The sequence below is a fragment of the Mesorhizobium delmotii genome (genome assembly GCF_900149755.1).
GTDB classification, from domain to species: domain Bacteria; phylum Pseudomonadota; class Alphaproteobacteria; order Rhizobiales; family Rhizobiaceae; genus Mesorhizobium; species Mesorhizobium delmotii.
The window spans coordinates 73,907-184,059 of the sequence record NZ_FUIG01000041.1 but is presented as its reverse complement, the minus strand read 5'-3'; the positions used below and the strand labels follow the sequence as shown (position 1 = coordinate 184,059).

Annotated in this window: 119 protein-coding genes, 1 tRNA gene and 5 pseudogenes; 57 read left to right on the top strand and 68 right to left on the bottom strand. The window is 61.5% G+C overall.

Annotated elements, in window-relative coordinates; all coding sequences use genetic code 11:
- Positions 1-303 precede the first annotated feature (303 nt).
- Positions 304-2,949 (bottom strand): aminopeptidase N, encoded by a 2,646-nt coding sequence (pepN, locus tag BQ8482_RS24225; RefSeq protein ID WP_123149876.1) that lies wholly within the window; start codon positions 2,947-2,949, stop codon positions 304-306.
- A 155-nt stretch (positions 2,950-3,104) separates the two neighbouring features.
- On the opposite strand from pepN, the gene BQ8482_RS24220 reads away from it, so the two are divergent.
- Together BQ8482_RS24220 and BQ8482_RS24215 are read left to right on the top strand one after the other, a co-directional pair.
- The gene (locus BQ8482_RS24220) at positions 3,105-5,411 is read left to right on the top strand and encodes a xanthine dehydrogenase family protein molybdopterin-binding subunit (RefSeq protein ID WP_123149875.1); all 2,307 of its coding nucleotides are present in this window, start codon (positions 3,105-3,107) and stop codon (positions 5,409-5,411) included.
- Positions 5,412-5,455: 44 nt separating this feature from the next.
- Entirely contained in the window at positions 5,456-6,358 is a 903-nt protein-coding gene (locus BQ8482_RS24215; protein ID WP_123149915.1) for a DMT family transporter, read from the top strand.
- Here BQ8482_RS24215 and BQ8482_RS24210 read toward each other — a convergent pair whose 3' ends face one another.
- The 3 genes from BQ8482_RS24210 to BQ8482_RS24200 all read right to left on the bottom strand — a co-directional run bounded on the left by BQ8482_RS24210 (position 6,359) and on the right by BQ8482_RS24200 (position 9,076).
- A complete protein-coding gene (locus tag BQ8482_RS24210; RefSeq protein ID WP_123149874.1) occupies positions 6,359-7,171 on the bottom strand; it encodes a helix-turn-helix domain-containing protein in 813 nt (270 codons plus the stop codon). It abuts the gene before it with no gap.
- 275 nt (positions 7,172-7,446) lie between these two features.
- Positions 7,447-8,331, bottom strand: coding sequence for a uracil-DNA glycosylase family protein (locus BQ8482_RS24205; RefSeq protein ID WP_123149873.1), 885 nt, complete (start codon positions 8,329-8,331; stop codon positions 7,447-7,449).
- A gap of 100 nt (positions 8,332-8,431) precedes the next feature.
- The gene (locus BQ8482_RS24200; RefSeq protein WP_123149872.1) at positions 8,432-9,076 is read right to left on the bottom strand and encodes a hypothetical protein; all 645 of its coding nucleotides are present in this window, start codon (positions 9,074-9,076) and stop codon (positions 8,432-8,434) included.
- Between the two features lie 245 nt (positions 9,077-9,321).
- Between BQ8482_RS24200 and BQ8482_RS24195 the strand changes: the two genes are divergently transcribed.
- Entirely contained in the window at positions 9,322-11,001 is a 1,680-nt protein-coding gene (locus tag BQ8482_RS24195) for an electron transfer flavoprotein-ubiquinone oxidoreductase (protein ID WP_123149914.1), read from the top strand.
- A gap of 158 nt (positions 11,002-11,159) precedes the next feature.
- Here BQ8482_RS24195 and BQ8482_RS24190 read toward each other — a convergent pair whose 3' ends face one another.
- Together BQ8482_RS24190 and BQ8482_RS24185 are read right to left on the bottom strand one after the other, a co-directional pair.
- Entirely contained in the window at positions 11,160-12,155 is a 996-nt protein-coding gene (locus BQ8482_RS24190; protein WP_123149871.1) for a catechol 2,3-dioxygenase, read from the bottom strand.
- A gap of 111 nt (positions 12,156-12,266) precedes the next feature.
- On the bottom strand, positions 12,267-12,596 hold the full coding sequence (locus BQ8482_RS24185; RefSeq protein WP_133254826.1) for a MoaF-related domain-containing protein: 330 nt from the start codon (positions 12,594-12,596) through the stop codon (positions 12,267-12,269).
- 191 nt (positions 12,597-12,787) lie between these two features.
- Between BQ8482_RS24185 and BQ8482_RS24180 the strand changes: the two genes are divergently transcribed.
- Together BQ8482_RS24180 and BQ8482_RS24175 are read left to right on the top strand one after the other, a co-directional pair.
- On the top strand, positions 12,788-13,834 hold the full coding sequence (locus BQ8482_RS24180) for a LacI family DNA-binding transcriptional regulator (protein ID WP_123149869.1): 1,047 nt from the start codon (positions 12,788-12,790) through the stop codon (positions 13,832-13,834).
- Positions 13,835-14,274: 440 nt separating this feature from the next.
- On the top strand, positions 14,275-14,880 hold the full coding sequence (locus tag BQ8482_RS24175) for a DUF922 domain-containing protein (protein WP_123149913.1): 606 nt from the start codon (positions 14,275-14,277) through the stop codon (positions 14,878-14,880).
- A 4-nt stretch (positions 14,881-14,884) separates the two neighbouring features.
- Here BQ8482_RS24175 and BQ8482_RS24170 read toward each other — a convergent pair whose 3' ends face one another.
- From BQ8482_RS24170 to BQ8482_RS38300, 4 genes are all read right to left on the bottom strand, one after another.
- Entirely contained in the window at positions 14,885-15,940 is a 1,056-nt protein-coding gene (locus BQ8482_RS24170; protein ID WP_123149868.1) for an endonuclease/exonuclease/phosphatase family protein, read from the bottom strand.
- Between the two features lie 93 nt (positions 15,941-16,033).
- Positions 16,034-17,494 (bottom strand): AMP nucleosidase, encoded by a 1,461-nt coding sequence (locus BQ8482_RS24165; protein ID WP_244602954.1) that lies wholly within the window; start codon positions 17,492-17,494, stop codon positions 16,034-16,036.
- Positions 17,495-17,625: 131 nt separating this feature from the next.
- Complete coding sequence (locus BQ8482_RS24160) at positions 17,626-17,820, bottom strand: hypothetical protein (RefSeq protein ID WP_123149911.1); 195 nt, start codon at positions 17,818-17,820, stop codon at positions 17,626-17,628.
- Positions 17,821-17,855: 35 nt separating this feature from the next.
- Positions 17,856-18,008, bottom strand: a complete 153-nt coding sequence (locus BQ8482_RS38300) for a hypothetical protein (protein ID WP_165848692.1) — start codon at positions 18,006-18,008, stop codon at positions 17,856-17,858.
- A 640-nt stretch (positions 18,009-18,648) separates the two neighbouring features.
- On the opposite strand from BQ8482_RS38300, the gene BQ8482_RS24155 reads away from it, so the two are divergent.
- A complete protein-coding gene (locus BQ8482_RS24155) occupies positions 18,649-18,834 on the top strand; it encodes a hypothetical protein (RefSeq protein ID WP_123149867.1) in 186 nt (61 codons plus the stop codon).
- Positions 18,835-19,653: 819 nt separating this feature from the next.
- Positions 19,654-19,755: pseudogene (locus tag BQ8482_RS40375) on the top strand (SOS response-associated peptidase); the annotation flags it as partial.
- A gap of 320 nt (positions 19,756-20,075) precedes the next feature.
- Here BQ8482_RS40375 and BQ8482_RS38295 read toward each other — a convergent pair.
- The gene (locus BQ8482_RS38295; RefSeq protein WP_165848691.1) at positions 20,076-20,237 is read right to left on the bottom strand and encodes a hypothetical protein; all 162 of its coding nucleotides are present in this window, start codon (positions 20,235-20,237) and stop codon (positions 20,076-20,078) included.
- A gap of 296 nt (positions 20,238-20,533) precedes the next feature.
- Between BQ8482_RS38295 and BQ8482_RS24140 the strand changes: the two genes are divergently transcribed.
- From BQ8482_RS24140 to BQ8482_RS38735, 6 genes are all read left to right on the top strand, one after another.
- Positions 20,534-22,210, top strand: coding sequence for an FG-GAP-like repeat-containing protein (locus BQ8482_RS24140; protein ID WP_123149866.1), 1,677 nt, complete (start codon positions 20,534-20,536; stop codon positions 22,208-22,210).
- Positions 22,207-22,758, top strand: a complete 552-nt coding sequence (locus BQ8482_RS24135) for a nitronate monooxygenase (RefSeq protein WP_123149865.1) — start codon at positions 22,207-22,209, stop codon at positions 22,756-22,758. Before BQ8482_RS24140 ends, BQ8482_RS24135 begins: the two co-directional genes overlap by 4 nt.
- Before the next feature lie 338 nt (positions 22,759-23,096).
- Positions 23,097-23,324, top strand: coding sequence for a hypothetical protein (locus BQ8482_RS38290; RefSeq protein ID WP_165848690.1), 228 nt, complete (start codon positions 23,097-23,099; stop codon positions 23,322-23,324).
- 279 nt (positions 23,325-23,603) lie between these two features.
- Positions 23,604-23,813 carry a hypothetical protein gene (locus tag BQ8482_RS24125; RefSeq protein ID WP_123149863.1) on the top strand — a complete coding sequence of 70 codons (210 nt, stop codon included), beginning with the start codon at positions 23,604-23,606 and terminating at the stop codon, positions 23,811-23,813.
- Between the two features lie 11 nt (positions 23,814-23,824).
- The gene (locus BQ8482_RS24120) at positions 23,825-24,151 is read left to right on the top strand and encodes a hypothetical protein (protein WP_123149910.1); all 327 of its coding nucleotides are present in this window, start codon (positions 23,825-23,827) and stop codon (positions 24,149-24,151) included.
- A 36-nt stretch (positions 24,152-24,187) separates the two neighbouring features.
- Entirely contained in the window at positions 24,188-24,406 is a 219-nt protein-coding gene (locus tag BQ8482_RS38735; RefSeq protein ID WP_244602950.1) for a hypothetical protein, read from the top strand.
- A 127-nt stretch (positions 24,407-24,533) separates the two neighbouring features.
- Here BQ8482_RS38735 and BQ8482_RS38285 read toward each other — a convergent pair whose 3' ends face one another.
- The 10 genes from BQ8482_RS38285 to BQ8482_RS24070 all read right to left on the bottom strand — a co-directional run bounded on the left by BQ8482_RS38285 (position 24,534) and on the right by BQ8482_RS24070 (position 32,979).
- A complete protein-coding gene (locus BQ8482_RS38285) occupies positions 24,534-24,908 on the bottom strand; it encodes a hypothetical protein (protein ID WP_165848689.1) in 375 nt (124 codons plus the stop codon).
- A 516-nt stretch (positions 24,909-25,424) separates the two neighbouring features.
- Positions 25,425-25,661, bottom strand: a complete 237-nt coding sequence (locus BQ8482_RS37805) for a hypothetical protein (protein WP_133254825.1) — start codon at positions 25,659-25,661, stop codon at positions 25,425-25,427.
- 400 nt (positions 25,662-26,061) lie between these two features.
- Entirely contained in the window at positions 26,062-26,601 is a 540-nt protein-coding gene (locus BQ8482_RS24105) for a cell division protein ZapB (RefSeq protein WP_123149862.1), read from the bottom strand.
- 99 nt (positions 26,602-26,700) lie between these two features.
- Positions 26,701-27,441: a hypothetical protein gene (locus tag BQ8482_RS24100; protein WP_123149861.1), complete on the bottom strand. Its 741-nt coding sequence runs from the start codon at positions 27,439-27,441 to the stop codon at positions 26,701-26,703.
- A gap of 12 nt (positions 27,442-27,453) precedes the next feature.
- Complete coding sequence (locus BQ8482_RS24095) at positions 27,454-28,230, bottom strand: hypothetical protein (protein ID WP_133254824.1); 777 nt, start codon at positions 28,228-28,230, stop codon at positions 27,454-27,456.
- A gap of 686 nt (positions 28,231-28,916) precedes the next feature.
- Entirely contained in the window at positions 28,917-29,357 is a 441-nt protein-coding gene (locus BQ8482_RS24090) for a hypothetical protein (protein ID WP_123149859.1), read from the bottom strand.
- Between the two features lie 181 nt (positions 29,358-29,538).
- On the bottom strand, positions 29,539-29,931 hold the full coding sequence (locus BQ8482_RS24085; protein WP_133254823.1) for a hypothetical protein: 393 nt from the start codon (positions 29,929-29,931) through the stop codon (positions 29,539-29,541).
- A 221-nt stretch (positions 29,932-30,152) separates the two neighbouring features.
- On the bottom strand, positions 30,153-30,611 hold the full coding sequence (locus BQ8482_RS37800; protein ID WP_133254822.1) for a hypothetical protein: 459 nt from the start codon (positions 30,609-30,611) through the stop codon (positions 30,153-30,155).
- A gap of 458 nt (positions 30,612-31,069) precedes the next feature.
- A complete protein-coding gene (locus tag BQ8482_RS24075; protein ID WP_123149856.1) occupies positions 31,070-32,584 on the bottom strand; it encodes a recombinase family protein in 1,515 nt (504 codons plus the stop codon).
- Positions 32,585-32,634: 50 nt separating this feature from the next.
- Positions 32,635-32,979 carry a DUF2147 domain-containing protein gene (locus BQ8482_RS24070; RefSeq protein ID WP_123149855.1) on the bottom strand — a complete coding sequence of 115 codons (345 nt, stop codon included), beginning with the start codon at positions 32,977-32,979 and terminating at the stop codon, positions 32,635-32,637.
- Between the two features lie 463 nt (positions 32,980-33,442).
- Here BQ8482_RS24070 and BQ8482_RS24060 point away from each other — a divergent pair, with 463 nt between their 5' ends.
- Both BQ8482_RS24060 and BQ8482_RS24055 read left to right on the top strand, forming a co-directional pair.
- Positions 33,443-33,709: an SEL1-like repeat protein gene (locus BQ8482_RS24060; protein ID WP_027152750.1), complete on the top strand. Its 267-nt coding sequence runs from the start codon at positions 33,443-33,445 to the stop codon at positions 33,707-33,709.
- Between the two features lie 361 nt (positions 33,710-34,070).
- Positions 34,071-35,192 carry a branched-chain amino acid ABC transporter substrate-binding protein gene (locus BQ8482_RS24055; RefSeq protein ID WP_123149853.1) on the top strand — a complete coding sequence of 374 codons (1,122 nt, stop codon included), beginning with the start codon at positions 34,071-34,073 and terminating at the stop codon, positions 35,190-35,192.
- A 116-nt stretch (positions 35,193-35,308) separates the two neighbouring features.
- On the opposite strand, the gene BQ8482_RS24050 is transcribed toward BQ8482_RS24055, so the two are convergent.
- The 8 genes from BQ8482_RS24050 to BQ8482_RS24015 form a co-directional block, all read right to left on the bottom strand.
- Positions 35,309-37,270: an acetyl/propionyl/methylcrotonyl-CoA carboxylase subunit alpha gene (locus BQ8482_RS24050; protein ID WP_123149852.1), complete on the bottom strand. Its 1,962-nt coding sequence runs from the start codon at positions 37,268-37,270 to the stop codon at positions 35,309-35,311.
- A gap of 49 nt (positions 37,271-37,319) precedes the next feature.
- Positions 37,320-37,697 carry a hypothetical protein gene (locus tag BQ8482_RS24045; RefSeq protein WP_123149851.1) on the bottom strand — a complete coding sequence of 126 codons (378 nt, stop codon included), beginning with the start codon at positions 37,695-37,697 and terminating at the stop codon, positions 37,320-37,322.
- A gap of 118 nt (positions 37,698-37,815) precedes the next feature.
- Positions 37,816-38,346, bottom strand: a complete 531-nt coding sequence (locus BQ8482_RS24040) for an O-acetyl-ADP-ribose deacetylase (protein WP_123149850.1) — start codon at positions 38,344-38,346, stop codon at positions 37,816-37,818.
- A 1-nt stretch (position 38,347) separates the two neighbouring features.
- The gene (locus BQ8482_RS24035; protein ID WP_123149849.1) at positions 38,348-39,955 is read right to left on the bottom strand and encodes a carboxyl transferase domain-containing protein; all 1,608 of its coding nucleotides are present in this window, start codon (positions 39,953-39,955) and stop codon (positions 38,348-38,350) included.
- 4 nt (positions 39,956-39,959) lie between these two features.
- On the bottom strand, positions 39,960-40,343 hold the full coding sequence (locus tag BQ8482_RS24030) for a type II toxin-antitoxin system VapC family toxin (protein WP_123149848.1): 384 nt from the start codon (positions 40,341-40,343) through the stop codon (positions 39,960-39,962).
- Positions 40,340-40,732: an AbrB/MazE/SpoVT family DNA-binding domain-containing protein gene (locus BQ8482_RS40145; protein ID WP_123149908.1), complete on the bottom strand. Its 393-nt coding sequence runs from the start codon at positions 40,730-40,732 to the stop codon at positions 40,340-40,342. Before BQ8482_RS40145 ends, BQ8482_RS24030 begins: the two co-directional genes overlap by 4 nt.
- Before the next feature lie 85 nt (positions 40,733-40,817).
- Positions 40,818-41,981, bottom strand: a complete 1,164-nt coding sequence (locus tag BQ8482_RS24020) for an isovaleryl-CoA dehydrogenase (protein ID WP_123149847.1) — start codon at positions 41,979-41,981, stop codon at positions 40,818-40,820.
- Positions 41,982-42,045: 64 nt separating this feature from the next.
- Positions 42,046-42,696, bottom strand: a complete 651-nt coding sequence (locus BQ8482_RS24015; RefSeq protein ID WP_123149907.1) for a TetR/AcrR family transcriptional regulator — start codon at positions 42,694-42,696, stop codon at positions 42,046-42,048.
- A 159-nt stretch (positions 42,697-42,855) separates the two neighbouring features.
- On the opposite strand from BQ8482_RS24015, the gene BQ8482_RS24010 reads away from it, so the two are divergent.
- Entirely contained in the window at positions 42,856-43,365 is a 510-nt protein-coding gene (locus BQ8482_RS24010; protein WP_123149846.1) for a MarR family winged helix-turn-helix transcriptional regulator, read from the top strand.
- A gap of 30 nt (positions 43,366-43,395) precedes the next feature.
- Here BQ8482_RS24010 and BQ8482_RS24005 read toward each other — a convergent pair whose 3' ends face one another.
- Positions 43,396-44,508 carry a pyridoxal phosphate-dependent aminotransferase gene (locus BQ8482_RS24005; RefSeq protein ID WP_123149845.1) on the bottom strand — a complete coding sequence of 371 codons (1,113 nt, stop codon included), beginning with the start codon at positions 44,506-44,508 and terminating at the stop codon, positions 43,396-43,398.
- A gap of 142 nt (positions 44,509-44,650) precedes the next feature.
- On the opposite strand from BQ8482_RS24005, the gene BQ8482_RS24000 reads away from it, so the two are divergent.
- Positions 44,651-46,330, top strand: coding sequence for a tetratricopeptide repeat-containing sulfotransferase family protein (locus BQ8482_RS24000; RefSeq protein WP_123149906.1), 1,680 nt, complete (start codon positions 44,651-44,653; stop codon positions 46,328-46,330).
- Positions 46,331-46,885: 555 nt separating this feature from the next.
- On the opposite strand, the gene BQ8482_RS23990 is transcribed toward BQ8482_RS24000, so the two are convergent.
- Positions 46,886-48,085, bottom strand: a complete 1,200-nt coding sequence (locus BQ8482_RS23990; RefSeq protein ID WP_123149843.1) for a porin — start codon at positions 48,083-48,085, stop codon at positions 46,886-46,888.
- A 454-nt stretch (positions 48,086-48,539) separates the two neighbouring features.
- Between BQ8482_RS23990 and BQ8482_RS23985 the strand changes: the two genes are divergently transcribed.
- From BQ8482_RS23985 to BQ8482_RS23975, 3 genes are all read left to right on the top strand, one after another.
- Positions 48,540-48,630 (top strand) — tRNA-Ser (locus tag BQ8482_RS23985).
- Positions 48,631-48,736: 106 nt separating this feature from the next.
- Positions 48,737-49,051 (top strand): hypothetical protein, encoded by a 315-nt coding sequence (locus tag BQ8482_RS23980; protein WP_123149842.1) that lies wholly within the window; start codon positions 48,737-48,739, stop codon positions 49,049-49,051.
- Between the two features lie 145 nt (positions 49,052-49,196).
- Positions 49,197-49,628: a hypothetical protein gene (locus tag BQ8482_RS23975; RefSeq protein ID WP_133254820.1), complete on the top strand. Its 432-nt coding sequence runs from the start codon at positions 49,197-49,199 to the stop codon at positions 49,626-49,628.
- Between the two features lie 430 nt (positions 49,629-50,058).
- On the opposite strand, the gene BQ8482_RS23965 is transcribed toward BQ8482_RS23975, so the two are convergent.
- The 6 genes from BQ8482_RS23965 to BQ8482_RS23935 form a co-directional block, all read right to left on the bottom strand.
- Positions 50,059-50,280 carry a DUF768 domain-containing protein gene (locus BQ8482_RS23965; RefSeq protein WP_123149839.1) on the bottom strand — a complete coding sequence of 74 codons (222 nt, stop codon included), beginning with the start codon at positions 50,278-50,280 and terminating at the stop codon, positions 50,059-50,061.
- Between the two features lie 519 nt (positions 50,281-50,799).
- Complete coding sequence (locus BQ8482_RS23960; RefSeq protein ID WP_123149838.1) at positions 50,800-51,240, bottom strand: hypothetical protein; 441 nt, start codon at positions 51,238-51,240, stop codon at positions 50,800-50,802.
- Positions 51,215-51,679: a hypothetical protein gene (locus tag BQ8482_RS23955; RefSeq protein ID WP_123149837.1), complete on the bottom strand. Its 465-nt coding sequence runs from the start codon at positions 51,677-51,679 to the stop codon at positions 51,215-51,217. The genes BQ8482_RS23960 and BQ8482_RS23955 overlap by 26 nt, the downstream gene beginning before the upstream one ends.
- Positions 51,680-52,540, bottom strand: a complete 861-nt coding sequence (locus tag BQ8482_RS23950; RefSeq protein ID WP_123149836.1) for a TIGR04255 family protein — start codon at positions 52,538-52,540, stop codon at positions 51,680-51,682. It abuts the gene before it with no gap.
- 65 nt (positions 52,541-52,605) lie between these two features.
- Positions 52,606-53,058 (bottom strand): DUF3102 domain-containing protein, encoded by a 453-nt coding sequence (locus BQ8482_RS23945; protein WP_123149835.1) that lies wholly within the window; start codon positions 53,056-53,058, stop codon positions 52,606-52,608.
- Positions 53,059-53,603: 545 nt separating this feature from the next.
- Entirely contained in the window at positions 53,604-54,440 is an 837-nt protein-coding gene (locus BQ8482_RS23935) for an ATP-dependent DNA ligase (RefSeq protein WP_483237936.1), read from the bottom strand.
- Positions 54,441-54,769: 329 nt separating this feature from the next.
- Between BQ8482_RS23935 and BQ8482_RS23930 the strand changes: the two genes are divergently transcribed.
- Positions 54,770-55,078 carry a GYD domain-containing protein gene (locus BQ8482_RS23930; RefSeq protein WP_244602952.1) on the top strand — a complete coding sequence of 103 codons (309 nt, stop codon included), beginning with the start codon at positions 54,770-54,772 and terminating at the stop codon, positions 55,076-55,078.
- Positions 55,079-55,444: 366 nt separating this feature from the next.
- Here the strand turns inward: BQ8482_RS23930 and BQ8482_RS23925 are convergent, their stop codons facing one another.
- From BQ8482_RS23925 to BQ8482_RS23890, 9 genes are all read right to left on the bottom strand, one after another.
- Positions 55,445-55,729 carry a PilZ domain-containing protein gene (locus BQ8482_RS23925; RefSeq protein WP_123149832.1) on the bottom strand — a complete coding sequence of 95 codons (285 nt, stop codon included), beginning with the start codon at positions 55,727-55,729 and terminating at the stop codon, positions 55,445-55,447.
- A 54-nt stretch (positions 55,730-55,783) separates the two neighbouring features.
- Positions 55,784-56,098, bottom strand: a complete 315-nt coding sequence (locus BQ8482_RS39520; RefSeq protein WP_244602948.1) for a hypothetical protein — start codon at positions 56,096-56,098, stop codon at positions 55,784-55,786.
- 144 nt (positions 56,099-56,242) lie between these two features.
- Complete coding sequence (locus tag BQ8482_RS39515) at positions 56,243-57,022, bottom strand: pilus assembly protein TadG-related protein (protein WP_244602947.1); 780 nt, start codon at positions 57,020-57,022, stop codon at positions 56,243-56,245.
- A 402-nt stretch (positions 57,023-57,424) separates the two neighbouring features.
- On the bottom strand, positions 57,425-57,670 hold the full coding sequence (locus tag BQ8482_RS23915; protein WP_342210982.1) for a KTSC domain-containing protein: 246 nt from the start codon (positions 57,668-57,670) through the stop codon (positions 57,425-57,427).
- A gap of 313 nt (positions 57,671-57,983) precedes the next feature.
- The gene (locus tag BQ8482_RS23910; protein WP_165848687.1) at positions 57,984-58,394 is read right to left on the bottom strand and encodes a hypothetical protein; all 411 of its coding nucleotides are present in this window, start codon (positions 58,392-58,394) and stop codon (positions 57,984-57,986) included.
- 123 nt (positions 58,395-58,517) lie between these two features.
- Positions 58,518-58,745: a hypothetical protein gene (locus BQ8482_RS23905; protein ID WP_123149829.1), complete on the bottom strand. Its 228-nt coding sequence runs from the start codon at positions 58,743-58,745 to the stop codon at positions 58,518-58,520.
- A complete protein-coding gene (locus BQ8482_RS23900; protein WP_123149828.1) occupies positions 58,738-58,923 on the bottom strand; it encodes a hypothetical protein in 186 nt (61 codons plus the stop codon). Before BQ8482_RS23900 ends, BQ8482_RS23905 begins: the two co-directional genes overlap by 8 nt.
- Positions 58,916-59,953: a hypothetical protein gene (locus tag BQ8482_RS23895; RefSeq protein WP_123149827.1), complete on the bottom strand. Its 1,038-nt coding sequence runs from the start codon at positions 59,951-59,953 to the stop codon at positions 58,916-58,918. Before BQ8482_RS23895 ends, BQ8482_RS23900 begins: the two co-directional genes overlap by 8 nt.
- 90 nt (positions 59,954-60,043) lie before the next feature.
- Positions 60,044-60,298, bottom strand: coding sequence for a hypothetical protein (locus tag BQ8482_RS23890; RefSeq protein WP_123149826.1), 255 nt, complete (start codon positions 60,296-60,298; stop codon positions 60,044-60,046).
- A gap of 211 nt (positions 60,299-60,509) precedes the next feature.
- Between BQ8482_RS23890 and BQ8482_RS23885 the strand changes: the two genes are divergently transcribed.
- Positions 60,510-60,725 (top strand): hypothetical protein, encoded by a 216-nt coding sequence (locus tag BQ8482_RS23885; protein ID WP_342210981.1) that lies wholly within the window; start codon positions 60,510-60,512, stop codon positions 60,723-60,725.
- A 150-nt stretch (positions 60,726-60,875) separates the two neighbouring features.
- Positions 60,876-61,070: a hypothetical protein gene (locus BQ8482_RS23880; RefSeq protein ID WP_123149824.1), complete on the top strand. Its 195-nt coding sequence runs from the start codon at positions 60,876-60,878 to the stop codon at positions 61,068-61,070.
- 55 nt (positions 61,071-61,125) lie between these two features.
- On the opposite strand, the gene BQ8482_RS23875 is transcribed toward BQ8482_RS23880, so the two are convergent.
- The 5 genes from BQ8482_RS23875 to BQ8482_RS23860 form a co-directional block, all read right to left on the bottom strand.
- Positions 61,126-61,746: a DUF1376 domain-containing protein gene (locus tag BQ8482_RS23875; protein WP_123149823.1), complete on the bottom strand. Its 621-nt coding sequence runs from the start codon at positions 61,744-61,746 to the stop codon at positions 61,126-61,128.
- Entirely contained in the window at positions 61,743-61,964 is a 222-nt protein-coding gene (locus tag BQ8482_RS23870; protein ID WP_123149822.1) for a hypothetical protein, read from the bottom strand. Before BQ8482_RS23870 ends, BQ8482_RS23875 begins: the two co-directional genes overlap by 4 nt.
- A 74-nt stretch (positions 61,965-62,038) precedes the next feature.
- Positions 62,039-62,242 (bottom strand): helix-turn-helix transcriptional regulator, encoded by a 204-nt coding sequence (locus BQ8482_RS23865; protein ID WP_123149821.1) that lies wholly within the window; start codon positions 62,240-62,242, stop codon positions 62,039-62,041.
- Positions 62,243-62,361: 119 nt separating this feature from the next.
- The gene (locus BQ8482_RS37795) at positions 62,362-62,718 is read right to left on the bottom strand and encodes a hypothetical protein (protein WP_133254818.1); all 357 of its coding nucleotides are present in this window, start codon (positions 62,716-62,718) and stop codon (positions 62,362-62,364) included.
- Positions 62,715-63,929 carry a tyrosine-type recombinase/integrase gene (locus BQ8482_RS23860; protein ID WP_123149820.1) on the bottom strand — a complete coding sequence of 405 codons (1,215 nt, stop codon included), beginning with the start codon at positions 63,927-63,929 and terminating at the stop codon, positions 62,715-62,717. Before BQ8482_RS23860 ends, BQ8482_RS37795 begins: the two co-directional genes overlap by 4 nt.
- A 58-nt stretch (positions 63,930-63,987) precedes the next feature.
- Here BQ8482_RS23860 and BQ8482_RS40685 point away from each other — a divergent pair, with 58 nt between their 5' ends.
- Positions 63,988-64,530 (top strand): GIY-YIG nuclease family protein, encoded by a 543-nt coding sequence (locus BQ8482_RS40685; RefSeq protein ID WP_425294128.1) that lies wholly within the window; start codon positions 63,988-63,990, stop codon positions 64,528-64,530.
- Here the strand turns inward: BQ8482_RS40685 and BQ8482_RS23850 are convergent.
- Both BQ8482_RS23850 and BQ8482_RS23845 read right to left on the bottom strand, forming a co-directional pair.
- Entirely contained in the window at positions 64,479-65,444 is a 966-nt protein-coding gene (locus BQ8482_RS23850; protein WP_123149818.1) for an alpha/beta fold hydrolase, read from the bottom strand. The genes BQ8482_RS40685 and BQ8482_RS23850 overlap by 52 nt on opposite strands.
- A 160-nt stretch (positions 65,445-65,604) precedes the next feature.
- Positions 65,605-67,632 (bottom strand): lytic transglycosylase domain-containing protein, encoded by a 2,028-nt coding sequence (locus BQ8482_RS23845; RefSeq protein ID WP_123149904.1) that lies wholly within the window; start codon positions 67,630-67,632, stop codon positions 65,605-65,607.
- Between the two features lie 322 nt (positions 67,633-67,954).
- Between BQ8482_RS23845 and dapA the strand changes: the two genes are divergently transcribed.
- From dapA to BQ8482_RS23830, 3 genes are read left to right on the top strand one after another with little or no spacing between them, the layout of a single operon-like run.
- The gene (dapA, locus tag BQ8482_RS23840) at positions 67,955-68,836 is read left to right on the top strand and encodes a 4-hydroxy-tetrahydrodipicolinate synthase (RefSeq protein ID WP_123149903.1); all 882 of its coding nucleotides are present in this window, start codon (positions 67,955-67,957) and stop codon (positions 68,834-68,836) included.
- A 25-nt stretch (positions 68,837-68,861) separates the two neighbouring features.
- Positions 68,862-69,341 carry an SsrA-binding protein SmpB gene (gene smpB, locus BQ8482_RS23835; RefSeq protein WP_023768487.1) on the top strand — a complete coding sequence of 160 codons (480 nt, stop codon included), beginning with the start codon at positions 68,862-68,864 and terminating at the stop codon, positions 69,339-69,341.
- A 16-nt stretch (positions 69,342-69,357) separates the two neighbouring features.
- Positions 69,358-70,101, top strand: a complete 744-nt coding sequence (locus BQ8482_RS23830) for a glycoside hydrolase family 25 protein (RefSeq protein ID WP_123149817.1) — start codon at positions 69,358-69,360, stop codon at positions 70,099-70,101.
- On the opposite strand, the gene BQ8482_RS23825 is transcribed toward BQ8482_RS23830, so the two are convergent.
- Together BQ8482_RS23825 and BQ8482_RS23820 are read right to left on the bottom strand one after the other, a co-directional pair.
- Positions 70,070-70,747, bottom strand: coding sequence for a uracil-DNA glycosylase (locus BQ8482_RS23825; protein ID WP_425294127.1), 678 nt, complete (start codon positions 70,745-70,747; stop codon positions 70,070-70,072). The two genes, BQ8482_RS23830 and BQ8482_RS23825, sit on opposite strands and share 32 nt — an antisense overlap.
- Positions 70,744-71,325: a LabA-like NYN domain-containing protein gene (locus tag BQ8482_RS23820; RefSeq protein WP_123149816.1), complete on the bottom strand. Its 582-nt coding sequence runs from the start codon at positions 71,323-71,325 to the stop codon at positions 70,744-70,746. The genes BQ8482_RS23825 and BQ8482_RS23820 overlap by 4 nt, the downstream gene beginning before the upstream one ends.
- A gap of 310 nt (positions 71,326-71,635) precedes the next feature.
- Here BQ8482_RS23820 and rpoZ point away from each other — a divergent pair, with 310 nt between their 5' ends.
- From rpoZ to BQ8482_RS23750, 13 genes and pseudogenes are all read left to right on the top strand, one after another.
- A complete protein-coding gene (gene rpoZ, locus BQ8482_RS23810) occupies positions 71,636-72,037 on the top strand; it encodes a DNA-directed RNA polymerase subunit omega (protein WP_029354482.1) in 402 nt (133 codons plus the stop codon).
- Between the two features lie 111 nt (positions 72,038-72,148).
- Positions 72,149-74,377 carry a RelA/SpoT family protein gene (locus BQ8482_RS23805; protein WP_123149814.1) on the top strand — a complete coding sequence of 743 codons (2,229 nt, stop codon included), beginning with the start codon at positions 72,149-72,151 and terminating at the stop codon, positions 74,375-74,377.
- 94 nt (positions 74,378-74,471) lie between these two features.
- Entirely contained in the window at positions 74,472-75,050 is a 579-nt protein-coding gene (gene pyrE / locus BQ8482_RS23800) for an orotate phosphoribosyltransferase (RefSeq protein WP_123149813.1), read from the top strand.
- A 74-nt stretch (positions 75,051-75,124) separates the two neighbouring features.
- Positions 75,125-75,505 (top strand): VOC family protein, encoded by a 381-nt coding sequence (locus BQ8482_RS23795; protein ID WP_123149812.1) that lies wholly within the window; start codon positions 75,125-75,127, stop codon positions 75,503-75,505.
- Between the two features lie 259 nt (positions 75,506-75,764).
- Positions 75,765-75,854, top strand: a pseudogene (locus tag BQ8482_RS39510) (DUF2062 domain-containing protein); the annotation flags it as partial.
- A gap of 44 nt (positions 75,855-75,898) precedes the next feature.
- Positions 75,899-76,312 carry a holo-ACP synthase gene (acpS, locus tag BQ8482_RS23785; protein WP_095496688.1) on the top strand — a complete coding sequence of 138 codons (414 nt, stop codon included), beginning with the start codon at positions 75,899-75,901 and terminating at the stop codon, positions 76,310-76,312.
- Positions 76,313-76,389: 77 nt separating this feature from the next.
- Complete coding sequence (gene lepB / locus BQ8482_RS23780) at positions 76,390-77,139, top strand: signal peptidase I (protein ID WP_123149901.1); 750 nt, start codon at positions 76,390-76,392, stop codon at positions 77,137-77,139.
- A gap of 4 nt (positions 77,140-77,143) precedes the next feature.
- Complete coding sequence (gene rnc, locus BQ8482_RS23775; protein ID WP_095496687.1) at positions 77,144-77,869, top strand: ribonuclease III; 726 nt, start codon at positions 77,144-77,146, stop codon at positions 77,867-77,869.
- Entirely contained in the window at positions 77,866-78,798 is a 933-nt protein-coding gene (era, locus tag BQ8482_RS23770) for a GTPase Era (protein WP_123149811.1), read from the top strand. Before rnc ends, era begins: the two co-directional genes overlap by 4 nt.
- A 42-nt stretch (positions 78,799-78,840) precedes the next feature.
- Positions 78,841-79,764 (top strand): aminoglycoside phosphotransferase family protein, encoded by a 924-nt coding sequence (locus BQ8482_RS23765; RefSeq protein WP_123149900.1) that lies wholly within the window; start codon positions 78,841-78,843, stop codon positions 79,762-79,764.
- A gap of 41 nt (positions 79,765-79,805) precedes the next feature.
- Positions 79,806-80,582 (top strand): DNA repair protein RecO, encoded by a 777-nt coding sequence (gene recO / locus BQ8482_RS23760; protein ID WP_123149810.1) that lies wholly within the window; start codon positions 79,806-79,808, stop codon positions 80,580-80,582.
- Positions 80,579-81,097: a PaaI family thioesterase gene (locus BQ8482_RS23755; protein ID WP_123149809.1), complete on the top strand. Its 519-nt coding sequence runs from the start codon at positions 80,579-80,581 to the stop codon at positions 81,095-81,097. The genes recO and BQ8482_RS23755 overlap by 4 nt, the downstream gene beginning before the upstream one ends.
- Positions 81,098-81,160: 63 nt before the next feature.
- Positions 81,161-83,902 (top strand): DUF2339 domain-containing protein, encoded by a 2,742-nt coding sequence (locus BQ8482_RS23750; protein WP_123149808.1) that lies wholly within the window; start codon positions 81,161-81,163, stop codon positions 83,900-83,902.
- A 3-nt stretch (positions 83,903-83,905) separates the two neighbouring features.
- Here the strand turns inward: BQ8482_RS23750 and BQ8482_RS23745 are convergent, their stop codons facing one another.
- Together BQ8482_RS23745 and BQ8482_RS23740 are read right to left on the bottom strand one after the other, a co-directional pair.
- Positions 83,906-84,334 (bottom strand): type II toxin-antitoxin system VapC family toxin, encoded by a 429-nt coding sequence (locus tag BQ8482_RS23745; protein ID WP_123149807.1) that lies wholly within the window; start codon positions 84,332-84,334, stop codon positions 83,906-83,908.
- Positions 84,324-84,578: a type II toxin-antitoxin system VapB family antitoxin gene (locus tag BQ8482_RS23740; protein ID WP_123149806.1), complete on the bottom strand. Its 255-nt coding sequence runs from the start codon at positions 84,576-84,578 to the stop codon at positions 84,324-84,326. The genes BQ8482_RS23745 and BQ8482_RS23740 overlap by 11 nt, the downstream gene beginning before the upstream one ends.
- A 273-nt stretch (positions 84,579-84,851) precedes the next feature.
- On the opposite strand from BQ8482_RS23740, the gene BQ8482_RS23735 reads away from it, so the two are divergent.
- The 5 genes from BQ8482_RS23735 to BQ8482_RS23715 all read left to right on the top strand — a co-directional run bounded on the left by BQ8482_RS23735 (position 84,852) and on the right by BQ8482_RS23715 (position 89,270).
- Positions 84,852-85,370: a sigma-70 family RNA polymerase sigma factor gene (locus BQ8482_RS23735; RefSeq protein WP_123149805.1), complete on the top strand. Its 519-nt coding sequence runs from the start codon at positions 84,852-84,854 to the stop codon at positions 85,368-85,370.
- Positions 85,367-86,158 (top strand): anti-sigma factor family protein, encoded by a 792-nt coding sequence (locus tag BQ8482_RS23730; RefSeq protein WP_123149804.1) that lies wholly within the window; start codon positions 85,367-85,369, stop codon positions 86,156-86,158. The genes BQ8482_RS23735 and BQ8482_RS23730 overlap by 4 nt, the downstream gene beginning before the upstream one ends.
- A gap of 247 nt (positions 86,159-86,405) precedes the next feature.
- A complete protein-coding gene (locus tag BQ8482_RS23725; protein WP_244602946.1) occupies positions 86,406-87,512 on the top strand; it encodes a peptidase C39 family protein in 1,107 nt (368 codons plus the stop codon).
- Positions 87,509-88,972: a RimK family protein gene (locus tag BQ8482_RS23720; protein WP_123149803.1), complete on the top strand. Its 1,464-nt coding sequence runs from the start codon at positions 87,509-87,511 to the stop codon at positions 88,970-88,972. Before BQ8482_RS23725 ends, BQ8482_RS23720 begins: the two co-directional genes overlap by 4 nt.
- Positions 88,973-89,009: 37 nt before the next feature.
- Positions 89,010-89,270, top strand: coding sequence for a DUF3303 domain-containing protein (locus tag BQ8482_RS23715; RefSeq protein ID WP_374120282.1), 261 nt, complete (start codon positions 89,010-89,012; stop codon positions 89,268-89,270).
- Positions 89,271-89,320: 50 nt separating this feature from the next.
- On the opposite strand, the gene BQ8482_RS23710 is transcribed toward BQ8482_RS23715, so the two are convergent.
- On the bottom strand, positions 89,321-90,265 hold the full coding sequence (locus tag BQ8482_RS23710; RefSeq protein ID WP_123149898.1) for a LysR substrate-binding domain-containing protein: 945 nt from the start codon (positions 90,263-90,265) through the stop codon (positions 89,321-89,323).
- Between the two features lie 107 nt (positions 90,266-90,372).
- Between BQ8482_RS23710 and BQ8482_RS23705 the strand changes: the two genes are divergently transcribed.
- On the top strand, positions 90,373-91,263 hold the full coding sequence (locus BQ8482_RS23705; RefSeq protein WP_123149801.1) for a fatty acid desaturase family protein: 891 nt from the start codon (positions 90,373-90,375) through the stop codon (positions 91,261-91,263).
- A gap of 48 nt (positions 91,264-91,311) precedes the next feature.
- On the opposite strand, the pseudogene BQ8482_RS40370 reads toward BQ8482_RS23705, so the two are convergent.
- From BQ8482_RS40370 to ygfZ, 3 genes and pseudogenes are all read right to left on the bottom strand, one after another.
- Positions 91,312-93,461: pseudogene (locus tag BQ8482_RS40370) on the bottom strand (putative bifunctional diguanylate cyclase/phosphodiesterase).
- Between the two features lie 65 nt (positions 93,462-93,526).
- A complete protein-coding gene (locus BQ8482_RS23695; protein WP_123149800.1) occupies positions 93,527-94,159 on the bottom strand; it encodes an HD domain-containing protein in 633 nt (210 codons plus the stop codon).
- Complete coding sequence (ygfZ, locus tag BQ8482_RS23690; RefSeq protein WP_123149799.1) at positions 94,159-95,037, bottom strand: CAF17-like 4Fe-4S cluster assembly/insertion protein YgfZ; 879 nt, start codon at positions 95,035-95,037, stop codon at positions 94,159-94,161. The genes BQ8482_RS23695 and ygfZ overlap by 1 nt, the downstream gene beginning before the upstream one ends.
- A gap of 83 nt (positions 95,038-95,120) precedes the next feature.
- On the opposite strand from ygfZ, the gene BQ8482_RS23685 reads away from it, so the two are divergent.
- Positions 95,121-96,452 (top strand): dihydroorotase, encoded by a 1,332-nt coding sequence (locus BQ8482_RS23685; RefSeq protein WP_123149798.1) that lies wholly within the window; start codon positions 95,121-95,123, stop codon positions 96,450-96,452.
- Positions 96,453-96,575: 123 nt separating this feature from the next.
- On the opposite strand, the gene BQ8482_RS23680 is transcribed toward BQ8482_RS23685, so the two are convergent.
- The 4 genes from BQ8482_RS23680 to BQ8482_RS23665 all read right to left on the bottom strand — a co-directional run bounded on the left by BQ8482_RS23680 (position 96,576) and on the right by BQ8482_RS23665 (position 98,936).
- Positions 96,576-97,379 (bottom strand): hypothetical protein, encoded by an 804-nt coding sequence (locus BQ8482_RS23680; RefSeq protein ID WP_165848686.1) that lies wholly within the window; start codon positions 97,377-97,379, stop codon positions 96,576-96,578.
- A gap of 138 nt (positions 97,380-97,517) precedes the next feature.
- Positions 97,518-97,775, bottom strand: coding sequence for a hypothetical protein (locus BQ8482_RS23675; RefSeq protein ID WP_077381793.1), 258 nt, complete (start codon positions 97,773-97,775; stop codon positions 97,518-97,520).
- Positions 97,776-98,090: 315 nt separating this feature from the next.
- Positions 98,091-98,468 (bottom strand): TIGR02301 family protein, encoded by a 378-nt coding sequence (locus BQ8482_RS23670; protein WP_123149796.1) that lies wholly within the window; start codon positions 98,466-98,468, stop codon positions 98,091-98,093.
- A gap of 48 nt (positions 98,469-98,516) precedes the next feature.
- The gene (locus tag BQ8482_RS23665) at positions 98,517-98,936 is read right to left on the bottom strand and encodes an NUDIX hydrolase (protein WP_123149795.1); all 420 of its coding nucleotides are present in this window, start codon (positions 98,934-98,936) and stop codon (positions 98,517-98,519) included.
- Between the two features lie 124 nt (positions 98,937-99,060).
- Between BQ8482_RS23665 and BQ8482_RS23660 the strand changes: the two are divergent.
- Positions 99,061-99,823, top strand: a pseudogene (locus tag BQ8482_RS23660) (SOS response-associated peptidase).
- 83 nt (positions 99,824-99,906) lie between these two features.
- On the opposite strand, the gene BQ8482_RS38730 reads toward BQ8482_RS23660, so the two are convergent.
- Positions 99,907-100,062 carry a hypothetical protein gene (locus BQ8482_RS38730; RefSeq protein ID WP_095496669.1) on the bottom strand — a complete coding sequence of 52 codons (156 nt, stop codon included), beginning with the start codon at positions 100,060-100,062 and terminating at the stop codon, positions 99,907-99,909.
- A 389-nt stretch (positions 100,063-100,451) separates the two neighbouring features.
- Between BQ8482_RS38730 and cysS the strand changes: the two genes are divergently transcribed.
- From cysS to BQ8482_RS23615, 8 genes are all read left to right on the top strand, one after another.
- Complete coding sequence (cysS, locus tag BQ8482_RS23650; protein WP_123149794.1) at positions 100,452-101,921, top strand: cysteine--tRNA ligase; 1,470 nt, start codon at positions 100,452-100,454, stop codon at positions 101,919-101,921.
- Complete coding sequence (locus tag BQ8482_RS23645; RefSeq protein WP_123149793.1) at positions 101,918-102,304, top strand: VOC family protein; 387 nt, start codon at positions 101,918-101,920, stop codon at positions 102,302-102,304. The genes cysS and BQ8482_RS23645 overlap by 4 nt, the downstream gene beginning before the upstream one ends.
- A 4-nt stretch (positions 102,305-102,308) precedes the next feature.
- On the top strand, positions 102,309-102,800 hold the full coding sequence (locus BQ8482_RS23640) for a GFA family protein (RefSeq protein WP_123149792.1): 492 nt from the start codon (positions 102,309-102,311) through the stop codon (positions 102,798-102,800).
- A complete protein-coding gene (locus tag BQ8482_RS23635) occupies positions 102,797-103,273 on the top strand; it encodes a GFA family protein (RefSeq protein ID WP_123149897.1) in 477 nt (158 codons plus the stop codon). The genes BQ8482_RS23640 and BQ8482_RS23635 overlap by 4 nt, the downstream gene beginning before the upstream one ends.
- Complete coding sequence (gene pip, locus BQ8482_RS23630; RefSeq protein WP_123149791.1) at positions 103,270-104,226, top strand: prolyl aminopeptidase; 957 nt, start codon at positions 103,270-103,272, stop codon at positions 104,224-104,226. The genes BQ8482_RS23635 and pip overlap by 4 nt, the downstream gene beginning before the upstream one ends.
- Before the next feature lie 2 nt (positions 104,227-104,228).
- Positions 104,229-105,845 (top strand): citramalate synthase, encoded by a 1,617-nt coding sequence (gene cimA / locus BQ8482_RS23625; protein WP_123149896.1) that lies wholly within the window; start codon positions 104,229-104,231, stop codon positions 105,843-105,845.
- Positions 105,846-105,928: 83 nt separating this feature from the next.
- A complete protein-coding gene (gene rarD / locus BQ8482_RS23620; RefSeq protein ID WP_123149790.1) occupies positions 105,929-106,858 on the top strand; it encodes an EamA family transporter RarD in 930 nt (309 codons plus the stop codon).
- 17 nt (positions 106,859-106,875) lie between these two features.
- The gene (locus BQ8482_RS23615) at positions 106,876-107,562 is read left to right on the top strand and encodes a glutathione S-transferase family protein (protein ID WP_123149789.1); all 687 of its coding nucleotides are present in this window, start codon (positions 106,876-106,878) and stop codon (positions 107,560-107,562) included.
- A 75-nt stretch (positions 107,563-107,637) separates the two neighbouring features.
- On the opposite strand, the gene BQ8482_RS40140 is transcribed toward BQ8482_RS23615, so the two are convergent.
- Together BQ8482_RS40140 and BQ8482_RS23610 are read right to left on the bottom strand one after the other, a co-directional pair.
- Positions 107,638-107,883 carry a CorA family divalent cation transporter gene (locus tag BQ8482_RS40140; RefSeq protein WP_280178869.1) on the bottom strand — a complete coding sequence of 82 codons (246 nt, stop codon included), beginning with the start codon at positions 107,881-107,883 and terminating at the stop codon, positions 107,638-107,640.
- Complete coding sequence (locus BQ8482_RS23610) at positions 107,793-108,566, bottom strand: CorA family divalent cation transporter (protein WP_280178868.1); 774 nt, start codon at positions 108,564-108,566, stop codon at positions 107,793-107,795. Before BQ8482_RS23610 ends, BQ8482_RS40140 begins: the two co-directional genes overlap by 91 nt.
- A gap of 206 nt (positions 108,567-108,772) precedes the next feature.
- On the opposite strand from BQ8482_RS23610, the pseudogene BQ8482_RS23605 reads away from it, so the two are divergent.
- A pseudogene (locus BQ8482_RS23605) lies at positions 108,773-110,105 on the top strand (PQQ-dependent sugar dehydrogenase).
- The last annotated feature ends 48 nt before the right edge of the window (positions 110,106-110,153 follow it).

Below are 110,153 nucleotides of genomic sequence, written 5' to 3'. Positions count from 1 at the left end.
CCCCGATTTTAAATCTGCTTGACGATCCGGCGACGCCGCACTTCCGAATCTTCAGCTAAAGAATCAAAGGTGATTCGGCTTGTCCATAGGCGCGGCGAAAAAAGATTAAAAATCGACTAAAATAATGGCTTTTCCGCCCGATGCCGGGCGGCAACCTTCAAAGGTGTGTTGAGATTCAGGTCAGGCCGAGTCGAAAATGGTGGATTCCGAGAACCGGAGCGGAGCGTACTTTTGGGTACGTGAGCACCGGAAGCGCAGAAAACCGCCGTTCGCAGGCCGGCATCACCTGAATATCGACATACCTTACGCCAGCGTGCGCTCGACGATGTCCCGCAAATCGGCTGACAGGTTCTCGGCATTGGAGATCGAAAGCAGCGCTTCCCTTGCCTTGGCCCGCCGGGCGGGTTCGAGCGAGCGCCATGATCTGAGTGCCGTCGCCAGCCTGGCGGCCAGCTGCGGGTTGCGCTTTTCGACCTGCAGCACCGTTTCGACGAAAAACCGGTAGCCTTCGCCGTCGGCGCGATGGAAGCCGGTCTGGTTGGCGCTGGAAAACGTGCCGACGAGCGAGCGCACCCGGTTCGGATTGGCCATCGAGAAGGCCGGGTGGCCGGTGAGGGCGCGCACCGCATGAATGGTTTGCGGGCCCGGCACGCTGGCCTGGACCTGGAACCATTTGTCCATCACCAGCGGATCGGTCGCATATTTCGCTTCGAAGTCGGCCAGCGCCTTGACCGTCTCGGGCGAACCGCGGTGGCGGAGCGCAAGCACGGTCAGTGCCGCGGCACGGTCCGTCATGTTGGTCGCGGACTGGAAATGCCGGGCCGCAAGCGCCGCACCTCCCGGCAGTAGCGAGAGATAGTCGAGCAAGGTATTGCGCAGCGCCCTGCGCCCTGCGCTCGCCGCATCAGGACTGAAAGCGCGCTTGTCGACCAGACGATCGTAGAGGTCGGAGAATATCTCGCGGTTGGCCTCGGCGATTGCAACCGTCAGCGCCTCGCGGGCCGAGAAGATGGCATCGGGGTCGATGTTCTTGCCGATGTCACGGGCGATATCGGCTTCACCCGGAAGCGCCAGAGCCAGCGCCCGATAGGCCGGTTCGAGTGTCTCGTCGCCGGCTATCTTGCCGGCAAGCCCGGTCAACCGTGATGCGAAACCGGGCTGCTTGCCGCCAAGGACCTCGCGGAAGGCTGATATCAGAGCGTCGGTCAAAAGCGTGTTGAATGCCTGCCAGCGCGAGAAGGTATCGTTGTCATGGCCGGCAAGGAAGAATTGATCGTCGGCCTTCTGCTCGACGGAAAGCGTCACCGGCGCCGAGAAGCCGCGGTTGAGCGACATCGCCGGGCGCTCCGCAACGCCCGAGAAGCGCACCATGTGCCGGCGCTTGCGGATATGGATGACGCCGTCCTCGACGCTGGCGCCCTCGACGCCGCTATAGGCTATCGCTTTGCCGTCGGCGCCGACCAGGCTAAAGGCCAGCGGAATATGCATCAGCCGCTTGCGGCTTTCGGACGGCGTTGGCGGTACCGACTGCTCGATCTCGAGCATGAATTCCTGGGCTGCCGGATTGTACGTCGAACTGATCGTCAGATTGGGCGTGCCCGCCTGATGGTACCAGAGCGAAAATTGCGAGAGGTCGCGGCCGGACACATCCTCGAACACCTTGATGAAGTCCTCGATCGTCGCAGCCTCGCCGTCGTGGCGCTCGAAATAGAGATCCATGCCGGCCCGGAACGTCTCGCTGCCGAGAATGGTGCGGATCATGCGCACCACTTCCGAGCCCTTTTCGTAGACCGTGGCCGTGTAGAAATTGTTGATCTCGCGGTAGCGGCGAGGTCGCACCGGATGCGCCAGCGGTCCCTGGTCTTCGGGAAACTGATGCGCCCGCAGCGTGCGCACTTCGGCAATGCGTTTCACCGCTCGCGAGCGTTGGTCGGCGGAGAATTCGTGATCGCGGAAAACCGTCAGCCCTTCCTTCAGGCAAAGCTGGAACCAGTCGCGGCAAGTGATTCTGTTGCCAGTCCAATTGTGGAAATACTCATGCGCGATGATCGCCTCGATATTGGCGAAATCGGCGTCTGTTGCGGTCTCCTGGTCAGCCAGCACATATTTGTCGTTGAAGATGTTGAGGCCCTTGTTCTCCATCGCGCCCATGTTGAAGTCGGACACGGCGACGATGTTGAAGACATCGAGGTCGTATTCGCGGCCGAACGCCTCCTCGTCCCATTTCATCGATCGTTTCAGGGCGTCCATGGCGTAGCCAGCGAGCCGCTCCTTGCCCGGCTCGACATAGATGCCGAGCTCGACCTTGCGGCCGGACAACGTGACGAAGCTGTCCGCAACCTTGCCGAGAGCGCCCGCCACCAGGGCGAACAGATAGGACGGTTTGGGGAAGGGGTCGTGCCAGACTGCATAGTGCCAGCCGTCGGCAAGTTCGCCGCTGCCTGCCGGGTTGCCGTTGGAAAGAAGCAGTGGCGCCTCGTGCTGCCGCGCCTCGATGCGCACCGTATAGACGGACAGGATATCGGGGCGATCGAGAAAATAGGTGATGCGCCGAAAGCCCTCGGCCTCGCATTGCGTGCAATAGACGTTGCTGGAGCGATAGAGGCCCATCAGGGCTTCGTTGTGCGCCGGCGCCAGCTCGGTTTCGATCAGGAGCTGGAAGCGGGTTGCTGCGGGCGGCGAGGTGATCGTCAGCTGATCGGGCGTGGCAAAAAAATCGGTCGGCGCAAGTGTCCGGCCGTCGATTGCGATGCGGCTGAGCGTCAGCCCATCGCCGTCCAGCACCAGCGGCACTGATGCCGCGATGCCGTCGCGGCGTTCGACCGTCAGCACGGCGACGACGCGCGTGGCTTCTGGCGACAGGCGGAAAGTCAGGCTGGTTTCCGGAATGAGATAGTCGGTGGGGCGATAGTCTTCGAGCTTGAAGACCTGGCCGGTGTCCGTGCGCATTCCGTGAGGTTTCCTGTCGATTCCCGCAGCGGCAGGTGAGTCCGCTGGTCCAAGAAATTTGAAGCCCGCGCTCTTTACACGAAACCGTCACTCGACAAAACTGGCGCAGCGCCTATTTCAGGCACTCGTTTTCCAATCATCATCGCGAGGTATCCATGACCGTCGTCACACCGAAATTCGGCATGGGCGCCTCTGTGCTGCGTCGCGAGGACCAAGCCTTGCTCAAGGGTCTCGGTCGCTACACGGACGACATCCAGCCGGCCGGCCTCCTGCACGGTTACGTCCTGCGCTCGCCGGTGGCCAAGGCAAGCTTCACCATCGGTTCGACCGAGGCGGCCAAGGCAGCACCTGGCGTCCATCTGGTGCTGACCGGTGCGGATATTGCTCATCTCGGCAAGCTGAAATCCGGCGTCATGCAGAGGCAGCCGGACGGCACCAAGGCACCGACGCGCGACATTCCGGTCCTTTGCCGCGACCGGGTCAATTATGTCGGCGACGCTGTCGCCTTCGTCGTCGCCGACAGCCGCACACTAGCGCAGGACGCGGCCGAACTGATCGAGGTCGATTACGATAGCGAGGATGCCGCGTCCGGCACCGCCACGGCGCTTGACGAGGGCACGCCGCTGGTGTGGCCGGAACTCGGCTCCAACCGGGCCTTCAGCTACCACATCGGCGACAAGGCGAAGACCGCGGCGGCATTCGCCAGGGCGGCGCATGTCACCCGCATCGAATTCATCAACAACCGGCTGGTCTGCAACTACATTGAGCCGCGCTCGGCGATTGGCGAGTGGAATACGCAAGAGAACCGTTTCGTGCTTACCACGGGCTCGCAGGGCGTGCATTCGATGCAGTACATCCTGGCCGACGTGTTCAAAATCAAGAAGAACCAGCTGCGCGTCATCACGCCGGATGTCGGCGGCGGCTTCGGACCGAAAAGCTTCGTCTATCGCGAACATCCGCTGGTGCTCGAGGCCGCCAGGCGCCTCGGCCGTCCGGTGAAATGGGCCGGCGACCGCAACGAGCATTTCCTCACCGATGCGCAAGGCCGCGACAATGTCGTGACCGCCGAGATGGCAATGGACAAGGACGGCCGCTTCCTCGGCATGAAGGTCGATCTGCTCGCCAATATCGGCGCCTATATCTCGCAATACGGCCCTTTCATCCCCTATATCGGCGTCACCATGTCGACCGGCGTCTACGACATCCAGGCGCTCGATGTTTCGGTGACCGGCCTCTACACCAATACCTGCCCGGTCGACGCCTATCGCGGCGCCGGGCGGCCGGAGGCGGCATTCCTGCTGGAAAAGCTCGTCGACGCCTGCGCCCACGATCTGGGCCTTCCCGTCGAAGAGATCCGCCGGCGCAATTTCATTCGGCCTGAGCAGTTTCCCTATCGCACCCAGACCGACCGCCTCTATGATACCGGCGAATTTGCGGGCCATATGGACCGCGCCATCGAACAGGCCGAGTGGCAGGCGTTTCCGGAGCGGCTGGCGAAGTCGAAGGCGGCTGGAAAGATCCGCGGCATCGGCATGGCGACCTATATCGAGGCCTGCGCCTTTCCGGGCTCTGAACCGGCCTTTGTCGAACTGAACGGCGACGGCACCGTGACGCTGAAGATCGGCACCCAGACCAACGGGCAGGGGCATGCGACCGCCTATGCGCAGTTCCTCTCGGAAAAACTTCATCTAGACATCGACAAGATCCATGTCCGCCAGGGCGACACCGACGAGCTGAAGGCCGGCGGCGGTACCGGCGGCTCGCGCTCCATTCCGCTTGGCGGTGTCTCAGCTTCTCGCGCGGGCGAGGATCTGGCCAACAAGATCAAGCGTATCGCCGCGGATGAGCTGGAAGCCTCGGCCGGCGACATCGAACTATCCAACGGCGTTGCCCGCATCGTCGGCACCGACCGCACCATCGATTTTTCGAGCATCGCCAAGGCCGCCAAGAACCCGGACGATCTCAAAGGCTTTGGCGAGTTCGTGCAGGACGAATGCACCTATCCGAACGGCACCCACATCTGCGAGGTCGAGATCGATCCCGACACCGGCACGACGGAGATTGTTCGCTATACGATCGTCGACGATTTCGGCGTCACCGTGAATCCGATCCTGCTGGCCGGCCAGGTGCATGGCGGCGTCGTCCAGGGCATCGGCCAGGCGCTGACCGAGAACACGGTCTATGACGAGGACGGGCAGCTGTTGACGGCAAGCTTCATGGACTACGCCATGCCGCGCGCCGACGATTTGCCGTTCTTCCATTTCGAGACCCGCAACGTGCCCTCGACCACCAATGCGCTGGGGATCAAGGGCGCCGGCGAGGCTGGCACGATCGGAGCGACGCCTGCCGCGCTCAACGCGGTGACGGATGCGCTCTATCGCGCCTACGGCATCAGGCATATCGACATGCCGGCAACGCCGGCGCGCATCTGGGCGGCGATCCAGGAAGCAACTGCTAAGTGAGCCCGACAGATCATCCCGGCGGGCACAACACGCTGACAGGGATCATGCTCAAGATCGTGTCGGTGGCGGTTTTTGTCGGCATGTCGTCCTGCATCAAGGCGGCGGGCACGGTGCCGGCTGGCCAGATCGTGTTCTTCCGCTCCTTCTTCGCCATCTTTCCGATCATCGTCTTACTGGCCTTCCAGGGAAAGCTTGGCACGGCGTTCTCGACCAAACGTCCGCTCAACCACATTGCGCGCGGCGTTGTCGGCGTCTGCGCCATGGGCCTCGGCTTCTTTGCGCTGACACGGCTGCCGCTTCCCGAGGCGATCACGCTGAACTACGCACAACCGCTGCTGGTTGTGGTGTTCAGTTCAATCTTCCTCGGCGAAGCAATCCGCGTCTATCGCTGGAGCGCGGTTGCGGTCGGACTGGTCGGGGTGTTGGTCATCTCGTGGCCGGAACTGACGCTGCTTGGTTCGGGCGCTGCACTCGGCGATCAGGAGGTGCTCGGCGTCATCGCCGCTTTGGTCGCGGCAGCGATCTCGGCCGTCGCCATGCTGCTGGTGCGCAATCTCGTCCAGAGCGAACCGACGGCAACCATCGTGCTGTGGTTTTCGGTGACGGCGAGCGTCCTGGCGTTGCTTTCGCTGCCGTTCGGCTGGCAGGCGCTGACACCGGCGCAGGCGGGTCTTCTCATAGCTGCGGGCTTTTGCGGCGGGCTCGCTCAGATTCTGATGACGGCCGCCTATCGCCATGCCGAGGCCTCGGTCGTGGCGCCCTTCGAATATACGTCGATGCTGCTTGGCATAGCCGTCGGCTATCTCGCCTTCGGCGACGTCCCGACGGTTCACATGCTTGTCGGCGGCACGATCGTCGTCGCCGCCGGCATCTTCATCATCTGGCGCGAGCGCCAGCTTGGCCTCGAACGTGCTCGCACCCGCCAGGCGACCCCGCCGCAAGGATGATCAGGACGGCTCGGCCCGCTCCTTCGCCAATCGCACCAGCACGGTCCTTGTCTGCTCATCGGCGGGGAAAAAGGACTCGATCGCCAATTCCGACAGCGTCACGTCGAGCGGCGTGCCGAACACGGTGATGGTGCTGATGAACGAAAGCACAGCATCGCCATGGGCAAGCCGCAGCGGGTGCACGATCGCGTTCGGCTCGACCGGTACCGGCCGTGTTCCGTTCAGGCCGGACGGATAGGTCCGAAGCTCGCGCTCCAGCTCGACCAGAACCGGGTCGCCTGAAGCGTCGTTCTGGTGTTTCAGCCGATCAAGAAGATGCGCGCGCCATTCGGCCAGGTTGACGATACGCGGCGCGACGCCACCTGGGTGTAGGCTGAGTCGCAGCACGTTGACCGGGGGCTTCAGCAAGGAGGGCTCGGCGACATCGGCAAGGAACGGGCCGATGGCCGCATTCGCCGACACCAGGTTCCAGTGCCGGTCGACAGCCAGAGCTGGGAAGGGTTCGTGCCCCTTGAGCACGATCTCGACGGCAGCCATCGCCGGCGCCAGTGAAGCATCGGTGAGCGAACGCTCGCTGAAGCTGGGGGCAAAGCCTGCGGCCAGCAGGAGCTGATTGCGCTGCCTCAGTGGGATCGACAGCTGCTCGGCCAGATGCAGCACCATATCGCGCGAGGGTGCCGCGCGGCCGCTTTCCACGAAGCTCAGATGCCGTTGCGAGATTTCGGCTTCCATGGCGAGATCGAGTTGGCTCATGCGCCGGCGCGTGCGCCATTCGCGAATGAGGCTGCCGGCGGAAGTCTGGGTTGCTGTCATGGCGGCACACTATGCCGGCAGCGATCGCATTTCCATCACCTGTGAGGTTATAGATGCCGCTCTTCCTTCTCCCCTTGTGGGAGAAGGTGGCCGAGCGAAGCTCGGTCGGATGAGGGGTGTTCCAGCTTGGCGAAACACCCTCATCCAAGTCGAGAAGCTGGCGCACGGCGACAGAATCATCAGCGCCTCATTTCTTCCAACACCCCTCAACCGTCTTGGCTCCGCGCGCCAATCCACCTTCTCCCACAAGGGAAGAAGGGAAGCTGCGCCCCACCTCAACCCAGCGCCCGCAGCTTCGCTTTCACCTCGAGGAAATCCCGCCACGCCAGCTTCTTGTGCGCGGGGGTTCTCAAGAGATAGGCCGGGTGAAGGGTCGGCATGGCGGGAATGGCAATACCGGAGGCGGTCGTATGGACGCGCCAATTGCCGCGCAGCCGCAGGATGCCCTCGGTGGTGTTGAGCAAGGTCTTTGCCGAGGGGCCGCCCAAATTGACCAGCAGCTTCGGATTGACCAGCTCGATCTGCCGTTCGATGAATGGCCGGCAGATCTCGGTCTCGTGCGGCGTCGGCGTGCGGTTGCCCGGCGGCCGCCAGGGGATGACATTGGCGATATAGGCCGACGTCCGGTCGAGGCCGATCGCGGCCAGCATCCGGTCGAGCAGCCGGCCCGAGCGGCCGACGAACGGCAATCCCTCGAGGTCCTCGTCGCGGCCGGGCGCCTCGCCGACCAGCATCACCGCGGCATTCGGATTGCCGTCGGCGAACACCAGGTTCTTGGCGGTGAATTTGAGATTGCAGCCGTCGAATGCCGCCATGTGCTGGCGAAGCTCGTCCAGGGTCGCCGCGATCGTTGCCAATTGGCGCGCCAAGGCCGCTTGCTGCTCGTCGGGCACCGTCGCCGCCCCGGACGGCGCGCGCACCGCCGGTGCCGCAGCTTGCCTTTCGCCCATTCCGGCGCGTGACAGGCTTGTCGAGCGTGGCAGTGTGGCGCTTCCACCAACTGGCGGAACTGTCGCCGGCGCCCGCTCAGGCGGCTTTGACGCAGCCTCAGCAAACCTGTTCAGCGGCTCGTCTTCGAGCGCTTCATCGACGCCGGCGCTGGCGTAGAAGGCCAGCAGGTCGGCGATATCTGGTCGGTCGTCTCGGGAAACGGCAGTCATACTTTCACATTCCGCCGCGCGGCAGCAATTTGCAAGTAATGCATGTAGCCCAAAAGCGCGCAGCGGTTTTGGGACAACGACATGACGAAAACAAGGATTCTTAGCTCGACGGTATACGCGGATCCTGCACCAAATAGAACGTCCAGCGCGGTGTGTAGTCGGTGATCAGGTAATCGAATTTTGCTGTCTTCAACGGGTCGATCTTGCCGCTCTTGAACAGCAGTCGGTCATAGGGTTCGAAGTCGCGATCGAAATCGACAAAGCTGCTCGACCAGATGTTGTCAGGCGTTTTGTTGCGCTGGTCGAACGACAGGCCGTCGCCGAACACGCTCGGCCGGTGGAGTATCTCCTGGAGTTCGAACTGGAACTCGACCCAGGCCTGGCCGCTGTTGTTGAGCACGTCGACGCGCATATACATGAGGCCATTGGCAAATTGGCCCGCAGTGCCGAAGGGCTGGATCGGCTTTGTCGTGCGGATCGTCAGTGTCACCGGTGTCGCCGAATTCAGCTCTTCGGTGATGACAAGCGGGTCCTCCTTTGTCCCGATGCCCGAGGCGCTGGTGATGCGGAAGCCGCCCAGTTCGTCGGAAAAGGAGTAGGCTCCGGCCACCCAGACCCTTTGCGGCTCGGCGTGGGCGCCAACGGACGCCAGCGGCAAAAGGGCCAAAACGAGCGCCCGGCAAATCCGTCCGGGCGACGAAAAAAAGCGCGTCGATGAAAAGCCGGATGGCCCAGGAATGCGCATGGTGCGAAGTATGGCCGATAAGCAAGCCGTCGAACAATTAAAAACGTCAGGGCGCCGGCTCTCTTTGGAATGGCTTGGCCCGGATCGATGTTCCGGTGGCCGCAAACCGCGATTTTGTATACGATGCGCGACTTTTTGACGAAATCGGCATTGTCACGTCAGCGCCGGTTTCACGTCGCGAATTGATGCGCTATGCAGCGGATAAGCCAGCAAGATGCGCAAATGCGGTAGCCAGTGAGATGTTGATGAGCGAGATCGAACGCGAAAGCATGGAATTCGACGTGGTCATCGTCGGCGCCGGTCCGGCCGGCCTCGCCGCCGCGATCCGTCTCAAGCAGGTCAATCCCGAGCTTTCCGTCGTCGTCCTTGAAAAGGGCGGCGAAGTCGGCGCCCATATCCTGTCCGGCGCCGTCGTCGATCCGATCGGCATCGACCGGCTGCTGCCGGGCTGGCGTGACGAAGAAGGACATCCCTTCAAGACGCCGGTCACGGCAGACCATTTCCTGGTCCTCGGCCCCGCCGGTTCGTTCCGTCTGCCCAACATCCTGATGCCGCCGCTGATGAACAACCACGGCAACTACATCGTTTCGCTCGGCAATGTCTGCCGCTGGCTGGCGACCAAGGCCGAGGCGCTGGGCGTCGAGATCTATCCGGGCTTTGCCGCCGTGGACCTCATTTACAGTCACGAGGGCGCGGTCACCGGCGTTGTCACCGGCGATATGGGCGTCGAGAAGGACGGCACGCATGGCCCTGGCTTCGCACCGGGCATGGCACTGATGGGCAAATATGTGCTGATCGGCGAGGGCGCACGCGGCTCGCTGGCCAAGCAGTTGATCGCCAAATACCATCTTTCCGACGGCCGTGAGCCCGGCAAATACGGCATCGGCCTCAAGGAACTCTGGCAGGTCAAGCCGGAGAACCACCGGCCAGGCCTTGTCCAGCATTCCTTCGGCTGGCCGCTCGACATGAAGACCGGCGGCGGCTCCTTCCTCTACCACCTGGAGGACAACCAGGTGGCGGTCGGCTTCGTCGTCCACCTCAACTACAAGAACCCCTATCTGTCGCCATTCGACGAATTCCAGCGCTTCAAGACCCACCCGGCGATCAAAGGCACATTCGAGGGCGGCAAGCGGCTCGGTTATGGCGCCCGTGCCATCACCGAGGGCGGCTGGCAGTCGGTGCCGAAACTGTCCTTCCCTGGGGGCGCGCTGATTGGGTGTGCTGCCGGCTTCGTCAACGTGCCGCGCATCAAGGGCTCGCACAATGCCGTGCTCTCCGGAATGCTGGCGGCCGAGCATGTCGCCGAGGCGATCGGCGCCGGCCGCGCCAATGACGAACTGGCTTCTTACGAGGCGGCATGGCGGGCAACCGACATCGGCAAGGATTTGAAGAAGGTGCGCAACGTCAAGCCATTGTGGTCGCGCTTCGGCACCGCCATCGGCGTCGGCATTGGCGGCCTCGACATGTGGCTGAACACGCTGTTCGGCTTCTCGCCTTTCGGCACGCTGAAGCACGGCAAGCCCGACTATGCGACGCTGGAGCCGGCCGCCAAGCATAAGAAGATCGCCTATCCGAAGCCGGACGGCGTGCTCACCTTCGACCGCCTGTCCTCGGTGTTTCTCTCCAACACCAACCACGAGGAAAACGAGCCTGTCCACCTGCTGGTCGCGGATATGGATCTGCAGCAGCGTTCCGAGCACGATGTCTATGCCGGGCCTTCGACACGCTACTGCCCGGCCAGTGTCTACGAATGGGTCGACAAGGATGGCAACGCCGCCGCCGATCCCGAGGCGAAAGACGTGCGCTTCGTCATCAACGCGCAGAACTGCGTCCACTGCAAGACTTGCGACATCAAGGACCCGAACCGAAACATAACCTGGGTGCCACCACAAGGTGGCGAAGGCCCAGTTTACCAGAACATGTAGCGTCAGATATTAGCTATTCCTAATTGACAGAACGAGTGGCAAGACTGCTGGCACATCTTGCACTCGACGTGGGATCGCGCGGTGCTGTGCCGAGCAGATCCGGCGAGCGTATTGAATGCTAGAAAATTGCCGTTCTGGTCTTCGCGCAAATACCGAATCTACGCCACGGCGGCGATGGTCGTACCCTCCACCGGCCGCGGCACCGGCGTTCCATAGACCCAGAAGGAATCCGGAACCGGAGAGCCGCTCCAGACCACGGCATCGGCGATCTTGGACGCCTCCCACACCACGGTTTTCCAGGCCGGATCGAAGATCATGTAGCCGGGATCGCCCATCACCTCGATGCGATTGCCCCCTGGTTCCAGCATGTACAGGAACGTCGCCCCGCCGATGCCGTGCCGGCCCGGCCCGTGCTCTATCGAAATGCCGGCTTCCCTTGCCAGCTCCGCCAGATCGAAGAGATGCTGCACCGAAATGTAGTGGAAACAGACGTGGTGGAAGCGTCCACGCATCTCCGTCGGCTCCGGGACGATTGCAATATCGTGCGAAAGGTTGGTCACGCTGAGCCAGCTCGCGATCGCCGACCCGTTGTCACCAACGACCCGCTCGCGCTCGCGAAAGCCTAGCACGTCAACCATGAAATCGCGGCAGGCGCCGGTGTTGGCGGCCATCAGGTTCAGGTGGTCGATGCGGCGAACCGGAATGCCGTTGAGCGGGCGTCTCTGCGGGCGATTAAGCAATTTCGTAGCCTGCCCGGGCGGTATGCTGACATAGTCGACGTCCCACAGCAGCTCCATCGGGTGCCCCTCGGGCGTTGCGAATCTGAAGGCGCGTCCATGGCCGGCGTCACCGTCGATCCACCCTCGCCCGAGGCCGATCGCCTCTACCGCTGCGACTCGGCGCTCCAGCGCCTGCGGGCTGCGCGTTCGCCAAGCAACGTGCCCCAGTCCGGCGTGCTGTGCCTCGGTCACCTTCAGCGAGTGGTGGTACTGCTCCTCATAGCCGCGCAGATAGACCGACTTGCCGCGCCGCTCGGTCTCTTGCATACCCATGAGGTCCATGAAGAAGCGTAATGTCCCATCGAGATCGGGCGTCAGCAATTCGACATGCGCGAGCTGGGCGACATCGAAGATTGGTTCGGAAAGGGTGTTCATAACGACACTCCTGAAGGTGAACGGGTCTATATTGAGGGAAATGTACTCCTGTATTCGTCAAGTGGCCGCACAACAGTTCGCGTAGTTCGCGCGGCGCGGTGTGATACCCTGTCAGGCCGCCGGTACCGGCTGAATGATCCCCTGCGCACAGAACAATTGCCCGTCGGCCAGCCGCGCATAATTATGAACGACTTTGTTCTCGTGATCCTGAACCTGCACGACGAAGTTACCGCTCTGCTCCGTCCAGCTCATGATGAACAGATCAGGGCGGACGCCTGTCAGATCGCTCTTCACGACCTCGTCGATCTGAGTAGCGCCGAGCGTCGCCCGTACATGCAATTCTGTCGGCGACAGAACCGTCAGCCGCGGCACGAACGGGCCGAATGCACAGTCGAAAGTCTTCCCGACGAGCGATGTCGCCCCACCACTGGTAGCAGCCATCCTATTCCTCCTTTGATGTGATGATCTAGCGCTCACACGCCCAGAGTTGGGCACACGAGCCTTCGCTGGCACAGAATGCTTACAAATCTGCTATTTCTGCTAATTGGAGCGCTCCAATGCAGGGTCTGCCTATTATGATGACGAGTCAAGAATAAACTTGGAGCGCTCCAAAAAAGTGTTTAATTGAAGGGGTGAACCATTCCAAAACGCCGACCCTCGCGGATGTCGGGAGAGTTGCCGGGGTCTCCCGCGGCACTGTCTCCAATGTCTTCAATCACCCGGACCTGGTTCGGTCCGACGTGCGCGAGCGCGTCGAAGCTGCGGCGCGCCAGCTTGGTTATGATGGTCCCGACCCTAGGGGGCGGGTACTGCGTAATGGCAAATTCAACGCCATCGGATTTATGCCGCCGGGCGCCTATGCCATTGCCGACGTGATCAGAAGCCCATATGGACGAGAACTTGTGCTTGGCGTTTCGCTTGCGTGCGACGAGGCCGGGGCGACGCTGAGCCTAGTCAACGGTACGGAAGAAACGCGCACCTCCACCATCCGGGAGGCGTTGGTTGACGGCTTCATTTTGGGCCATAGCGTAGACATCGACCTGATCACCTCGGCGCAGCGCCGGCGCTTGCCATTCGTCATCCTCGAAAGCGATGCCGGCCCGGATATCAATTCGATCCGGATCGACGGCAGGAGCGGAGCGCTGATGGCTGTCGGGCACTTGGCTGCTCTCGGGCACCGGCATTTTGTGATCCTCTCCATCCGGCGCACATCCGGACCACCGATTGTCCACATGCCGGGCAAGGGCAAGATTACCGCGGGCTTTCAGCTCGACTATGAAAGGCTTGATGGCTTCGCCCAAGGCTTGGCGGAGGTCAATCTGTCGATCGATGATTTTCCGATCATCGAAACCACCCCTGGGGAGCCTTCGGCCGGAGCTGTCGTGTTCGATCGATTTCCAGAAGCAACGGCAATCCTGACCATGTCGGACTGGCAGGCAATCACCGTGCTCGACGAAGCGGTTCGTCGCGGCATAAACATACCCGAGCACGTGTCGGTTGTGGGCTTCGATGGCACCGCGGAATCGGCACGCACCACGCCCCCACTCACCACTGTCACGCATGACATCGTCGGGAAGGGTCGCCTTGCTGCCCAGATGGTGTTTGAAAACGGCCAGCCGAGGCAGATCATCATGTCGGTTGAACTGGCGGTCCGCGGATCGACGGGTCCGCCGCGTTGAGGAAATCCGCAAGGATCGCGATTGGCGCAGCACGCCGCCCTGCCGAACGCATGACGCGTCGCCCCCTTTCCGTGCCGCAGGCGCTTAAGAGACGCCGCGTTTGCGCCAGCCAGCGGACCATCGGGAACTCGGGGTGTGTTGAGATTCAAGCCAGGCCGCGCCGACATGGCGGTTTCCGAGAGCGTATGTTCGGGTACGAGAACCCCGGAAGCGCAGGAAGTCCGCTTCTGGATCGAGAGACGTTCCGGCCAGTTCAATGTGCGATCGAATGCGTCGCTGTCATGCGTGGATCAATGGAGCACAACGTCAGCGTGTGAAGTCCACCGGAACCGTCGACCAAATGAAAGCCGGGGAAAGCCCGTTATATTTGCGGCGTCTAAAAGAAGTTGAAGCGGCGCGGCGCTTGTGGTTCCCTTCCCTCCTGACCCGGAGAAATGACCATGCGCCTGGCGGTTTTGACGTGCCTTGTGGCTATTGGTGGCTTGTGCGGCTTCGCACCGTCGGCATCGGCTGACACGAAGGTGCTGGTCAAGACCCGAACCTACGACATATCAGGAACCACGGGCGCCGCCCTGATCGAGGCCATGGACCGGAAAGGTCCGAAGCGGCACGGCTTCATGACACACGCCATCGCGCTGGCCGCCTATACGGTAAATTGGGACCTTGAGATCACCAGGGAGGGTGGTGTCTGCCGTCTGCGGCAGGCCAATGGGACACTCGATCTCACCTACACCTTACCGCGCATGATCTCAGCCGCGACGCCGGCGCTTCAGAAGCGCTGGAAGCGGTTTTTCGCGGGCGTTCGTGCCCACGAGCATAACCACGGCCGCATCGCCAGGACAATGATGCGGGCGACCGAGAAATCGATCACCGGACTGGAACTCGCCGACAACTGGGTTTGCAGCAAGACGCATCGCGAGGCGAGGCGCCGGATCAAGGCTGTCTATGCCGAATACGAGGCGAAACAGAACGCTTTCGACGCGCGCGAGCATCGCGCCGGCGGCCATGTCGAACGCCTCATCGGTGCCCTGTTGCGCAAGCAGTAGGCGCTCAGCTTCGCGTCTTGCCGTTCTGTGTCACGGATGCTGTCGCGGTTTCATGTTCGTCGACTGGCTTTTTCTGTTCCGGCCTGAGCGAGAATTCCACCATCAGCGGAAGATGGTCGGAGCCTGTGCCTTCCAGCCTCGACACCGAGTGGATGAGAACCGCGCCCTTGCTGAAAACCAAGTCGATCGGCAGTCCGGCGAAGCGCAGGAATTCCGGCAGCTCGATATAGAGCCAGGTCGGTCCCGGCGAAGGCGCCACGGTCAGCTTGCCAAGACCTGCGACGCGCCGGACGGCGGCGCTCCACGCCACTGCATTGCAGTCGCATGCCATGATCGATGTCTCGCCAAGCGAGGCGAGTTCCCCCGACAATCCGCCGATCTGCAGTGACTGGTTGCGCGGCCATGGCCAGGTGAGGTGCATGGCGGCGACGTCGACGTCGGTTCCGCCGAAATCGACCGTCGCGATGGCCATCGCACCGCGGCCATCGCAGCGCGGTTGCGTGCCGGCGGCAAACGGCCGTCTGGACAGCAGCGCAACGCCGAAAACGCCATTGGGGTAGGGGCAGAGGATCCGGTAAGGATAGGCACTGGCGAGAAGGCCGAGCTTCGCCTTCCACATGTCGGATACCTCATCGAGGGTGATCACATCAGGCTGGGTCCGGCCGATCAGCGACAGGACTTTTTCAGGCGTTGGATTGTTGAACCGCAGATTCATCTGCAGCAGGCGGTAGACCGCCTGGTCACCGGGGACCGCCTGATCGCCGGCCTCGGCTTCGTCGGCTGCCTGGACCGGCCACAGGCGGGGCACCGACAGGGCGTTCGAGGTGGTGGCAAAGGCAGCCACCGCAAAGAGCAGTGCTGTGGCCGCCTCCAGGCGAAACGAGGTCGCGAGCGGCGGCAGCGCGCAAAGCGCCATCAGCACAGCAAGATGAGCGCGGAAATGAGCGAAGGAATCGAAGGCCGGATGCAGCGTTCCGAAAAACCCGGCCACCAGCGCGACCGAGAAGACGAGCATTGCTACGAATGCTGCCGACGCCATCATGTTTCGAACGCGTGCCATCTACTTTGTTTATCGGCAGAAATGCAGCCAAATCAAGATTACGAAATGCCCTGCCGCGGTTACCAAGGTCCGGTCGATGCAAGCCGATCGGTGCTACTGGAACGCCGTCTCCGAAAAGCTTCTGAGCTTGCGCGAATGCAACCGTTCCATCGGCATCTCGGCCAGCTTTTCCATCGCCCTGATGCCGATGGTCAAGTGCTGTGCCACTTGTCGCTTGTAGAACTCGGTCGCCATGCCGGGCAGCTTCAATTCGCCATGCAGGGGCTTGTCCGAGACGCAAAGCAGGGTGCCATAGGGCACGCGGAAACGGAAGCCATTGGCTGCGATCGTCGCCGATTCCATGTCGAGCGCGATCGCCCGTGACTGCGACAGCCGCTGCACCGGCCCCCGCTGGTCGCGCAACTCCCAGTTGCGGTTGTCGATGGTGGCGACGGTGCCGGTGCGCATGATGCGCTTGAGGTCGTAGCCGGAAAGGCCGGTGACTTCGGCGACCGCCTCCTGCAGCGCAACCTGGATTTCGGCCAGCGGCGGGATCGGCACCCAGACCGGAAGATCGTCGTCCAGAACATGGTCTTCCCGCACATAGGCATGCGCCAGCACATAGTCGCCCAGCGCCTGGGTGTTACGCAGCCCGGCGCAATGGCCGAGCATCACCCAGGCATGCGGCCTGAGCACCGCGATGTGGTCGGTGATCGTCTTGGCGTTGGAGGGTCCGACGCCGATGTTGACCATGGTGATGCCGCCATGGTTCGGCTTCTTCAGATGATAGGCCGGCATCTGCGGCAGGCGCGGCGGCGCCACGCCATCGCCAGGCGCGCTTTGTCCAGCCTTGGTGACGACGTTTCCCGGCTCGACGAATTCGACATATCCGCCGCCGCCATTCGCCATCAGCTTGTGCGCACGGGCGACGAATTCGTCGATGTAGAACTGGTAGTTGGTGAACAGCACGAAATTCTGGAAATGCTGCGGACTGGTCGCCGTGTAGTGCGACATCCGGTGCAGCGAGTAGTCGATGCGTTGCGCCGTGAACGCCGCCAGCGGCCTGGCTTCGCCTAACGCCACTTCGAACGTGCCGTTGGCGATCTGGTCGTCGGTGCCGTCGAGGTCCGGCACGTCGAACAGGTCACGAATCGGCCGCCTGATGCGCTCGGCTGCCGCGCCGTCGACATGGGAGCCTTCCAGGAAGGCGAAATGCAACGGGATGGGCGTCGTTGATTCCGAAACCGTGACCGGAACGCCGTGATTGCGCATGATCAGGCCAAGCTGTTCGGTAAGATAGCGTTCGAAAAGGGCAGGCTGGGTTATGGTGGTCGAGAAATGCCCAGGTGTCGGCATGTGGCCGTAAGCCTGCCGCGAGTCGATCTGGGTGAATGAAGTCGTGGTGACGCCGACCTCGGGATAGAAGGCCCGGTAGCGCTTGTTGTTGTCGCCGCCTGCGGCGAGCGCCGTAAATGAATCGCGCAGGAATTTGGTGTTGCGATCGTAGAGGACCTGCAAGGCCGCGACGGCCTTTCCTGCATCATTGAAGCTTTGCCGACCAAACGGCTCCGGCATCACGACTGCGTCTATGGCTTGGGGATAGATTCGCTTTTCCATGACCCAATATAGAGGCTTGGCCATGCGGTTGGGAGGGGCCAAAGGGTCGTTTTTTGTTTTTGGATAGTCTCGATGAAGGCCGATTGCGCCTAGCCGCGCCGCAGGCTGACCAACAGCACAAAGCCGACGCCGGTCTTCTTCAACGCCGGCGCTTCGATCGTCGAGCCGGCATCGGCGCGCATCGAGGGCACGGCCAGAACCGGCGCTGCAAGAACCATCAGGATGAGCGTCGCCCGCGGCACAAGCCGAAGGGTCTTGAGGGCGTTGGCGACGATGCGGTTCATGGTGTGTTGCTTCTCTCTAAGGGTTTCTGTCGGCGTCAATGGCGAAGGTGGCTCGGGCAACCGAACCGGCAGGAATTGGCCTGGTCCCAGGAGCGGGCTGGGCGGCCGGCCTCGGCAACGAGGATGGCGAACGACATGCCGAACAGGCTCATCAGCAGGCAGACGATGGTGAAGCGGCGGGCGAACATTGCGTGGTGTCTCCTTCAACACGCATGAGAATGCCCTGATGCAACTGAACCGGTTCTGATGCCGGCGTTCATCTGCGGTTCAAATTTATCGACAGAGGGTCGAGTGCCCGCCGCCACTGCGCCGTCGCCGGCCACGAGCGCCGCCGCAGTCTTGCTACCGACACCCAATCTTGCTGCCGACAAGGGCGGGTAAAATTGTTATTAGGGCGCTGAAGGCGCGGCCCGCACGATTGATCCGTTGTCCCAAACAGACGGCGCAAACAAAAAAGGGGCCTTCGCGGCCCCGTTTTCAATTTGTGGCAGCGGAAACGATCAGAGCTTGTGCCAGATCTGGCTTTTATTTTACGGAATGTGATGAGTGCATAGCTCGACAGCACGAATGGGGAGGCAATTTGAGGTGCGATAAGAGGGTTCTGGGGACCTCCGCAGGGCCATGCGTATAGGCTTTGCTCGCCGCCCGTGGGGCTGGGTTGCGCAGAGGGCTGAAGCCACATTGCGAACGGTGCCTGAGATTCGTGCCCAGGTCGCAGGCATCGGATGATTTCCAGACAGTTCTGAGGGGGCACGGGGGGGGGGAACTCAGGGTCTCGGGTATACGTATAAGAGGAAACTAATTTTTCCCAAAAAGGTCCGACCCCCTATGCGCTACGATCTCGTCAAGGAACCCGAGGGCACCTGGTCAGTCTGGGACAAGCACACCAGGAAACCTGCGGACAACGACGGGCACCCTGCGGTCGGCCTGCCGAAGGAGTACGCGGTCGATCTTCAGGCGCTCCTGGAGAGCATCGACATGCGCCTCAAGCTCACACGAGGGCAAATAGTCTGATGGCAACCTTCTGGTTTTCCCCTCCGGTGTTCGTGAAGACCGAGCTGGTCGGTGTCAGCTATGCCTGCAACAATGTCCGAGGGGCATCCGAGCAGCTACTTAAGTGGCCCAAGAGGGGACCCAAGTGGCACCGTGCGTCGGCCCTCTGCCTTGCAGCCTGGAGGGTGAGGAGGTCGACCCCAAGGAAATCCGAAGTGCCTTCGAGGCTGCCGCTAAGGAGGCCAAGATGCTTATTCCCCACTAGGTGGATGGGTGATCACGGAAAAGTATGTGAATCAGGAGTCGCCAGTAGAATCATAATCACTATTGTTTGAGTCATCGAAGCAAGAGGAATCAACCCGGTGACGCAAATCGAAATCGCCTACATGATGATAGCACTGTCGTATTTGGCAGCTGTCTACGCGCATTACTCCTCCCACTAGGTGATCGCATGATCTGGATTCTGATAGTCGCCATTTCGACGCCAACAGGTGCCGCGATCACCACTACCGAGTATTTAAGCAGAGACGCTTGCATGTCGGCTGGGCAAAACTTCACTGCTGCAAGCGCAAACGACGGCTGGAAAACAGCCTGGTCTTGCAATTCGGCAAACGGTGCGGGTGAATGAAATGACGCGACAGGACCGAGAAGACCTACGCGAAACGCTGGCAGCGGCCGCCGTGGGTGCATTCCTTGGCTTCATGGCTTTCAGATCTTTTTGGCACGCGGGGCTTTTCGGGTTTCTAGCGTATGGGATTAGCGCAGTCGGCAATCGTGTGGTGTGGGAGCTACAGCGAGCGCGTATCGACCTCCACCGAGAATCTTGACGGTCCACTCGAGCGGCTACAGCGCACGGCACCGGACGACGCCCTTGTCATCGTCGAGAAACCCGCCACGCAGATCAAGTTTCCGGCAGCCCCCGCACAGGGGTCCTTATTCTAACCAAGATGGGACCAGGGAGACGGCTTTAGTGAACCGTCTGCAATGGGGTGGAAATCGGAAATCCAACGCGTACGCACGGAACAGCCGCTTTGCGGATTATCAAGTCCTCTGCGGCTGCGACGGACAAAGTCGTGTGTCCGATCCGCAAAGAGACGTTCGGCTTTAGTACATATTGGAGGCCTTGGCGCAGCCGAATGGGGCAGAGTCCCACAGCTCGGAAGAGCAATATCGACTTTCTCCTTCGCGTTGGGGCATTGTGCCTACCTCGAAATCAAAGTCGAGCCTGTCGGGGAGGAGCACGGCGTAGTTCCGTTGTGATACTACTTTTGATTGGCTTGCCAACGCACGCGACTTGGTTCTAGCGTCAAGGAGTTGACGACCGTCGCGGACTCCACCGACAGTTTTCCTCCTTCGAGGAAGTCTTTAGCCGAGGAAGTCTTTGGCGCAGCAGTTGAAGAAGTGGTCGTTGCACCGTAAAGCATGATGCCTCCTATCGATGCTGAAATGCGAGCCAAGTCTCATCGACTCTCATCGAAAGTTCCGCTTGATACTGGCGGCGTTTCTCTTTGCGTCTGCGCCCCCTCGAAATGGCACGCGCCATCGAATTCTTCAGTTTGCTTCAAGCTATACCATCGACGGGGTAAGGAGGACTGATCGATGACGCGACCTATGCACTTCTCCGGCTTCCTCGAGCGGCGCAAGACCGCCGAGCGGGCGCTCGTCGCCGTCATCCAGGAAGCCTGGATCAAGGGCATCGGCATGGCAAAGGAGAGGTGACATGGTAAGCTTTTCGAGAACGGACTACGCGACCGGAGCCGGGCCGATCTCGGTTGCGATTGCGGATTTGAACGGCGATGGCAGCGACGACCTCGCCGTCGCGAACGGCAATTCATTCAGCACGAATTCGATTCTGCTCGGCAACGGCGACGGCACATTCCAGCCTCAGACGACAGTCGTGACCGGCGAGTCTCATCAAGTTGTCGTCGGCGACTTGAACGGGGACGGGGATCTAGACCTCGTAAACGCCAACAGTAACTCCAGCACTGTCTCAGTCTCGCTCGGTAATGGCGACGGCACGTTCCAAGCCAGGACCACCTGGGCGGCGGGGTTTCGGCCGACTTCGGTTGCGGTCGGGGATGTGAATGGAGACGGCAAACTGGACCTCGCGACTGCAAACTTCGGCGAGCACACGACTGGCGTGCTGCTGGGCAACGGCGACGGTACGTTTCAGCCACCGACTACCTACGCAACCGGAATCCAGCCTGTTTCTATCCAAACAGCGGACCTGAGCGGGGACGGCAATTTGGATCTCGTGGTGGCAAATAATCTTTCTGACAGCGTATCGGTGCTGCTCGGCAACGGCGACGGTACCTTTCAGGCCCAGACCCAATATACGACCGGGACTGCTCCGACTTGGGTTGCTGTCGCGGACCTGAACGGAGACGATGAGCTGGATTTTGCCGTGACGAATGGTGCTTCCGCTACGGTGTCAGTGCTGCTCGGCAACGGCGACGGCACATTCCAGGCGCAGACTTCATACGCGGCGGGAATCGGTCCTTTCTTTGTTGATATCGGAGACCTCGACGACGACGGCGTTTTGGATCTCGCAACCGCCAATATCGCCGAGAATACGATGTCGGTGCTGATCGGAAACGGCGACGGCACATTTCAGCCTCAGATCAAATTCCCCACTGGGAACGTGCCTACCTCCGTAGAGATCCGGGACCTGAACGGGGACGGAATGGCAGACGTAGCCGTTACGAATGGTGACGATAACGACGTATCGATTTTCCTGAACACGACGCCGCCGATTGCCGGAGAAGTCTGGGTCGGCACGAATGGGGATGACACACATACCGGCACAGCAGGTCCGGACACGCTATCGGGCCGGAATGGCAACGATTCCATCGATGGCGCTGGCGGCCACGACCAAATTTTCGGTGGCAATGGGCACGACACGCTCAATGGCGGTGCGGGCAACGATACCCTCGATGGCGGCAATGGCAACGACACGCTCAATGGCGGATCGGGCAACGATACGCTCCACGGCGGTAACGGCAACGACACGCTCGATGGCGGCACGGGCGATGACACGCTCGACGGAGGCAAGGGGAATGACGTCCTGATTGGCGGCGGGGGCAACGACACGTTCGTTTTCAGTTCGATTTTGAACGCGGCGACAAACGTGGATGACATCCGCGATTTTGATCCGGTCGCCGACCTGATGCATCTTGACGACAGCATCTTTACGGCATTAGGAGGCACTGGCACCTTGGCCGCGACCGCATTTCAAATTGGCGCCACTGCCACTGATGCTTCGGATCGCATCACCTACGACATCGCGACCGGCGATCTTTCCTACGATTCGGACGGCACAGGCGCCGCAGCGCAGGTCAAGTTTGCGACGCTCGATTCCGGACTGGCTCTCACCAATCTGGACTTTTTTATCATCTGACCCGCCCGCTCGCTGGGGCTTCATCAACAGCGATTTCGTGCTCTCTTAGTGCGGCCGAAATTCCTGCGATCATAGGCGTTCGGGGAAGAAGGATCCAAATCTCGCTTGCCGCGGCGCTGATGCTCGGTGCCGACGGCGTGCTGATCGGCACGCGGTTCATTGCAACTGCGGAATCTGGCGCGCCGCACGGATTCCGTGAGGCAGTCGTCGCCGCCGATGGCGATCGGACGATCAAGACCACGACCGTGGATATCGCCCGCAACTATCATTGGCCGACAGGCGAATTCGTCGCGCGCGTGCTGAACAATCGATTTGTCGCCGCCTGGCACGGCCGCGAAGATCAGTTGGCTGAAGAGCCCACGCTGACTGCTCAGGGCAGGCTTTATTGGGAAGCTTTCCACGCCGGCGACGCCGAAAACACTGGTGTGCTCATGGGAGAAGCGGCCGGCGTGATCCAGAGCGTGGAGTCGGCCGCGCGCGTGATCGAGGACATGGTCGGACAAGCCGAGCGTCTGCTCGCGGACGGCCCGCGACGTATCGTCGATTGACTGCTCAGTTTCTCTTCGAACCTACCTGATTATATTGCAGAAATCACAACATATGAGTTCCCACTTCCATCTCGTCCGGCGCGCCGCGCGCGATTTCGAACTGGGTGCGAGCTTGTAGGACCGCTTTCGATGGTAGCGGACCTTATAGGCTGAGAATTTGGTGGTCGCCTTTGGGCTCTAAGCGGTCTTAAACGGGCACATCGTGGACGCCGCGACGGGGCGAAAGCAGCCTCTCAATTTTCATCCCGCCAGACCACTCGGCGTACTACTCTTATCTCTGCAAGCCGCCTCACGCGGATGCTCTGCCGTTCTCGGGCCGATGGATTTTGTGTCTCGACATGCATGAACTCGTTTTTGCCGCATCGCTCGCATGTCATTTTGCTCCCCACCATTTCGGCCTCAACATCCCCGAAGATTTCCTTCAGGTCACCCGGCTGGTACCAGCGCCTGACGTTGCAGAGCCCGCACTGGACGCGCACGAGCTGCCCGACCTCATGGGCATTGCTGAGCTTCCATTCGCTGCCGCGTTTACGTCTTCCACCAGTGTCAGGCATGGCGCAAAATAGGAACCCATTCCTCTTCTGGTCAATTCACTCTTGACAGCTTTGTTCCTATTTTGTTCACTGTGCCCATGGAACGTTTTGGAGGCACTGCCATGGACCACATTGTGACGCTCGACAGCCGCCAAGAGGCCGCCCTTCAAGCCGTCGCCGACAAGTTCGTTGCCGTCCACAAGGGCGAGTGATGAAGGCGCTCAAGGAGATGATCGTCCTCAATGGGCGCCTTCAGGAACAACTTGACGCACGCTCCGCACCGCGCCGGGCGACCCGTTAGGAGGAGCAGCAATGGGCATTTTGCATCTGGACGCCGAAGCCAAGGCCGAACTGCATTCCGAGGCGATCAAGCTGATCGCTTGGTACGACAGCCCACTTGAGACGGTGAAGGCGCTCATGGCCTACAACTGTGAGCTTGAAACGAAGATACTCGCCATGGTCTACCGGTATCCAGGGGTGGCAACTGTCAGCTACGACGACACGCCGGTCATGTTGGGGTGACAACCGCAGTCATGCAGGACCTTATCACCTTTTTAGAAGCCAACTCGGCGCTGGTGCTGGCGAACCCGGCCGTCTTTTCCACGTTTGCCGTTCTCTTCGGAGGTGGGGGCTTCCTAGTCGGCCGCTACTTGCTGACCGAACGCATCGCCAATCTGGAAAGCCGAATTGCTAGACGTGACGAGGAAATTACGGACCTGAAGGCCAAACAGAAAGCACCAAAGCGGGAGTCGATGGTGCCGTTGATCGGTGCGACTGCGATTTATCCCAGTGAACCGGAGCGACTCCCCATGCCTGCTGCCCAACTCCCCGCCCAGCGGAAAGGCAACCAACGTGTCTGAGAACATCCTTCCGCAGCAGAAGACCCCAAGCTGATAGTGGTCACTGCCTTCGACCGCGACGAGAGCGGCGACCTTCAGCCTGTCTTTGGGCCAGCCGAGCAGCAGACCGAAGATCGGGCGATAAGGACCGCGAGGGGTTTGGCGGGGAAACATGCCGGTGTCATTGCGTGGTCGCGTGAAGCTAACCCGGCGCTCGGCGAATACGGCGAGCCGACAACGCTCTTTGTGGGTGGCGACGTGCCAGATATGGAGTGACGGTTGGCCAGTACCCCTTAGGCTGCTCCCCTGAAGTTCTCATCAGGGTGTAGCCGAGGGGGGCACAGGGACAGGAGATCCGCCTGTTTGTTGGTCCAGACCGTAACCAATGCCCCCTGACAGCTATCTACCGATAGAGCCACGGGTACTTGGCCTTCTCAGTCTGGCAATCATCCCTGCGCCGCACCGCTTTGTAGTAAGCGGCTTCATAGGCGCGGATGGCCCTTTTGAACTTAGGTGGATTGGGTGTCAGGTGTTTATCCACACCGTCCCACAAAAGGCTTGGAACAGCTATAATGGCTTTTCCATCTTCGGTTGGCCTCAGCGCCCGGCATCTTTGCATAGCACCGATGACGTTACCTGCCATTGTAGCGGCCAAATTCAACTTGGCGTCCGGCATCCGAGCCATGAAGTTAATGTTTTGCTGCAATCCCTGTCCGGCTGAAGCAGCCGAAGATATGACGCAGACTGCCGCTCCGAGGGTAATCAAAATGCGGTTCAAAAGTTGCCTCCCTCAAGCCCAGTGCGAATCCCAATGAACACGGATGGCCTGAACTCGACAAGTGGGCCTTTGACTTACCGGTAAAGAAAGCATGTACCCGCTCGAAAGCTCCTCCAAGGCGATTATCCTGTTTACAAACCCGCCTTGGTACAGGCGACGAATCATGGTTCAAAGGCGGTTGTCTTGGGGGAAACACATGATCCGCATAGCCAACGCTATAGCCATTGCCGTCAGTGCATCGGCATGCACTAATCAGGCGAACGTTGCTTATGATACGAGTAAAATGACCTGTAGACCCTATGTTCATCCATGGACAGGCCACAAACGTGAACTTTGCCTCCCAGACACTCCGAATAAACACTGTGTTCGTCGTTACTTTATATCCACACCAGGTCCAGACATGATCACGTGCGGCCCACTAACCCGCAAGGCAACCACTGCCGAGGGTCGCGCCAGACAACTTGCGGGGAGTAGATATCCCTAATTCCACGCTAGGCGCCTCCAGCCGTAGTGGCTTCAGTGGTAGTTAATGACCACGGTCGCGATGATCGCAGAGATAGCGAAGCCGACGAATGCCAGCTTAATCACCAGAACGACGATACCCTGCATCCGCTCGAATACTTCGTCTCTTCGATTGAGTTCTGCGGGGTCGCTGGTCGGGTTGAGATCGCCAGAACGTATCGCGAGCTGATCCGCTCTAACAGACTGAATTTGAGTGGCGCTTTGCCCAGGGTGCTGCTCCGGTGGTGGCATTGGATCGCCAGTTTACCCCGCTACCCAGCCGTAGGGAAATGGCCAACGCAGCTAATTCGCTATTGGTTACTATTGTCATTTGGGATGATCGCAACGTGAAAAACCTCCCCGGTGTGCTTGCCGTAAGAGCCTCGGATTAGGAGGCACTTGCTCAACCGGCAGAGGCGGGAGAGGTATTCTTCACTTACGTTTCGGCTGCATCCAAGAGGCGTTCCACGTTCTTAGGAAGCGAGCAGGGATGGTCAAGGTTACCTGGTCCAGATCGTCCCGGTGCCCACGCGTCGACCGTAACAAAGGACGCATGGGCACCGGAAGAACCCCGCGCACCCCATCCCGCCGTCTCCAAACGGAGCTTGAGATACGAAAGAAGGGCAGACATAGGGGCACGGGTGTCAGACCGTTATTCCGCCTTGGCGATTTCCAAAGCGGTCTTGAGTTCCGACAGATCGGTATCAGCTAAGGCGTCGGCGGTGTCCGTCACGTCGACCTCAGGGCCACTCAGGGACGGAAAGAAAGACGCGAGTTCCGTCTGGGTCACCTTGGGTGCCCCTGCGGTCAAGTCACGCTGCGGCTTGGTCTCAGCGGTATAGGGCAGGCCTGTCTCTGGATCGTGGGTACCCTTCTGGATTCCTACCTGCACAGCAGCCCATTCCATGCGACTGGCGCGCTCAGCCGCAGCAGTAAGCTCAGCGTGGCCGGGGCGGTCTGCGCCGTGAGAGCGTGTCCGAATGTCAACCTTCCGGATGGCCTCGCGGACCAGCTGCAAGGCCTCGCGTTCCTGCTTAAGCTGGCGCTCAAGTTCCTGGCGCTGGGAGAGAAGGGTGGCGTTTTCCTCGGTCAGTCGAGAGACCTCGGCCTTGTGCTTGCCGACTTCGGTGGAGTTGTCGAGGGCTTCGAGTTGGGCGAGGAGTTCCTCGCGGGTCATTGGTTTCTTGGCCATAGTGGGGGTTCCTTTGCAAAATCAGAATTGGAGTACAGCGAGCAGGGTCGCGGTTAGGGTCGTGAGGGTGTAAGCGGTGATGATGTGGCCGAGCATTTTTTAGACCTCGTCGGCATCCGGCAGAGACTGCCACCACAGTGAATAGGCGTTTGCCAGTCGGGCAGGGTCCAGCCTACCGGTCACCACATCCGAGACGATGCGACGGGCAAAGCTGTCGTCGGTCTTAGAGGCCGCATAGACAAGCGAGTTCCAGCGCTCAGAGCCAATCTGTTCGGACGCAATTGGGGTCGCTTCCATCACAGTTGTTTCGAGCAGGTTGGTGGCTGTCGCCGCATCCAAGCCGGTGGCCTCAGAGAGACGGGCGATGGTGTCGTTGAAGTCCCCCGTTTCAACCATGGTTTCCACCCCGTCCACGAAGGCCTCAGGCGTGAAGCACTCGGCAATGTCATCGAGGGTTTCGGAAAGGGACGGTTCGCGGTCGCTGGTCTCGACCTCCAGCCGATCCTGAAGGGCCTCAAGATCCTCGTCGGACATCTCTTCAACGTCGATGTGTTCGAGGGGATCGTCGCCAGTTGGCACCGCAAGCGGGTCGAGGGCCGCGCCATTGGCAGGGACACCAGAGTTCCCCTGAGCTGCCATCAAGCCAAGCTGTTCGGCAATGTCAGCATCGACATAGGTGTTGAGACCGGGAACAAACACCTTACCATCTGGGGCGGGACCAGCGGCAGAGCCGATGGCGTAGTTCGGATTGCTTTGGGGACCTACCCAGCCGGACCTATCGTCCATAGGGTTGGGCATACGCATCGTCTCGGATGCGGTGGGGTCGAAGTAGTTGGACATGGGGTTTTTTTCCTAAAGGAGGTTCGCGGCCTTGAGGGCCATTCGGGTGTAGTCGAGGAGGGTCATTGACTGACCGTCGTTGGTGGAGACGACGAAGGACCAGAAGTCCTTGCCGTATGTCTGTTGAGCGTGGCGCACGAAGTCCCGGCCAAGGTGACGATGGGTTGCCCCTGAGGCCTTCTTGACCAGCGTGGAGGTGCCGATGGTTTTGCGGAAGTCTCCCATGAGGGCACCCGCTCGGGTCTCAAGAAACCGGTTGCGGTTCTCCCAGAGGCCCCCGGCTTGATCAGAATGGAAGTAGACTTGCATCCACCCAATGAGAGCCAGGGCGTGTAAGACCGCTTCGGTATAGGTTCGGCGGTCCTTGTGTTGCCAGTTGGCTAGAAGCCCCTTGGCCTTGGCGATCTGCGGAAGCTTTGGGTGGATATCAGCTACACTCAGGCAGAAGGATGCGGGAAGGACCATGCGGGCCTCAAGAGCTCTGAGGTCTACCCCCACACGCGCGGCAAACTTGGGGTCTATTCGCATGTAGAGGTCGATAGCCTTCTTGAAGATGGCCAGTTCGTTGCGTGACGGAAGGCGAGCCAAGGGATCACCCCGAGAACTGGCCGCATCGCGGTGGGGGCCGCAGTAGCGGGAGACGCCGGAACGTTTGCGGGTGCAGCCGGGGCAGTCGCAATGTTTGGTTTCATTGAGGACCTGGCGGCGGCGCAATTGCTGGCCGCTAACCAAGGCTTGGGCACCAACACGCCAGTCGCGAGGGCGCCCCAGGGTGACGGGGGATGCCATGGGATTTCCTAAGGGTCACTGAAAAGCGCCAGCTGCAGAAGCCTGGCCTGCAGCATTGGCGATCCCGGCAGCAATGCCGAGGGTAAGGCCTAGATCGCACACGGCGACCTCCTTTGGTTGAAGTATAGGGGACCTTTGCAGGGAGCCCGGATGGAGTTGAAGTTTGGATTGGTGGAGCAATGGATCGATCAACGCCGCAATCTGACTCCATCCACGATCTACGCCCGAAAGAGAGCCTATCGGACGGCCTTCGGGACATTTTGATGGGGGAGGAGCGGGGAACGATGAAGGATCGATCTTAGAACCAACGGTGAGGAGAACATGAGTTCACCCTGTGGGTTCTGGTGCTGAACGTGAGTTATCTTGAGTGGTATCTCTACTGGTATAACTCTTGGAAGAAATCCTAAAGGGTAACCTGAGATTCTTGAGACACTCAGGTATAACTTAAGTTCCCCCCTATAGTCCCCCCATTGAGAGGACATCGAGGTGCAAGAACCTGGTTGTTTGTCTTCCCTGATTTTTGGTCTTCCCACCTCCCGTCTGCGCGCTAGTGGTTTCCGCCTAACATAAGAGTCCGATTTGGGATTCCCTTTCGGGAGTGCGCATGCGAGACGAATGGGCTTGTCAGACATGCGTTAAGAGGGGGAAGGGCCACCTCAGTTGGCGCCCCCCCAAAGGAGAAACGCTTAGGCAGGTATCAGAACGGAGATCCGGTGGATCCCGACTTCCTTGCTTATGTTCGTGGCTTGGTCCGTTTTGCCTTTGCCGCAGGTATAGTACTCACCTTTCTTAACGTTAAATTTCTTATCGGGGTTCGTCTTCTTGATGGTGAACTCACCAGCGGTGATAAAACAGACCATGTCGTTGTCCATGACGGATTCTTTGTCGGCAGCCCCAGGTTGGAATACTACATCGAGCACTAGAATGCTTTTGACGCCTGTCATATCCGAGTCCCAAGTGCCTACTTCCACTATGCGAACGCCGGGGGCAAGCTCCTTACCGTCATTTGGGCCATATGTCGGGACGATCTCTGCGGCTCCCGCGGGCGTCGCTAAAGCAAATAGAGGCGTCGCGGCGGCTGTCGCTAGACCGATCGTCAATGCAGACCGACGATTGATCTCTTCCATGGGGTTTTCCTCCTTAGTCCAAACGTGCGCGCATGCGCACAAAAAGACTCGGCGCTTGGGATGGCCTACTGTCAAATCAATTTTGGCCCAAGCTACCCTGTGGTTTCCGCCCCCGACCCCGACAAGATCATCGCTGCCGTCAGACTCGGGCACCAAGCGTTAGACTCTATCCACTAGGAGGTCAGACGCATCCGTGAATCCTTGGGAGGGCTTCAAGAGCCTTCCGGTTCTCGGGTGTCAGTGCATAGTCCCCGTCCGCTTGTGCCTCGAAATCGAGTTGGTTGATGAGCGCATCGCGTCTCCTCCAGAAACTGCAGGAGCGCCAGCGGCGGCCGGAAAGCGTCTGGACGATCCATTGAATGTTGTTGGGGCAGTTGATGATGCGGGTGGTGTCGTTGAGCGTGACGATGATGTCACCATAGTTATTGCTGGTTTCTTTGTTCGTCATAGGTGCTTGCGAATGCAAGCCGACACATGGTCGGCGATAGGCCTCCATCGCCACGGGGAGGGCGGATGGAGTCGAATGGTCGGACGGGACGTAGTTTTCCCTGTCCGAGATCAAGGCGAGTTCCATCCACGGTCTGAGAATGGAGTGGGTAGGGAGGCTTGGCCGGAAGCTACAGGTCGATCACGCTGACATTAGAGCGGGAGCTACCCAGCACTTCCGACCAAGGGTGCAGCGATGGCGTTTCTCGACTCGCAGAGGGTGGATTGAGTCGGTTGCGAAGTTTGCCGGTTATAGACAGCCCGGCGAGTGGCGAGCGCGTTCGGTCCGGGCTCTGAGAGTCCGCGAGGCTATGCTTCGTGACCATCCCGAAAGGACTTCAGTTCATCGTCTGAATAGCGCTGGGTGAACCAGCGGGGCATGAGGTCTCGGGTGTCCTTGGGGCGACGCCTGCCAGCCGCGACGATCTCGGAGATCTGATCGTACTCCAGGTAGCAGGTGTCCGACGGGAGCCACCCGAGGAGTCGGAAGGACCAAAGCGTCGAAAGCACGGCCTTGATTCCATCGACGTTGAGCCGGTGGTTGTCCCGAGCGCGTTGCAGGTCTTTTGTTGAGCAGCCCTCGGGCACCATGGCCCCACAATGGGCGAGCCTTCGAGCGGTTCGGGTGTAGCGTACTGGCAGAGGAGCATGGCGGCTGTGATGCCAGTTGTGACCAACGGGGAAAGTCGCGGCTAGAGAGGGTCTGGCGGGAATTGAACGCATTGCATCGACTGCCGCAGTGACTTCGGCATCAGCGGTATAGGTCATAGGTTGTCCATAGATATAGTGTTTTAGGCGCAGATAGGCGCAAGATATCGTAAGTTGCCCTCGGCGGTCAGAAGGCACCACCTAGACAAACAAAAACAGGGAACAGACGTGAGGACACGTTGGTATCTCATTATGAGGGGGTAAAACAGGGTGCCGTGTAGACGCGACCACCAAGCCGTTCGCATGTATTTCTATACGGGAGGCCCAAACGCTACATTAGTCAAATCTAACGATTGGTTCTCTTATCTGAATGGGTCCCTAATGTGGTGCCAAGATCATGATTGGATTATACCACCGGCCAAGTCATCCAAAGAAAACAGCAGCTTGATGACCGCTGCGTAAACTCTGTATCAGGTACAGAGTGGGGGCGTTGCAGTCGTCGAGGCAGCAGCCTTCGCGGCCAGAGCTTTTACGCAGCCGGTTATGTTTTGCTCACTAGTTTCAGTATGGCAACTTAATCAACCCGGCTCTCCGGTGCCGTCGAAAACGATGGAGTGGGTGTAGCCGCTTCGCATGGTGACCACGGCCCGCCTGAGGGTCTTGCTGTCGCTCTCAAGGTCGATGCGCTGCACGAGACTGGAGATCAGCCTTTGGGCTTCCTTCCGGTCCTCCTTGGTCAGCCGCCTAACCTCCTCTTGGTCCATTGTAAAGTCCACAACAGCAGCCTCGCTCTCACGATACCGCGCGTCATTCTCGCGGATGGCCACTATCTCCTTACGCTTCGCCTCTATCTGGCGGGCCAGTGCATCGGCCTGCCCTAGGAGAACCTTGCGGACATCGGCAGTCTCAGCATCGGCAATTCCGGCAAGGATGTTGCTCTGCTTGAACTCAAGTGCCCTTATGTCCTCCTCAAGTTTCTCAGAGAGATTGGGGGCCGTGTGGTCCTGCGATATAGGAACGGCCAAGAAGCCGATGCGGTCAATCAACTCCCGCTCGAACTGGTCATAGCGCCAATTAGGTGCGGTGCATCCTGTGCGCTTGAACGTCTTCCCGGTGCAGATGAAATATCCCCATGACACCCCGCCCTTCTTGGAAGACGTGAGAACCATCGGGGAGCGGCAGTGAGCGCAGTATACCATGCGAGAAAACAGGTTCGCTGTGCGACCTATCTGTCTACTGTGGCGGCGGGCCTTGGTTCGCTGCCGGGTGGCCAGCCATTCCGTCTCACTGATCAGTGCAGGAAAATAGCCGGGGACCTCATCGCCCTTGAGGACGAGGCACCCATAGGCGGCTGGGGAGCGGAGGACATCACCGACGACAACCTGAGACCAAGTGTTCCCTCCGGGGCTTGGGATGCCCCGAGTGTTTAGTATTTGTGCGATGGCCTGCTGCCCATGTCCCTCCTGGGCAAGCTCGAAGATCAGCCGCGCGTCGTTGGCGCGTTCATTCAGCCCGTTGGTCTCGCGGTCAATCCAGAAGGGCAGCTTCGCGACCTTGATCCGCCCACCGCTTGCCACAGCTGCCTTCGCTTTCGTAGCCTTACGCTCCCATGCCCCTTTGACATTGTGAGAGAGCCTGAGTGCGTAATCGTTTGCTGCCTTCATCATCAACAGCGATGAAATCGACTGCATGATGTCGTTGCGATATCCATCCCAAGTGTGAACACGATTGTCGATCAGCGTCACGACGGTAACGCCAAGTTTTAGAATCCCCTCGAAGCTATCCCTGGCGTCCATCGGGTTTTGACGACTGAACCTGTCCATCGCCTCCAGCAGTAGGACTGTATCGAATGGGATCGTTCCAGACTTCACGCCATTGATGAAGCGCCCGAGCCCCTGTTCGAGATTACGGCCTTTGAACGCGCTTACGCCATCATCAAGCAACTGCCTGTCGAGGGTGAGACCGAAGGATATGCAGAAGTCCTCAGCGTTCTTGGTTTGCCGGGCTAAGCTGTCGCCGCTGGCTTGCTTGCCAGAACTCCAGCGAGCGTAGGAAATCGCGAGGCGTCCTTTGAGGTCGCGCGGTTGCAGCATGGTTCGAGCGTCTCCTTGGTCTGGAGATCACCCGATATCAGTATGCAGAGTTAAAGTCTAGTCCAGGTCTGGCTCCTGCAGATCAGCCCGCCGAGCACGCAGCCGCTCATCTTGAGCGAAGCGCCCGAGACCGAGGCCTTGCCCGAATAGGTCTTGTCGGTTTCCGGGTCGGTTATGGTGCCCGAATATTTGTTGGCGCCGGACACCTTGAACGAACCGATCCGCTTGCCGGCAAATTTGCCTGATTTGAGCGTGATGGAAAATGCACCGCCGCCGCCCGCAATGGCGGCAGTCGAACCGGCTTGCGTTTTCCAGTTGCCTTCGATCGGATCGGCCCAAGCCGCGCCGGCCATGATCAAGGTGGCCGCAAGGGCCATGCTGATTTTGCGAACCATGTTTCTCCTCCCTGTGGGCATCCGGCCGGGTGTTCCGCCCCGCCGGTCTGCCTTTTACGCAAACGTAAGCTAATTCACCTCCCGACAAAACAAAAGCGGTGCCGCTGCGGAAGACTTCAGGATTTTCTGGGCGGTCTCATCGGTGGGAAATGAAACGTTCGCAACTCCGTCTTTGTCTCCCGTGGTTAGCGGAGTCTTGATCTTCGCCTCGCAAATTTTCGTCAAATTTAGTGCAAACCGGCGCAATTGCTGGCTTTGCATCCTTAACGAATTCTCGCGTTTACCTCTTGTTTTAGCTTTGTTTTCCTCAAATTAAGCACGCCACTTAACCCCGGATTCAAGCCTCCGGTTCATTCTCGAAAGCATCGAAAGAGCGGCCGCCCCCAAGGGTTATCAACAGACACCAAGGGACAGAACGAGGCAGCTCTCGGGAGCCTGACAGGGGCTAGAACAGGGGATTGAAATGGCACGTTTTGAAATGCCTGAAGCCGGCTTCGGCGCCATGGGGGCAACTGCCCAGGCCGACATCCTTTTCGAATTGGGCATGATGTATGCGACCGGCCGCGATTGCGAGACCGATGTCGTCGCCGCCCACAAATGGTTCAACATCGCTGCGATCAAAGGCTCGGTCCGCGCCGCGGAACTGCGCTCGGAATTGTCGGCTGCCATGTCGAAAGTCGAGATCGCCAGGGCGCTGCGCGAAGCCCGCGAATGGATGACGATGCACTAAGCTGGCCCTGAGTTCATCAGGCACTGAGATCGCCGACAGGGACGCTTCAGGTCAAGGCCGCGCAAGACGGTCGTACCAACAATGACAAGAACGCGGCAGGCCGGATACAGCCAAGCTGCGCGACGGACAGGGAAGGCGAGCGGTTTTCGGGCGCGGGAGCGTTCGGGATTGTTCGATCGACAAAAGCCGCGACCGGCCGGAACAAGGCAGGCGCGGCTTTTGTGTTCAGGCCTCAGGTTGCAGGCCCAATCGAGTGCCGCCGATGCGCCTAGACAGGCTTGGCGAAGGGTGAGATTCTCCCGGCCACTCTGGAAGAGGCGCGACCGGGACGGCCGCGCGAGAGTGGAGGAGTTGTATCACCATGAAAAAGTTGGGTATTTTGAGCGCGGCCATAGTGGGCCTGGTGATGAGCGCGCCGATTGCCTTCGCCGAAGACATCACCTTTTCGGTGGTCGGACCGATGACCGGACAGCTTGCCACCATCGGCGACCAGTTCAAGCAGGGCGCGCAAGCCGCCGCCGACGCGATCAACGCCGCTGGAGGTGTCGAAGGCCGCCAGATCAAGCTCGACGTCCAGGATGACCAGTGCGATCCGAAGCAGGCGGTTTCGGTCGCCAACCGCATCGTCGCCAACGGGGTCAAGTTCATCGATGGCCATGCCTGCTCGGGCTCGAGCATCCCGGCCTCGGCCGTCTATGCCGAAGCCGGTGCGCTGATGATGAGTCCGGCTTCGTCGAACCCAGAGCTGACGGACGCGGCGGCGAAAGCCGGCTGGCCGACGATCATGCGCCTTTATACGCGCGACGATGCGCAGGGCGCCTTCATCGGTCCATGGATCGCCAAGAAATATGCCGGCAAGAACGTCGTCATCATGCATGACAAGAGCGCCTATGGGCAGGGCGTCGCCGATGCCGTCAAGGCGACGATGAACCAGAACGGCCTCAACGAGATCCTCTACGAGGGCATCAACGCCGGCGAAAAGGACTACTCGGCGCTTGTCACCAAGCTCAAGGAACTGAAGGCTGATGTGGTCTATTTCGGCGGCTACCACCCCGAGGCCGGCCTCATCCTGCGCCAGTCGGCGGAACAGAACCTCAAGTTCCAGCTGATCATGCCGGACTCGATCGCCACGCCGGAATTCTGGCAGGTTGCCGGCCCGGCCGGCGAAGGCACCATGTTCGTCTTCCCGTCGGATCCGCGGGCGAAGCCCGAAGCCAAGGAAGCCATCGAAAAGATCAAGGCGGGCGGCTTCGTGCCCGAGGGCTTTACGCTGTTCTCCTATGCCGTGATCCAGGCCTTTGCCGAGGGTATCAAGCGCGCCGGCAGCGACGACCCGGCCAAGGTTGCCGAAGCGTTGAAGAACGGTGAGCCGATCAGCACCGTCGTCGGCTCTGTCACTTTCGATGAAAAGGGCGACCTCAAGAACGTCAGCTACGACATCAACCAGTGGCACGACGGCAAATACGCGCCGATCCAGCCGTAACAATTGGCGTCGCTTGCGGTAAAACGGAAATGGCCGCGTCAGACCGGCCATTTTCATTTGGGCATGCGTCTGTGGCGCGTGTCTTCAACGTCACCTTTTGAATGGGGGAACAGCGGTCAGCCGTGGGCTTCCTCGGCAAAACGCACCAGCACGGTCCCGTCGGTGACCTGCGCGCCTTCCGCTGCGATTTCGGCGATCGTGCCGTCATGGGTGGCGGAAATCGTGTGTTCCATCTTCATCGCTTCCAGGATCAACAGCGGCTGGCCCTTGATGACGGCCTCGCCCTTGGCTGCACGCACCAGCTTGACCAGACCCGGCATCGGCGCCCGCAGGCTGTCAGAACCGGCAGCGATTTCGTCGGCCCTTGCCAACGGGTCCGGCACCGCGAAGCTGTAGCCGACGGCGCCCGAAAAGACAGTGACATGGCCCGGCCAGCGGGCAATGCGAGAGGCAGCGCGCAGATCAAGCGCGCTGTTATAAGGTGCGTCCAGTGCCACTTGGAAGCGCCCGTCCGGCGGCAGTACCGACACTAGCGCGACAATCTCGTCCTCGCCGTAGCGCAGTCGCGTGCGCCGCGGAACAGTGTGGAAATGCGCATAGCCGGCAAGCGACGACCATGGATCGTCGGACAGCGCCTGAGCCCCTGCGCCCGATGCCGCGAGCGCGGCTGCTGCGATGATCTCGCTGCTCGGCGGCGGGACCGCGGTGAGCGCTTGCTGATGCCTGCCGATCAGGCCGGTATCGACATCGCCTGCCGAAAAATCCGCGTCAGCGGCAAGAGCAGCGAGAAAGGCGGTGTTGACGGTCGAGCCGGCGATCTCGGTCTGCGAAAGGGCTATGCCCAGCGCTTCGAGCGCCGCCTGCCTGCCCTTGCCGTGGACGATCAGCTTGGCGATCATTGGATCGTAGAACGGCGAGATGGCATCACCGGCCCGCACGCCGGTCTCGATCCGCATGCTGGTGCCCTCGGGCGCGGTATCCGGAAATTTCAGGTGATGCAGCGTGCCCGTCGCCGGCAAAAAACCCTTTGCCGCGTTCTCGGCATAGATGCGCGCCTCGAAGGCGTGACCGGAGAGCGTGATCTCGCTCTGCGTCTTCGGCAGCTTTTCGCCGGACGCCATCCGCAACTGCCACTCGACCAGATCGATGCCGGTGACCATTTCGGTGACGGGGTGCTCGACCTGCAGGCGAGTGTTCATTTCCATGAACCAGAAGCGGTCGGCCTTCAGCCCTTGCGAGGCATCGACGATAAACTCGATCGTGCCGGCGCCGGAATAATTGATCGCCTTGGCGGCCTTCACCGCCGCCTCCGTCATCGCCTTGCGCAATGCCGGCGTCATGCCGGGGGCGGGGGCTTCCTCGATCACCTTCTGATGTCGGCGCTGTGCCGAGCAGTCGCGCTCGTAGAGATGCACGACATTGCCGAAGACATCGCCGAATACCTGAACCTCGATGTGGCGCGGCTTCTCTACATATTTCTCGACCAGCACGCGGTCGTCGCCGAAAGCGGCCTTGGCCTCGCGCCGCGCACCCGACAGCGCCTCGGAAAAGTCGTCGGGGTGTTCCACGCGCCGCATGCCCTTGCCACCGCCACCGGCGCGCGCTTTGATCAGGACGGGATAGCCGATCTCGCGTGCCTTGGAGGCGAGCAGCACAATCTCCTGCGCCTCGCCGTGATAGCCAGGCACGACAGGCACGCCGGCCTTCTCCATCAGCCGCTTGGCCGCGTCCTTCAGCCCCATGGCACGGATCGAGGCGGCCGACGGGCCGATGAAGACGAGCCCCGCCGCCGTCACCTGGTCGACGAAATCAGGGTTTTCCGACAGAAAACCATAGCCCGGATGGATGGCTTCCGCGCCGGTGGCCAAAGCCGCCGCGACAATCTTGTCGCCGCGCAGATAGCTTTCGCCAACAGGCGAGGCGCCGATATGCACCGCCTCGTCGGCCATCTCGACATGCAAAGCCCCGGCGTCGGCGTCGGAATAGACGGCAACGCTACGTACGCCCAGCTTGCGCGCCGTGCGGATCACCCGGCAAGCGATCTCGCCGCGGTTGGCGATCAGGATTTTGGCGAACATGAAACCTCCCGGATTTTCCGCGGGCGGTGCCAGTCAGCCAGGCGACTGACTATTTGGAAAGCGCGATCTGACAGCCGCCGCTCGCAAGCCTGACTTTCCACTTTTTCAAGCCTGACTGACAGTTCCGCAGCGCCAAATCTTCCGCCGCCTTTTGCGACGGTGCGTTCAGCCGCGCGCCGCAAATGATGGAGATGTCGACGACGCGCGAATAAAAGGTCGTTGCATAGGCTGAATGGCCGCTGGCCGCCACATAGGCGTTGTACGTCTTGGTACACGGATCCTTCGGGTTTCCAGCCAAAGTCGGGTAGAAACGGATGTCGCCTTTGTTGCCCGCCAGTGATTCCGCAGCGCTGCTGCCTGGAGCAGCTAATATAAGAAGCCCTACAAGTATCGATACAGTAGTTTTCTGAGAAAGTCGCAGTCTCATCTTCGCCCCATCCCCATGGAAATTGCAAATCAGCAATAGCCGCAATTTTTCCGTCTGGCCAGTTCGATGTTTGAAAATGAGTCTGAAGGGTGTGGATGGGATTTCTCATCGGGACAGGTCACGCTCCCGCCAGGCGCAGCAACGCCTGCTGGTATAGTTCTGCCGTCTGCTGGTCGAAGCAGCAGAAAATGACAGTTTCCGGAACCGCGTTCTGGCCGACGAAGGCGCTCACAGTGCCAACGGCGATCTGCGTCGCCTGGTCCTTTGGATACCGGTATACACCGGTCGAGATCGCCGGGAATGCCACTGTCCGGCAATCCTTGGCGACGGCGAGTTCGAGCGACCGGCGATAGCAGGAGGCGAGCAGATGGGCTTCACCTTTGCCGCCGCCTTGCCAGACCGGACCGACTGTGTGGATGATATAGCGTGCCGGCAGCCTGTAACCCTTGGTGAGTTTTGCCTCGCCGACCTTGCAGCCATTGAGTGTTCGGCATTCGGCCAGAAGCTCAGGGCCGGCCGCCCAGTGAATGGCGCCGTCGACGCCACCGCCGCCCAGAAGTGACGTGTTGGCGGCGTTGACGATGGCATCGACCGCCAGCTTCGTAATGTCGCCGATATGAACGCGAATCCTCTGATTGATTTCGCTCATCTCACATCCTGAACACGCCGAACCGTGTCTCCTCAATCTCGGCGTTCAGCGCGGCTGAAAGGCTGAGCGCCAGCACCTCGCGCGTCTTGGCCGGATCGATGATGCCGTCGTCCCAGAGCCGGGCGGAGGAATAGAGCGGGTGGCCTTCATGCTCGTATTTCATCAGGATCGGCTTCTTGAATTTTGCCTCCTCCTCCGCGCCCCATCCCCCGCCTTTGCGCTCGATCCCCTCGCGCTTGACGACGGCCAGCACGGTGGCCGCCTGCTCGCCGCCCATCACCGAAATGCGGGCATTCGGCCACATCCATAGGAAGCGTGGCGAATAGGCGCGTCCGCACATGCCGTAATTGCCGGCGCCGAACGAGCCGCCGATGATCACGGTTACCTTCGGCACCCGGGCCGTGGCGACGGCCATCACCAGCTTGGCGCCGTCCTTGGCGATGCCGCCGGCCTCGTATTTTCGCCCCACCATGAAGCCGGTGATGTTTTGCAGGAAGATGAGCGGGATCTTGCGCTGGCAACACAGCTCGATGAAATGCGCGCCCTTCAGCGCGCTTTCGGAGAACAGCACGCCGTTGTTGGCGATGACGCCGACCGGCATGCCACTGAGATGGGCAAAGCCAGTGACCAGCGTGGTGCCGTAATTCTGCTTGAACTCATCGAAGTCGGAGCCGTCGACGATGCGGGCGATCACCTCACGCACGTCATAGGGCTGGCGCAGATCGGTCGGCACGATACCGTAGAGCTCATCGGCTGCATGAAGTGGCGGACTCGGATCGCGAAGTGCCAGCCCGATCTCCTTCTTTCGATTCAGGTTCTTGACGATGCGGCGCGCGATCGCCAGCGCATGCTCGTCGTCCAGCGCAAAATGGTCGGCAACGCCGGAAAGCCGCGTGTGGACGTCGGCGCCGCCCAACTCCTCCGCGCTGACGTCCTCGCCGGTGGCGGCCTTCACCAGCGGCGGGCCGCCGAGGAAGATGGTCGCCTGGTTGCGCACCATGATCGTCTCGTCCGACATCGCCGGCACATAGGCGCCGCCCGCCGTGCACGAACCCATGACGCAGGCGATCTGTGGTATGCCCGAAGCCGACATGTTGGCCTGGTTGTAGAAGATGCGGCCGAAATGGTCGCGGTCGGGAAACACCTCGTCCTGATTGGGTAGATTGGCGCCGCCGCTGTCGACCAGATAGACGCAAGGCAATCTGTTCTGCAGCGCGATTTCCTGGGCGCGCAGATGCTTCTTCACCGTCAGCGGATAATAGGTGCCGCCCTTCACCGTGGCGTCGTTGACGACGACCATGACTTCGGTGCCTTCGACGCGGCCGATGCCGGCGATGATGCCGGCCGATGAGATGTCTTCGCCGTACATCGACCATGCAGCGAACTGGCCGATTTCAAGGAATGGCGAGCCGGTGTCGAGCAATTGGGCAAGGCGCTCGCGCGGCAAAAGCTTGCCGCGGCTCTGGTGCCGTTCACGCGCTTCCTCCGAGCCGCCACGCTCGACGGTTGCCGCCTTTTCCGCAATGTCGGCGACCAGCGCCCGCATGCGCTCGGCATTGGCGCGGAAGCTGTCGGAGGCGGGCGAGATCTGCGAGGTGAGGGGGGCCATGGTGTTACCGGATCAGTTCGATCTTGCAGCCGATATCCAGGTCGCTCCAGTCACGGTCAGCGGTGACGGCAATGGCGTTCTCGCGAATTGCCAGTGCGAGGCAGGCCCGGTCGCCCAGCGACAAGCCGCGATGCCGCGTCAGCTCGCGAAGCTGACCGGCGGCGATGCCCATCATTTCGTCGAAAACAGCGACCGGCATGCCGAGGCTGGCGAGGTCGTCTGCGGCCTCTTCCATGCTGCGTCCCCTGTCGATCAGCTTGGCGATGACTTCAGCCGCATTGACGGAGCTGCATTGCGCGTCCGGCGCGAATCCCAAGGCGATATCGGTGCCTGTCTCGTTGAGCAGGATCGCGAGCGCCGCCGAGCTGTCCATAACGTAGAGTTTCACTTCGCTCCTTTCCTCGCCGTTCCTTCGGCGTGAAGCCGGTCCAAACGCTTGTCGCTTCGGTGCTGTTCTTCCCGCCGCTCCTTCAGAAATTCGTCGACGACACTCTCGCCCGGCTTTTTCAACGCCGACAATTCCGCCTGGACGCGCCTGAGATTCCGAAGCCACGACCTTACCCGCAACTCGCCGTTCTCGACATGAAGGATCAAGTCTTCGCCAGGCTTCACGCCCATTTCCTCGCGCATCGCAGCCGGGATAACGAAGCGTCCGCCCTCGCCAAGTCTAACGCGCTCGCGTTTCGCTGGAACCCGGAGCGGAGTTTTCCGAGCTCCGGCCTCGAATTGTGTTTGCGGATTTTCGTCAAACCCAGCCCTTTCGGTTCCGTTCGCCATAGTCTGCCTCGTTCCCAAAATGTGGCACATTCCAGTCATTGTGGCACAATTTCCTATTCATGGCAAAGATTCAAGAAAGGGACCGCTAGATCGCCTCCGCCATGATTTCGCGCCCGATCAGCCAGCGGCGGATTTCGCTGGTGCCGGCGCCGATCTCATAGAGCTTGGCGTCGCGCAAAAGCCGCCCGGTCGGATAGTCGTTGATGTAGCCGTTGCCGCCCAGCAGCTGGATGGCGTCGAGCGCCATCTGCGTCGCCTTCTCGGCAGCGAACAGAACGCAAGCGGCTGCGTCCTTGCGGCTCGTCTGGCCGCGGTCGCAGGCGGCGGCGACGGCATAGACGTAGGCGCGCGCGGCGTTCATCGTCGTATACATGTCGGCCAGCTTGCCCTGCACTAGCTGGAACTCGCCGATCGGCTGGCCGAACTGCTTGCGCTCATGCACATAGGGTACCGTCACATCGAGGCACGCCGCCATCAGCCCGATCGGGCCGCCGGCGAGCACGGTGCGCTCGTAGTCGAGGCCCGACATCAGCACTTCGACGCCGCGCCCTTCCTCATGCAGCACATTGTCGAACGGCACCTCGACGTCTGAAAAAACCAGTTCGCCGGTGTTGGAGCCGCGCATGCCGAGCTTGTCGAGCTTTTGCGCGACGGAAAATCCGGCAAAATCCTTTTCGACGATGAAGGCGGTGATGCCGCGCGAATGGAGCTCCGGATCGGTCTTGGCATAGACGACCAGCGTCTCGGCGTCTGGGCCGTTGGTGATCCACATCTTGGTGCCGTTGAGCGCGTAGTGGTCGTTGCGCTTTTCGGCACGCAGTTTGAGCGACACGATGTCGGAGCCGGCGCCGGATTCCGACATTGCCAGCGCGCCGACCTTTTCGCCGGTGCACAGCGCAGGCAGATATTTCTGCTTCTGCGCCGGCGTTGCCCAGCGATTGATCTGGTTGACACAGAGGTTGGAATGAGCGCCGTAGGAGAGGCCGACCGATGCCGAGGCGCGGGAAATCTCCTCCATAGCGACAACATGAGCGAGATAGCCCATGCCGGTGCCGCCGAAATCCGGATCGGCGGTGATGCCGAGCAGGCCGAGCCCACCGAGCTCGGCCCACAGATGCGCCGGAAATTCGTTCGAGCGGTCGATCTCGGCGGCGATCGGCGCAATCTTGTCCTGGGCGAAGCGCCGCACCAGGTCGCGCAGCGCCTCGATGTCTTCGTCAAGCCCGAAGTTAAGTGTGTGCGTGTACATGCCGTTCCTCCCGGCGCATGACTCCGAAATCGAATTCGATTTTCGCGGTGGATCATGCGCAAAATCAAAGTGCTACAGCGTCGTTTGCTCGCCCGGCGCTGTAGGTCGTTGTCGCGCTGCGGGCCTTTGCTCCAACCAGGCGCATCGTCATTGAAAGATATGTGGCGGTTACCTCCGAGATCGATAGCCGCTCGCCCGGCCGGAACCAGACGATGACGCCGGTCATCATCTGGATCAGCGCCATGGCAGTCAGCCCCGTGTCTTCGACGTCGAAGACACCGGCTTCTGCGCCGTCGCGCAGAATGGCGCGCAGCTCCTTTTCATAAGTCGTGCGCATTCGCAGGATCTGCGTCAGGCGATCATGCGACAGGCTGCGCAATTCCATGTTCGAGACATGGGTGGAGTGGCGGCGTTCGATGTGGAAGGCGATGTGGTTTTCGACATAGGCGGCGAGCCGCGTCGCCGGATCGGCCACGACGGGGCGCGCCGCATTCCATGCCTCAATCAGCCCTTCCATATGCTCGCGCATCAGCGTGAACAAGAGGTCTTCTTTGGTCGGAAAATAGCGATAGAGCGCCGCGGCCTGCACGCCGACCTCGGCGGCCAGCTGGCGCATCGACATTGCCTCGTAGCCAAGACGCGCGATCAGGCTGACCGCCGCCTCGCGGACCGCTGCCTCGGTCTTTTCCCCGTCAGAACCGGTCGTGCGCGCCATGATCGCCTCTCGAATGGCGCAATAATAAAACGAACGTTCAATTAATTCAAGCGTGGATTCGATTCCAAGATAAATGACCACGTCTTTTAAATAGTTGACTTAGTCAATCGATTTGGCGATGATCCTGCAGCGTAGAAATCTCCTGAGAAGGAGCCTGCCATGCCGGATGAGCGGAATGCCATGGTCACCGAAATCCGCCATTTCAACAGGTTCTACACCAGCTTGATCGGGCTGCTCGACGAGACCTTGATGCAGAGCACCTACACGCTGACCGAGGCGCGGGTGCTGTTCGAGCTGGGTCACCGGGCGGGCGCCGTCGCTAGCAACCCGAGCGGCGAGGCAGGGTTTCTCGCGCGAGCGTTCCATCTCGATCTCGGGCCGGCGGCGTCCTGGATTGCCGGCGAACTCCGGCTGGACCCTGCCTATGTCGCGCGGATCCTCAGAAAATTCGCCGCCATGGGCCTGATCGAACTGCGTGCCGACCCGGACGACCGGCGTCGGCGCATCCTGTCGCTGACCGCGCGGGGAAACTCGGAACTGGCCACGCTGCAGGCGGCGGCGGACCGCGATCTTACCCGGCTGACGGCCGGCCTGGCCGACAACGAAGCCGCCGAGCTTGCGGACGCCTTGAAGCGGGTCATGTGCCTGCTCGGCGACGGGGGGAAATAGCGGCAGGGCCGAAACGATGTTTTGCGATCCTCAGTTCCCCCGCGCCGCCGACAACGCACCGGGCAATTCCTTGGCAAAAATGTCGAGCTCGTGGTCGAGGCCGACGCTGACCCGGATGCAGCGGTCGAGCACCGGCACCATCGGCTTGCGGATGAACACGTCCCGCGACAGCAGCGCCTGCAGCACTTTAAGCGCGAAGGCGCCGTCGCCGCCGCAGTCTATGGTGACGAAATTGGTTGCCGACGACAGCGGCTCCAGCCCGTTCGCCTCGGCTATTTCAGCGATGCGGCGGCGGCCGGCTGCGACCCTCGTCACCACGCTTTGAAGATAGTCCTGATCGGCAAGCGCCTCGACGCCGGCGATCTGCGCCATGCGGCTGACGCCGTAATGGTTGCGGATCTTCTCGAAATCGCGGATCACCTGGGCGTCGGCCACCGCGTAGCCGCAGCGGATGCCGGCCAGCCCGTAGGCCTTCGAGAAGGTACGCATGCGGATGACGTTCGGCCGGGCGACATCGATCGGCGGCAGCGCCGAGGCCGGGCCCAACTCGCCATAGGCCTCGTCGAGCACCAGCATGGTGGTCTCCGGCAGGGCTTCGATGAAGCGGATGAGTTCGGCCGCCTCCCACCAGCTTCCCATCGGATTGTCCGGGTTGGACAGGTAGACCAGCGGCGCATGTTCTTTGCGCACCGCAGCCAATAGGCCGTCCAGGCTTTCCCGGTCGTTCTCGTAGGGAACCGCGACCAGCCGGCCGCCGGCGCCGGCAATATGGAAATTGAAGGTCGGATAGGCGCCGAGCGAGGTGACCACCGCGTCGCCCGGCGCCACATACATGCGCGCCACCAGGCTGAGCAACCCGTCTATGCCTTCGCCGACCACCACGTTTCCGGCGCTAACGCCAAGATTCGCAGCGACAGTCACCTTCAAATCGTGATTGTCGGGGTCGCAATACATCCACATGTCGCGGGCGACGCCGGCCATGCGGGCGACGACGCGCGGCGAGGGCCCGAAACTGCTCTCATTGGCGCCGATGCGGGCGCGAAACGCGCGGCCCCGGTCACGTTCCTGCGCCTCCGGGCCGACAAACGGCACCGTCGAGGGAAGCGCACTGACGATTGGCGTGAGGGAAGGGCGCTGGCGCATGGCAAAGGCTCGTTCGAAAAGGGCCTTCTTGCTAGCGCGGCACAGTTGGCCGCGCAAGCTCCCGCCTTGGCTGCGACCATCATGCTGGATTCCCCCCGCTCTTTTTGCTAGCGAGATATCTCTTTTTGCTAGCGAGATGTTCATGAACAATCGACTCCCACCTGCTTGGTCAAAGCACATCAAGCCCGGACCCACGCCGAAAGCGAAAGTGCCGATAGCGAAGCCGTTAGCGAGCCCGCAGAAAGGAAACGCCCAGTCGCGTGCGCAGGCCGACGACGCGCTCCTCAAACAGGCATATGCCTTTCACCAGGCCAAGCGGCTCGACGAGGCTCAGGACCTATGCCTTCGGGTTCTGGCGCGCACGCCGAACCATCCGCTCGCCTTGTACATCCTGGGGACCGTATACCTGGGTTACGATGACGAGAGGGCCTTGCGATATTTCGCACGGGCGGTCGGCGAGGAACCTAAAAACCCCTACTACCACCTCAGCCTGGGCGAGGCCTATGTGAAGGTCAGCGAGTATTCGCCCGCAATCAGGCATATGCAGTACGCCTTGGAACTGCAGCCCGGCCTTATCGAAGCACTTTGTGCATTGGGGCGCACTTACACGGCGTTTGACAAGCCTGACATGGCTTTGCCGCTTTACGAGAAGGCGCTGAAAATCAACCGCGATCATCCCAAGGTGCGAGCCGGGCTGGCCGGCGCGCTCAGCGGCCTAGGGCGTATGGATGAAGCCGCCGTCTATCTGAAAGAAGCAATCGAACGTCGTATTGGGGTGCCGGCTGCCTACAACGATCTTGTACAGACGCAAAAGTTCACCGAGGAGCCCGAGGAACTCCAATCCATCCTTCGTGAACTCGGTAATCCGAAGCTTGGTTCGGAAGCCGCGCAGCAGCTCCATCACGCCGCCGGCAAGGTGCTGAACGACCTCAAGCGCTACGATGAGGCATTCGACCATTTCAACAGGGCGAAACAGGCCTCCGGCTACAAGTTCGACATCTACTTGTATCGTCAGTGGATCGATTCGATGATTGAAACCTTCACGCCGGACTTTTTGGCTGCCCGGGCCGGCTATGGAAATCCTTCCGAAATGCCTGTGTTCGTGGTTGGCATGCCCCGCTCGGGAACGACGCTCACGGAGCAGATCTGCGCCAGCCATCCCGATGTTCATGGTGCAGGGGAGCTTAGCAAACTAAGGCGGGTCGCGAATGCGATCGGTCTCAAGACATCATCGGCTGGAGATTTGCACCAGCCAATCACGTCGATCACGGAAGACCTGTCCAGAACCTTGGCCGAAGAGCATCTGTCCTACTTGCGGGAGCGGGCGCCTGCCGCACTTCGCGTCGTGGACAAGACGCCGCACAATTTCGAACTGATCGGCCTTATCGGGCTTCTCTTCCCCAACGCACGCATCATTCATTGCCGTCGTGACGCCATCGACAATTGCGTCTCCTGCTTTGTCCTCAACTTTAGCGAGGCACACAGCTATAACACCGACCTGAAAACACTAGGCCTGTACTATCGCGAGTATGACCGCCTGATGCAGCATTGGAACAAGGTTTTTCCGGGCCTTATCTTCGAAAATCGCTACGAAACGCTGGTTGAGGACCAGGAAGCGCAGTCACGCCGCCTCATAGATTATCTTGGGCTGCCTTGGGATGACGCCTGCCTGCGCTTTTTCGACAGGGATGGTTCGGTCAACACGCCCAGTCGCTGGCAGGTTCGTCAACCGATTTACAAATCGTCGGTCAAGCGCTGGAAGAATTATGAAAATGAAATTCAGCCGCTGATACAGTCGCTGGGCGATCTTGCAGAGATTTGACTTGAGGATGGCGATCCGCATTGCGTGGACCGCGAGGGTCGCAAGCGCATAGGCTTAGCCGATCTTCTGCGATCAGGCCACCATGCCTTGGCAGGGCAGGAGCGAACGCCCTATCCTGTTCCTTCCAAGCGCTGCTGCGGTGCAGAATCTTTCAAGACGCTGGAGGAACAGCGCCCCCCTCTGTCCTGCCCTCTTTGCCAAAACTTGGCATCTCCCCCACGAGGGGGGAGATTGGCCGTCATTGCGGCTTTCGCTAATCTCCAACGTTGATGAACAGGCGCTGTCAGCGAAGCTGCCGATCTTCCTCCTTGTGGGGGAGATGCCACCATTTTGGCAAAGAGGGGCAGGACAGAAGGGGGCGCGAAGGATCGCTGCTGCTTTCATTCTGCGCAGCCGATCGGCTTCCAACCTGTCAGAAATCACAGACCGAGATCCAGCACAGAACGACCTTGGCCGGCATTGGCGGCGTCATGCATCACGCAACGCGACAGCCACGCCGATACGAAAAAACCCGGCGGTTGCCCGCCGGGTTGGAGTTCAGTCAGACAAAGTCTGTTAGAACGAGCGCTGGAAGCGGAGCATGCCGCCGAGGCTGTCTTCGTCGTCCGCATTGGTCCAGTTGGAGAAGCCGTCCTCGCCGAACTCGCCGGCGTGCAGGTAGTCGACTTCGGCCGTGATCGTCAGGCCGGGAACGATGTCATAGGCAATGTTGGCGGCGATGCCGAGGTTTTCGCCTTCGTCATACGAGATCTGGGTATTGAACGAGGTCTTCTCGTTGAAGGTGTAGGTGCCACCGCCCCAGACCGCCCAGTTGCCGGACCACAGCTTGTAGAAGCCGCGACCGCCGGCGGTGGGGAATGCAAAGTTGTCGTCCGTGTAGTTGTCGTCCGTGCCGTAGCCGGCCATGATGAACAGCGACAGGTTCTCCATCGGGGTGACGTCGAGGCGAACCTTGCCGGCCACTTCTTCGAAGTTGGCGTCGTAAGCAATGACGCCGGTGATGGCGCCCCAGCCCTGCGTCCACTTCAAGCCGCCGACGACATGCGGAACATAGCTGTCGATCGTGAAGGGGCCATAACCTTGTTCGAGCGAGACCACGGCCGAGAAGCCGTTGCCGGCGTCGAAATAGTACTGAACGACGTTGGTGTCGAAGCCGCCGTAGGGAACCAGCGTATCCTGGATGACGTTGCCGGCATAACCGATGAACGTATCGAAGGCCGATTCGTCTTTACCGACGCGCAGGCCACCGAGCTGGATCCAGGCGAAGTTCAGCGAAATGCCTTTGTTTTCGGCAGGGTTAAAGACATATTCTATGGTCTCTTCCAGCGGACCATCGCCGTCCGGATCGGGAATGACTGTTCTGCTGACGTGTCGGTTCCGGTTGCCGAAGTTGAAGCGGGTCTCGGTGTAGGTCTTCAAGGTGCCGAGCTCGGTTTCCTGGCCGGTCCAGGTCTTAAAGTTAAAGCGGGCCTGCTTGTAGTACGTGTCCTGAATGTCGCCGTCTTCGGCGTCGAAGTTCTCAGCACCATCGAACGAGCCGACGTCGCCGACGCCGATGTCGTAGCGGACGTAGCCGCCGATGCGCAGGCAGGTCTCGGTGCCGGGGATGTAGAAGTAGCCAGCGCCGTAGACGTCGCAGATGCGGACGTATTCAGCGGGTTCCGGCTCGGCAACGACGACGGCGTCGGCGGCGCGCGCACCGGAAACTGCGACCAGTGCCGCAGCGGAGCCAAGAAGAAGGCTCTTGATGTTCATTTTCTGACCTCCAGTCAAAAGTTAAAAAACGGGTCTGGGTATTCTTTGCTGAAGGACAGCGTTCCCTGCCCCATCCCCACTACCGAAAAAGATGCGCACCGCGCCGCTCCTTCGAACTCGACATTACCCATGAGGCGGCGGCGTTCAACAACCATCGCATCGGCGAAAGGTCTGTGCAGGCGCTATCAGGCTGCCTTGTTGCACAAATGACACGATTTGGCCTCACTCGGAAAGCTCCCATTAACCATTGAGCCCCTTGTGAGCCCTTGCAATCCGGCCGATTCCGGCAATTGCCCCTCCCGGAATTGCGACGATGTCGTGAGTCGTCAGCCAAGGGATTGCCGCAGAATCGCCGCATGGCAAAAGCGCCGTTTCGGCGGAAGCCGGTTTTTTCAACGATAATGGGTCAGGCTTGTTGATTGTGCCGGCGCTTTTCTTTATCCACCGGCGCAACGGAGAGGTGGCCGAGTGGTCGAAGGCGCTCCCCTGCTAAGGGAGTAGAGGTCAAAAGCTTCTCGTGGGTTCGAATCCCATCCTCTCCGCCAGATTTTGTCAATTACCTGATTGATTTTGCTACCTATTCGTCGACGCCATTTGCCTCCTTCCCAATGCGGTTCCCAAGGAAACCGCAACCGAAAGGAGACCTGGATAATGCACCGCTTTTCTGACCAGACTGAAAGCTCCACCCCCATCGCTGGGCAACTCGGCACCTTGATCGCCGCGCATGTGAGGGCTCTGGCGGCATATGATGCCACGCCCGGCGATAACCCGAAGTCGCCGGCCGTGGCGCGGGCCAGCGCGCTCGTCACCAAGACGCGCCAAGCCCTGTTCGATCATCGGCCGACGAACATGGCCGAAGCCGCGCGCAAGGGCGAGTTCATGGCATCGTGCAGGACGTTCATAGAATGGGATGACTTTGATCAGGTCCAGTTGATAAACGCCCTGACGCCGAAAGAGCGTCCCTGAACGCCACGGAAAAAGTTTTCCGCCACGCAAGCCCGCTGCCTCACGGTTGGCGGGCTTTTTCGTCAAGCGCGCCCTTGCGGGGGCGGAGCTTGCGCGCGCCGGATTGGCGTGATCTCCTGCGATATGCAAAATGGAGGGGCGCGCGGTGACGGGAATTGACGGCGTATATTCGGTGGTTGCGAGCGGTCCTGCTGGTGGTGCCGCCGGAGTCATATCGATCTCAAATGGTCAAATCACCGGCAACGATACTGCTGGCGCAAGATACGGTGGCACCGCGTCTCGTGAACCGGACAGCTCTGTCAAGCTAGATGTAACGATGACGACTCCGCCCGGCGTCTTCCATATCTGGTCAGGAACAACTGGCGAGACGTTCCAGACCCGGAGCATTCAATTGACTGTGCCAGGAGACGCCTTCGACAACGGAAAGGCTGTTGATGTGCCTGGCTACTCAATGGTTGTCGTTTTTCGACAGATACCTGCCGACTTCGGCGTATTTGCGGGCGAACAGGGCATCAGCACACAGATCAAGATCCTTCAAGCGGTCGAGCGCGCCTGGGCCTCGCATGCCGAGGAATGACCAACGCGATACCTAGCGCTTCATCATCAGCCGCAATATCCAAACGCGAGAGATGACCGCCAGCCAGAAAGCGATGTTGCTGGCCATGGAGTTTCCCGACCTGGAAAGCGTGGGCCTAAACCGAAGGGTGATGATATTTCGGGACAAAATCCCGAAATAGATTTTGATCCGAAATTATTGTCACGAGCGCGAGAGATCGTGCGGTGGGGCACCTGAGCACGCCAACGGTGTAGCCAACGGCACCATCAAATTTGCAGCGGCTCTCCTCGATCAGCCTCATGCCCCTTCACTGTTAGACCCCGCCGAAGCAACTCCCGCACTGCGTCAGATCGGCTCGACATTCCTTTCTTAAATCGCCAAGCGTCCAGGACGGCGAGTTCCTCGGCATTGAGCATGATCTGTAGACGGTAGGTTCGCTTTACGGCTGGCATCAGTCCGCCACGCCGGCATCGTGATGCACGATCGCGTCGAGGATCACCTCATAGACGCTGCCCGTGTCTTCCTCGATTTCGGCGCTGTTGATCCCGAGCGCCTTGGCGTCGGCGAACAGCTTTTGCGTCAGATCGGCGACTGAGATGATGTCGGCGCCGACCGTCTCGGGGACGTTGCCGGAAAGCCACTTGTGAAGGAAGTTGGTGCCACGTGTGCTCACCCTCTCAACGCTCCTCGGCAAGAAACGGGCATTAAACGCCTGGGCGGAGCATCGTTGTCAGGGAAGCCGATATGCCGGTCTGCCGGCGCGGATTGTAGCGCGCTTTCAATATCAGCCCAGGCCTTAGGCCGGGTCATCATCTTCAATAAAGCGGGGTGCAAGCCATCGCCGCGCGCTGCGGCAATTTCATGCATTGATCTAAAGAGCAACATAGGACGCATCCGTTATCCAGTGAAACCTGGGAAAAGCAACGGCGCGTTCGAACCGATGTTCCAGCAAGAAACAAAAAAAGCCCGCTGGCCGAAGCCATCGGGAGTTCTGGAGTAGCCAAAGAGCCCCCGCCAGCGCGCGTTTCGGCTGGCCGCTGTCCTACCGCCGAAGCGTCCCGCGCGTCCTGGCTCCCGCCTGTGGCCAGCCGCATGCACTGCGAAGCCATACTGCGGGAAAGCCCTTCCTGTCGATCGAGCCATGGGACGAAGTGGCCATGAGGCACCTTGGCGCGGGCCGAGTTTCGCTTATTTAGTAGATGTCGACACCGTTGATGGGCACCAGCCATGACGCCATCTTCGGTAGGACGTTACGGATTTGATCGTTGGTGAATGTCCCCCAAACCGCACCGTGGCAGGGATTGTCGGGAAGGGGATCCCATCCGATGCTGAAGCCAACTGTGTGGAGGTTGCCGGCTTCGTAGCGAATTGAGCCGATCCAGCGAGGCGTGGTTACATAGACGGTGGGGTCGTCTCCCTGTTCGATGATAAGCGACTCGATATCGACCGACTTCCCGCGATAGCGGTCGCTCGAGGGTTTAAAAGCCATGGATGATAGGCGACGACGCCCCTTGTCATCGACGATCCAATTCGCCGGTATCCGCCTAATTATGCCATCGGTCGGCTGGATTTGCGCTTCGTTGTAGGGCGTTACTTCGCCGAACTCATCACGCGGCGGCTGCGGAAACGGCATCCGTCGGCTCCGATATCTCCTGTATCCAGCCAGCCACGAGATCGAAATCGGTGCTGAGGAAAAGCTCCTCGCCATCCGGGTGCTCGGCGCTTTGTCGCCACGCATGGACATCGTACGGAGCCCGAACATGAAGTTCGATGTCCGCGTTATCGACGTGCCATTCGATCTGCAGGTCGCCGCTTGCGCCAGGAACGATTTGCGGCGCCGGCGCCGTCGGGCCGCAAGTCGATTCGAGGACGGAGATTGCGAAGTAGATATTGTCGGAAGTCGAGGGAATGCCGTTGTAACCGTCCCAGCCAGGACTGAGCCGGAGCAATTCTTCCATCTGACGCTTTACGCGTGGAATACTGAAGAGTTGGGGCCGAAAGGCTACGTCCACCAAGGAAGGCTGCAGTTCGAATACGTTGGAATAGGCCGAAATGCTCTTAAGCGCATTCATCTACTTCACCCTTTGCCAAACTTTGTGCGCCCTGGCGGTCGTCGCCTGGGCGAACAGTCGCACGACGCGGTCGCGCCCATCGTGCAGAAATGCTAGCGCCCCGCCGATACCGGTGTCGCCAAGCGGAATGCCACGCGCCGTCAGCGTCAGCTGGATTAGGCGCTGCCCCTGCGGGTTGGCTGCCGAGGCGGCGTCGCAATGGAGCCGCGCGCGTGGCTTGCCATCATCCGCGCGCACGACATCCCGCAGCGAAAGCGTGAACTCCTCCGAGGCGAGGCGGTCGCCGAAATTCAGGAACGAGAGCCAGTCGGTTGGCTTCGGCGGCAGGCGCCGTTCCTCACCGAAGATATGGTTTATGTAGGAGACTTCGCACTGGTTGACGACCAGTTTCTCCTTAAAAGTTGCTAGGAAATAGTTCTCGAGCGCTCGCAGCTCCACCTCGAACTTTTCGATCATCTTCTCAAAGCGGGGATAGTCGGCTTCCACGGCGCCGTCGACCTTGCGCCAGTTGTGTAGCAGTCGGTCACCTTGGAATTGGAGCAATTCCGACGAATCCGGCCCGATAAACCAGTAGCGTGCTGGCATGGCCCCGCTGATCATCTCGAAATTGAGTTGCTGACGGCTCGGTAGCCCAAACGTCTCGAACTGCGGCACCAATGCCGGCTGCTCTTGGACGACCGGAAACCGCTCGCGAAAGAGGTTCCAGATCTCATAGCTGAGAATCTGGTGATAACCACGGACGGCATTGAACTGCACGCCGAGAACCACTTCATGGAGCGGCGGATTCTTAAAGTCCGGGAGATCTGGCGATCTGATCACAGTGTAGGGGCTGATCCGTGAGGCGCGATTCGAAATTCGCATTCTGTTTGAAACAAGTAAGCACTTCGCTACCGCGACGGCAAGATCAGCGCGCCATGGTCCGTGCCCTATGCCGCCTGCTTGTCCTGCTTATAGGCCCGCGCCAGCGCCATGCACTGTTGCGCCATGCTCAGAGACAGGCCCTTCTGTTGCTCCAGCCAAGGGCCGAAATGACCATGAGGCAGCGAGGCCTTGGCCTGGAGCAGGCGCCGGCCTATCGCGAGCTTCTGGTCGATCGATAGATGCCCACGCGGCAAGGCGCGAGTCTCGGCCGGCTCGCGATCAGCCGCGACATTGGCCGGCGACATGAGCGCGAGATAGGCCTTGTGCACTTCGGCCTGGAGCGCGGCAGTGAGCTTCATGAATTGCCGGACGGTCATGCCGGCGCCCGAGGCTAGAACCGCTGTGTGCCGCTTTTCGCCACGAAGGCGCCGGAGGCGATGTGCCTGCCATTGGTTCGGCAGCCGATAGGTACCGACGCCCTCGATCTCGATCTCGGTGAAGGGAGTCCGTGCCAGCATTTCGCGCCTCGCTGTGCTGAAGTCGCGGATAATTGCATAAGTGTCTACTTATGCGCAAGGCGTCCAGCCGCGGCCAGGACGCTCGGTCAGTTCGCAATCTTGCATGTATGGACTCGCTCCATGATTAGCCGCATTCTCTCGCCGCAAGCGGCCAGTTGGCGAAAGGCGGGGCGATGAAGCGCGTTTGCCTGGCAGCACTAATCGCAACGGCTGCTCCATCTGCTCACGCCGATGGCGAGCGCTGGAGCATGATACCTGTTTGCGTGTCGGCAGTCAGGACACATATGGCTTTCAGGATGGCAGACGGGATCGTTTCGCCCGTCAGGACAGTCAGGATCTTTCCGTATTTCGGCTTTCGGCTCCTGCATGCCGAAGAAGATTTCGCGGCGCGTACCGCAAGGATTGAGTTCGCGACGCGTGACGACCACGGCACATTCGTCCATCATTCGGCACATTGCCTTTTTTGGCATCGCCGCCTGAGTGGGATTAGCATCGACGGAGATGTCGAGGGACACATCATCGTAGACTGACCCGCGTGATGGCTACTAGCTTTCGTCCCAAAAATCCTGCAACGACGCGTGCCGCAAGTCTTCCTCGCCGCGCAGATGCTTCACACGGCCGATCAGCCCTGGCTTGACCCATATCGTCGCCGGCCGCTTTATGCCCTTGGGCGGCTGTCCTGGCACCTCCTGAACACGCTTCCAAAGCCGCTCACGCATCTCCCGGTTCAAGGTGATGAACGCAGAGCCGACATAGCGGCCGGTGCCTCGCTCGGCCATCAGGGCAAAGGCTGGCTTGCCGGCCTCGCGCTCTACGCCGAGCAGTTCGTATTCATCGATGCTGTAAGCTTTCGTCTTTAGCCAGACCGTCGAGTTTCCGCTTCGGTATTTGCTGTCTCTGCGCTTCGACACCAAGCCCTCGAGGCCGGCCTTGTCGACCAGTTCGAAGATGGCTTTCGCATCTCCCGGCAGCGCCTGGCTAAACTGGATTCGACCGCCGGCCGGGATCATTGCCTGCAGGATCTCGCGCCGGTCCTCGAGCGACATGTCGCGTAGATCATGGCCGTTGAGGTGCAGCAGATCAAAGGCAACAAAATAGAGGTCATGCTGGCGGCGCGTGATGGCTTTGCGCAAGGCCGCGAAGTCGGACAGGCCAGCCTCATTGACGACGATGATTTCGCCATCGATGATGGCGCTTTCCACCTCAAGTTCAGCGGCGGCCTTGGCAAGGTCTCGGTATTTCGTCGTCCAGTCGAGACCCCGGCGCGTGAAGATGCTAACGCCTTCGTCGTCAATGACGATCTGCGAGCGGTAGCCGTCGAATTTGGCTTCATGCATCCAGTCATCGCCTTGGGGCGGCTTTGCCACCAAGGTAGGCATCATCGGAGGAATGAACTCAAGCCGCCCAGCGCCGGCACACACTCGTTTACGCACCGATTCAACTCTAGGTCCGTGCAATCTGGCGGCTAGGGGAACGGATCATGACCATTTTACTAAATTAGCAATGATGCATGAAATCACCTATAATTCGCTCCAGCCGGCGAGTGCGAGACCTCACGAGCCGGTCAGGCCCGGCGGCCGGTTGGTTGACCCCCGAAGGCTGTCGAGCCATTCACAGACCACTGTAAATTGGTAGCGAAAAGATAAATAACTCCGTGTTGGTCAAATATTGATACGACACGAGTATAAACTTTGGAGGAATACCCATGAAAGTGACTATATTGGCAAACTATGAGCCCCATGCCGCTAAAGGATTGATACAGGGCTCAGACCGAGAAGCTGCAATCAAGACGGTTTTTGAAAGCGTCGGCGGCAAGATGGCCGGCATAATGTTTACTCGCGGCGCCTACGACGTCGTCGTCAATGGTGAGGTGCCGGACCAGGCCGCTGGGATGGGCCTAGCCCTGGCGGTGCGGGCAAGCGGCTCGGTGACCGACCTCGTTGTCCTCGAAGAGCTCGACATGAAGGCGGTGCTCGCAGCGGCCAACAAAGCTGCCAGAGTTTACAAGCCCGCCGGCTGATTGGACTGACTGTGCATTGGATGGCAGCACGGTTTCGATTGAACCAGCCGTGCTGCCGAGCGAGGAGGCCGTGCTATTGCTCTACGGGCCGGAGCCTATCCACGAGGGCGAAGCACTCGCGAAGGCAATCATTGAGACCGTCGAAAGGCTGTCGCGATAATTCTGGCCGGTTTTCCTCGCGAAAATCCGGTAACGAGATTTTTTCATATAAGCCCCCACAGCGAACACTCAAAAGGTTCTGGGCCGTGGGTTTTCTCGCTGTTACCCCGCTGTTTTATCAGCGGCAGGGCTACGAGGAACAAGGCGTCCAAAGGACCGGGATCAATCGCCGCCGAGCAGACGGCTAGGAGGCATTGTTAAAGGGATTTAGCCGTAGTGCCAGTGGGGCTTTGGCTCGGTGCCGGTGAACATGATGCCGATGCGGTCCTCGCGGCGCCAGCGGACCACTGCCTTGTAGGCGATGCCGTCGGTCGGGACATAGAGCAGGAACTCGTCGGGCACGCGCGCGTCGATCGAGACCTTCAGTTCGGCGCCGCCGTCATGCATGTTGCGGACCGTGCACGTGACCTCGGACCTGGTCATGCTGGTCAGGATCGTCGCGCCCTTGAAGACGCGCTGCCTGCGTTGGCCCCTCTGTTCGTCTTCAGCCATTTCGCCATCCCCGGCGACCGTCGCTTCATGGGCGACGGCTTGGTTCCATGACGGTTACTCGACAAGCCGAACGGACTGCGCGGCCGGAATCTCTCGCATTCCGAGGCTCGTACAATCCTGGTTGACGGTGGCGTTGCCGGACCACTGCACGGTACTGGCGACGACCTGTGTGCATCCACCTTTGCCCGAGAAATTGCCGAGGTAATTGACCGCCTGCGTTGGAAAATACAGGGCGCCGGTCAAAAGCGAATCCGCCGTGCCATTAAACGTGTTCGATCCCGCCAGGTTTGCTCTGTCGCCGTAAAACAGCACACCCGAATAGGTGCCCGATGTCGGTGCGCTAAGCTTGACGGTGGCGTTGCCGTTCATGCTGACGCCGGAGCTGCCGGCCAGATAGATGATGACTCCGTCGCCGGAAATATTTGCATTCGAGTTCGCTTTGAAATCGCCCCCCTGAATAACGTATACCCCGGGCGAGAGGGTTACATTGCCGCTCAGGCTGAGTCCCTTGCATTATGTCCCAGGCTGCAACGTCGACTGATTGCTGTTTTGACAGGGGTTCGTGGCCGGTGGCGCCGGCAGGTCGGCAAAAGGATCGGCAGCGGGCAGCGCCTGGGTGATCGGGCTGGCGCAAACGGTCTTCACCGGATTGGCCAATGACATCCCACCGGCCGATATCAGGCAATCGGCGTCAAGGCTTGCCGATCCCTGAAGCTTGAGGGCGTCCGGGGCTATCGAATTCGACATGACGGAGCAGCCCGTCAGTTTTGTGGTCGAACTGCCGGAAAAGAGCGCCGCTCTCGAAGCGGAAGGATTGAGCGCCAGAACGCAGGCTTTTGACGCGTCCGTGATAAGAGCCACGGCCCTTGCCTGTGCTCTGACCGCGCTTTGCGTAAATATCGATGTAAAAAACCGATCGAGGTTTTGATGAATGATGACCTCGACAGCCTTTTTCGCGACGTTTGGGCCGGACGACGGGGGGGTGAAAACTTCGATGGTGCCTGTTGACGCTGCAAAACCGTTCGAGGCCGCTGACTGTGTCGCGGCGGAGACAATCGTTGGCTTGTCGGATCCCGAAACTTTTTCCAAAGCGCCAGCATAAGCTGCCGCATCCGCCACCGCCTGTAATTTCAGGCTACTATAATACCAATAGGAAGTCTCGACACCGAGGGCCGCACCGCCGACAACAATCGGCAAAGACATGGCAAAAATAACGGCAACGTTGCCACTCCTGCCGATGCCTCGTCGCAGACAGCGGACAATCCGCCTCGAGATATCGGCGCCCCATTCCATGGAGGTATTTAAGAAAAAACTGATGAAGGAATGGCTAATATCGCTCCATTTGATATGTCCGCTCCTTAGCGCGGCAGATTTCCGGGATAGTCCTTGCACCGATAGGAATAGGCCATGGCTTCAGCCTCCCTTGTTTTTCGGCAGGATAGCATGCACCGGCCTGAACCCCGAGAGCCGGTAAGCGCACAGCAGAGAGGCCCGCGCCTCTGGCGGAGAGCGCGGGCCCGATCGGGTTTAGGGCCCCGATCTGCAGCGGGCAGCGGAGGGGGCGTGCCCGCTGGTCACAAACAATAATTTAGAATGCACTAATGTTCCGCTTGAGTGTCAGAGGGCGGTTGTTGTTCGACCCTCCTATACGCGTAAGAGCCAGACGCTCCAGACGCGTCTTTTGGATTGATGAGGTCATCCAGGGTCATTGCCGGCCTCGACCAGACGATACCTGAAGTGGTTGCGGATGTGGTCGTTGAAGTAGCGGCCCTTGGCAAAGGCGGCTCTGAACGCGGCAAAGGTCTCCAGCGGCACGTCCTCAAACTCGTATCGTTTTCCGCTGGCCACGAACCACACCGAAAGGATTCTGCTGTCCTGATCGTATTCCGTTTTGCGAATCGAGGTGGATGGCATGACGGCGGCTCGATCAAAAGGCTTCAACGATCGACAGACCGTCGCGTTCCTTGCGGCCCCCCGTAGGGACGTGTGCGCCCTCGACGGATTGCGCCAGTCGGCTAAGGCTTCTGGACTCTCGCCCGCAACGGATGCATCCTCCTCTCGGGAGAAGGGGCGTGGGCAAAGTCCACCGTTATCAAGGCGCTAATCAGGCTGACCGGTGGCGAAAGCGCGCCGGCAGACGAATGCCGTCAGCGCCGTCATTTTAACCGACCTCACGCGAAACGGCGCGCCGGCCGGGCGCAGCGAGGCCGGTGGCAAAGTTGAGGATGTAAACTTTGCCGATCTCTGGGGAGGCTCATCGGTCGCTGTATTCCTTGGATGTATTTTCGCGATCGACCAGTCGCAACTGGGCTTCGCAGCGCTGGCACCTGTCGAGCGTGGAATTGATCTCACGATTTAGCGAAATGGTCAGTGCCGCATCCTTCTTGCGCAGCGCCGATCGCACCAGTTTGCGCAGCCCGTCGAGACGGCATCGAAGATCGATCAAGTCGGCAAGTTGTTTTGTCTCGGTCGCGGTTGCGTGGCCTTTCCACTTGTTTTCGAACGCTACCAGCGCAGAAAACTCCCGTTTCGAGGCCGGATTCATCCATGTTGGCGCGGCCGGAACGGCGGTTTTCCGCGGCTTTGCGGGCGATTTAGTCATCGGACGCCCCTGAAACGCGGCCGCAGAAGAAAAAATCTCTCCGTGACCCCCAAGCGGTTCCAACCCCGAAATCGGTCTTCGAAAGCGTGATACCCCCCCTGGTTGCAGTTGGCGACGGCCGCTGCCTGCGTCCTGAAAACGGGTCGCAGCCGTCGCCCACAGATGACCAGTGCCAGCCATCCATGTTCATTGAACCGTCTGCTTGTTGCGGCGCCTCACATGATTGATCAGCACGTTCATTTCCGATGGCCTCGGATCTCGACCGAACACCTCCCGCACAATGTCGACTTCGACGGCGAGCTGTTCCTCAAAGGTGAGCGGAGGCGGTTGCGTGCGGCGGATGATATCTTCAGGATCCTCATCGGCGCTGCCAACGCGTGTCCACTTTGGGCTGCTGCCAGGGATATCAGCCATCGGTGGTGACCTCGGCTGCGGAGTGAGTGCGATTCCAGAGTTCCCGTTCGCGCTCGGCGCGGCGGGCGATCACGGCGAGGTGCGCTTCCGCCTTGCGTTCGCTGAAAAGCTTGCGGAACAGCGCCTCGATGTAAGCTGCCTTCCGCGCCTTGAATTCCTGTCGCTCGGGTTCAGTCATGATTGGCGCCGTCCCTTCCCTTTTTCACGGCCAAAACCCAGAAATCGCCATTGAAGATTCCAGTGCATTCGGCGCGGCAGATCCACATGCTGCCGGCCTTCGTCACCACATCGCCTGGGAGGTAGAACGTCTTTTCACTGTAGATGCCGCGATAGATCATCGCCGCTGTTACGTGGCGCTTCTCGCTGATAAGCTCGCCGTTGCGCATGAACCGGCGGACGACAATACGGCCGCCGTCTTCGATGGTCTCGTCGATATCGAACGGCTCGCTCTCGAGCTTCGCTGCCCTGACCTCGACCTCTGCCAAGCGATCGACTGCCGCAGCCACTGCCGAAGCCGCAGTCTTCGCAACCTCGACCAGCCGTTCCTGGAGTTCGTCGCCGCGGCGCTTGAGGTCAGTCTCGATTTTCTCGATCCGCTCGTCTCGTTTGCGCAGTGCGTCGATAAGATGCTCGATTACCCCGGCATCAGATCGCAGTTGCGTTCGAAAGGTCATTGGCGCATCGAGCTGGGCGGCGGTGATACCAGACTCCTTGACCGCGGCCCGATACCTCTCGATCGCTCGGCGCTCTATTGCGGCCTCTTCACCGTCCAGGCCAACGAGGTCCTTGAGGAGTTCCCCGATTTCCTCGTCGACTTCGAGAGGTTTGGATGCCGGCTGTCCGGTCTGTCCGAAGATCGTTTCCCAGTCCTGCCGCTTATCTCCGGTGCCGTTGGTAAGCTTCCAGACGCAACCCTCGGCTACGATCAGATCGCCTCGCTTGTAGACCTTGTCACGCTCCCATCCTGCTATCGGCGGATGGCTCGCAATCAAGCGAGGAACCATGCCTTCCAGGACACGCATTTCTCCCAAGACGAGATCGCGCGGCCCATCGAGGCTTCGCCGTTTGAAATGCTCCGCTCGTTCGGTCAAGGTCCGCATCATGCGACTGACTTCAACGAGGGTGATGCCGTCGGCGCCGCCCACCGCTTTGATGAGGTCCTGCACCGTGCCGTGAGGTGAGGTTTTCGCTTTGGGCTTGCTCGCCATTTTGCGGTGCTTGCTCGACCGGTTGTTTCTCTGATTCTTGTCCTAGCACCGGGAATTTCAGCGTTACGGTTTAGCGTAACGCTCTAATTCTCAATTGAGGTCGAGCCGCATGCGCCGCAGCAGCGCGGCAAGGACTTTCGCTGGGTCGCCATCATCCCAAGCCGGGAGATCGCCATTCGTCACCAGGCCGTCGATTGCGTCAGCGATCTTGTCTTGCTTTCGCCTGGCGCGGCAGGCGCGGCCGCGCAGCTTAGCCTGTTCTCGCCGGCGCGCCTCTCTTGCCGCTTCCTCTTCCGCCGTTAGCGTCTGGCGAGGTCGACCAACTTCCCGTTTGGCGCCCCTCACGGAAGCACCAAGAAAAAACGGCAGACCGAAAACTTCTTTTCTAACGCTTGTGCAAAAGCGTTGGACCCAGCGGTTGGCGCCTGTGACGCTGCAGGGAAGGCGACCCTCGCCCCCCTCATGCGCCCGACCTCAGGGAACGATATAGCTCGCCATGTGTTAGAAACCCATGGACACCATGGAACCCCACGGACGCGGGACAGCGGCCGATCTTTTGATCTTCGAACTGGCCAAGGCCAGGCTCCGCATTAACCGAGCGGAACTCGTCCTTGAACGTGCGGAAGAGATGCTGGACGAGGACTGTGGCGTCGGAATCAACATTGCGCTTTGCAGCAGGATAAGGTCGGCGCAACGGCGCGTGGTCGAGGCCAGGGCTCGTCTGACGAAGATCAAACTCGCCAACACGGACACGGTTCGCAGCGCCCACTGACGCTACGGTCCCAAAAGTAGCGGCGTGCAACATTTGGACAGCACGGCGCTCTACGAAAGCCGCGTGCCCCTTTGCGACAGCGTAAGGTCGGACATCGGAACGAAAGAGGTTTTCGCGAATTCTACTGCTGGCTAATTGGAATCTTAGCCCATGAGGCTCGCGACCCTCCACCTTGAAACTGCGGAATTCGGGGACGTTTATCGCGCCGCAAGGCTTGTGCTGCTGAGGCAGCAAGTGTTGCTGCACATCAAGCGCACGGACGCCTCGGCGCAGAAAGTCGAGCAATATCTGGCCATGTTGGCTGAAGCCAACGCGCTCACGGACCGGCTCGCCCGGCATCAGTAAGGCCGCGCTCATGCCGGCACCGCCGTTGGTTGATATTGCGATCCTCCCGCCCTGGTCATGCGGTAATCTCGTCGATGTCGGACCAATCGAGCTCGCCGCGGAGCATCTTGTCGATGCAATGACCGAAACACTCATCACCGGGAAAGAGGCCTTGATCGGATAACCATTGCCCGGCGTCGAGTTCGGTCTTCACCAAAGGGATAGCTTCTCGCGCGTGCGTGTATGCGTGTGTAAGCGTCTTTCCTTCATAAGCCGGAGAACTGGTGATGGTGCTGGTGGCTATTGGTTCCGCATTGCCTTTGCCATTGGCAGAACCAATGCGAGTGCCATTGGCAACCGCATTGCCTTTGCCATTTCCCCATCTGCTCGCGGCGCCTTTTCTACCTGCCGCGATCTTGCGTTCTCGCTTGTCGGCAGCGTTGTTGCGGAGGCCATCGAGGCCGGCGTTCGTCCAGCCCGGACCGAACAGGGACTCGATAGAAGGGCGCGCGCTCTGCCACCGCTCCAGGTCAAGGCGAGCAATCCGGGCAAGCCTGACGTCGTCTTGTGGTAGGTCGCCGGCCTGCCAATATGCGAACAGCAATAGGATGTAGGCGCCGAACTCATCGGTCGACAGACTAGCTGTCTCGGCAAGGACGTCGCCGGTATAGATCGGCATCCAGGCCAGTGAACTCATGTCGACCTCGCCTTGATCAGGTTGGCCGTAGCGATCGCCTGGCAGGCTTCAGGAGCACTTAGGCCGAAACGCTCGCGCAACAGTGGCACCGCCGGCTTGTCGCACAGCCGGCGCGGTGTGGTGGCCAGCCATTGCGCAGCCTCGTCGATCGCGGCCGTGGTTTCGTGGCAGAGGCCGCTGGTGCCGCCGACAGGGAGGGAGGAAGGATCGGCGCTCATGGGAGCCATCCGGCCAGGAGAGCAAGCAGGAACAGGAGCGCGGCGCCGGAAACGATGAACGGGAGCGCACGCATTTATGCGGCCTCCGATCGGCGCGCGGCGATACGGTCGCGAATCCACTGGTCGACTTCCGACTTGACGAAGGCAATGCGCTTGTCGCCGAGCGGCACCGGCTGCGGGAATTTACCGGCCGAGCGCTTTTCGTTGATGGAGGTTCTGGAGAGGCTGGTAATCCGAGCCGCTTCTTTAATCGAAATCAGAACAGCGTCGCTGTCCATGTCTGCCACCTTTCGCTGCTGCGACTTAGGTGGCCGGTATGGTCGCCACCGTTGTCGCTGTTGACTTGGTGACACTGTGAATAGACATGATTCGCGAGGCGAAAAATCTCGCGACCAATTTAATCTTTGATTTTTTTGCGTGGGCGCCCACGGCGCCCTGCCGGTCGTGTTAGCAGCGGCTTTTCCTTTGGTCGGACACGATGGAGGAATGCCTCAAGCGCCGCAACATAGAGATCCGTCGCAGTCCAGGCCCATGCATCCGCCAAGTCGTGGTCTCCGCTTTTCAGCGCATCGAGCCCACTTAGCGCCGCCGAATGTGCCTGGCGCCAATGCAGTCGGCCACCTGCTAAGTCGTCGAGCACTTGCCGCTCGCCCGCCACGTCGCCGACCCACCATCCACCGGGCCCAATGGCCTCGGCGCCTGCAGTCTTTGTAACCAATCTGGACAAGCGATCATGAAGCGGGTCTGCGCTCATGATTGCCTCCGGAGGTGTGTGACGTTCGCGCCGCCCTTGGCGGTCGACACATAGGCCGCCCATGCATCCATCAGCTTGCGGCGCTTCGCCAGCGCCGAGCCGCGGCGGTACGCTTGCTCGACCTCGTCGCCGACTTTGTGGGCCAGCGCCATCTCGGCGACGTCGCGGGGGAAGTTTGTCGCATCGCCGCACCAGTCGCGGAAGCTGGACCGGAAGCCGTGCACGGTGAACTCGCCCTTTTCCATCCGGCGCATGACGGCAGTCATCGCCATATTGGACAGCGGCTTGCGAGGTGCCGCACCTGGGAACACGAATTCAGACAGCCGCTTCGCTTGAAGGCCCTTCAGCACAGCCAGGGCGCGCGGTGAGAGAGGTACGACGTGTTCGACGCTGGCTTTCATCCGCTCGGCCGGGATCGTCCACAGCGCCTTCCCTATGTCGAATTCAGGCCATTTCGCATTCAGCACTTCGCCCGACCGTGTCGCGGTCAGAATGCAAAGCTCGAGCGCCCTGGCGCCGAAGCCGTCGACGCCGGCAAGCTGCAACATGAAGGCCGGGACATCGGAGTAAGCCATAGCCGCGTGGTGACCTCGCGCGAGCCTCTGGCGGGCCGGTAGGATATGATCGAGGTGGCCTTTCCACCGTGCAGGGTTCTCGCCTGATCGCAGCCCGACAGCCTTGGCATAGTCCAGCACCTTTTCGATGCGACCGCGCAGTCGGGAGGCGGTTTCCTGCTTGTCAGCCCAGAGCGGCCGAAGTGCCCGGACTACGTCATCGGTCGTGACGTCGCCGACGGGGATCTTGCGCAGCGGCTGCGCGTATTCCGTCAACGTCATCTTCCACTGCGCGGCATGCTTGGCATTTCGGAAGGTGTTCTCTTTCGAGATCAGCAACTCGTCGGCGCACTCGCCGAAGGTGCGCAGCTTCACCGATCGCCGGCGATGAGCCATCTCTTTCGACGGGTCGCCGCCGTGCTTGATAATCTCTCGCGCCTCGTCTGCCCTATTGCGCGCGTCAGCCAAGCTGATCTTGCCGGATGCATTGCCGTATGAGCCGAGCCCCATTTCCCGGCGCACGCCCTGACGTATCCAGATGAAAACCCAGCTTCGCGTTCCGGACTTCTGGACATAGAGCCACAGACCATCGCCATCGCCGTGCCGACCGGCGGGAAGGCCTTTTATCTGCGTGTCGCGGAGCTTGTGGCGCGCCATAATTTCCTAATGGATTTCCTAACCAACATGCTTGCCAGCAAAGTCAATAAAGCGCAATATGGTTAGGATAATCGCACGGGGATTAGGAAAAGCAAGGGGTCGCTTGACAATAAAGTCAGCAAAATCAATCGACTGTCGGACATCCTCTCCGCCATCCTGCTTCGCGCTGCGCGCTTCGCAGGACAAGCCAGCGAATCCATCCTGCCTCGCGCTTCGCGCTTCGCAAGACAAGTCCGGCAAATCCCTTTCTGCGCGAAGCAGGATGCCCTCCGAAGCCTTGGCGAAGGAGGGCTCTCGCGAAGCAGGATACCCTCCGCGTAGTCCTGCTAGGCGCGAAGTAGTGAAGGAGGGGCGATTCGTGCGGTACGTATATCTGCTAGAAAGCAAGGCTGCCGAAGGTGAGCGCTATATCCGCGTAACTTCCGACCTGAAACGACGGATTGTCGAGCACAACTCCGGAAAATCCAGCCATACTTCCAAATTCATGCCATGGCGGATCGTGACCTATGTCGCCTTCTCGAACTGGGCTAACGCGACTTCATTCGAGCGTTATCTTAAATCCGGTTCCGGGCACGCTTTCGCCAACAAACGTCTGTTGTGAATGTCCGCCTCCTTCGCAAAAATTCGCTTTGAGCCGAAGCGCTCGGCCCCGTCCAGAAAAGCGGCGATGGCGCCGGGCAGGCCGCCGGTGTCGAGGAAAGGCGCATGACCCTGGCCCTCGGCCGTGATCGTCTCGACACAAGGGTGGCGCGTTCGCATCTGTTCGAGCGTCTCGGTGGACAGCAGCTTCGAATTGGCGCCGCGTATGGCGAGCAACGGTATCGCCGCCAGCGCCTCGAACTGCTGCCACAGATCAGGCAGCTTCTGGGTCAGGTCGAGTCCCGCCAGCGTGTCGACCAGCTTCGGGTCGAAATCCGGCACCAGCCCCTCATCCGTCTCTCGGTAGAGGGCCGATACCATCCGCTCCCAATCCGCCTCGGTCAGAGCTGGAAAGTCGCTGCCATGCGCGCCGCGCTGGGCGCCGACCGCCTCGGCATGGGTTTTCGGCTTCGGCACGCTCTCGAGATAGGAGCGGATATGGTCGAGGCCGCCGGCCTCGACCACCGGGCCGATATCGTTGAGCACGATAGCCCTCAGGACTGCCGGCCGCATCGCGCCGAGCACGTGGATGATCAGCCCGCCGCGTGACGTGCCGATGAACGCCGCTTCCTCGATGCCCAGCGCCGCCAACCCGGCGAGGATGTCACCGGCTTCGACGCCAACATTGTAGTGGCTGATGTCGGGGTCGTAGGCGGATTGCCCGCGCCCGCGATAGTCGAAGGCGATGATTTTTCGCGGACTTTCGGCCCGTCGCGACAGGTGCAGCGCCAGCTCATGAAAATCGCGGCAGTTCCGTGTCAGGCCAGGCAGGCAGACGACCGGCCAGTGTTCGGAATTCGCTTCGCCGTAGATGCGGGCGTGGAGTTGCAGCCCGTCCGGCGAGGCGTAGAAGAAGTCGGAAAAACTGCTCGACATTTTGGACTCGATTCCTCGCCATTGCCGGATCGTCGAGACTGCTACAGGCGAGGGCGGGGGTGGTCAATCGAGGGCGGAACGGCCAAGCTGCCAATCTCCCCCCTCGTGGGGGAGATCGGCCGTCATCGACGTTCGCCAATCTCGAACGCCATCGACGCCTTCAACTCCGCCCATTCACCAAATCCCCCACGATGTCGTACTTACCGGAAATACGCATCTTGTAGACTTCGTAATTCTCCATCACGCGCTGGACGTAACTTCTTGTTTCCGTGTATGGAATCCGTTCGATCCAGTCGACGACGGCGTCGATGTCCTTGCCGCGCGGGTCGCCATATCTAGCCACCCATTGGGCGGCGCGTCTAGGGCCGGCATTGTAGCCGGCGAAGGTCAGCACATAGGAGCCGTCGAAGCGGCCGAGCTGCTCGCCGAGGAAGGCGGCGCCCAAGGTCGCATTGTAGCCGGCGTCGGTGGTCAGCCGCACCTGCGAGAAGGTCATTCCGGCCTTCTTCGCCAATTGCCTGGCGGTCCCCGGCATCAGCTGCAGCAGTCCGCGCGCGCCGGCGCTGGAGACGGCGCCGATGTTGAACTCGCTTTCCTGGCGGGCGATCGCATAGGCCAGCGCCTTGCCCGAGCCGGAAATGTTGGCGGTCTCGGGAATGACGCCGAGCGGATGCGACAGCGCCCCGACATCGACGCCGCGCGCGCCGGCGATCTTGCCGACTTTCAGCGCCAGGAAGTGATTGCCGTGCTTTTCCGCCATCGCGGCCAGCAGCGCCAGCTCTCCGGGGCTGGTCAACTGTCCGGCGAGGTCGCGATAAAGCGTGTCGGCGTAGCGCTCATAGCCCGCCTCCTGCAGCCGCCTGATGGCGCTGACCGCTTCGCGATCGGCAAAATTCCGCTGATCGGCGGCGCTCGGCTGCGGATGGGCGATGTTGAGGACCTGCCGACCGACGCGCTCACCGGCGAGCTGGCCGTAGAACGTCGTGCCGTAGGCGGCGGCACGGGTGAAATGATCTCTCGCACTGCCGGGGCCGCCGGCTTCGGCCGCACGGCCGAGCCAGTAATAGGCGCGCGACAGCGATATCGGCCCCTGGGCGAGATCGGCGATCCGCGCAAAATGCCTGGCGGCGGTGTTGGGGTCGTTGAGGCCGCGCAGCGCATACCAGCCGGCATGGAACTCTGCATCCGCCGCGTTGGCAGCACTTTCGGCGGCGTGTGCCGCGGCTATTCTGTAGGCGGTCTTCATATCGCCCTGGTCGGCCAGTTCGCGCGACAGCACCCGGCGCTCGGCCCACCAGGCATCCGGGTCGACAAGCGCGATGCGATCGCTCGGCGCCTTCATCATCATAGCGGCGGCGTCGGAAAACTTCTGCTGCTTGCGCAGATATTGGGCTTGCGCGAAGAGATAGCCGGCCGAACGCTGCGGGGCGGGCACCGCCTTCAGCAGTTTGGCCGCATTCTTGTCGCCCCTGTCCGCTGCCGCCCAGGCGTCGGCCAGTTGCTGGGCGCCGGCAAGGCCAGCAACGCGCAGCGCGGAATTGATCCGATCGGCATAGAACATGCGCTCCATGCGGAAGCGGTGGTCGGCTGCGGGGATCAGCTTGCCGAATTCCCGGATGATCGCCGCTTCGTCCCTGGGTTCCAGTTTCTCGGTGCGCCAGAAAGGCGACAGCACCGAGCGCGCCGCCTCGACGTTGCCCTGCGACACATAGGAGCGGGCGAGGATGACCACGCCCTCGACTGTCTGCGGCTGGCTGCCGCCAAATGCCTGCACCACGATCTCCGGCGCGGGGTTTTCGCGGTAGAGCGCGCGCTCGCTGTTCTTGCGCAAGGCGATCAGGCCCGGCCAATTCGGCAGCATTTTCGCAGCATCGGCGATCTCGCCGCTTGGCACCTTGTCGCCGCCATGGAGCGCGATCGACCAGGCAAGGATATGCTGGTCGAGCGAGTTGACCGGCAGGGCATCGCGCACTCGACGCGCGCCGGCAATGTCGTTTGCCGCCAGCGCATCGAGGCCGCTCTTCAGCCTGGCGACATTGGCGGGAGGGGATTCCGGACCCTGCAGGCGGTTTGGCATCGGAATGGCCGACGTGACCTGCACATCGATCTTGCCTGCGGCCACAAGGCTCGGCGTCAGCAGGAGGATTGCGCCAAGCAGCGCGAAAAAATGAGGCTGCCTGGTCGGCATGGTCTTCGTCAATTCCTGCCTTGCACATTACCAACAGGCACAGATCAACTGAAGCCTAGTTGGCTGTGATGAAGAGCCCGTAAACAAAGGGCTGTCGAGGTCTTTCAAATTGCGCTTGTTGGCACTACCGCCATGCTTGCCGCGCAACGGTGTCGAGACTATGGTGCGCCGCTTCGCTTTCGGCTAGAAGGCGCGCACGACAAAACACCTACAGCGCCGCGCGTCTTCTCAGACGCGCAAAGGACGCTGTAGCACTTTAAATTTGGCGCATGATCCCCAGCGAAAATCGGGGTCATGCGCTAGTCCCCAGGAGTTGGACGACATGCTGAGAGGCTCGCTTACCGCGCTCGTGACACCGTTCGAAAAGAGCGGCCGTTTCGACGAGAAAGCCTTTCGCGCTCTCGTTGCCTGGCAGATCGCTGAAGGCACGACGGGCGTGGTTCCGGTCGGCACCACCGGCGAGTCGCCGACGCTGTCGCATGACGAGCACCGCCAAGTCGTCAAGGTCTGTATCGAGGTGGCCAAAGGCCGGGTTCCGGTCGTCGCCGGCGCCGGCTCCAACAACACCGAAGAGGCGGTCGGCCTGGTCCAGTATGCCGAGAAGGCAGGCGCCGACGCGGCGCTCGTCGTCACGCCTTACTACAACAGGCCGACGCAGCGCGGCCTCTATGCGCATTTCGCCGCGGTCGCCAAGGCGACCAGCCTGCCGATCATCATCTACAATATTCCGCCACGCTCGGTGATCGACATGATGCCCGAGACGATGGGCCAGCTGGTGCACGACTTCAAGAACATCATCGGCGTCAAGGACGCCACCGGCAAGGTCGAGCGGGTTTCCGAGCAGCGTGCCAGCTGCGGCAAGGATTTCATCCAGCTTTCCGGCGAGGATGCCTCGGCGCTCGGTTTCAACGCCCATGGCGGCGTCGGCTGCATCTCGGTGACGGCGAATGTCGCGCCACGGCTGTGCGCCGAATTCCAGGAGGCGACGCTTTCCGGCGAGAACGCCAAGGCGCTGGACTTGCAGGACCGCCTGCTGCCGCTGCACAAGGCGATTTTCCTCGAACCCGGCGTGTCCGGCGCGAAATATGCGCTGTCGAAGCTGGGCAAGGTCGAGAACGTGCTGCGCTCGCCGCTGGTCACCGTCGAGCAGTCGACCGCCGAGAAGATCGATGCGGCGATGAAGCACGCCGGCTTGATTAATTAGGGATGAGGCGCCACCTCTCCGCATCATGAATCAAGTCAGAAAAGCCGACCCCAACAACAAGACCGTTGCGGAAAACCGCAAGGCGCGGTTTTCCTATGAGGTGCTCGACACGATCGAGGCCGGCCTGGTGCTGACCGGCACCGAGGTGAAGTCGCTGCGCCAAGGCCAGGCCAACATCCAGGACAGTTACGCCTCGGTCGAGGGCGGTGAGATCTGGCTGATCAACTCCTATCTGCCGGAATATCTGCAGGCCAACCGCTTCAACCATGAGCCGCGCCGGCGCCGCAAACTCCTGCTCAACAAGCGCGAGATGGCCAAGCTGGCGCAGAGCGTCGATCGCGAAGGCATGACGCTGGTGCCGCTAAAGATCTATTTCAACGACCAGGGCCGGGCGAAGCTTTTACTCGCCGTCGGCCGCGGCAAGAAATTGCACGACAAGCGCGAAACCGAAAAGCAGCGCGACTGGTCGCGCGAAAAGGGCCGGCTGCTGAAGGAGCGTGGGTAGGCTGGGAGCCGCTCTTTTGAAGAACCGGATCGTCTTTTGGGGTGCGGCCAGCCTGATCCTGGTGTGCCTAGTCGCGGTCGGCGGCTATTTCTATTTCCATCCGTTTTCTCCGGACCGCGGCAAATATCCAGTCAGGGGCATCGACGTTTCCCATCATCAGCGGCAGATCGACTGGCGGCGTGTTGCCGCCGATGACGTCGCCTTCGCCGTCATCAAGGCAACCGAAGGCGGCGACCATGTCGATGATGCCTTCGCCGCCAATCTGCGTGAGGCCCGTGCGGCCGGTCTGGCTGTCGGTGCCTATCATTTCTTCACCTTCTGCAGGCCTGGCGCCGATCAGGCGAAGAATTTCATCTCCGTCGTACCGCGCGGTCAACCGCTGCTGCCGCCGGTGGTGGATATCGAATTCGTCGGCAATTGTCCGCGGCGGCCATCGCCCGAAGAATTGAGTATTGAACTCTCGGCTTTCGTTGGTCCTGTCGAGGCAGCCTTCGGCAAAACGGCGATCCTCTACGTGACCGACGACGCGGCGCGCGCCTATGCCGGGCAGATTGTCGGCCGCCCGCGCTGGGTTCGTTCGCTGGCGCTGCAGCCAAGCCATGACCAGTGGATCTATTGGCAGTACCACGACAAGGGTCGCGTCGACGGCATCACAGGCGATGTCGATCTGAATGTCCTTCAGGGCGGGCAGGAGAAATTGGCCGAGCTGGTTGCGCCACCGCCCGAATCTATCTCTCGAGAAACGCCGCTATCTCCCTGAACACGTTGACGAACATCGCTTCCGTCAGCACGCCGGTGTTGGTGTTGTAGCGCGAGCAGTGATAGCTGGAAAATAGCGTCACGCCATTGGTTTGCTGCTGCCCGCCATGCCTGAACGGATAAGCGGCGACACGCTGGCCGAGCGCCCGCACCGTCGACTGGTGCGCGATCGAGCCAAGCGCCAGCACGGCGCGCAGGTTCTTAAACCGCGCGATCGTCGGCACCAGGAACCTCCGGCAGGTGGCAATCTCGGCACCGACCGGCTTGTTGTCCGGCGGCACGCAGCGCACCGCATTGGTGATCGCCGTGCCGACGAGCTCCAGCCCGTCATCGGGCCGCGCCTTGAATTGGCCGCGCGCAAAGCCGTGTGCGATCAGCGTGTTGTAGAGCAGGTCGCCGGCATAGTCGCCGGTGAAGGGGCGTCCGGTGCGGTTCGCCCCACGCAGGCCCGGCGCCAGCCCGACGATCAGCAGCCGCACCGTATCCTCGCCCTCCGGCGCCATGAAGGTCGGCACCGGCGCATTGAACCAGGACGGCTCGCGCTGCCGCCATTGCGCTCTAAAATCATGCAGCCGCGGGCAGAGCGGGCAGTCGCGATCCGGCTCGGGGGATGCGACCAGGGGAGCGGTCAAGACCGCCGCCGTCAATAATCGTCCTCGTCGACTTCGGCCGGCTCGGGCCGGCGCACCGGCCGCTCGGACGGGTCGCGGCCTACCTCGCTCTTCAGCGTCATCAGGTCGATGAAATGGTCGGCCTGGCGGCGCAGATCGTCGGAAATCATCGGCGGCTGCGAAGCCATGGTGGAGACGATCGAAACCTTGCGCCCGCGCCGCTGCAGCGCCTCGACCAGCGTGCGGAAATCGCCGTCGCCGGAAAAGATGACATAGTGGTCGACGACATCGGCGAGTTCCAGCGCATCGACGGTCAACTCGATATCCATATTGCCCTTGATCTTGCGGCGGCCGGTCGAGTCGGTGAATTCCTTGGCCGGCTTGGTCACCACCTTGAAGCCGTTGTAGTCGAGCCAGTCGATCAGCGGCCGGATCGAGGAATATTCCTGATCCTCGACCAGCGCGGTGTAGTAGTAAGCACGCAGCAGGTAGCCACGCTTCTGAAAGCTCGACAAGAGCCTGCGATAGTCGATATCGAAGCCGAGCGCGCGCGACGTGGCGTAAAGATTGGCACCGTCGATGAAAAGGGCGATTTTTTCGCGAGGGTCGAACATGGAAAATATTCCTTTTCGAAAAATAAGCGGTCGTCTAAATGCGCGTGACTATCGGTCGGCTTGAAATAACCGGCTGACCTTCGTCATTCGAGATAGCGCCGGTTTTACGGCAATCCAAGGGTATGATGCTGCAAGCAAGCAATTGTGATCGGTGCCGTATCGTCGCAGGCGGCGCGCGCCCAGACGGCCTTGGCCCCGGCCCCGGACCTGGCCCCGATCTTGGCATTGCCAAAAAGCTTGTATTTTGGCGGCGTTCGGGTTATGGACCGCGCCTGTTTTCCATCAAATCCAGGCATGAAAGGGGCAGCTCATGGCCCGCGTAACCGTTGAAGATTGCATCGACAAGGTCGACAACCGCTTCGAGCTCGTGCTTCTGGCCGGCCACCGCGCCCGTCAGATCAGCCAAGGCGCGCAGATCACGGTTCCTCGTGACAACGACAAGAATCCGGTCATCGCGCTGCGCGAGATCGCCGAGGAGACATTGTCGCCCGACGACCTCAAGGAAGATCTGATCCACTCGCTGCAGAAGCATGTCGAGGTCGACGAGCCGGAAGCCGATGGCGAGGCGATCGCCGACCAGACCGGCACCGCCGCTGCGGCAACCGATGCCGACGACACCGAGGACAACATCACCTTCGACCGCATGACCGAGGAAGACCTGCTGGCCGGCATCGAAGGTCTGGTACCGCCGGAAAAAAGCGACGATTATTAATCTTCGCAGCGGCCGCCGACACTTTCGCGTCGGCAGTTTCGTGGTTATCTATGACATGCGCCGTACGCCAGTGCGGCGCATGATTCATTTCAGCACTGCGAGATCCCGCCCATGATGCGTCAGTATGAGCTTGTCGAGCGCGTCCAGCGCTACAAGCCTGACGTCAACGAGGCGCTGCTCAACAAGGCCTATGTCTACGCCATGCAGAAGCATGGTCACCAGAAGCGCGCCTCCGGCGATCCCTATTTCTCGCATCCGCTCGAAGTCGCCGCCATCCTCACCGAAATGCACATGGACGAAGCGACCATCGCGGTTGCCCTGCTGCATGACACGATCGAGGACACCACGGCGACCAGGGCCGAGATCGACGAGCTGTTCGGTCCGGAAATGGGCAAGCTGGTCGAAGGCCTGACCAAGCTGAAGAAACTCGACCTCGTCTCCAAGAAGGCCGAGCAGGCTGAAAACCTGCGCAAGCTCTTGCTGGCGATCTCGGAAGACGTTCGCGTGCTGCTGGTCAAACTTGCAGACCGCCTGCACAACATGCGCACGCTCGACCATGTGCCCGAGGCCAAGCGCCTGCGCATCGCCGAGGAGACGATGGATATCTATGCGCCGCTGGCCGGGCGCATGGGCATGCAAGGCATGCGCGAGGAGCTTGAGGAGATCGCCTTCCGCTTCATCAATCCGGAAGCCTACCGCGCCGTCACCGCGCGGCTCGCCGAAATCTTCGAGCGCAACAAGGGCGTGCTGTCCGAGATCGAGATGGCGCTGTCCACGCTGTTCGACAAATATGCGATCAAGGCCGAGGTGAAGAGCCGCCAGAAGAAGCCGTGGTCGGTGTTCCGCAAGATGGAGGCCAAGGCGCTGTCCTTCGAGCAGCTGTCCGACATTTTCGGCTTTCGTGTCGTCGTCGATACCGTCGAGGACTGCTACCGGGCGCTCGGCGCCATCCACACGACATGGTCGATGGTGCCAGGCCGCTTCAAGGATTACATCTCGACGCCGAAGCAGAACGACTACCGTTCGATCCACACCACCATCGTCGGACCGTCGCGCCAGCGCGTCGAGCTGCAGATCCGCACCTATCAGATGAACAAGATCGCCGAATATGGCGTTGCCGCGCATTCGATCTACAAGGACAGCGGCGGCAAGGTGAACGGCACTGCCCACGCGATCTCGAAGGAGACCAACGCCTATGCCTGGCTGCGGCGCACCATCGAGCAGCTTGCCGAAGGCGACAATCCCGAGGACTTCCTCGAAAACACCAAGCTGGAGTTGTTCCAGGACCAGGTTTTCTGCTTCACGCCCAAGGGCATGTTGATCGCGCTGCCGCGCGGCGCCACGCCGATCGATTTCGCCTACGCCGTGCACACCGATGTCGGCGACACCTGCGTTGGCGCCAAGGTCAACGGCCGCATCATGCCGCTGATGACCGAGCTGAAGAATGGCGACGAGGTCGAGATCATCCGCTCCAAGGCGCAGGTGCCGCCGGCTGCGTGGGAATCGGTCGTCGTCACCGGCAAGGCGCGCTCGGCGATCCGCCGCGCCACCAAGGCCGCCATCCGCAAGCAGTATTCGGGTCTCGGCGTTCGTATTCTGGAGCGTGCGTTCGAGCGGTCCGGCAAGACCTTCACCAAGGAAAGCCTGAAGTCGGTGCTGCACCGGCTGGCGCGCAAGGACATCGAGGATGTGCTGGCTTCGGTCGGCCGCGGCGAACTTGCCTCCACCGACGTGATGAAGGCGGTGTTTCCCGACTACAAGGATGAACGCGTCACGCTGGTTGCGCCCAAGCAGCGCGAAGAGGGCTGGTCGAAGATCCGCAACGCCGCCGGCATGCTGTTCCAGATTCCCGGCCGGGCGGCGCGCAAGGACAAGGACCAGCCAAAGGACGGCGCCGTGCCGATCCGCGGCGTCCGCGGCGACCTGCCGGTGCGCTTCGCGCCGGAAGGTGCTGTGCCCGGCGACCGCATCGTCGGCATCGTGCAGCCGGGGACCGGCATCACCATCTATCCGATCCAGTCGCCGGCGCTGCAGGCCTTCGATGACCAGCCCGAACGCTGGATCGACGTGCGCTGGGACATAGACGAGCGCACCAAGGAACGATTTCCGGCGCGAGTCTCGGTCACCGCCATCAACGCGCCGGGCTCGCTGGCCGACATCGCGCAGGTCGTTGCATCCAACGACGCCAACATCCACACATTGTCGATGGTGCGCACCGCACCCGATTTCACCGAAATGCTGATCGATCTCGAAGTCTGGGACCTGAAGCACCTGAACCGGCTGCTGTCGCAGCTCAAGGACAATTCGAGCGTCAGCGATGCGCGGCGCGTGAACGGGTGAATAGTGAATAGTGAATAGTGAAAGAAGGTGCTCTCACTACTCACTACCATTCACCATTCGCCATTCACCATTCGGCATGGACATGGAGCGAACAATGAACACCGACGAAGTGCTGGGCATTTTCCGTGAAGCCGGTGCCGTTCTCGAAGGGCATTTCATCCTGACGTCGGGCTTGCGAAGCCCGGTCTTCCTGCAGAAGGCGCGGGTCTTCATGCATGCCGACAAGACCGAGCGCCTGTGCAAGGCGCTGGCCGAAAAGATCCGCGCTGCTGTGTCCGGCAGGATCGATTACGTCGTCGGCCCGGCGATCGGCGGGCTGATCCCGGCCTACGAAACCTCGCGCCATCTTGGCGCACCGGCGATCTGGGTCGAGCGGGAAGGGGGCGAGTTCAGGCTCCGCCGCTTCGAGATCGCCAAGGGTTCGCGCGTCGTCATCGTCGAGGACATCGTCACCACCGGCCTGTCGATCCGCGAGACCGTCGACTGCCTGCGCGCGCTTGGCGCCGAGGTCGTTGCCGCTGCCTGCATCATCGACCGCTCGGCCGGCAAGACGGATGTCGGCGTGCCGCTGATCGCGCTCGCCGAGTACGAGGTTCCGGCCTACCCGGTCGACAGGCTGCCGCCCGAGCTCGCCGCCATACCGGCCGTCAAGCCGGGCAGCCGCAATATCTGATGCATGTCGCCCAAAAGTGCGCAGCGGTTTTGGGACAATGACATGCATAGAACAACGTTAACTGAGGCGCTGCCGTGATTGCAGGCATCGATCATTTCGTACTGACGGTTCGCTCCGTCGAAGACACCTGCGCCTTCTATCAGCGCGTGCTTGGTTTCAGGCGCCTCGACGAGCCGAACCGGCCGACGGCGCTGCTGTTTGGAACGCAAAAGGTCAATGTGCATGAGGTCGGGCGCACCTTCGAGCCCAAGGCCAAGGCGCCGACTCCGGGCTCCGCGGATTTCTGCCTGGTCGCCGGCCGTCCGCTCTCGGAGATATGCGCCAGCCTGGCGGCCAACGGCGTTGCCGTCGAAGTCGGGCCGGTCGAGCGGATCGGCGCCCGTGGCCCGATGATGTCGGTCTATTTCCGCGACCCGGACGGCAATCTCGTCGAGGTCAGCGAGTATGGGCCGTAGATAGCTGGAGTTGCTGCCGATTTCTGCGGCGACTCGCCTCCTCAAATCCGCCGCGATTATACTGTGTCCGGAGTGGCGAAACGCCGGCCCCGCAGGCGACAGCAAGCGGACGGCATGCAGCTACGGTTGTTCTGCGGCCAGCGTATCGCTATATCAAGGTCGTTGTTGCCTTTCGACGGCCGCAAAGCGCGAGATATAGCTGTCGCGTCCGGCCCGGGGTGGTCGGACCGGCAGCGCTGGATATCAGGACAGGAACAGAGTGCTTTTTCGACGCCGCAAGCCTGATGGTTTTCTCGAGCGGGTGCGTGCCTATCTGTGGCCACGCCGCTCGTTCTCGCGCTCGCTGCGCCTAGCGAAAAGAGCTGGAGCGGCCGGACGGGAAGTTCCCGCCGAATGATCATTGGTATCGGCAGCGACCTGATCGATATCAGACGCATCGAAAAATCGCTGGAGCGCCATGGCCAACGCTTCATCCAGCGCATCTACACCGAGGTCGAACAGGCCCGCTCCGAAAACCGCGGCGCCCGCGTCGCTTCCTATGCGAAGCGCTTCGCTGCCAAGGAGGCCTGCGCCAAGGCGCTGGGCACCGGTATGGCGCAAGGGGTGTTCTGGCGCGACATGGGCGTCGTCAACCTGGCCAGCGGCCAGCCGACCATGGCGTTGACCGGCGGAGCGGCGGCGCAGCTGGACAAAATCCTGCCTGACGGGCACAGGGCGGCGATCCACCTCACCATCACCGACGATTTTCCGCTTGCTCAAGCCTTTGTGATCATCGAGGCGTTGCCCGTCGAAGAAGCGCCATATTGATTGCATCTGACCACCGGCATGACGTTGCCCAGCGCACGCCGAGACTCTATACCAACCAACGCATAATCGAGGACGACATGAGCGTGGCTGAAAAATCCCAGAAGAAATCCGGCGGGCTTGGCGAAACCGTCAGCGTCATCGTCCAGGCGCTGTTGCTCGCTCTGGTCATCCGCACGCTGCTTTTTCAGCCATTCTCTATCCCGTCCGGGTCGATGCGGCCGACCTTGCTCGAAGGCGACTATCTCTTCGTCACCAAATGGTCGTATGGCTTCTCCCGCTATTCCCTGCCGTTCGGGCCGGACCTCTTTTCGGGCCGCATCTGGGGCGCCGAGCCGAAGCGCGGCGACGTGGCGGTGTTCAAGTTCCCGCCGGACCCCTCCGTCGACTACATCAAGCGCGTCGTCGGCCTGCCGGGCGACAAGATCCAGGTCAAGGACGGCCAGCTCTTCATCAACGGCGTCGGCGTGCCACGCCAGAAGGTCGGGCAGATCGACAATCGCGACATCACCGAGGAGAGCGGGCCGGTCGACGTCTATCGCGAGACATTGCCGAATGGCGTCAGCTATGACACGCTCGACCTGATACCCAACTCGATCGGTGACAACACAAAGGAATTCGACGTGCCGCCCGGGCACTATTTCATGATGGGGGATAACAGGGACAATTCCTCGGACAGCCGCTTCACCGTCGGTTTCGTGCCTGACGACAACCTGGTTGGCCGCGCCAATCTCATCTTCTTCTCGATCGGTGGCAGCGCCAGCCCGCTCGAAATCTGGAAATGGCCGTCGCTGATGCGCGCGTCGCGCCTGCTCCATTTCGTCAATTAGGGTCATGGCGGCAACAAAACGGCTGACCGTCGACGCGCTCGCCGAAGCGCTCATGGAGCGCACCGGCCACGCCTTTGCCGACCGCCAGCGCTTGCAGCGCGCGCTGACCCATGCCAGCGCCCGCAGCAGCCATGCCGGCATCGACTATGAGCGTTTCGAATTCCTGGGCGACCGCGTCCTCGGCCTGGTCGTCGCCGACATGCTGCTGGCGGCGTATCCTGACGCTGCCGAAGGTGAGCTGTCGCTCCGGCTCAACGCGCTGGTCAATGCCGAGGTGCTGGCGGACATCGCCGAGGAGATTGGCCTGCCGGAGTTGATCCGTGCCGGCTCGGACGTGCGCGGCCTGGACGGGCGCAAACGCGTCAATCTGCGGGCTGATGCGCTGGAATCGCTGATCGCCGTGCTCTATCTCGACGGCGGGCTGGAGGCGGCCCGCGCCTTCATCCACAAATACTGGCGGCCGCGCTCGCAGGCCATCGGTGCCGCCCGCCGCGATGCCAAGACCGAACTGCAGGAATGGGCGCATCAGGCGGCAGGCGCCGTACCGGTCTACATAATTGACAGCCGCGAGGGACCGGACCACGATCCGCTATTCACCGTCAGCGTCAAGGTCGGCGCCTATCCGCCGGCGACCGGCAGCGGGCGCTCCAAGCGCGAGGCCGAGCAAGCCGCCGCTACCGCACTGCTGTTGCGCGAAGGCGTCTGGCTAAATAAGGGGAGCGCGGCATGACCGCCACCGAAGACGTCCCGCCGGCAACAGAAGCCGCCACCACGCATTCTGGCTTCGTCGCGTTGATCGGCGCGCCCAATGCGGGGAAATCGACGCTGGTCAACCAACTGGTCGGCGCCAAGGTGTCGATCGTTACCCACAAGGTGCAGACGACGCGCGCCATCGTGCGCGGCATCGCCATCCACAATAACGCACAGATCGTCTTCGTCGACACGCCGGGTATCTTCAAGCCGAAGCGGCGGTTGGACACGGCGATGGTGACGACCGCCTGGGGCGGCGCCAAGGACGCCGACATCGTGCTGTTGCTGATCGACGCCGAGCGCGGCATCAGGGGCGACGCTAACGCGATTCTCGAACGGCTGAAGGATGTCCTCCAGCCGATGGTGCTGATCCTCAACAAGGTCGACCGGGTCAATCCCGAGGCGCTGCTGGCCCTGTCCGCTGCAGCGAATGAAAGGGTGCCCTTCAAGCGCACCTTCATGGTCTCGGCGCTAACCGGGTCGGGTTGCAAGGACCTGCTCGACTATCTGGCCGAAACCCTGCCTGCCGGCCCCTGGTATTACCCGGAGGACCAGATCTCCGACCTGCCGATGCGTCAGCTGGCGGCCGAGATCACTCGCGAAAAGCTCTATCTCAGGCTGCATCAGGAACTGCCCTATTCCTCCCATATCGAGACCGAGAAATGGGAAGAGAAGAAGGACGGCTCGGTGCGCATCGACCAGACCATCTATGTCCAGCGTGACAGCCAGAAGAAGATCGTGCTCGGCCACAAGGGCGAGACGATCCGTGCCATCGGCCAGGCGGCACGCATGGAGATATCCGGTATCCTCGAACAGAAGGTGCATCTTTTCCTGTTCGTCAAGGTGCGCGAGAACTGGGGCGACGACCCCGAGCGCTATCGCGAGATGGGGCTGGAGTTTCCGCATTAGAGCATGTTCCCGAAAAGTGGGAGCCGGTTTTCGGAAAAGATCATGCTCAAACAAGAAGTCACTATCGACACAGCCCTCGTGAGCCGGTTGGTCGCCACGCAATTTCCCCGATGGAAGGATCTTGCTGTCCGGCCGGTTGCATCAGGCGGATGGGACAACAGGACCTTTCATCTCGGAGACCATATGCTGGTGAGGCTGCCGAGTGCGGCGGCCTATGCCTTGCAAGTGGAAAAGGAACATCGCTGGCTGCCAAGGCTTGCGCCTCTGCTGCCGCTGCCTGTCCCGGTCCCGCTGGCGATGGGAGCCCCGGCCGACGACTATCCCTGGCATTGGTCCGTCTACCGCTGGATCGAAGGCGAGACGGCGACGCTGGAGCGTATTGCCGGCCTGCCGCAATTCGCGGCCGGCCTGGCCCAGTTCCTGGTCGCCCTGCAACGGATCGATCCCGCTGGTGGACCGGCGCCAGGGCAGCACAACTTTTTTCGCGGCGGACCACTGAGCGTCTATGACGGTGAAACCCGGCAGGCAATTGCGGCCCTCGACGGCAAGATCGACACAGGCGCCGCGAGCGGGGTGTGGGAAGCAGCGCTTGCCGCGACATGGCATGGCGCGCCCGTCTGGTTCCACGGTGACGTCAGTTGGGGAAACCTGTTGGTCAGGCAAGGCGCTTTGAGCGCCGTGATCGACTTCGGGACTTCCGGCGTGGGCGATCCCTCGTGCGACTTGGCGATTGCGTGGACGCTCCTCGAAGGGAAAAGCCGAGAGGTGTTTCGCGCGGTTCTTCATGCCGATGAGGCAAGCTGGGCGCGGGGCCGTGGTTGGACGCTATGGAAAGCGCTGATCACGGTCGCCGGCCATATAGACATCAATCCAGTCGAAGTTGAAAAGTCGCGACGCGTGATCAATGAAGTGCTTGCCGATCACCTCCGCGCGGACCGCCGCGGAGGGCACCCACAGAGCGCCTGAAAAACTTGATTTCGCCACCGAAGCGGTGACAAGCTCCGTTCATGGAATGGCGCGACGAGGGAATTATTCTCGGCACCCGCAAGCATGGCGAAACCAGCGCCATTCTTGAGGTCATGACGCGTGCGCATGGCCGCCACCTCGGCCTTGTGCGCGGCGGCCGCTCGCGCAAGCAGCAGCCGGTTCTGCAGCCCGGCAACCGCGTCGACCTGCTGTGGCGGGCGCGGCTCGACGAACATCTTGGCACCTTTCAGGCCGAGGCGATCGAGATGAACGCCGCCCGGCTCATGGACAGCGCCGTCGCCATCTATGGGCTGCAGACCATGGCTGCGCATCTGCGCCTGCTGCCCGAGCGCGACGCCCATGACGGCCTCTACGAGACGCTGGCCGTGATGATCGCTCACCTCGACGATGCGGACGCCGCCGGCGAGCTGGTAGCGCGCTTCGAACTGCTGATTCTCGACGAGCTCGGCTTCGGCCTCGATCTCAGCCAGTGTGCCGCGACCGGCGCCAGGCAAGATCTTGCCTATGTCTCGCCGAAATCCGGGCGCGCCGTGTCGCGCCAGGCCGGCGCGCCATGGCGCGACAAGATGCTGGTGCTGCCCGCATTCCTGCAGCGCGGCTCCGGCCTGCGCGCCGATCCGGCGGCGATCGAGGATGCCTTCCGGCTGACCGGCTTCTTTTTTACCCGCCATGTCTACGAGGCGCGCGGCATCGAGCCGCCCGGCGCCCGCGCTGGCTTCCTCGCCGCCTTTCGCAAGCACCACGCGGCGGGCAAGGAGATTGGCGCCGAGACCGCCGCCGGAGAAATCATTACATGAGCGAAGTGGAACTCTATCCCGGCCGGGTCTCGCCGCTCGGCCTCGGCACCATTCCGCACGGCGACATCTCTAGATATACCGGCCTGGAATTGCTCCAGCGCATCATCGACAACAAATACCCGGCGCCGCCGATTTCGTTCCAGCTCAGTTTCGACCTGACCGAAGTGTCGGAAGGACGCGCGGTGTTCCGCGGCATGCCGAACGAGCGCTATCTCAATCCGCTCGGTGGGGTGCATGGCGGCTGGGCCGCGACGCTGCTGGATTCGGCTCTTGCCTGCGCGGTGCAAACGCTGCTCGACAAGGGCGAGGCCTATACGACGGCGGAATTCAAGGTGAACCTGACACGGCCGATCACGCCGAAGACCGGCGAGGTGGTGTGCGAGGGCAGGGTGGTGCACAAGGGCCGCACATTGGCGGTTTCGGAAGCGACGCTGAAGGACGCCAACGGCAAGCTGCTGGCTTTCGGCACCGAAACGTGCTCGATCTTTCCGGCCGCCAATCTGGCGGCGCGCTGACTCGGCTGGCCGTCTGGCCGCCGTATTTGTCAGTAACTACTGGCTTGGTTTGGGGGAACCGCCATGTTCGAAAGCCTGATCGGCCTAGTCGCGATCATCGCGCTGTTCGTCATTATCTCGCGCCAGCAGAGCCGCATCGGCCTGATCGAGCGTGAACTTGGTGCGCTGCGCAGCCTCGTGCTTTCGGGCGCGCATGTGGCCCCGCCGCAGGCCAAGCCGGTAGAACCGGCCGCAAACGACAGCATGCCAGCAGACGCGGCAGTTGCGGCCGTGACCGACATTGTCCCGTCATCGGCGGGCGAGGCTGAGGAAAAGCCGTCCACAGAGGCTGAGGCCGGGGAGATTGCATCCGGACCGTGGGCTGCGGGCGAAGCGGCGCCGGCTGGATCTGCACCTTCGCAACCGGCCGCCGCGACGGCGAAAGCGACGCAAAAGCCTGACATTGAAACGGCGCTCGGCACCCGATGGGCGGTCTGGGTCGGCGGCATCGCGCTGGCGCTGGGCGGCCTGTTCCTGATCCGCTACACCATCGAGGCCGGCATTTTCGGTCCCGGCGTGCGGCTGAGCATGGCAGCAATGCTCGGGATGGTGCTGGTCGCCGTTGGCGAGTTCATCCGCCGCACCGGCTTCAGGGTGCCGGTGCAGGGCGTCGCTGGCGCCTATATTCCGGCAATCCTGACGGCGGCCGGTGCTTTCATCCTGTTCGGCACGGTTTATGCCGCGCATGGCGTTTACGGCTTCATCGGGCCGGCGCTCGCCTTCACGCTGCTCGGAGCCATCGGTGTGGCGACCATCGCGGCCGCCCTCGTCCATGGTCAGGCGCTGGCCGGCATCGGCCTGCTCGGCGCGGTGGTGACGCCGATGCTGGTCGCCTCGCAGGCGCCGAATCCTTGGGCGCTGTTCGGCTATTTGGCGATTGTGCTCGCCGCTACCGGCGTCATCGCCCGCCTGCGCGACTGGAAATTGCTGATGGCGGCAGCGTTCGTCGGCACCGGCCTCTGGACCATTCTTTACATGACTGACGCGCCGGGCACCAACCTGCCTGTCATCCTCTTCATCAATGCGGTGACCCTGGCCGTGCTCGCCTTCGTCTGGCTCGGCCGTCGCGGTGGCGAAGCAGAGCCCGCCAAGGGTTTCGACGGGCCGTCGATCGCACCTGGCTTCTTCGTCGGCCTTTCGGCGATGGCGCTGTTCGTCGACCCGGCATACGCTGCCGGCGATGCTCTGCCGGGAGCAGCTCTTATCGCAGCCCTGGTCGCGGTAGCGCTCTACCGGCCGCTGGCGCTGGCGCTTCTGCACGCCGCAGGGCTGGCGACGGTGCTGGTCTATCTCGGCATCATTCCGCCAACCTCCGTCGCTTCAGACTTTTCAGGTGGCGTTCTCGACGGCGAAGGTCTGCCGGCGGCAGTTGCCGATACGCTGATGCTCAGGATCGGTATCTTTCTTGGACTTATGTTCATCGGCGCCGGATTCTGGGCTGCGCGCAAATTTGCCGCCTCGGCACAAATCCGCGCCGCCTCATGGGCGGCATGGGGCGCTGTTGCGCCGCTGGTCATTCTGTTGGCGCTCTGGTTCACCTTCGGCAATCTCGACCGCGATCTTGTCTACGCGGCGGTTGCAGCCCTTCTGGTCGTGGTCTTCGCCGCCGGCGGCGAGTGGATCGCGCGCGGTGAAGAGCCGCCGCTACAGGGCAGTGCTGCCGTCTCCTTCGCGTTTGGCGGGGCAGCAGTCGCCGCCTTGCTGATGATCTACATGGCCTTCGGGTCCGGCTGGACCACCATCCTGCTGGGTGCCGCGGCCATCGTGCCGGCGCTGGCCACCCGCTGGCGCGCCTATCCGGTGCTCGGCTGGATTTCGGTCGGCGCGGTCATCGCCGTACTCGGCCGCGTCGCCTTCGATCCGACAATCGTCGGCGCCGAATTCCTGTCGACGACGCCGGTATTCAACTGGCTGCTGCCGGGCTACGGCGTGCCGGCGCTTGCCTTCGGCTTTGCCGCCTGGCAGCTTGCCCGCACCACAAATGGCCGGCCACGCCTAGCCATGGAAGCGGGCGCAGCACTGTTTGCGCTGCTCACGGTTGCCATATTGGTGCGCCACGCCATGCATGGCGGCGTCATCGACACGGGTGCTGCGACGCTCGCCGAGCAGGCGATCTACACGCTGATCGCCATCGGCGCCGGCGCCATCCTGGTCGCCATCGACATGCGCTCGCCAAGCTCGGTGCTGCGCTATGGTTCGCTTGCTGCGGGCGTGGTCTCGGTCGCCTTCATCGTCATCCAGCATTTTGTGGCGCTGAACCCGCTGTTTACTGACGAATCGACCGGGCGAATCCTGGTGTTCAACCTGCTGTTCCTCGCCTATTTCTTGCCGGCCGCCGCTGCCGGCGGGCTCGCGCTCTATACCAGAGACAAGCGGCCGAAATGGTACGCCGCGATGCTGGCGCTGGCGGCGGCACTGCTGGCCTTCGCCTATGCGACGCTGTCGGTCCGGCGGCTGTTCAAGGGCGAGTTCATCGGTCTGTGGAGCGGCCTCGGCCAGCTCGAGACCTACACCTATTCCGCGTTGTGGCTGATCATCGGCGTGGCGCTGCTCACCGCTGGCGTCTGGCTGAAGTCGCAGGCGCTGCGCATTGCGTCGGCAGCGCTGATCTCAGTCGCCGTGTTGAAGGTCTTCCTCTTCGACATGTCGGAACTGGAAGGCGTGCTGAGGGCGCTGTCCTTCATCGGCCTCGGCGCGGTGCTGATCGGCATCGGCCTGTTCTATCAGCGTCTGCTGACAAGAGCGGTCAAATCCGATGCCGGATAGTATTCAGGCCAGATCGGTCTGCAAAAAATCATTGCCCTTGTAGAGCAGGGGTACCCGGTAGGCCTTGGCGCATGCATAGCTGAAGCAGTCGCCGAAATTCAGCTTGGCGGGATGGCCGACATATCGACCGTAGTCGCGCGCGGCTTTGACTGCGAGTTCGCGAATGATGGCATCCAGTGGAACTTCCACGGCCTTGAGTTCGGCCAAGAAGCCGATGACGATGGTTTGGCATTGATCGATCAGAGCAGGCGGTGTCGGAGCTTGATCGCCGCTTTCAGCCACAGATTTCCTGCGGGCGATTCCGAGGACAGCTTCAAAAGCGGAACTCGGCGAGAAATAGAGCCTCTCGGCGGTTTCAATCCTTCTCAGCAGACGTTCCGCATTTGCCTCTCTCAAGATCAGCGCAATAATCGCGGACGCATCAAGAAACATCGGGTTCCCCCCAGGCCTCGTCCATGAATTTCTTCATATCGAAGGTGGGGTCATCGGGACCAAGTGCGCTCGCGGCATCCTGATATTTTTTGATACGCTCGCTCAGCGGAAGGACAGCGTTCGCTCGTTCAAGCTCCCGCTTGAGAGCGATTCGCACTGCTTCAGTCTTCGTGGGGGCCCTGATGGCGGACTGCAACTGACGAGCCAGCGCGTCGACCTCGTTATCGCGGATGTACAGAGACAAATCGATTTCTCCAAACGTATATCCAAGTCAGAATATACTAAATATACGACTTCGAATATACACCCTTCAGGGCGCGCTTTCAACCTCAGGCGTCATGGCTTGCGGCGCCTTGACAGGTGGCCCCAGCGCCCGCCGGGAATAAATCGGCCCGCGCCAGCGTTATTGCATTGCTTGGGTGGCTGGGGCGGCGGACCGCTTCGCGCCGGCCGCTTGCGCCGCGCCGTGAAGACGCGTTCAATCGGATGAACAAGGGCGACCTCAGAACCAGCGGTCATGGACGAAAAGAAGGCAGCAATCCTGGGCGAAATACCACGCCTGCGCCGTTATGCGCGCTCGCTGTTGCGCGACCGCGATTCCGCCGACGATCTCGTTCAGGACTGTCTCGAACGGGCGCTTTTGCGGCTCGACAATTGGCAGACTGGAGAAAGCCCCAGGAGGTGGCTGTTTACGATCATGCATCATTTGTTCATCGACCAGATGCGCAAGGTGAACCGGCGCGGCGAAGCCGCGATGCTGCCGCTGGAAGCGAGCGAGGCGCAGGCAGCACCAGCCGAGCAGGTGGAGAGCATCGCCTCGCGCGAAATTATCGACGCGTTGCAGGCGATAAGCCCCGATCGGCGCGCAGCACTGGTCATGGTCGCCATCGAAGGCTTTTCCTATGCCGAAGCCGCCAACATCCTCGGCGTGCCGGCCGGCACGCTGATGTCGCGCATCGCGCGCGGGCGTGATGAGTTGCGCGGGCTGCTGGATGACGCCGCGCGTCGCCGGGCGATAAGGATCGTCGAGAAATGACCCGGCGCGATTTTTCCGAACGCGACATCCACATGGCCCTCGATGGCGAGTTGCCGGTTGACGAGCGCGTGGCCTATGACGCCTGGCTCGACGCCAATCCTGAAATGAAGGCGAGGAGCGCCCGCTATGTCGCCGACCGCGCAGCGCTTCGTGCCGCTTTTGCCGGCGTGCTCGACGAGCCGGTGCCGGCGCGGTTGCAGAAGATCGTGTTCGGCGAGGCGCCGGTCAAGACGGTGCCATTGGGCTCGCGCTGGTGGCTCCCGGCTGCCGCAGCGGCGATGCTGGCCATTGGCGGTGTTGGCGGTTATTTCGCCGGCATCGACCATCTCGGCCTGGAAGACCCCGCCGAGGACCAACTCGCCGAGCAGGCGATCGCAGCCCATGTCATCTATGCCGCCGAGCAGCGGCATGCGGTGGAAGTGCCCGCCAGCGACAAGGATCATCTGCAGACCTGGCTGTCCAATCGGGTCGGCCTGAAGCTGGTCGCACCGGATCTGGCGGCGCAAGGATTCCAGCTCGTCGGCGGCCGGCTGCTGCCCGCTGGCGAGAGCAAGGCCGCGATGCTGCTTTATGAGGACGACAAAGGCGAGCGCATCTCGCTGTTCGTCACGGCCGAATCGGCCGAGAAGGCCAAGGGCACCTATGGGTCGGAAGAGAACGGCCCCGAGGCCGTCTACTGGCTGGATAAGGGCTATGGCTGCGCCGTCGTCGGCTCGCTGCCGCGCGCGCAGCTGACTGCGGTGGCGAAGAGCGCCTACAGCCAGCTTCTTGCCGGGCTGGCCAGCTGAGCTGCGCCTGTTTTTCAAAGCCGCGCGTGCTTTGAACGCGCAAAGGACGCTGTAGCACTTTAATTTTTGCGCATGATCCTTTCCGAAAATCGATTTCGATTTTCGGGCCATGCACCCGGCGAGCCTGTCACAATTGAGCCCGAATCAAGGTGCGATAGCGCTTGACGGATGCTGGCGCTTCGGCTGTGTTGTCGACACCTCTGACCAGGGCCTTTTCCACAACGCAATCGAGGTTTTCCGAGCCCGCATGCCTGCCGAGATTCGCACGGCCCGCGCGTCCGACGTCGATGACCTCGCCGTCATCGAGAAGGCTGTTTTCTCGAGCGATCGCATTTCCCGCCGCTCCTTTCGCCAGTTGATCGAACGCGAAAGTGCCGAGCTGCTGGTTGCCGAAAGCGACGGCCGCGTCGCCGGCTATGCGGTCGTGCTGTTTCGCAAAGGCAGCGGCGTCGCGCGGCTCTATTCCATCGCCATCGGTCCCTTTTTCGGCGGGCTCGGCATTGGCCGCATGCTGCTGGCATCGGCGGAGGAGACCGCCTTCGAACACAACCGCATGATGCTGCGCCTCGAGGTGCGCGAGGACAACAGCCGAGCCATTCGCATCTACGAGCAGAGCGGCTACCGCAAGATCGGCCGCGAACCGGGCTATTACGAGGACGGCGCCTCGGCGCTGCGCTACGAAAAGACCTTGCGGGGCGACATTCCGGTCGCCACCAGGGTGCCGTTCTACCAGCAGACCTGCGAATTCACCTGCGGCCCGTGCTGCCTGATGATGGCAATGGCCAATTTCGAGCCCGGCTTCGTGCCCGACCCGGTCATGGAAATCCGTTTGTGGCGCGAGGCGACCACCGTTTTCATGATGTCGGGGCCTGGCGGCTGCGAGCCGTTCGGCCTCGCCGTTGCCGGCCATGAAAGCGGGCTCTCTGCCGAGATATATGTCTCCTTCCATGGCGCGCTGTTCCTGCAGTCGGTGCGCAGCCAAGACAAGCGCCGGGTGATGGAACTGGCGCAGGTCGACTTTCGCCGGCGCGCGGAACTTTACGGCATCCCGGTGAATTACCGTCCATTCGCCATCGACGATATCCGCACCGCGATCGCCGAGGGGAAACTGGTGTTGGTCCTGATCAGCGGCTTCCTGATGTTCGGCAAAAAGGTTCCGCACTGGGTGCTGGCCATCGGCGACGACGGCGACCATATCCTGATCCACGATCCCTGGGTCGAAGACGAGAGACAGGAGACCATTCTTGATGCCGCCAACATTCCCGTGCCTTACGGCATCTTCATGAACATGGCGCAGTTCGGCCGCGACGGATTGCGTGCCGCCATTACCCTCGGAAAGCGCGACAGACAATGACCTGGGTCATCCTTACCGGCCGGCAGAACGATCTCGATCAGGTGGCGACACCGCACAAGATCATCACCAATCGCGACTACCTTGCCCATCCGGCGCTGTTTCGCGGCCAGCGGCCGAAGGTCATCAACCTGTCGAACAATTACGGCTACCAAAGCCGCGGCTACTATGCCTCGCTGCTGGCCGGTTCGCGCGGCCACAAGGTCATCCCGACGGTCGAGACGATGATCGACCTGTCCGAGCGCAAGCTCTACGATCACGCGCTGCCGGAGCTGGAACTCGCGCTCAACAAATGCCGCAAGGATCTGGGCGGCGCCTTTCCGCAAAAAGTCTGTATTTTCTTCGGCATCGGCCCGTCGAGGATATGGGATCGCTTCGCCAAGCTTTTGTTCGATTGGTTTCGGGCGCCGGCGCTGGAAGTCCGCATCACCGACAGCGCCGAATGGGCGTCGATCCGCAAGATCGGCTTCCATCCGCTGGCCAGGATGACCGAGGAGGAAGAAAAGCGCTTCCTTCAGTGCCTCGAGACCTACACCAACCGCGAATGGCGTGACACCAAGGGCCGCACGCCGGCGCGCTACACCTTCGCCACATTGGTCGATCCGCACGAGGAGTTGCCGCCGTCGGAGATTTCGTCGCTGCGCTACTGGGCCAAGATCGCCGAAAAGATGGGCGTCGAAATCGAGCCGATCACCAAAAAGGATCTGGCCAAGCTCGCCAATTACGACGCGCTGTTCATCCGCGAGACCACTTCGATCTCCAACCACACTTACCGCTTCGCGCGCCGCGCCCAGCAGGAAGGCATGCCGGTCATCGATGATCCGCTGTCGATGATCCGCTGCACCAACAAGGTCTATCTCAACGAGCTGATGACCTACAACAAGGTGCCGGTGCCACCGACGGTGATGATCGCCGGCACCTCGGATCTCGAAGTTGCGGCGCGGGCGCTGGGCTTTCCGCTGGTGCTGAAGATCCCGGACTCGTCGTTTTCGCGCGGCGTCAAGAAATGCGCCACCTTCGAGGAGCTGAAGACGCTTGCCACCGAATGGCTGGAGGATTCCGATCTCTTGATCGCGCAGAAATTCATTCCGACCGAATATGACTGGCGCGTCGGCGTGCTCGGCGGTCAGCCTCTGTTTGCCGTGCACTATCTGATGGCCAAGAAGCACTGGCAGATCGTCAACCACAAGGCCAACGGCAAGCCCGACCAGGGCGGCATCAAGACCTTTACCTTGAAGGAGGCGCCGGCCCATGTCGTCGAGACGGCGGTGAGGGCGGCGCGCTGCATCGGCGACGGCCTCTACGGCGTCGACCTCAAGGAGACCAGGGACGGTGTCTTCGTCATCGAGGTCAACGACAATCCCAATCTCGACCATGGCTGGGAGGACTCCGGCGAAAAAGATGAGGTCTGGGTGCGGCTGACGCAGTGGTTCCTGGAGCGGCTCGACCGACAGGGACGGTAACCGTTCCACTTGGGGAGACGGAGAGATGCTGTTCATAGTGATCGAGGATTTTCGCGGCCGCGATAGGAAGGAGATTTACCGTCGCTTCCGCGACCGTGGTCGCCTCATGCCGGATGGGCTTCGTCTTCATCACAGCTGGATCTCGGCGGACATGGGCCGCTGCTTCATCCTGATGGAGGCGGATGACGTCACGCTGCTGCAGCGTTGGGTCATCGAATGGTCGGATCTGGTGGATTTCGAGATTGTTCCCGTGGCAACGAACAAGGACATGGTGGACGGATTGAGCGGGCACCTCTAAGCAGGCGCAAAAGCTGCGGGTTCGCCATAGTCGAATGCCGCCTCCTGCCATCAGGAGTTAGCGTTTTGTTTCGCGACTAGAGCCGGCGATAGCACCGAGCGTAGGCATTCCTCGATCAGCCACTGCCTGAACGCCGCCACCGCGTCGCGCCTCAAGCTTCGTTGCGGGATCGTCAGGCAATAGGGCTGGCGCAGTTCCAGCGCCTGTGCGACGGGCCTGATCAGCCTGCCGTCTTCCACCGCCTCGGCGCAGAAGACGCCCTGCGCGAGCGCGACGCCGAGGCCCGAAATGGCGAAATCGAGGGCCGCCCGTGACGAATTCGCCGACAGACCGCGCTGGGTCGCGCGGCCGGGCTCGATGCCGGCCGTCTCGAACCAGTTGCGCCAGGATGGAAAGGACGCGCCTGTCGGCCCCCAATCCGTATGGATCAACGGCAAGCGGGCGAGGGCGGCGCCTTCAAAACCGCCGATCCCGCTTGCCATGCCCGGTGCGCAAACGGGATATACGGCATCGCTCACGATGTCTTCCGTTGCCTGGTCGCGATAGTGGGAGCGCCCATAGGAAAGACGTATGTCGATCAGGTCACGGTCGAACGACACCGGATCGTCTTCGCCTCTCAGCGATATGTCGACCGCGCCGTGGCTGGCGACAAAGCTCTTCAGGCGCGTCGAGAGCCAGCCCATCGCCATGGATTGCGGTACCGAGACGACAAGCCGTGATCGAAACTCCGCGCCGCTGAGCTCGCGCGACACGCTGCCGATCTCCTCGAAGGCCGTTGTCAGTCGAGGCAGCATTTCCCGGCCGGCATCGGTCAGCACGGCACGGCGGTTGACCCGGTGAAAGAGCTTGCGGCCCATCTGGTCCTCGATGGTCCGGATCAGCTGGCTGACCGCGGCAGCGGAAATCGAAAGTTCTTCGGCTGCGGCGGCAAAGCTGCCGCAGCGCGCTGCAGCCTCGAAAGCCTGGAGTCCCCGCAAGGATGGAAGTGCGACCATGGCAACCAATAGATAAGTCAAGCTTATCTAAATTGCAGAAATCCTCGTTTTGCGAAAGCTACTTTGGCGATTAGCCTGATCTGATCGACAGTGCGGGATTGAAACCAATGGACCATCGCGACGTGATCGCATCGCTGACGCAGCAACAGCGCGATCGGCTGACCGCCAAGTCGGATCGTCTCGGGCTGCTGCAGCTTGGCGGTCATTGGGGCGCGATCGTCGTCATCGGCTTGCTGATCATCGCCAAGGTCCCATTCTGGCCGCTTCTGATGCTGCCGCAAGGCATCCTGATCGTTTTCCTGTTCACGCTTCTTCACGAGACGATTCATCGCACGGCTTTCGAAACACAGCGGCTGAACGATAGCGCGGCGCGGGTCTGCAGTCTGGCGATCGCGTTGCCGGCCGACTGGTTCCGCTATTTCCATTTCGTTCATCACCGCTTCACCCAGGATCCGGAGAACGACCCGGAACTGGCCTTTCCCAAGCCGGAAACGCTGCGGCAGTATATTGTCCACGTCTCCGGCATTCCGGTGTGGTGGGGCCACTTCAAGAGGCTCTACATCAACGCCACTGGCAGATGCCAGGACAGTTGCGTACCGCCAAAAGGCCGGCCCAAGGTGCGCGCCGAGGCCCGCGCCATGATTGCCTTCTATGCCGTCGTGCTTGTGCTGGCCGTCTGGTTCCGGGCAACCACGCTCATCTATGTCTGGATCGTGCCGGCGCTTCTCGGGCAGCCGTTCCTACGCCTCTATTTGCTGGCCGAGCATGGCCGCTGCCCTTTCGTGGCCAACATGCTGGAAAACACCCGGACGACGCTGACCAACTGGTTTGTCCGCAAGCTCGCCTGGAACATGCCCTTTCACGCCGAGCATCATGCCTATCCGGGTGTGCCGTTCCATCAACTGCCGGCGTTTCACGCGCTGATCGAGCGCCATCTCAAGGAGATCGAAGCCGGTTACGTGCGCTTCCAGGAAAAATATATCGAAACATTGCGCTGATGGCAGGTATCTCAGGCCGAGCCGATGACTGGCTCGGCGCTGTCGCGTTCAACCGGATTGTCTGACCACCGCGCTCGACTTCAGCAGGCGCTGGATATCCGCCGCATTCGACGGCACACCGATCAGGTAGCCTTGGGCCTCGACACAGCCTTCCCTGCGCAGGAATTCAAGTTGCGCTCCGGTTTCGACGCCTTCGGCGGTGACGGTCGTTCCAAGCTGCGCACCGAGCCCGATAACCGTGCGCACGATCGCGGCCGTGTCGCGGTTGTCGATGTCGCGGATGAAGGAGCGGTCGATCTTGATCTTGTCGACCGGGAAGCGGCGGAGATAGCCGAGCGACGAGTAACCGATGCCGAAATCGTCCAGCGCGATACGGACGCCGAGGTCGCGCAACTGCCTGAGCGTCTTGAGCACGGTATCGCTCTCGTCCATCAGCACCGTTTCGGTGATTTCCAGTTCAAGCCGATCGGCCGGCACGCCGGAAAATGCCAACGCGGAGATCACACTGCGGGCAAAGGTACCACTTTCGATCTGCACGGCCGAGACATTGACCGCGATACGCAACCCATGCGGCCAGCCCGCCGCAACCGTGCAGGCTTTCCTCAGCGCCCACTCGCCGAGCGGCACGATCAGCCCGGTTTCTTCTGCGACCGGGATGAAGTCGTCTGGCGGCACCAAGCCGCGTGCCGGCGAGTGCCACCGCATCAGCGCTTCGGCGCCGACGATTTCGCTGGAAGCTATGTTCATGATGGGTTGGAAATCGAGCTCGAATTCCCGCCGCCGCAGCGCTGCCTGCAGGTCGGTTTCGAGTGCGCGTCGTGCCCGTACCATCGCATCCATGCCTGGCTCGAAGAAGCGATAGACGTTGCGTCCTTCGCTTTTCGCCCTGTAGAGGGCCATGTCGGCGTTTTTTAGCAGCGTGTCGGCATCCCTGCCGTCATTGGGGAAAAGGGCGATGCCAAGGCTGATGCCGACATGCATGTCGCGGCTTTTGTCGCGAAATGGCTTTCCGATGATGTCGATAATGCGTTTTGCCAGTTTTTCCGCATCGCCGGCACCTTTTGGGCCGGCACCTTTTGTATTGAACTGGATGATGACGAACTCATCGCCGCCGAAACGAGCGACCACGTCCGTTTCGTTGCGAAGGCAATTTTGCAGCCGCTCGGCCACGCATTTCAGCAGCCAGTCGCCCGCCGGGTGCCCCCAGGTGTCGTTGACGGACTTGAAGCGGTCGAGGTCGAGCGAGAATATCGCAGGTCCGTGGCCTCGCCCAAGGCCTGGTCGAGCCGTTCGCGGAACATCGAGCGATTGGGCAGATTGGTCAGCGTGTCGTGATGTGCAAGGTGGGTCATGCGCTCTTCGACGCGCCTGCGCTCGGTGACGTCGTCGAAAGTTGCGACCCAGCCGCCGCCACTCATCGGCCGCCGTACGACCAAAAGCGTTCTGCCATCGGCAAGATAGCGATAGGTTGACCGCATTTCCCCGGCTTGAAGGCAGGCCGCGGTTTTCGAGATCTCGCTCTCGATGTCGATCTCTGCATAGATACCCAGGCGGGCGAGCTGCTCGAGCGCGTCGCGATGGCTCATGCCAAGCGGAAAATCAGCCGGCGTCACGTGGTAGAGTTCCAGGAAACGTTCGTTGCGCACGATCAGCCTGCTGTCTGCGTCATACATCAAAAGGCCTTGCGACATGTTGGCGAGTGCCGCGTCGAAGCGTCGATGCTGCTCCTTCAGCTCCTGCTCGGCGCGCCGCTGTTCGGTGATATCCTCGTAGATCGACACCCAGCCGCCTGAAGCCAGCGGCCGGTGCGAGATGTTGATGATGCGGCCATCCGACAGCGTTTCCTCGTAGGTCGAGGGTTTCGCCCGGTCGATATAGGGCTTGCGGATGGCGTAGAGTTCTTCGGCGCTGTGCGAGGCGACACCGATGTCGACGCTGTGCTGGAGGATGTCGAAAAAGCGGATGCCGGGCTGCACGATCTCGGCGTCGAGGCAAAAGATGCTGGTATAATTGCCGTTGCAGATGATCATACGCTCGTCGGCATCGAACATGGCCAAGCCATGCGACATGTTCTCGACGGCGGCCGAAAAACGATCATCCTGTTTGCGCAGTTCGTCCTCTATCCGTCGCGGCAGGCCTATGCCTTCGGCCCTCCGTCCGCGGACGGGCGAACCAGCCTTGGCATGAGTGACGGACATGAGGCGTGCCTGCAGACCGTGATCGAACACGGCACTGTTGTCCTTTTCGGTTAATTTACCGTTTTTCAGTCGGCCGGCTGCAGCGTTTGACGCCGCGATTTCTCGATTGCCGCATACCGTTTGAGGAACGCGTTTTGCGCCCAGGTCACCGAACGCGGGGTGAAATCGAAGCGTTCGGCATTGAAGCCGCGCGGTCGGCCGAAGAATTCGGTCGCCTCGGCGGTCGAAAAGCCGGCAAGCAGCGTCGCCTCGAAATAGGCGGCGATCTGGTCGGCGCGCTTGATTTCCTTGCGCAGGCCCGCACTAGGTTCGACCGGCAGCGAAAAGCGCAGATGGATGGCGCGCTGCAGCCTCAGCTCGCACTCCTTGTAGCTGCCGCCCATCACCGATTTGAACGGTGAGATCATGTCACCGATGACATATTCCGGCGCGTCGTGCAGCAAAGCCGCCAGCCGCGCGTCGGCCGGGGCGTCCGGCGCCAGCTCGCCGAAAAGCGCCTCGACCAGCAGCGAATGCTGGGCGACGGAAAAGGCGTGATCGCCGTTGGTCTGGCCGTTCCAGCGGGCGACGCGGGCAAGCCCGTGGGCGATGTCCGAAATCTCGATATCAAGCGGCGAAGGGTCAAGCAGATCCAGCCTCCGGCCCGACAGCATGCGCTGCCAGGCGCGCGGCGGCGCGCCGGCACGGTCGGCCGCCATCAGGCCTCCTCCGCGCCGACGGATTCGTGCGGGCCAACGGTTTCCAGCGGAAAAGTGAACTTCGCCCAGGCAGGGATGGTGAGCGACACAGTGACGTCATCCGCCATGATCGGCTGGCCGGCGTCGAGCGCTGCCTTGACTCGGTCGATACGGGCTATGGCGAGGCCTGCCGTGCCGGCGGCAGTACCAAGCGTGCCGACCGGTCGCCCGGCAACTGTCAGTTCGGCGCCAGGAGCCGGCAGGGGCCGTTCGGCCGAAACGATCAGTACCCGCCGTCTGGCGGTGCCGCGATGCTGCATGCGCGAGACCACCTCCTGGCCGACATAGCAGCCCTTCCTGAAGCCGACACCGCCGGTCTCGTCGAGCAGCACATCATGCGGGAAGGCGTCGCCGAGCTGATAGTCGCTGCCGCTTTCGGCAATCCCATGGGCGATGCGCAGAGCTTGCCATGCGGCCGGATCGCCGCCGGCGGCCGTGCCGCCATAAAAGCGCGTTACGGACGCGTCGCGGAACCGTGCATCTGCAACCGGCGTTGAATCAAACTGCGAAGCGGTTGAATCATCCCCCCACGCAACAGCGACAAGTCCCTGATCTGTCTTGGCGATCTCGACCTTGGCGCGCAATTTGTAGAGCATCAGCCGCCGGATAAAATCATCTGATATATCGGCTCGGCATTCGAGGCGGAAGGAATTCTCGCCAGCGCGGGAGATCAGGAAGTCGAACAGGATCTTGCCTTGCGGCGTCAGCAAGGCGCCAGGCTTTGCTTCGCCGGCAGCCAGTGCGTCGAGGTCGGTGGTCAGAATGTTCTGCAAAAAGTTCTCGGCATCCGGGCCTGACACGGAAACGAGTGCGCGATCTTTTAGTAGGGCAAAGGGCATGGGCGGAAAAAGAACCTGATCTTGCAAAACAGTCGGCCATTACGTAAGCCGCTGACACTCCCCCCGCAAGAGACCGGATCAGCATGGCCACGACCTACGACCTCATCCTGACAGGCGGCACGGTGGTCAACCACGATGGCGAGGGCCGGCGCGACGTCGGCATCAACGGCGGGCGCATCGCCGCCATCGGCGATCTCGGCCAGACTTCAGCCGGCGAGACGGTCGACTGTCGTGGCCTGCACATCCTGCCCGGCGTTGTCGACAGCCAGGTGCATTTCCGCGAGCCGGGGCTGGAGCACAAGGAAGATTTGGAGACCGGCTCGCGGGCAGCTGTGCTGGGCGGCGTCACCACCGTCTTCGAGATGCCCAACACCAACCCGCTGACCACCAGCGAGGCAGCCCTTGCCGACAAGGTGCGGCGCGCCTCCGGCCGCATGCATTGCGACTTTGCCTTCTGGGTCGGCGGCACCCGCGACAATGCCGGGGATGCCGGCGAACTGGAGCGGCTACCCGGTGCTGCCGGCATAAAAGTATTCATGGGCTCGTCCACCGGTGACCTTTTGGTCGAGGACGATGAGGGCGTCGCCTCGATCCTGAGGAATACCCGCCGCCGTGCGGCCTTCCATTCCGAGGACGAATTCCGGCTGCGCGAGCGGCTCGGCGAACGCATCGAGGGCGACCCGGCCTCGCATCCGGTTTGGCGCGACGAGATCGCCGCCTTGCGCTGCACCGAGCGCCTTGTGCGCATTGCTCGGAAAGCCCGCGCGCGTATCCATGTGCTGCACATCTCGACCGCCGAGGAGATCGCCCTCCTCGAACGGCACAAGGACGTCGCGACCTGCGAGGCGACACCGCATCATCTGACGCTGAGCGCTGACGACTATGCACGCCTCGGCACGCTGATCCAGATGAACCCGCCTGTGCGTGCAGCACGCCACCGCGACGGCATCTGGCACGGCATTGCGCAAGGCACCGTCGATGTGCTGGGTTCCGACCACGCCCCGCACACGCTGGCCGAAAAGGCAAAGCCCTATCCGGCCTCGCCGTCGGGCATGACCGGCGTGCAGACGCTGGTGCCGATCATGCTCGACCACGTCAATGCCGGCCGGCTGACGTTGCAACGTTTCGTCGACCTGTCCAGCCACGGCCCGCAGCGTATCTTCGGCATGGCCAGGAAAGGCCGCATCGCCGCCGGCTACGACGCGGATTTCACGATCGTCGATTTGAAGCGTCGCGAGACCATCACCAATGCGCAGGCAGGCTCGAAGGCCGGCTGGACGCCCTATGACGGCAGAGAAGTGACCGGGTGGCCGGTCGGAACAGTCGTGCGCGGCCGCCGCGTGATGTGGGAAGGCGAGATCGTCTCGCCAGGGCAGGGCCGGGCGGTGGAGTTTTCCGAGGCGCTGGCGGTCTAGAGCGGCGGACTTTCAAATCGCATCGTACCGCCGCTTGTCTTCTGTTTGAGATCGGATTTTCCCCAAACCGGTACCCACTCCGATGCTCTAGGCGGGCTTGAGGGTAGGAGAGGGCAATGCCGCTCAATCCCCGGCGACGAAGAACGTCCACTGTCCGTCCGGCGTGATGCCGACGCGGTAGAAGATGTAGGCGCCGAACTGCTTCATGCTGTCATAGTCGCCGGCGGTGACGATCTTGAACAGCTCGACCCGCTGCCTGGCGTCGAGCTTGTCCAGCGGCAGCGCGAAGAAATATGGCCAGACATAGAGCTCCTGCGGCGTGCCGACATCGACATGGACATAGCCGGCACTGAGCACCTCTTCCAGGATGGCGAGGATTTCCTGGCCTTCCGTGTCGCCCGAAAGACCTTTCAGGAAGGTGATTGGGTCGCCTTCGATCTCGCTCAGCGACAATTGGGTCATCGTATCGCCCTGGCCGATCAGCGGCCGGAGCTTTTCGATGTCGCCGCTCTTGCAGGCCCCGATAATCAGATCGTGCATGCGCCTGACCGGCTCCGGCAGCTTGCTGAGATCGTAGACGACCTCGGGCAAGGGTTCATCCGGGTCGACTTGCGGATTGGCTATGCCACCATCGTCTGTTGGCCTCTCCGGTTCGATCTGTTCCCGCTCGTCGGGGGGCGTCGGCTGGCTAGCCGCAGGCGGCGTCGTGGCGAGCGGGTCGGGCATCGGCACCGCAGTTCCCGGCGGCGACATGTCGTCGTCGGCGGGCGGCGCGACCGGCGAAGGAAGCTCCTCGCGCTTGATTTCGCTCAGTGCGTAAGCGGGGCTGCTTGCGAGGCAAAGCGCGAGCGGAACCGCGGCGCAAAAAGCGGCGAGCCGGATGCTGAGGGCCAAGCCACGCGGCTGGCCTGACGTCGAAAAATTCACCGCCTGCCTCTCCATGATTCCGTCCAGATGCCCAGGCCCTTACAGGTGCCCAGGCCCTTACAGGTGCCCAGGCCCGCCCAGGTGCCCGGGGCATGACCGCCCAAGCGGCACGCCGTGGTCAAAGAGCCTGATGCCGGTTCAGTGCCGCAGCCGTCCTGGTTCGAAGGCCCCGGCTATCACCTTTTCACGCATGCGGTCGAGCAGGGCAAGGGCCGAGGTCTCACCATTGGCGCGCAGCATTTCGCCGAACGCGGTTTCAAGGGCCGCCTCGGCGATGATTTCCGGCTCGATTCCGGCCGAAAGCCCTTCCGCCCAGGCCTCGCTGTGGCTTTCCACGGCAGTCAGGCGCTTTTCTTCCCTGACCAGCGCGTCGATGTCGTTGACGCCATGTTCCATTGCGATGTCCACCCTTTTCAAGCGGCGATCCGGCAGATGCGGATCAGGCTTGGGCTGTCCCTTTTACACGCAGGTTAAGTAAGTACTTGTAAATACGACATTTCTAGGGTCGTTTCGACAAGGGCTCGTCACGTTTTGCAAACCTGCGTTCGATCCGATTCAAACTTAGCCGATTAGGCCGGCGAGCGGGATGAAAACCTTCAGTTTGAGTTAATTCCACATCCGCGCGGTAACGTTTCGTTAATGCCGTTGCAGAAGTGCAACACAAGGATTGCACTAAGACGCCACCGGACACAAGCAGGGGGGATGCCAAGGTCAGTTGCCGTAGCGCGAGGCGATGTCGCGCGACAGCGTCTCGCCTTCCTTCATGTAGCGGCTGATGGCTTCGGTCGCCGAGGCGGTACACTGCGTATAGGTGCCGCCGAAGGAGCGGTAGCCGCGGTTGAAGCTGGCGATGAAGCGGGCGCGCCGCTCCGGGTCCGGATTTTCCGAAGCAATCAGCTTCTCCATCTCGACCCGCCAGCGGTCGCCCTTCTCGCCGCACAGATTACGCAGGAAATGCAGCGACCCAAGCACCTCCGCCAGCCGCATCAGCCCCGGCTCGAACGGCGACTCGGCGGCCAGCGCCGGCCGCGCGCCGATTGCCGTACTGGCGGCGAGGCAAGCTGCAAGGAAAAGCGATGCACGGATCATAAGTCTATGTGGCCAAACAATTTGTCGGCTGCAAGGCGATTTTGGAGGTTACGCCCCTGCATTCCTGAGCAATTCTTCGGCAACGGCAAACACCGAAGCGGCAAGCGGCAGCGCCGTCATTTCGCCGAGCGTATAGAAGGCGGCGGTCTCGGCGTCGTCGCTGGCTACGGGCTCGCCGTCGACATAGGTGGCGCCGAACACCGTCAGCAGATAGTCGACCGGGTGCCCGTCGCTGCCGCCGTCGATGTGAATTTCCCGAAGTGGGCGGTAGTTGTGCGCCTGCAACCCGGTTTCTTCCAGCAATTCGCGCTGCGCGGCTTGTTGCAGCGTTTCGCCGGCCTCGACCTTGCCGCCTGGAAACGCGTAAAATCCTTGCGAAGGCTGCCGCGCCCGCTTGACCAGCAGCACCGTGTCGCCGCGGACAATGGCGACCGAGACAGCCGGGAGTATCTTGCGCATCTCGTCCATGGATCTCCGATCGTCATTTGCTGCAGCCCGTTGTGGATCGGTCGGCTTGAAGAAGCATTAGCGGTTGCGCAACGCCGGTTCCATCGCCACCTTCGCATCCGACCAATTCAACGAGTTTTACCTTATATGCGGACGCTTTGCCTTGACCGCCACGCCTGACCAGACTGCCGCTTTTCTCGGTCTGGCGGAGGTGGAGGTTTTTCCGGCCCGCTACAACATCGCGCCGACGCAACCGGTCCTGATGGCGATTGCAGGCTTGCCGCAGGCGCCAGGCTCGAACCTGGCCGACCGGCAGCCGATGCTGGTGCGCTGGGGGCTGATCCCGGCCTGGGTGAAGGACACGCGTGAGTTTCCGCTGCTGTTCAACGCCCGCTCGGAGGGAGCAACGGAAAAGGCCTCGTTTCGCACCGCCATGCGCCATCGCCGCGCTTTGGTCCCGGCTTCCGGCTTCTACGAATGGCGTCAATCAGGCGGCAAGAGGGGGCAGCCCTATTGGGTGCGGCCTAAGCATGGCGGGCTTGTCGCCTTCGCCGGGCTGATCGAGACCTATGCCGAGCCGGGCGGTTCGGAGATGGACACCGGCGCCATCCTGACCGTTAACGCCAATGCCGACATCGCCCATATCCATGACCGGATGCCGGTGGTGATGGATCCGCAGGATTTCGCCCGCTGGATTGGATTGCCGCACGCTGGAGCCGCGCGACGTGGCCGACCTGCTCAGACCGGCACGGCTCGATTTCTTCGAGGCTGTTCCGGTTTCCGACCTCGTCAACAAGGTCGCCAACACCGGGCCGGAGATTCAGGAAAGGGGCGTCGTGGGGCTGGAGCCCGGGAAGGCCAGGCGCCAGAAGCCCGGCGCGGACGACAGTCAGATGACCATGTTTTAGCAGTAGCTGCTATTTCCTGGGGCGCTTCAGCGCCTTCATTGCCGGCGCCCCATTTACTGGCGACCGGCCGGCCGCACGTCACATCAGGCAGCGCGCGGCGATATGATCTTCTGCACCGGCTTCTTCTTCTTCGCTGTGTGAAGAAGGGCGGCGACGATCGCGGCCGGGCCGATCGCCCGGTATTGGCTGGCGAGCGCCGGTTGCTTGGCGCTGCTGGAGTCCTGCTTGGTTCGGGGCATTTTTCTCTTCCCTGGTAACGTCTTCGTGTCCGCGTTTGCTGGTCGAATCCGACCAAATCGTGACATCTGGTGATCTAGCCGGCGAATGTTTCATGACTGTGCCGAGATGTTTAATAAAATGTTTCACTGCGTCATTACCTGTGATCCAGCGACTCTTTTGCCGAAAGTTGCGACTTGACGGCAACACTGGGTGAGGCGATAAAGCCGCTCATGAGAACGTCTTTCGCCATTTGTGGCATTTGCATTATTGGCTAGCTTCGCGCTGGTCCGGACGTTTTCGCCTATCTTCCTTCTAGAGTGGACAAACGCCCCGGCCAGCAGGCTGGTGCCTGATTTGCGTCTCGGCGCAAGTGGGCCCAGCCAAAAAGTAACGCACCGGGAAGGCACGAATGTCTGACGCATCGAAGGGCCTGCGCCTCTACAACACGCTGACGCGGACCAAGGAGGATTTCTTCCCCATCGATCCGCGCAATGTGCGCATGTATGTCTGCGGCCCGACGGTCTACGACTTTGCCCATATCGGCAACGCGCGGCCGGTGATCGTCTTCGACGTGCTGTTCCGTCTGCTGCGCCATCTCTACGGGCAAGCGCACGTCACCTATGTACGCAACATCACGGATGTCGACGACAAGATCAATGACCGCGCACTGCGCGATTTCGGCGGCGAGATTGCCTCGGGAAAGCTGTCGCTGAACGAGGCGATCCGGCGGGTCACCGAAAAAACCGCCGACCAGTTCCACAAGGATGTGGCGACGCTCGGCTGCCTGGAACCGACGGTCGAGCCGCGCGCCACCGAATTCGTCGAGCCGCGCGCCGATGGCAAAGTCGACATGATCTCCTTGATTCAACGGTTGATCGAACGCGGCCATGCCTATGTTGCGGCAGGCGAAGTTCTGTTCGACACGGCCTCGATGCCGGACTACGGCCATTTGTCGAAGCGCAATCTCGACGAACAGCAGGCCGGCGCTCGCGTCGCCGTCGATCCACACAAGAAGAACCCTGGCGATTTCGTGCTGTGGAAGCTGTCCTCGCCGGAAGAGCCGGGCTGGGACAGCCCGTGGGGCAGGGGCCGGCCGGGCTGGCACATCGAGTGCTCGGCGATGTCGGCCGCCTATCTCGGCGAGGTCTTCGACATCCATGGCGGTGGGCTCGACCTGATCTTCCCGCACCACGAGAACGAGATCGCCCAGTCGCGCTGCGCCCACGGCACCGATGTGATGGCCAAAGTGTGGATGCACAACGGCTTCCTGCAGGTCGAGGGGCAGAAGATGTCCAAGAGCCTGGGCAACTTCTACTCGATCAACGAACTGCTGGAGACCGAGACCTTTGGTGGCCGCAAATGGCCGGGCGAAGTGCTGCGGCTGGCGATGCTGATGACGCATTATCGCGAGCCGATCGACTTTTCCGTGCGCAAGCTGGAAGAGGCGGAAAATACGCTGCGTAAATGGAAGCGGGCGGCGGATATCGCACCGGCGGCGGCAATGCAATTGCCGGTGGAAGTGGTGGAAGCCCTGTCGGACGATCTCGCAACCTATTCTGCGTTCCAGGTGCTGACGCAATTGGCCGGTGAGGCTGTGGATTTCAATGCTGCCGGTGATGGCAACGCAACCGCGGGCAACGATGCTGCCGCTTCGCTGAAGGCGGCACTATCGTTCCTCGGCTTCGACGTTACGCCGGCCAAGGTCGATGAAGACGCCATCGCCAGGGCGATCGCCAAACGCCTGACCCTCATCGCTGCTGGAAATTGGGCCGAGGCCGACCGCATCCGCGACCAATTGCTGGCGCAAGGTATACAGTTGAAGGACGGCAAGGACCCCGTCACCAGCGCCCGCATCACCACCTGGGAGGTAAAAAGATGATCGATCATCTTGGCATCATCGTTTCCGATTTCGACGCGTCGAAGGCGTTCTATGACAAGGCGATGGCGCCGCTCGGTGCCTCGCTGCTCTACATGGTGCCGCAGGAATATACCGGCGGAGCGAAGGTGGGCGGCTATGGCCGCGACCGGCCGGTGTTTTGGCTGCATCAAGGCAAGGACAAGCCGAAGGACCGCCAGCACGTCGCCTTCACCGCGCGCAGTCGCGCCGAGGTCGATGCCTTCCACGCCGCCGCCATCGCGGCCGGCGGCAAGGACAATGGCGGGCCGGGCCTGCGTCCGCACTATCATGCGAACTACTATGGCGCCTTTGTCTTCGATCCCGACGGCAACAATGTCGAAGCCGTCTGCCATGCCGCGGAGTGAAGCAATGAGCCTAGACAACAGACCGGTCTATACAGGCGGTTGTCAGTGCGGCGCCGTGCGCTTCCGTGTCGAAGGCGCGCTGGGTGACGCCTCCGTCTGCCATTGCCGCATGTGCCAGAAGGCAAGCGGCAATTTCTACCTGCCGCTGGTGTCCGTGCGTGGCGCAAAACTCGACTGGACACGCGGCGAGCCCAAACGCTTCCGCTCGTCCAACGCTGCATGGCGTGGTTTTTGCGCCGATTGCGGCACGCCGCTGACCTTCGAGGCGCCCGACGGCATCGCACTCGCCATCGCCGCCTTCGACGATCCGGAGGACATCGCGCCGACCATCCAGTGGGGCATCGAAGCAAAACTCCCCTATGTCGATCACATCCACGAATTGCCCGGCGAGGACACGATGGCCGATATTTCGTCGTCCTCCTATCTCGCCGACCTCGTCTCTTACCAGCACCCCGACCACGACACCGAACAATGGCCGCCGGAGGAAAGATCATGACCGAAACCGTTCGAACCGGCGGCTGCCAGTGCGGCGCCGTGCGTTTCCGCATTCGTGGGGCGCTTGGGCGCCCGTCCATCTGCCATTGCCGTATGTGCCAGAAACAGTTCGGCTCCTTCTTCGGCGCGCTGGTGACGGTGCCGAAGGACGGCGTCGAATGGGTGCGCGAGGAGCCGAGCTATTTCCAGTCGTCGGTCAACATCGATCGCGGCTTCTGCTCCCGCTGCGGCACGCCGTTGACCTACAGGCAGCCCGGCGGGCTTGAGATCGCCATCGGCGCTTTTGACGATCGCTCCGACCTCGCACCGCAGATCCAGGTCAACTACGCCGCCCGGCTGCCCTGGGTGGAGAAGATCTTCAACGCGCCGGTCCATGACGATCCCGACTACTACACTCGGCAGGAATCGATCATCTCCTTCCAGCATCCGGATCACGAGACGGCCAACTGGCCGCAGGAGGGCCTGAAATTATGAGCAGTGAACTGCGCACCCTCTATCCGGAGATAGAGGCTTACGAGTCCGGCATGCTGGATGTCGGCGACGGCCATCAGGTCTACTGGGAGCGTTCCGGCACCAGGGGTGCCAAGCCGGCCGTATTCCTGCATGGCGGACCAGGCGGCACCATTTCCCCGAAGCACCGGCGGCTGTTCGATCCGAAGCTTTACGATGTCATCCTGTTCGACCAGCGCGGCTGCGGGAAGTCGACGCCAAACGCCTCGCTCGAGGCCAACACCACCTGGCATCTGGTCGCCGATATCGAGCGCCTGCGCGACATGTGCGGCCTCGACAAATGGCTGGTGTTCGGCGGCTCGTGGGGCTCGACCCTGGCGCTGGCCTATGCCGAGACGCACCCCGAGCAGGTCAGCGAACTGGTCGTGCGCGGCATCTACACGCTGACGCGCGCGGAGCTCGAATGGTATTACCAGTTCGGCGTCTCGGAAATGTTCCCCGACAAATGGGAGCGCTTCCTGGCGCCGATTCCCGAGGCCGAGCGCGGCGACATGATGGCCGCCTATCGCAAGCGGCTGGTCGGCAGCGACCGCAAGGCGCAGGTCGAGGCCGCCCGCGCCTGGAGCCTGTGGGAGGGCGAGACGATCACGCTGTTGCCAGATCTGGAAACCAGCAGCCGGTTTGGCGAAGACGACTACGCCGTCGCCTTCGCCCGCATCGAGAACCATTATTTCGTCCATGCCGGCTGGCTGGAGGAAGGGCAATTGCTGCGTGATGCCTTCAAGTTGAAGGACATCCCCGGCACCATCGTTCACGGCCGCTACGACATGCCGTGCCCGGCGCGCTATGCCTGGGCGCTGCACAAGGTGTGGGCGAAGGCGGATTTCCACCTGATCGAGGGCGCCGGCCATGCCTATTCGGAGCCGGGCATCCTCGACCGGCTGATCCGGTCGACGGATCGGTTTGCGGGGAAATGATCATGGGCCGCGAGCGCCTCTATCTCTTCGACACCACACTGCGCGATGGCCAGCAGACGCCGGGCATCGACTTTTCGGTCGAGGACAAGATTGCCATCGCCGGGCTGCTCGACGGGTTCGGCGTCGACTATGTCGAAGGCGGCTATCCCGGCGCCAATCCGACCGACACTGCTTTCTTCGCCGAGCACCGCACGGCCAGTGCCAAATTCGTCGCCTTCGGCATGACCAAGCGGGCAGGGGTGTCGACCTCGAACGATCCAGGCCTTGCCGCACTGGTCCAGTCGAAGTCGGACGCCATCTGCTTTGTCGCCAAGAGCTGGGACTACCATGTCCGCGTCGCGCTGGGCTGCACCAACGAAGAAAACCTCGAGGCGATCAAGGCGTCAGTCGAAGCGGCGATTGCCTCGGCCAAGGAAGCGCTGGTCGACTGCGAGCATTTCTTCGACGGTTTCAAGGCCAATCCCGATTATGCGCTCGCCTGCGCCAGGACCGCCTACGACGCCGGCGCGCGCTGGGTGGTGCTGTGCGATACTAATGGCGGCACACAGCCGTCGGAAGTGCGTGCCATCGTCGAGAAGGTCATCGCCTCAGGCATTCCTGGAGACCATCTCGGCATCCATGCCCATGACGACACCGGCCAGGCCGTGGCGAATTCGCTGGCCGCCGTCGAGGCCGGCGTGCGCCAGATCCAGGGCACTCTGAACGGCATCGGCGAGCGCTGCGGCAACGCCAATCTGATCTCGATCGTGCCGACGCTGGCGCTGAAGCCGGCCTTTTCCAACCGTTTTATGACAGGCATCTCGGCCGAAGCATTGGCCGGCATGTCGCGCCTTTCCCGCGCCTTCGACGAATTGCTGAACCGTGCGCCGGAAGCGCAGGCGCCCTATGTCGGCGCTTCCGCCTTCGCCACCAAGGCCGGCATCCATGCCTCGGCGCTGGCCAAGGAGCCGGCCACCTACGAGCATGTGCCGCCGGAAGCGGTCGGCAACCGCCGCCGCGTCATGGTCTCGGACCAGGGCGGCAAGGCCAATTTCCTCGCCGAGTTGAAACGGCGCGGCATCGAAATGCCAAAGGACGACCACCGGCTCGATGCGCTGATATCAGTGGTCAAGGAGCGCGAGGCCGAGGGCTATGCCTATGAAGGCGCCGATGCCAGCTTCGAACTGCTGGCGCGCAAGATGCTGCACGGTCTGCCGGAATTCTTCAGCGTCACCTCGTTCCGCTGCATGGTCGAGCGCCGCTTCGACGCCAACGGCCAGCTGAAGACGGTCTCCGAGGCGATTGTCAAGGTGCTGGTCGACGGCGAGGAGAAAATGTCGGTGGCGGAAGGGCACGGCCCGGTCAATGCGCTCGACATCGCGCTGCGCAAGGATCTCGGAAAGTTCCAGAACGAGATCGCCGACCTCGAGCTTGCCGACTTCAAGGTGCGTATTCTCAATGGCGGCACCGAGGCGATCACCCGCGTGCTGATTGAATCGCATGACAGCACCGGCGCCCGCTGGTGGACGGTCGGCGTCTCAGAAAACATCATCGACGCTTCGTTCCAGGCGCTGATGGATTCGATCGTCTACAAGCTGATGAAGAACCGCGAGTTGGCTGGGCTGGTCGCGGCAGAGTAGGATTGAACCATCAGCGAAAGTCCATTGATCCATCAGAACTTTGCGATGGTCTTGGCACGGCGGCTGGCGCATAGCGTTGGGCCATGGCTACGCAAGCAATTCAGCTCGAAGCAGACTCAAAGGCCCGACGTGGCTTCCTGCTGGCCCTGGGCGCCTATCTCCTGTGGGGGCTGCTGCCCTTCTACATGAAGGCGGTCGCACATCTGCCGCTGATCGAAGTCATCGCGCACCGCATCGTCTGGTCGGTGCCGATTGCGGCGGTGGTTTTGATCTGGGTCGGCCGCACGGCGGATTTCAAAGCGGCATTGCGTTCGCCGCGCATCATTTCGATGGCGGCGCTGACGGCGGCGCTGATCTCAGTCAACTGGGGCATCTATGTCTGGGCGATCGCGGTCGACCGTACCATCGAGACCGCGCTTGGCTACTACATCAACCCGCTTGTCAGCGTCGTTGTCGGCGCGCTGCTGCTCGGCGAACGGCTCGACCGGCTGCAGATCGCGGCGGTGGTGCTGGCGGCCATCGCGGTCGCGGTGCTGACGATCGATGCCGGCAAGCTGCCCTGGGTGTCGCTGGTGCTGGCGTTTTCCTTTGCCGCCTACGCCTTCTTCCGCAAGACGCTGCCGATCGGTCCGAGCCAGGGCTTTCTGCTCGAAGTGCTTTTGCTGTCGGTGCCGGCGCTCGGCTACATCATCTTCCTCATCGTCACCGGGCAGGACCATTTCGTCTCCAGTTCCCTGAACGATACCGCATTGCTGATCGGCTGCGGCCCGATCACCGCCATACCGCTGCTGCTGTTTGGCTTCGGGGCCAAGCTGTTGCGTCTCTCCACCATCGGCATCATGCAGTATATCGCGCCGACCATTGTGTTCCTAATCGCCGTGCTGATTTTCGGCGAACCCTTCGGCAGCATCCAGGCCATCGCCTTCGGCCTGATCTGGACTGCGCTGGCGATGTATTCGTGGTCGATGTTCCGTGGCCGCGAGATCCGGCCTGCCGCAACGGCAGCGCGGTAAAGGCAAGGGGGTTTCCGATGTATGTCCTGCATATCGCCAACAAGAACTATTCCTCATGGTCGCTGCGGCCATGGGTGCTGATGCGAGAGCTGGGCATTCCATTCGAGGAGCGGCTGACTCCGTTCCCGACCGGATCGAGTTGGAGCCTCTACCGGCCGTTCTCGCCCAGCGGTCGGGTACCGTGCCTGATCGACGATGGCTGGGCGGTGTGGGATTCACTGGCCATCGCCGAATATCTGGCTGAGCGCCATCACGGCGTCTGGCCTGCCGAAGCCAAAGCACGCGCCTGGGCGCGCTCGGCTGCCGCCGAAATGCATTCGAGCTTCACCGGCTTGCGCGGCTCTTGCCCTATGAGTTGCGGTGTGCGCATCGAGCCATTTCCAATGTCCGATGCGCTGAAGCACGACCTCTTCCGCCTCGGTGACCTCTGGAACGACGGCCTTGCCAGCTTCGGTGGGCCATTCCTGGCCGGCGACCACTTCACCGCCGTTGACGCCTTCTTTGCCCCGGTGGCGTTCAGGGTTCAGTCCTACGGACTATCCTTCGAGGGCGCAGCTGCCACCTATCCGACGCGATTGCTGGGTCTGCCGGCGATGCGCGAATGGTACGCGGCAGCCCTTGCAGAGACGTGGCGCGAGCTGAACCACGAGGCGGAGGTGCGCGCCGCCGGCACTGTCATTAAGGACCTTCGCGCAACAGTGTGAGCGATGCTCCTACATTCCCCGACCTAGCCTCCTGACGAACAGATAAACGACCGCGGCGACAACCAGCGATATCGCCTACGCCACCCAGAAGCCGATTGGCGTGTCGACCAGCGGCAGGCCGCCGACATTCATGCCGAACAGGCCGGAGATGATCGTCATGCGCAACAGCACCGCCGTCATTACCGACAGCAAGTAGAGCAACTGGTTCGATTGCGTCGTCAGCTTGGCCATCAGCTCGTCCTGCAAGAGCCGGGCGCGCGCCTGTAACTGCTCGCCGTCGTGATGCAATGTATGGGCGCGGTGCGAAAGCCGCGCCGCCATGTCGTTGATTGGATCAGGCAAATCGTGCGATGCGAATGGTCGAGATGGCGGAACAAAGTGGTTAACGTCGCCATCTGCCGATGGATCAGTTGCCGGCGCGCATCGACCAGCGCCTGCCGCTCACTGTGCCATGCGTCGCAGACGATGCGGTCCTCGATGCCGTCGAGCGTGTCGCCGAGGCTCCCGAGTTCCGTCGCCATGCCGTCGAGCGACTGGCCCATGACAGCCTCGATCAGTTCGGCCGGAGAGCGGAACTTGCGCGAGCAGTTGTCGATCGCCTTGCGGATATTGTCGACCGACCGTAGCGGTTGCTTGCGGCCGCCGATCAGCATCGTGTCGTTGAAGGCGAAGCGGAAATGGCCAAGCCCGCGCGCCTCCGCCGAATAGTCGTGGCGCAGGTCCGGCAGATCGCCGTAGAGCCAGTCGCACCCGAGGTCGATATGGCAGCCATGGCCGGCCGACAGGAAGGCATCGCGCACCGGCGGCGGCAAAGTCGGCTCGGTGGCGATCTCGTGGCGGGCGCGCATGTCGGAAAGCTGGTAGCTGCGCCAGGTCCAGTGTGTGGCGGCCGCGTCTTTGGTTCTCGCGCCTTCGGCGGTAAAGTGATTGACGAAGAACAGCCCGTGCTCGTCTGGCAGATAAGGTGACAGATCGCCGCCTTCCGGGTCGAGAGTGATGGTCATGGTCGCGTCGCCAGTCCTCGAATATGCCGCCGCGCGGCGGCGACCAGGCTGTGATTACTAGCACGGGCGAACCGGTTTGGTGTGACGGTTTTGACGGTCATCCGACGCGGCGTACCAACGCCGTTGTTTGGAGCCAGTTTGGAATAAGACGTCGTTGACTCGCGTTCGCGTAAAGAGCACGGCGCAATCCATGCGGGGGACGTCCGATGCATGCCGGCTTCCCACGAAGCCTACTCATAGCCGTATTGGGAGTCATGGCGAGCTGCGCTGGCTTTTCGGCGCAGAAAAACGGGGGCAATAACCGGCTATGGCCCCAACCCTACCTTACCGAAACCAAGACCGACGCTGATCCCGACCGTCAACATCGCCGAGGCGAAAGGCTGGCAGAAAGGTGGTATGCCGACCCCGGCGAAGGGGCTGACGGTGAACGCCTTTGCCACCGGCCTCGACCATCCGCGCTGGCTGCACGTGCTTCCGAACGGCGACGTGCTGGTTGCCGAAACCAATGCCCCTGCCAAGCATGACGAAGGCTTCAGCGTTAGAAAGGTCTTCATGGACCTGGCTATGAAGCGCGCCGGGGCCGCGACCAAAAGCGCCAACCGCATCACGCTCCTGCGCGACACCAATGGCGACGGCATTGCGGTTGTGCGCAGGACGTTCGCAGAAGGCCTCAATTCACCCTTCGGTATGACGCTTTCCAAAGGCAAGCTCTATGTCGCGAATACCGACGCGCTCGTCGCTTTCCCCTACTCCAATGGCCAGACCCGAGCCACAACGCCGCCGGAAAAGATCGTCGACTTACCGGCCGGAGATCTCAACCATCATTGGACCAAGGATGTGATCGCAAGTGCGGATGGACGCAAGCTCTATGTCACCGTCGGCTCCAACAGTAACGTTGGAGAAAACGGCATGGCCGCGGAGAAGAATCGCGCCGCCGTCCTTGAAGTGGATCGGTCGACCCGCCGCACCCGGGTCTTCGCGTCAGGGCTGCGCAACACGAACGGGCTTTCCTGGAGCCCTGAAACTGGCGAGCTTTGGGTCGCCGTGAACGAGCGTGACGAAATCGGCGACGATCTCGTGCCGGATTACATGACCTCGGTTCGTGACGGCGCTTTCTACGGCTGGCCCTACAGCTACTACGGACAGAACGTCGACGAACGCGTCAAGCCGCAGCGCCCCGATCTCGTGGCGAGGGCGGTCAAGCCCGATTATGCGCTGGGTTCCCATACCGCCTCGCTGGGATTGACCTTCTCCAAAGGCGCGTCGCTCGGTCCGGCCTACGGCTACGGCGCCTTCGTCGGCCAGCACGGCTCGTGGAACAGGAGCGTGCTGAGCGGTTACAAGGTGATCTTCGTGCCGTTCCGCGGTGGTAGACCGAGCGGTCCCCCGAGAGATGTGCCCACTGGCTTCGTCGGGCGTGATGGCAAGGCGATGGGTCGTCCGGTCGGCGTTGCTGTCGATCAGACCGGCGCACTGCTCGTCGCCGACGACGTCGGCAATGTCATCTGGCGGGTCGGCCGGGCGGCGGTAGGGGAATAGGGGAATAGGGGAATAGGGGAATAGGGGAATAGGGGAATAGGGGAATAG

Bases quoted from the DNA above. Each gene is read 5' to 3' on its own strand.
- BQ8482_RS24085 (WP_133254823.1), bottom strand. From the start codon at position 29,931: ATGGAACTCGCCTTGATCTCGGACAGGGAAAACTACGTCCCGTCCGAC.
- BQ8482_RS23860 (WP_123149820.1), bottom strand. From the start codon at position 63,929: ATGGCGCGCCACAAGCTCCGCGACACGCAGATAAAAGGCCTTCCCGCC.
- BQ8482_RS24105 (WP_123149862.1), bottom strand. From the start codon at position 26,601: ATGGCCAAGAAACCAATGACCCGCGAGGAACTCCTCGCCCAACTCGAA.
- BQ8482_RS23875 (WP_123149823.1), bottom strand. From the start codon at position 61,746: ATGAGTTCACTGGCCTGGATGCCGATCTATACCGGCGACGTCCTTGCC.
- BQ8482_RS23990 (WP_123149843.1), bottom strand. From the start codon at position 48,085: ATGAACATCAAGAGCCTTCTTCTTGGCTCCGCTGCGGCACTGGTCGCA.
- BQ8482_RS38290 (WP_165848690.1), top strand. From the start codon at position 23,097: ATGCATGAACTCGTTTTTGCCGCATCGCTCGCATGTCATTTTGCTCCC.
- rarD (WP_123149790.1), top strand. From the start codon at position 105,929: ATGGCTACGCAAGCAATTCAGCTCGAAGCAGACTCAAAGGCCCGACGT.
- BQ8482_RS38730 (WP_095496669.1), bottom strand. From the start codon at position 100,062: ATGCCCCGAACCAAGCAGGACTCCAGCAGCGCCAAGCAACCGGCGCTC.
- BQ8482_RS24220 (WP_123149875.1), top strand. From the start codon at position 3,105: ATGACCGTCGTCACACCGAAATTCGGCATGGGCGCCTCTGTGCTGCGT.
- BQ8482_RS23955 (WP_123149837.1), bottom strand. From the start codon at position 51,679: ATGAATGCGCTTAAGAGCATTTCGGCCTATTCCAACGTATTCGAACTG.
- cimA (WP_123149896.1), top strand. From the start codon at position 104,229: ATGGGCCGCGAGCGCCTCTATCTCTTCGACACCACACTGCGCGATGGC.
- BQ8482_RS38300 (WP_165848692.1), bottom strand. From the start codon at position 18,008: ATGTTCGCCCGCCGCTTCACCATCGTCTGCCTGCTGATGAGCCTGTTC.
- BQ8482_RS38295 (WP_165848691.1), bottom strand. From the start codon at position 20,237: ATGCTTTACGGTGCAACGACCACTTCTTCAACTGCTGCGCCAAAGACT.
- BQ8482_RS24020 (WP_123149847.1), bottom strand. From the start codon at position 41,981: ATGTACACGCACACACTTAACTTCGGGCTTGACGAAGACATCGAGGCG.
- BQ8482_RS23645 (WP_123149793.1), top strand. From the start codon at position 101,918: ATGATCGATCATCTTGGCATCATCGTTTCCGATTTCGACGCGTCGAAG.
- BQ8482_RS40685 (WP_425294128.1), top strand. From the start codon at position 63,988: ATGGTTAGGATAATCGCACGGGGATTAGGAAAAGCAAGGGGTCGCTTG.
- BQ8482_RS24100 (WP_123149861.1), bottom strand. From the start codon at position 27,441: ATGTCCAACTACTTCGACCCCACCGCATCCGAGACGATGCGTATGCCC.
- era (WP_123149811.1), top strand. From the start codon at position 77,866: ATGACCGCCACCGAAGACGTCCCGCCGGCAACAGAAGCCGCCACCACG.
- BQ8482_RS40145 (WP_123149908.1), bottom strand. From the start codon at position 40,732: ATGGCGAACGGAACCGAAAGGGCTGGGTTTGACGAAAATCCGCAAACA.
- BQ8482_RS24200 (WP_123149872.1), bottom strand. From the start codon at position 9,076: ATGCGCATTCCTGGGCCATCCGGCTTTTCATCGACGCGCTTTTTTTCG.
- BQ8482_RS24000 (WP_123149906.1), top strand. From the start codon at position 44,651: ATGAACAATCGACTCCCACCTGCTTGGTCAAAGCACATCAAGCCCGGA.
- BQ8482_RS23945 (WP_123149835.1), bottom strand. From the start codon at position 53,058: ATGCTGGCACGGACTCCCTTCACCGAGATCGAGATCGAGGGCGTCGGT.
- BQ8482_RS23820 (WP_123149816.1), bottom strand. From the start codon at position 71,325: ATGTTCGACCCTCGCGAAAAAATCGCCCTTTTCATCGACGGTGCCAAT.
- BQ8482_RS39520 (WP_244602948.1), bottom strand. From the start codon at position 56,098: ATGAACGGCAACGCCACCGTCAAGCTTAGCGCACCGACATCGGGCACC.
- BQ8482_RS23745 (WP_123149807.1), bottom strand. From the start codon at position 84,334: ATGTTTCTTGATGCGTCCGCGATTATTGCGCTGATCTTGAGAGAGGCA.
- smpB (WP_023768487.1), top strand. From the start codon at position 68,862: ATGAATCAAGTCAGAAAAGCCGACCCCAACAACAAGACCGTTGCGGAA.
- BQ8482_RS24055 (WP_123149853.1), top strand. From the start codon at position 34,071: ATGAAAAAGTTGGGTATTTTGAGCGCGGCCATAGTGGGCCTGGTGATG.
- BQ8482_RS23610 (WP_280178868.1), bottom strand. From the start codon at position 108,566: ATGACCATCACTCTCGACCCGGAAGGCGGCGATCTGTCACCTTATCTG.
- BQ8482_RS23980 (WP_123149842.1), top strand. From the start codon at position 48,737: ATGCACCGCTTTTCTGACCAGACTGAAAGCTCCACCCCCATCGCTGGG.
- BQ8482_RS24170 (WP_123149868.1), bottom strand. From the start codon at position 15,940: ATGGCACGCGTTCGAAACATGATGGCGTCGGCAGCATTCGTAGCAATG.
- BQ8482_RS23905 (WP_123149829.1), bottom strand. From the start codon at position 58,745: ATGGCTGATATCCCTGGCAGCAGCCCAAAGTGGACACGCGTTGGCAGC.
- BQ8482_RS23710 (WP_123149898.1), bottom strand. From the start codon at position 90,265: ATGGTCGCACTTCCATCCTTGCGGGGACTCCAGGCTTTCGAGGCTGCA.
- BQ8482_RS37800 (WP_133254822.1), bottom strand. From the start codon at position 30,611: ATGACCTATACCGCTGATGCCGAAGTCACTGCGGCAGTCGATGCAATG.
- BQ8482_RS23805 (WP_123149814.1), top strand. From the start codon at position 72,149: ATGATGCGTCAGTATGAGCTTGTCGAGCGCGTCCAGCGCTACAAGCCT.
- BQ8482_RS24035 (WP_123149849.1), bottom strand. From the start codon at position 39,955: ATGGCCCCCCTCACCTCGCAGATCTCGCCCGCCTCCGACAGCTTCCGC.
- lepB (WP_123149901.1), top strand. From the start codon at position 76,390: ATGAGCGTGGCTGAAAAATCCCAGAAGAAATCCGGCGGGCTTGGCGAA.
- BQ8482_RS23735 (WP_123149805.1), top strand. From the start codon at position 84,852: ATGGACGAAAAGAAGGCAGCAATCCTGGGCGAAATACCACGCCTGCGC.
- BQ8482_RS23880 (WP_123149824.1), top strand. From the start codon at position 60,876: ATGAGGCTCGCGACCCTCCACCTTGAAACTGCGGAATTCGGGGACGTT.
- BQ8482_RS24205 (WP_123149873.1), bottom strand. From the start codon at position 8,331: ATGACTGCCGTTTCCCGAGACGACCGACCAGATATCGCCGACCTGCTG.
- BQ8482_RS24010 (WP_123149846.1), top strand. From the start codon at position 42,856: ATGCCGGATGAGCGGAATGCCATGGTCACCGAAATCCGCCATTTCAAC.
- rnc (WP_095496687.1), top strand. From the start codon at position 77,144: ATGGCGGCAACAAAACGGCTGACCGTCGACGCGCTCGCCGAAGCGCTC.
- pyrE (WP_123149813.1), top strand. From the start codon at position 74,472: ATGAACACCGACGAAGTGCTGGGCATTTTCCGTGAAGCCGGTGCCGTT.
- BQ8482_RS24120 (WP_123149910.1), top strand. From the start codon at position 23,825: ATGCAGGACCTTATCACCTTTTTAGAAGCCAACTCGGCGCTGGTGCTG.
- BQ8482_RS24190 (WP_123149871.1), bottom strand. From the start codon at position 12,155: ATGAACACCCTTTCCGAACCAATCTTCGATGTCGCCCAGCTCGCGCAT.
- ygfZ (WP_123149799.1), bottom strand. From the start codon at position 95,037: ATGCCCTTTGCCCTACTAAAAGATCGCGCACTCGTTTCCGTGTCAGGC.
- pepN (WP_123149876.1), bottom strand. From the start codon at position 2,949: ATGCGCACGGACACCGGCCAGGTCTTCAAGCTCGAAGACTATCGCCCC.
- BQ8482_RS24050 (WP_123149852.1), bottom strand. From the start codon at position 37,270: ATGTTCGCCAAAATCCTGATCGCCAACCGCGGCGAGATCGCTTGCCGG.
- BQ8482_RS23725 (WP_244602946.1), top strand. From the start codon at position 86,406: ATGCCTGCCGAGATTCGCACGGCCCGCGCGTCCGACGTCGATGACCTC.
- BQ8482_RS24160 (WP_123149911.1), bottom strand. From the start codon at position 17,820: ATGAACCGCATCGTCGCCAACGCCCTCAAGACCCTTCGGCTTGTGCCG.
- BQ8482_RS40140 (WP_280178869.1), bottom strand. From the start codon at position 107,883: ATGGCGGCGCGGCTTTCGCACCGCGCCCATACATTGCATCACGACGGC.
- BQ8482_RS24125 (WP_123149863.1), top strand. From the start codon at position 23,604: ATGGGCATTTTGCATCTGGACGCCGAAGCCAAGGCCGAACTGCATTCC.
- BQ8482_RS24195 (WP_123149914.1), top strand. From the start codon at position 9,322: ATGAGCGAGATCGAACGCGAAAGCATGGAATTCGACGTGGTCATCGTC.
- BQ8482_RS23765 (WP_123149900.1), top strand. From the start codon at position 78,841: ATGCTCAAACAAGAAGTCACTATCGACACAGCCCTCGTGAGCCGGTTG.
- BQ8482_RS23950 (WP_123149836.1), bottom strand. From the start codon at position 52,540: ATGCGAATTTCGAATCGCGCCTCACGGATCAGCCCCTACACTGTGATC.
- BQ8482_RS24165 (WP_244602954.1), bottom strand. From the start codon at position 17,494: ATGCCGGAGCCGTTTGGTCGGCAAAGCTTCAATGATGCAGGAAAGGCC.
- BQ8482_RS24070 (WP_123149855.1), bottom strand. From the start codon at position 32,979: ATGGTTCGCAAAATCAGCATGGCCCTTGCGGCCACCTTGATCATGGCC.
- BQ8482_RS23705 (WP_123149801.1), top strand. From the start codon at position 90,373: ATGGACCATCGCGACGTGATCGCATCGCTGACGCAGCAACAGCGCGAT.
- BQ8482_RS23935 (WP_483237936.1), bottom strand. From the start codon at position 54,440: ATGATGCCTACCTTGGTGGCAAAGCCGCCCCAAGGCGATGACTGGATG.
- recO (WP_123149810.1), top strand. From the start codon at position 79,806: ATGGAATGGCGCGACGAGGGAATTATTCTCGGCACCCGCAAGCATGGC.
- BQ8482_RS23685 (WP_123149798.1), top strand. From the start codon at position 95,121: ATGGCCACGACCTACGACCTCATCCTGACAGGCGGCACGGTGGTCAAC.
- BQ8482_RS23845 (WP_123149904.1), bottom strand. From the start codon at position 67,632: ATGCCGACCAGGCAGCCTCATTTTTTCGCGCTGCTTGGCGCAATCCTC.
- BQ8482_RS23695 (WP_123149800.1), bottom strand. From the start codon at position 94,159: ATGGCGGCCGACCGTGCCGGCGCGCCGCCGCGCGCCTGGCAGCGCATG.
- cysS (WP_123149794.1), top strand. From the start codon at position 100,452: ATGTCTGACGCATCGAAGGGCCTGCGCCTCTACAACACGCTGACGCGG.
- BQ8482_RS24140 (WP_123149866.1), top strand. From the start codon at position 20,534: ATGGTAAGCTTTTCGAGAACGGACTACGCGACCGGAGCCGGGCCGATC.
- BQ8482_RS23640 (WP_123149792.1), top strand. From the start codon at position 102,309: ATGAGCCTAGACAACAGACCGGTCTATACAGGCGGTTGTCAGTGCGGC.
- dapA (WP_123149903.1), top strand. From the start codon at position 67,955: ATGCTGAGAGGCTCGCTTACCGCGCTCGTGACACCGTTCGAAAAGAGC.
- BQ8482_RS24090 (WP_123149859.1), bottom strand. From the start codon at position 29,357: ATGGAAGAGATCAATCGTCGGTCTGCATTGACGATCGGTCTAGCGACA.
- BQ8482_RS24045 (WP_123149851.1), bottom strand. From the start codon at position 37,697: ATGAGACTGCGACTTTCTCAGAAAACTACTGTATCGATACTTGTAGGG.
- BQ8482_RS24095 (WP_133254824.1), bottom strand. From the start codon at position 28,230: ATGGCATCCCCCGTCACCCTGGGGCGCCCTCGCGACTGGCGTGTTGGT.
- acpS (WP_095496688.1), top strand. From the start codon at position 75,899: ATGATCATTGGTATCGGCAGCGACCTGATCGATATCAGACGCATCGAA.
- BQ8482_RS37795 (WP_133254818.1), bottom strand. From the start codon at position 62,718: ATGAGCGCAGACCCGCTTCATGATCGCTTGTCCAGATTGGTTACAAAG.
- BQ8482_RS23615 (WP_123149789.1), top strand. From the start codon at position 106,876: ATGTATGTCCTGCATATCGCCAACAAGAACTATTCCTCATGGTCGCTG.
- BQ8482_RS23730 (WP_123149804.1), top strand. From the start codon at position 85,367: ATGACCCGGCGCGATTTTTCCGAACGCGACATCCACATGGCCCTCGAT.
- BQ8482_RS24175 (WP_123149913.1), top strand. From the start codon at position 14,275: ATGCGCCTGGCGGTTTTGACGTGCCTTGTGGCTATTGGTGGCTTGTGC.
- BQ8482_RS24005 (WP_123149845.1), bottom strand. From the start codon at position 44,508: ATGCGCCAGCGCCCTTCCCTCACGCCAATCGTCAGTGCGCTTCCCTCG.
- pip (WP_123149791.1), top strand. From the start codon at position 103,270: ATGAGCAGTGAACTGCGCACCCTCTATCCGGAGATAGAGGCTTACGAG.
- BQ8482_RS23865 (WP_123149821.1), bottom strand. From the start codon at position 62,242: ATGGACAGCGACGCTGTTCTGATTTCGATTAAAGAAGCGGCTCGGATT.
- BQ8482_RS23900 (WP_123149828.1), bottom strand. From the start codon at position 58,923: ATGACTGAACCCGAGCGACAGGAATTCAAGGCGCGGAAGGCAGCTTAC.
- BQ8482_RS24075 (WP_123149856.1), bottom strand. From the start codon at position 32,584: ATGCTGCAACCGCGCGACCTCAAAGGACGCCTCGCGATTTCCTACGCT.
- BQ8482_RS37805 (WP_133254825.1), bottom strand. From the start codon at position 25,661: ATGCCACCACCGGAGCAGCACCCTGGGCAAAGCGCCACTCAAATTCAG.
- BQ8482_RS23870 (WP_123149822.1), bottom strand. From the start codon at position 61,964: ATGAGCGCCGATCCTTCCTCCCTCCCTGTCGGCGGCACCAGCGGCCTC.
- BQ8482_RS24155 (WP_123149867.1), top strand. From the start codon at position 18,649: ATGCGCTACGATCTCGTCAAGGAACCCGAGGGCACCTGGTCAGTCTGG.
- BQ8482_RS23755 (WP_123149809.1), top strand. From the start codon at position 80,579: ATGAGCGAAGTGGAACTCTATCCCGGCCGGGTCTCGCCGCTCGGCCTC.
- BQ8482_RS24185 (WP_133254826.1), bottom strand. From the start codon at position 12,596: ATGGCTGCTACCAGTGGTGGGGCGACATCGCTCGTCGGGAAGACTTTC.
- BQ8482_RS23750 (WP_123149808.1), top strand. From the start codon at position 81,161: ATGTTCGAAAGCCTGATCGGCCTAGTCGCGATCATCGCGCTGTTCGTC.
- BQ8482_RS23670 (WP_123149796.1), bottom strand. From the start codon at position 98,468: ATGATCCGTGCATCGCTTTTCCTTGCAGCTTGCCTCGCCGCCAGTACG.
- BQ8482_RS39515 (WP_244602947.1), bottom strand. From the start codon at position 57,022: ATGGAATGGGGCGCCGATATCTCGAGGCGGATTGTCCGCTGTCTGCGA.
- BQ8482_RS24040 (WP_123149850.1), bottom strand. From the start codon at position 38,346: ATGAGCGAAATCAATCAGAGGATTCGCGTTCATATCGGCGACATTACG.
- BQ8482_RS23925 (WP_123149832.1), bottom strand. From the start codon at position 55,729: ATGGCTGAAGACGAACAGAGGGGCCAACGCAGGCAGCGCGTCTTCAAG.
- BQ8482_RS23895 (WP_123149827.1), bottom strand. From the start codon at position 59,953: ATGGCGAGCAAGCCCAAAGCGAAAACCTCACCTCACGGCACGGTGCAG.
- BQ8482_RS23850 (WP_123149818.1), bottom strand. From the start codon at position 65,444: ATGTCGAGCAGTTTTTCCGACTTCTTCTACGCCTCGCCGGACGGGCTG.
- BQ8482_RS24060 (WP_027152750.1), top strand. From the start codon at position 33,443: ATGGCACGTTTTGAAATGCCTGAAGCCGGCTTCGGCGCCATGGGGGCA.
- BQ8482_RS23675 (WP_077381793.1), bottom strand. From the start codon at position 97,775: ATGGAACATGGCGTCAACGACATCGACGCGCTGGTCAGGGAAGAAAAG.
- BQ8482_RS23665 (WP_123149795.1), bottom strand. From the start codon at position 98,936: ATGGACGAGATGCGCAAGATACTCCCGGCTGTCTCGGTCGCCATTGTC.
- BQ8482_RS24210 (WP_123149874.1), bottom strand. From the start codon at position 7,171: ATGACAGCAACCCAGACTTCCGCCGGCAGCCTCATTCGCGAATGGCGC.
- BQ8482_RS23720 (WP_123149803.1), top strand. From the start codon at position 87,509: ATGACCTGGGTCATCCTTACCGGCCGGCAGAACGATCTCGATCAGGTG.
- BQ8482_RS24015 (WP_123149907.1), bottom strand. From the start codon at position 42,696: ATGGCGCGCACGACCGGTTCTGACGGGGAAAAGACCGAGGCAGCGGTC.
- rpoZ (WP_029354482.1), top strand. From the start codon at position 71,636: ATGGCCCGCGTAACCGTTGAAGATTGCATCGACAAGGTCGACAACCGC.
- BQ8482_RS23960 (WP_123149838.1), bottom strand. From the start codon at position 51,240: ATGCCGTTTCCGCAGCCGCCGCGTGATGAGTTCGGCGAAGTAACGCCC.
- BQ8482_RS23635 (WP_123149897.1), top strand. From the start codon at position 102,797: ATGACCGAAACCGTTCGAACCGGCGGCTGCCAGTGCGGCGCCGTGCGT.
- BQ8482_RS24215 (WP_123149915.1), top strand. From the start codon at position 5,456: ATGCTCAAGATCGTGTCGGTGGCGGTTTTTGTCGGCATGTCGTCCTGC.